Below are 115343 nucleotides of genomic sequence, written 5' to 3' on the forward strand. Positions count from 1 at the left end.
AGGTCAGCAAGCTTTGGTCTAAAGCGGGCCCCGTCACCCACCGTAGCGCGTGCATACCCCGGACAGGTTCTGAGTTACTTCACCGGTCGTCACAATCATCCGCACATCACGACATATGGTCTTCCAGTGCTTCTAGAGCACCACGAAGATCGCCCATGCCGGCTCCAAGAACCCGGAGAATCGCGATGGACATAGATGTCGACGGGACGAGTGGCCCGCGGTGGGGCGGTGCGGATGGTCCGGGCCTCACTCCTTGAGGATTACCTCGGCCTCAAGGAGCTGCCCCACGGCGGCGCTCACCAGCTCGGTGGCGTCCCCGCTGGCGGGGCTCCCGACGTGCTCGACCACGTAGTCGACGATCGACGGGAGCGAACGACCGGTGGCGAGCGCGTCCCAGATGAAGGGGCCGATGCCGTCGAGGACCCTGACCTGGTTGTCGTGCAACAGCACGTATGCGCCGTCGGAGGCTATTGCATCCAGTGGAACCCGCCGCCGATAGACGGTGCCGACCGCACCGCGTCGATCATCGGGCTGCTCCAAGCTGTGAAACGGAATCACCGCCCAGCCGGATGCGGACTCGTCGGCGGGGTCCTCCACGATCAAAGATTCCAAGAGTGGTGGGACGGTGCCCGCCTCGCGGTAGTTCAACCGCCGTACGCCGCCGACACGATCGACGATCGTCGCGATCGTCTGCAGGGGGCGTTCCAGGAGCGGGAGGTAGCTCATCTCCGGGATCAGCTCGACGAGAGCATCCACCAATCGCACCGGCGAGAGCTGTGGCTCGTCAGGACCGTCAGGCTGTCGATCCAGCAGGACGATCGCGCCGATCTCGAGCGTCGCGTCCGGCAGCGGCAGCAGGCCGAGGTCGTCCGGCGACACCTGCGACTTGGTGTCGCTGTCGGCGACGATGACCGAGAGCGGCTTGCGATACGGATGCACGACGCCCGCTGCGGCTATCCCGACCGTTTCGTCAGAGATGTAGGACCAGGCCCGGGCGACTGAAGAGGCAAGCGTTGTCTTTCCGCGACCCGACGGGCCGACGAAGGCGACCACGGTGCCGTCGGGGGACGCGACGCCGCAGGCGTGCAACATCAGCAGTCGGCCCCGCTGCGATTCGATCGCGGCGAGCGTCACGCGGCTGGACAGCTTCGAGGCCAGGTCTCGGAAGTCGCTGGCGAAGACGTCAGGAAGCGGGCCTGCACCGCCGGACTCTCTGACGACCCCGGCCGATATCTCGACGTCAGCCGACCCCTCACGAACAGCTCCGCTCCAGATCTCGCAGAGCGCCTGTTGTTCGCGAGACGTCAGCGAATCATCGAGAGTGACACCTACGGATACGCCGATCGCATCGAGCACGAGCCGGGATCCTGTCACCTCTTCATCGTACCGACCGAGGCCCGGATGCAGAGGTGTAGGGCTCGCATGTGAGAACATGAATTGGAATGGGGCTCGCAGAGCTCCTCGGGGAAAGGGCACTGCGTGGAGTTTCACGACTATATTCGGGCAATCCGCAAGGGTTGGATCTTCATCGTCATCTTCACACTGCTGGGAGTGGCGACGGCGGCCGTGCTGTCGATCGTGCGCACGCCGGAGTACCAGTCGACCTCCAAGGTGTTCGTCTCCGTCCAGTCCATGGGGTCGATCAGCGACCTGACGCAGGGCAACAGCTTCCTCCAGAACCAGGTGCAGTCGTACGCCGACGTCGTGAACACGCCGCTGGTGCTCCAGCCGGTGATCGACACCCTCGGGCTGGACATGTCGGTGTCCGATCTGTCGTCGACCATCGTCGCCACCTCTCCGTCCGACACCGTCATCGTCGAGATCACCGCGGCGAACCCGAATCCGGAGGACGCCGCTCGCATCGCGAATGCCGTGGCTTCCAGCTTCGAATCGGCGGTGGGCAACCTCGTTCCGCCGAATGCCGAAGGTGTCACGCCGGTGAAGATCACTGTGCTGCAGGCCGCGTCGGTGCCCGCGCTCCCGTCGTCTCCGAACGTCCCGCTCTTCGTTGCCGTCGGAACACTGGTCGGACTGGTCATCGGTCTCGGCCTCGCGATCTCGCGGTACATCTTCGATACGAGGATCCGCAACGAGCACGACGTCGAGGCCATCACCGACGCCCCGATCGTAGGCGGAATCGCTTTCGACGCGCGGACGCCCCAGAACCCGCTGGTTCTGCGAGACGACCCGCGCAGCCCGCGAGCGGAATCCTTCCGCACCCTCCGGACGAACCTGCAGTTCGTCGGCGTTGGGAACGAGTCGCACAGCTTCGTGCTGACGTCGTCGGTGCCCGGTGAGGGCAAAAGCACGACGTCGGCGAACCTCGCGATCGCCATGGCGCTCTCAGGCCAGCGAGTCGTCATCGTCGATGCCGACATGAGAAAGCCGCGTCTCGCCGACTACCTCGGCGTCGAGGGGGCCGTGGGACTCACCGACGTCCTCGTCGGGCGTGCCGACCCCAGCGATGTCATCGTCCGGTGGGGTGACACCAATCTCTACGTGCTCCCTGCTGGCCGCATTCCTCCGAACCCCAGCGAGCTGCTGGGCTCGGCCGCGATGGTCGAGTTGATCGAATCGCTCGAGAAGTCGTTCGACATCGCCCTCTTCGACGCGCCCCCCCTGCTGCCGGTCACCGATGCTGCCATTCTCGCCACCAAGACGGGCGGCGCACTCCTCATGGTCGCGGCGGGCCGGGCGCACAAGAACCAGGTGCGTGGGGCGATCAGCACCCTGGCCAATGTCGGAGCGAAGGTCGCCGGCGTAGTCATGACCATGCTGCCCACGAAGGGTCCGGATTCGTACGGCTACGGCCGCTATGGCTACGGGTATGGGTATGGCTACGGCATCGACGAGCCGGCGCCCGTGGTCGTCGACACCGACGACACCACGCGCAAGCGATCCAAGCGCAGCAAGGCACCGGTCGGTCGATGACGGGTCTCAGCCCCAAGTCGCGTCGCGACATCCTCATCGTCGTCGCCGTGCTGGTGTTGGCGGCAGGGGCGTTCGTCGCGGTCTTCTTCGCCCTGCGGACACCCCCGGTGCCCAATGCGGGGGAGCTGCCCGATTCGCCGGTGTCGGTCCCGGACGCCACTTCGGCCCCGAGCCCCGTACCGACTCCGGTCCCCTCGTCGAGCAGCCCGGCAACAGGGACGCCGACTGCAGCTCCCAGCGCCTCGGCGACCGAGCCGACGGAGACTGTTCGGTTCCTCGATGTCGACGGCTCATCGATCGGCGTCCGCGCCACGGCCGGCGCTTGCGGCGGTGCGGCCCCGGTCGTCGAACTGTCCGTCGACGACGGTGCGACCTGGGTGCCGACGGCGTTGCCTGTAGACGACGAGGTCGCTCAGATCGTCTCGCTCGACGTGGTGTCGGCGGAGCAGGTCGATCTCGTCGTGCTGGCGGGAGAGGACTGCGATCCGACGGTGCTGACCAGCTATACAGCCGGCCAGTTCTGGCAGGACTATCCCGACCGCCTGGGTACTGCGTCATACGCCAGCCCCGCGAGTCTCAGCACGGTGGTCGTCGACGGCGACCGTGTCGGCGCTCCCTGCGGCTCCGCTCTTGGCGCTGCATCCGCAGACCAGGGCCTGGTCGTCCGCTGTGCCGACGGGGCGTTCCTCTTCCAGTCTCTCGGGGTCTGGCAACCGGTCACAACGCTGGGTCTCAGCGGCCTGACTTTCAATCAGGGCGATGACGCGTCCTATCTCGTCGGCGCGCAGGCCGGGCGGGAAGGCTGTTCCGGCGCTACGGTGTCGCGATTCGCACTTGACGGCAGTACATTTGGCGGAGAGGTACGCGGGTGCGCTCCCGTGAACGGGTCGGCGACGAACGTGGCAGTTGGAGCTGACGACGAGGCCGTCTGGGTCTGGGACGGAACAGTTGTGGCGCGAAGTGCTGATGGCGGTGCGACATGGATCACTTCCTGAACGACCACGTCGCGAATCGCGCTGTTCTGCAGTGATCTAGGTATGGGGAAGCCGGCAGTAGTCATGCGGAAGACGAAGAACGTTGAGTAAGACGGAGGAGCGGCGCGCGTCGGCGGAGAAGCCGCTCCAGAAGCAGTCCTGGTCCGATGACTTCAGCCGCAGGATATTCCTGACGGACGTAGCCGTGCTGGCTGTCGTGGTGGCGGCAGTCCAGATCATCTGGTTCGGATTCAACTCCGCGAACCTGGCGGTGGGTCAGGCGTCGGGCGTAGTCAGCTACACCTTCATCTCGGTGGCCATCTTCGTGGCCTGGCTCCTGGTCCTGAGCGTCTACGGAACGCGTGGCCGCAGGGTAGTGGGAACCGGTACGCAGGAATACAAGCTGATCGCGGATGCGACTGTGCGTCTTTTCGGGCTGGTCGCCATCATCGCCTTCCTCTTCCAGATCGATTTCGCCCGCGGTTATATTCTGCTGGCCTTCCCGGTCGGTCTCATTGGTCTGCTGTTCACGCGCTGGATCTGGCGGAAGTGGCTCGCTGCGAAGCGCGCGCGGGGCGAATACTCTGCGAAGGTCCTCCTTGTGGGCTCCGCAGCATCGGTCACGTACATCGCACGCGAGCTCAGTCGTCGGCCGGATGCGGGATATCTGGTGATCGGCGCCTGCGTCCCGACCTCACTCGTAGGGGACAGTCTGCCGGGCACCTCGATCCCGGTCTTCGGAAACTTCGAACGGATCACCCGCGCGATGGAGGTCAGCGGTGCCGACACGGTCGTGATCACGAGTGCGGACGAGCTACCGCCTGAGCGTGTGCGCGACCTGAGCTGGGCGCTCGTTCCGGGCAAACAGCACCTCGTCGTCGCTCCGAGCCTCGTCGATATCGGCGGCCCGCGCATCCACACGCGTCCGGTCGCCGGTCTTCCGCTGATCCATGTCGAGACTCCCCGGTACGAAGGGAGCAAGCGATTCGCCAAACGGACGTTCGATATCTGCATGTCGCTCATCTTCATCGTTCTGGCGTCCCCGTTCCTCCTGGCCTGCGCGCTTCTGGTGAGGGCGACCAGCCCCGGCCCGGTGCTCTTCCGGCAGGAGCGGGTCGGTTACAACGGGACGAAGTTCCACATGCTCAAATTCCGGTCGATGGTCATCGATGCAGAGGAGCGCCTGCTCGAGCTGCAGAAGGAGAGTCGAGCAGAGGGCAACGCCGTGATGTTCAAGATGCGTGATGATCCGCGTGTCACGTCGGTCGGACGGGTCATGCGCCGTTTCAGTATCGACGAACTCCCACAGCTGTTCAACGTGTTCGGTGGCTCCATGTCGCTCGTCGGTCCACGGCCTCCCCTCGAGCGCGAGGTGGACCAGTACGAGAAGCATGTCCATCGACGATTCATGGTGAAGCCCGGCATCACCGGTCTCTGGCAGGTGAGCGGGCGTTCCAACCTGTCGTGGGAGGACACCGTTCGTCTCGACTTGTTCTATGTCGAGAACTGGTCCCTCACCGGCGACCTGGTCATCCTTTGGCGCACCGCCAAGGCCGTCGTGGCGAGCGAAGGCGCCTACTGACTCAGTCGCGTTCGATCGAGGGCACCGTGAAGAAGTCCCGGTCGTTCCGGTTGGCCCTGTCCTTGAGATACTGCTGCGGCGAGTAGTGAAGGAGCGACATCGCGAGGTGATACGCCCGGGCGGCGCGGCTCGAGGATGAGTTGCGTCGGATGCGATGGATCACGAAACGCAGCTGCCGCCGGTCGGCCGCAGTCAGATCGGCTCGATGCTTCTCGAGGTAGCGCTCCGTATGATCGGCGCGCGCCCCGGAGTGGCCGGTCAGCTGACCGGACTCGTGTTTGCGCTGGAAGACCGAACGCTTCTGCACGGCGGCATACCGGTTTCCGGCTTTGAGGAACCGGTAGAAGAAGTCGGTGTCATTCTTCATCCGCAGTGCGGGGTCGAAGCCGCCGACTGCATCGAAGGCTGAACGCCGAACGACCATGTTGCTACCGATAGTGCCGGCGTTCACTGCCACGACATCGCGTGGAGAGAGGCCATCACGGATCGCTGGACCGTCCTTGAGCTGTTCTCCGCGGAACATGGAGATCCACGTGACTACGACGTCAGCTTGTTGGGACTCGAAGGCTGCAGCCGCGTCTTGGAGGTAGTCAGGGCCCCAGGTGTCATCGTCGTCGAGGAACGCCAGGTATTCGCCGGATGCCGCTCGTGCTCCCCGGTTTCGGGATTCCGAGGCCCCACCTGGGGTGTCGGCGTAGACGACCAGCCGGACCGGCACGGCCGATGACGTAGAAAGTCGACGGCACGCCTCCTCCGTCTCGCCGTCCACCGTGTCGCTGACCACGATGACTTCGATCGGAAGCAACGACTGCCTCAGGACCGACTCGACGGCCTCGACTAGGAAGTCCGCTCGACGGTGCGTAGGGATGACGCAGCTGAACTGGTGCTCCGTGGCGATCATGAGAGGGTCCGGAACTCGCGGACCGCCTCGAGAGGGCGCTTCGCGGAGTAGGGGACGAGGCCTGAGGGGTCCGCGTATCCGTACGCGATCAGCATCACGACGCGCTCATGGGCCGCCAGCCCGAGAAGCTGCGCCATCGCGCGGTCGCGGTCAGGGAGATCGGGCCAGTTGATGCAGCAGCTGGCCACACCCTGGCTCTCGAGCCCGTAAACGAGGCCCATCGCCGCAAGGCAGCTGTCGATGTAGATCAGATGGCGATCCCGCTCGTCGAAGAACGCGGAGAGGTCCCCCACGATCACGATCATTCCGGTGAGCTGCTCTCCGTAGCCGGCAGTGCCCATGGGGATCTCGGCGACGCGGGCCACGCTCTCCGGGTCGTCGAAAACGAGGAATCTGTAGGGCTGGCGATTGCATGCGGTGGGCGATTCGGCGGCGATCAGCATGGCCGCGTCGACCAGATCCCGATCCACCTTCTCCTCGGTGAACCAGCGCACGGATCGCCTGTTCGACGCGAGGCTCTGCAGATCTTCGATCGATATCGGAGACGGTATCGCCTGAGGGGGGTGCGGTCCGGACGCGATCGACACGGCGGTGGCACGCAAGGGCGTCAGTCTGGCGAAGTCGGCCCGCAGTCGTACGATCTTCGGGTTGTCCGAGGCGGACGTGGCCTCGAAGTACTCCGTGAGCACGGCGTGCATCCATCGAGATTCCTCGACGCCCAGGGGCGGGTACGGTGCCTCGTGCACATTGGCGAAGGCTCCCACGGTGGTGCCGATGTAGCCGAGCGCGAATTCCGCACGGCGAGGCCTCATCGTGAGGCCCTTCTCCAGCATGTGGACGTTGCGTCGAAGGGTGTAGATCTCGCGACCAGACCCGAGGGTGCGATGGTAGGCGCTGATGCCTGCGTCGACCGCCGACTCCTCGCGCCCGAATGCCTCGCTGATCAGGCGGTAGTAGATCTTCCGGCGGACGGGGCCTCCGGAGAGGCTCCACTTCCCGAATTCCCGACGAGCTCTCGAGACGGCCCGGGCGGCGACACTTCTCTTCACGGCGATCCTTTTCGATTTGGGGCTAGCGAGCCGCGAGCCGGTTTCGGAGCAGACGAACCGGCCAGATGACGGCGGTGGCCATCTGGCGGCCGGCCACCCTCGACTTGGCGCCGAGGAAGCTGGCGAAGAACGACGAGCAGATGTACGAGACCAGGGTGGCGATGGCTGCGCCGGTCACTCCGGTAGTGGGGATGAGAGCGAAGTTCAGGCCGATGTTGACGGCTGCGCCGAACGAGTGCCGGACGAGCGATGACCACAGGTAGCTCTCGGCGATGATCCACTTCGAGTACACCGCACCCATGAAGACGAAGGGGCACGCCGCCGCTTGGATGTACAGCACGGTCTTCGCGTCCTCGTAGTCGGGCCCGAAGATGACGTCGATGATCACGGTTCCGAGCACGACCACGGCGAGGGCGACGACGACGCCGATCCAGAACGCCTGGTCGTAGGACCGCTGGAGCATCCGGCGGTACTCCGGGCTGTCGTTGCCCTTCTCCTTCCGGACCTTGAGCAGGACCGGGAAGGTGGAGTTCATGAAGACGACGGGGAGGAAGAACGAGATCTCGCTCAGTCGTGAGGCGGCCGCGTAGACGGCGACAGCCTTCGACCCGAGCAGCGCCTGGATGACGATGATGCTCGCCTTGAGGTTGGCCTGGTCGGCGAGGCTCGACAGCATGAGGGGCCAGGATCGGCGCAGGAGCTTGAACATCGAGGCGAAGCCCGGACGCGAGAAGCCAGGGCTGTCCTTGTCCTTCAGGTACATGCCGATGATGATCAGGCTGGAGATGAGTCCTTCGAGCGAGTACAGCACCAGCATGACCCAGATGTTGGGCCACAGCGCCAGAAGGGCCAGGCGCACGCCGAACAACCCAGCCGTGACGGAGATGCGCGTGATCGCAGTCTTCTTGCTCCGGAGGTGCGAGAGGAACCAGAGCTCCGGTGCATTGAGGGCGCGCCCGAACAGGGCCGATGAGGCGAGGAGCGTCGCCGCGATCGCGAGTTCGTCACCGCTCGTCAGGCTGATGCCACCGATGATGACGAATCCGACCAGGGCGAAGAACTCCCGGATGACCGTCAACGATGCGACGATCGCCGCGTTGGACTCCCGTTCGTTGACGAGCTCCCGCACGGCGAGACCCGAGAGCCCGGCCGACATGACGGCCACGCCGATGGAGGACAGAGCGACTGCGTAGCTGTAGATGCCGTATTCAGAGACCGGAACGGCGACGACGAGCAGAATGCCGATGACGGCGTTCAGGGCGAGTGACAGCCCCTGCTGCCCAGCGTTCCAGAAGCCATTCCCGAGTGAACGGCGGGCATCGCCCGTGATCCTTGCCACCTGTCTCCTCTTCGGGCGAAGTGCGCCCGTCGAACTCGACCGAGCGAATTGCGCGACGGCCCGGGTGCGAGTCGCTCGCGTCATGGCGCATCCTCGCGACGCTAAACAGTACCATCGGCCGGGCCGGGCCCTCGTGGTCGGCCCGCGCTTGGATCGGGCGCATGCAATTGTCTCGTAGGCTTGGCTGGCGTGCGTCGTTCACGCCAGACCATTCCGGGAGTGCACTCGTTGGCCAAGAAATACATCCTTCTCGTGGGCGTGGAGTTCAATAACCAGGGCGCGTATCTCATGTTGCGCGCCGCCGCGGAGCGCATTCGCGAGCAGTTCGGCATGGTGCCCGTCGTCGAGTTCCAGAACGGCGCAGACCTGAAGAAGAGGCTCGCCGGCGTCTATCCGATCGTTCCGCAGCGGTTCTATGGTCTTTTCACCCGCCTGACCAAGATCAAGGCGCTCTCGCGGGTGTGGAAGCGGTTCCCGTGGGTGCTCCCGACCGAGATCGCGGCGGTGTTCGACGGCTCAGGCTTCCGATACGGCGACGAGTGGGCGCACCAGCGCCTGGATGTGAGCGCTGGGAAGCTCGCCGCATGGAAGGCCAGAGGCGTTCCCGTTTATATGCTGCCCCAGGCCTTCGGCCCGTTCGACAAGACCGCGGAGCCCACCCTCACCGCCCTGCGAGCATCCCGGCAGGTCATCGCGCGAGACCCTGAGTCGCTCGCCCACGTCGAGAGCATCTTCGCGACCGGCTCGGGAACGGTGCGCCTGTTCCCCGACTTCACGGCCGGGCTCGCCGGGCGGTTCCCCTCCCAGCACGAGTCACATCGCGGCGGCACGCCGATCGTGCCGAATGTGAACATCTACGCCCGAGCCGCCGGCCCGGAGGCGAAGCAGCGCTACATCGAGAATCTCGCAGCCATCGCCGTCGATCTCCACGAGCGCGGACTGAAGCCCTATGGCCTCGCTCACGAAGGTCGCAGCGACCTCGACGTGCTCCGGCGGGTCGCCTCGATCGTCTCGAAGACGTCGAACATCGACTTCGAGATCGTGGAAGGGCTGAACGGGATCGAGCTGAAGGGGCTGATCGGGACCGCTCCGCTGCTGGTCTCCGGCCGGTACCACGCGGTCGTGAGCGCGCTGTCGCAGGGAGTCCCGACCATCATCCACGGCTGGAGCCACAAGTACAGCCATGTCGCCGACGACTTCGGCGTGCCGGAGCTCCTGTGCGACCCCCTCGGCGACGCGTCGCTGTCCACCGACATGATCGAGTACATCCTCGAGAACGCCGAGCTCGGGGAGCGCATCCGGATCGCAGGGGCAGAGGTGCGCTCTCGCGTGGAGGAGATGTGGGCGTCGATCGAGTCGGATCTCGCGTCGCAGCGCGGCCAGAGATGAGGCGACGATGATTTCGGTGTCGTCGTGACGACGAGCAGACCCGAGATCGCGACGAAGCAGTCGGGCTTCCGGGGTGACGTCCAAGGGCTGAGGGCGATTGCAGTCGGGTTCGTTCTCATCTACCACGCCGGTGTCCCGTTCCTTCCCGGCGGGTACGTCGGTGTCGACGTGTTCTTCGTCATCTCCGGCTTCCTGATCACGAGTCACCTGCTGCGATCGTTGGCGGTCGAGGGTCGCATCCACTTCGCCGACTTCTACGCCAGGCGGGCCAGGCGCATCCTCCCGGCGGCCCTGACAGTCCTCGTCCTGACTGTTGTCGCGTCCGTCATCTGGGTGCCCCCGCTGCAGTTGAAGGCCATGCTCCAGGGTGCGATCGCCACGGCGTTCTACGTTCCGAACTACTACTTCGCTCTTATCGGCACCGACTACCTCGGGGAAGAGACGCCGTCCCTGTTCCAGCACTACTGGTCGCTCGGCATCGAAGAGCAGTTCTACCTGTTCTGGCCCGCGGTGCTCGCGCTGGGGTTCGTCGTGTTCCGTCGCTCTCGCGGTGCGCTCTTCGCCTTCGTCGCTGTTCTGACGGGATGCTCATTCGTGGCTTGCGTGCTGATGACCACCGCCGACCAGCCCTGGGCATTCTTCTCCCTTCCGACTCGCGCGTGGGAACTCGGGGTCGGTGGTCTCGTCGCGTTCCTGCTCGGCTCGAGGAGCGGTCAGGGCGCGTCGACGTCCCGTGCGCCGAAGCGATGGGCGGCGGTCAGCTCGCCGCTGCTCAGCTGGGCGGGTCTTGCAGGACTGGCGGCCGCTGGGGTCCTCTTCACGGACGGGACGTCCTTCCCGGGCTTCAGCGCCGCACTCCCTGTGCTGGCCACGGCGCTGCTCATCATCGGCGGAGCAGGTCGAGCAGGGTTGCCGCAGCGCATCCTGTCGATCCGGCCGCTCCTGTTCATCGGCGCGATCTCCTACTCGCTCTATCTCGTGCACTGGCCCGTTCTGCTCATCGTCCAGGCTGCGGTAGGTGTGCGCGATCCGCTGCCCGTCTGGGCCACTGCCGGACTCGCTGTGCTGTGCGTCCCGCTCGCTTGGCTGCTGTTCCGGTTCATCGAGACGCCGGCGCGCAATCCACGCGCGCTGACGAAGGCCAGGCCGCGCCGGAGCCTTCTCGTCGCCGGGAGCGCTTCGATCGTCATCGCTGCGCTGTGCGGTGCCGGAATAGTGGCGGTCGGCACCATCCCGCTGCACTCGCAGCGGTCCGCCCCGGCGTACACGGCGGGGGCGAACCCATCCGGCACCGACTTCGTGCCGGAGAATCTCCGGCCGGAACTCCGCGAAGCCAGCGATGCCAACCCGATCATCTCGGACAACGGCTGCCACCTCGACTTCGCCGAGACCGATGCGACGGGATGTCAGTTCGGCCCAGATGATGCGCCGGACGTGGCGCTGTTCGGCGACTCGCACGCCGCCCACTGGTTCCCACCGCTCGCGGAATTGGCCGACCAGGGGCGCATCCATCTGGACTCCAACACCAAGAGTTCCTGCAATTCCGTCACGGTCGTCAGCACCCTGAACAACGAACCATATCCGGAATGCGATCAGTGGCGGCAGAACGTGATAGATCGCTTTGTGGCCGACCCGCCCGACGTCGTCATCCTCGCGAACTTCGCGCGGTCGACGGACGTGGACCACGGGTCGGAAGACTTCGACAGCTACTGGGAGGAGGGGATCGTCGACGTCGTCCGCTCACTCCCGGCATCGACGGATGTCATCATTCTGGGCGAGACGCCCGTGATGGGGATCACTCCCTCCATCTGCCTTTCGGCTCACCTCGATGACGCGGACTACTGCGGTCTCGCTCCGGAGGAGGCGATCGATGACGGTGCGCTGAACGCGGAGCGGCAGGCGGCCGAAGCCACGGGGGCCCGACTCCTCGATCTGAACCCGTACATCTGCGACGCCGACCTCTGCCCTCCGATCATCGGAGACGTCCTGGTCTACCGCGACGGGCACCACCTGACGGTGCCGTTCACCACGGGTCTGGCGGGTGTGTTCGCCGACGCCATCGAATCGCGACTCTGACCGGCACCCGTTAGGCTTTGTCCGCTGGATGCTCCGTATCCGCGGGGGACGAAGCCGAGCAGTCGGGGAATGACGCGTGCGAGACAGAAGATCGATCCGCAACGGTGAGCAGTCGGTGCCCCGCGAGGTCAACCGGGTGCGCACCGTCTCGCTTCGCGTGGTCTTCGCGGTCGCAATACTCCTGCTGCCGCTCGAGCTGGTCGTGCAGCGCGTCGTCGGCCAGCCGTATCCGGGTGTCTACCAGCCCAGCTTCGCCGCGACCCCGCTCGTCGGTGACACGCTCACCGCCCGGGTTCCGATCGTCCACGTCACGTTCGCCGACGGCACCGAGCAGGAGGTTCCATTCGAGGAGATCCTGCCCGATGCCAAGCTCCTGAGCACGTCGGTGTTCAAGTCCGCGTTCTTCGACGAGGCGCACGCCAACGAGCCCGCCACGGTCGCGTACCTCCGCGAGCTCCTCGGCCGCAGGTTCCCGGAAGCCGATCCGACCACGATGGTCGTGGACTGGACGCAGCAGAAGATCGACGTCCGTGACCCCGATGTGCGACCGGGCACGGTGACGAGCACGGTCGTCGTCCAGCTGAGGGGAGCCGCCGAATGAAGATCTTCGACCGATGGGTGCTCCGCGGGCCATTCACCGCGGAGGACGTGAGCATCTACCGCATCGTCTTCGCCGTGGCGGCTCTGCTGCTCCTGCCGAACGCGCAGTTCCTCAGTTCGTACCCGACATCCTTCTTCGACCCGCCGCCAGGGCCTTTCCAGCTCCTGTCGGAACTCCCGCCGTTCCCGGTGCTCGTCGCCCTCGAGCTCGCACTCGCACTCGCACTCGCATTCGTCGTCTTCGGCATCCACACGCGCGTGGCCTCGGTCGCCGCAGGGTTGCTCATGGTCTCGGTCTTCGGGCTGACCTACAGCTTCGGCAAGATCGACCACACGATCTTCCTCCCGTTGATCGCGCTCCTGGTGGTGTGGACGGGCTGGGGGGCCCGGCACTCGGTGGACGATCTGTCGTCCCGCGTGCCGGAGCGGCCCGTGGCGCAGTGGCCCCTCCGGCTGCTCGCCGTCCTGATCGGAGTGGGATTCGCCACGGCGGCCGTCCCGAAGTTCCTCGGTGGATGGTTGCGACCGGGCACGCAGGCGACCGAGGGCCACTACTGGTATGAACTCCTGATCGACGAGAGAACGGTCGGCTTCGCACCGCTGTTCGGTCACATCACCAGTCCGATCTTCTGGGAACCGCTCGATTGGCTGACCATCGCACTCGAGGGCGGACTCATCATCGCAGCCATCAGCTGGCGGTCGTTCCGCATCATGATCGCTTTCGCCGCGGTGTTCCACCTCGGCGTGCTCATCATGATGAACATCCTCTTCACCACCAACGTCATCGCCTACGCCGCCTTTCTGCCCTGGGGCGCCGTTGCAGCCTGGCTGGGCGCACGGGGCCTGCGTGGACCGGGTTGGAGTGCGCGATTCAAGCGGAGGGCGGCGTGGATCGCTGCACCGTTGCTCGCAGTAGCCGCGTGGGCGGCCTCGGTGCTGCTGCCGATCGAGGTCGAGGACGGGATCAAATTCGCCATCATCATCATCGGGGGAATCGTCGGAGGTGCCTTCCTGGTACTCGAAGCGATCCGGCTCGTGAGGTGGCTGCAGGGGCGCCGAGCCCGGTCGCCCATCGAGGCTTCGTCGTCGAACTAGACCCAGGCCATATTCCCAGCCCGCGGGTAGTCGCCCTGAAACATTGCCTGTGTTGAATGGCAGTGGAGAGGAGTTCGTGAACGAGGAATCCAACGCCAGTGAGACACCCCGTCCGACCCGCAGGGCATTTCTGCTGGTCGCGACGAGCGGTTTGGCGACGGTCGGGTTGGGAGTCATCGGCGGGCTGAGTCTCTCTGCCCTCACGAACGGACGGATGCTGTCCGCCGAACTCACGGACACCGCCGACAGCGCTGAGCTCACGGCATTGTCGGACTCCGATCGCGACGCATCGACGGCCTTGAAGCGCTTCCTGGCTTCGGCCGGGCCGGCGGTCGTATTGAGTGGGCGGTTCACCATCGATTCTCCGATCGATGTGCCGCACCACGTGCAGCGGGTCACGCTCTCTGCCGGTAGCGCACTCAAGGTGCGCGGGGACCACAACGGAATCCGTCGCATGGGCTCGATCGTGTTCAGAGAGAGGACCGGGCACACCATGCGAGAGGGTGCCGAGCACTTCGTGACCGATTCTCCTGCTCGCTATTCCAAGAACGAGTACTTGCTGCTGTCGGGTGCGAACAAGGTGAAGAACTCCGGTGATCGCTACGGCTACCTGAGGCGGGTGACGTCAGTCGACGGCGACCGTGTCTACATCGACCGGCCTCTCCCTCGGGTCATCGACAAGGACCCGCGCACCTCGTCGGTGCAGCTCGCTCCAACGATCCGTATCGATGGCGAGGGCGAGATCTACAATCTCGATCCGCGCAAGGGAAAAAGCTCGTTGGTCACCCTCAAGGCGGTGGAGAAGCCCGAGGTGTCCGGGATCGAGGTCCATTCGAATGGGGGGATCGGTGTCACAGTCGCCCACTGCCACGGGGGAACGATCGACTGCACCGTACGCGACCTGCTCGACGACGGCGTCGACTACTTCGGATACGGCGTGAACGTATCAGGTTCGTCCCGTGATGTGATGGTCGGTGGCTTCATGACCCGTGTGCGCCATGCGGTGACGACGAATGCCGGGGGTCTGATCGATCAGGTCGGCCATGCCGGCGAGCCCGAGGACTGTACGTTCGCGCCGCGGGCCGAGGATTGCTCGAACAAAGCCATCGACACACACCGCCTCGGGTGGGGCATCGTCATGATCCCCGACGTCTCGGGAGGCAACGGCGGAGTGCAGGTCCGAGCCGACAACACAACAGTGAAGGGGGGGCGCGTCCGCGACGTCAGCGTGTCGGGCGTCACGATCGCCGAGGTCGTCTCCGTGCCGGCGAGGGTCAGCGGAGTGATGATCCAGAACGTCCAGGACGGGATAGGCATCCGCTGCCGCGGTCCGGCGGACATCCAGGACTGCGTGATCATGGACACTCCTGGAGTGGCGGTCGAGATGAACGACGGATCGTCGATCGACGGTCTCGACATCCGGAACGGTGGCGACGTGCGCATCCGGATCCTCGGCTCGGACAACTCGGTCAGGAACGTGCTCGTCGACGGCTCCGCCGAGTGACCGGCGCGACTCCCGTCGCGACTTCAGTAAGCTGACGTGAGGGGAGGCCTGATGTCCAAATCGAATCCACGCGACAACTCGACGTCGAGAGACGCCGGATTTCTACTCGCCGGGGTCATCGCAGTTCCTCTCGTCACCTTCGGGGCCGTCTCCGGCGGCCCCAATGGCGTGGTCACTGTGCTGGTGGTGGCAATCGCGCTCGCCTCGGTCGTAGCCGCACTGTCGAACAAGCCGGTGCTGCTCATCGGGCTGCTCGTCGCTGCGTCGGCTTGCCAGCGGGCCCTCAGCGCACTGACCGGCAGTTCGCTGGCTCTCTGGCTCGACGACGCGGTGCTGATCGGGTTCGTCGTCTATATCGTCATCAGGTTGTCCAGCCGATTGCAGGGCAAGTTCTCCCTGGTGCTGACCCTTGTCGTCTTCGTATCGTTCCTCGGTGTGGCGCTGCTTCGTTCCACAGAATTGTCCGTCGGCTTCTACCAGCTCCGGCAGGTGGGCGTTCCGGCCATACTCTTGCTCTTCGGGATGATGGTGGACCGCGAAGCGCTCAGACGCGCATCGCCGGTCGTGGTCGGTTTCATCGCGGTCGGGGCACTGTACGGCGTTCTCGAGCTGGGCGGTCTGCGCCTGATCGACCCGGCCACCGCAACCGGGCTCAATGCCTTCTCCACGTCGAGCATCCGTGAGAACGGTCTGCCCGCCGCCTACCGATACTTCCTGTCGGACGGCGTCGTGCTCTCCCGGGTCGGGGGGTTGGTGCTGAATCCGCCCTCGTTCGGAATTCTCGCGGCGAGCGGACTCCTCTGGCTCCGCTTCTCCTCAATGAAGCGGGGCGTCGCGTTCTACGCGCTCGCGGTCCTGTTCTGCGGGATGACGATCGCATCGCTCGGCCGGGGTGGCTTCGTGGTGCTCGGGCTCGCCTTGGTCCAGCCGCTGATCTCGCGATACTCCGGACGACTCGCCTTCGCTGTCGTCGGCTTGGTGATGGGTTTCGTCGCGTATTCTGAGATCTCTACTCAGGGGCAGAGCGGTAGGCATGCCGAGGGCTTCCTCTTCGGGTTGACCTATGCTCTGACGCATCCGCTAGGTGGCGGTTTCGGGCTGGTGGGCAACTCCGTGGCCAGTCTCGAACTCGAGGGTGCCGCCTCCGGCGCGGCCGAGAGCCTCGCGGCCATCTTCCTCACCGCGATCGGGTGGATCGGTCTGATCATTCTGGCTTGGCTGCTCGTGAAGGGCGTGGGCGCCGGCCGTACCATCCCCGGAGTGGCATTGACGGCCGCGGTTCTGATCACTCTGTTCTCGGAGACCGCCGGCGGTCTCGATGCTGCCGGCCCGCTGTGGATCCTCGCCGGAGCCGCGCTCACTCAGTCCTCGGCGCGGGAAGTCATCGCGGGGGTGGTTGCTCGAGGCAAGACGGACGTGGTGGCGCACCCCCGCGACGGGGCCGGACTCCGTACGAACATCCCGACCCTGACCTGAACCCGGGCGCTCAGAAGCGTGGATTTTCGCCTGTAGGGTGATGTGGCGGGCCCAGCCCGCGGTCGAGGTCATCAACGAGGGGAACACGCTTGCAGGTCGCAGTCATCGGGCTCGGATATGTCGGATGCGTCACGGCGGCATGCCTGGCCGACGCAGGGAACACGGTCGTCGGAATCGACTCCGTCGCGATGAAGGTCGAGGCGGTGAATGCCGGGCATACTCCCATCGTGGAGCCGGGGCTCGACGAGATGGTGGCTGCCAACCATGCCGCCGGGCGCCTCAGTGCGAGCACTGACTTCGCGCGCATCGACGACGTCGATGTCGTCTTCGTCTGCGTCGGGACGCCCTCGGCAGAGACGGGCGCTCTCGACCTGACCTACGTGCGGGCTGTCGCCACCCACCTCGGCACGAGACTGCAGGGTCGGAGCAAGCCGCTGACCGTGGTGCTGCGGAGCACCGTGCTCCCGGGCACCACCCGCAACGAGTTCATCCCTCTGATGGAATCGAGTTCAGGGCTGACTGAGGGCACGGACTTCTTCGTCACATTCACCCCCGAGTTCCTCCGTGAGTCCTCGGCGATCATCGACTTCCAGAACCCTCCGCTCAGCGTGATCGGAGCCGAGCATCCTGCCTCCGCCGAACTCCCCGCGGAGTTGTTCTCGTCACTGGGGGTTCCCGTTCAGGTCGTCTCTACCGGTGTCGCGGAGGGGCTCAAGTACGCGTCGAACGCCTATCACGCGGTGAAGGTGACGTTCGCGAACGAGATCGCGCGGATCTGCCAAGCATCGGACATCGACGGCCGCGAGGTCATGAGCCTCTTCGTACAGGACCGCGACCTCAATGTCAGCGCCAAGTACCTTCGCCCGGGTTTCGCTTTCGGAGGGTCTTGTTTGCCGAAAGACGTGAAGGCTTTGCAGCACCACGCGGACGAACTTGCCGAGACCGTTCCCCTTCTGCAGAGCCTCAACGACTCCAATGACCGCCACATCATGCGGATCGTGGACGTCGTGAAGGGGTTCGGCGTAACGTCCGTGGCGCAGATCGGCTTGTCGTTCAAGCCGTCGACGGATGATCTCCGCGAGAGCCCGTACGTGAAGTTGGCCGCAGCCTTGGAGGCCGAAGGTATCGCCGTGAAGGCCTATGACCCGATCGTCGACGTCGATCGTCTGATGGGTGCCAATGCCGCCTTCGTCGAGGCCACGCTGCCTCACCTCTCGGAGATGCTGACTGACTCCGTCACCGACTGCCTCGAGGGAGCGGAAGTGATCCTCCTCGGAACGAACAACGCAGAGGTGTGTGAGGAAGTACTGGCCCACGAGGCCGTGGCGGTGGTCGACCTGTCCGGAATGCTCCCGCTCAGGGTGGAGAACCTCCTCCGCAGCCGCGACGTCCGTCCCGGAACCCGTGCGTACACCGGTGCTGCATGGTGAGGAACATGGCGAAGGGGCCAGCCGTGTACCTCAGCTGGGTCGCCTACAACGGTAGAAGCGCCGGTATGGCCGAGGGCTTGGGTATCGAGCCGGTGTACATCTACGGCGGTGACGGCATCTCCTTGCCGGTGCGCTACTGGCGGCAGTGGAAGCAGACGGGATCGATGCTCCGCGCGAAGCGGCCTGCCACCGTGATCGTCATGCAGCCCCCCTTTTTCTCGTTGCTGCGGTCATGGATCTACAGCCTGGGCTCGGGGGCGAAGCTGGCTGCCGACATGCACACCGGGGCCTTCCAGGACCCGCAGTGGTCCTGGGCCACGCCCTGGATCCTCCGGATCGCACGTCGACGCGGCAACAGGGTGATCGTGACGAACAGTGCTCTGGCGGCTCGTGCTGAAGCCGCGGGCGCCACCGTGCTCATCACGCACGGGTACCTCAAGAAGTTTCAGCCCCCTGCGTCGGAACGATTCGACGACCCGGCGCTGGACGAGGCGAGTCGCGGTCGCTTCGTGCTGCTGCCTCTGGGGTGGGGGTACGACGAGCCCATCGAAGAGATTCTCGAGGCCGCTCGCCGCACGCCCGACGTCAAATGGGTGCTCACAGGGAAGGCTCCTCAGTCCGCTCGGGACGCCGCCAGCCCGAACGTCGTCTTCTCCGGATTCGCATCCCGCTCCGACTACCAGATCCTTCGGCATCGCGCGTCGGTGATCGGTGCCATCACGACGGCGGAGGACACGATGCAACGAGCGGGATACGAAGCGCTCGAGGCGCACACACCTCTGGTCACGAGTCCCATGGTCGTGCTCAAGGAGTACTTCGACGACGTCGCCGTCTACGCGGAGCCGACCGCTGAAGGGATCTCAGCGGCGATGCTCGCCGCCCTCGCCGAAAACGATGAGCGTCGCCTCGGCATGGCATCGCTCTTCGAACAAAAGGTTGCTGAGCAGGACGCCGCGATGAAGGCCATCACGTCCTGGATCGCGTCATGACCGAGAGCGTCAGCTGCATCATCCCCACCCACGCGCGCACCGACTTCCTCCGGGAAGCCGTGGAATCCGTCCTCGCCCAGACCCGGCTCCCGAGCGAGATCATCGTCGTTACGGATGTCGAGGACGATGCGACGGACGCTCTGTGTGCCGAGATCGCCCGATCATCGCCGGTGGCCGTGACGCTGGTGCACAACGAGGGCCTGTCCGGGGCGTCGAGCTCTCGCAATCTGGGCGCTGCCGAAGCGAGTGGGCAGCTGCTCGCCTTCCTCGATGACGACGACAAGTGGAAGCCTGACTACCTCGAGACGGCCGTCCGGCTCCTCGAGAACTCCAGCGCAGACGGAGTCGCGACCTGGCTCGAGATGTTCCGAGACCAGGCGACGGCGCCCGGGCTGCATGTCAGCCCTGGGCTGGCCGCGGCCGCCGCCGCCTCGAACAATCCTGGCGTCACGGGCAGTAATTTCATCGTGACGGCGGGGGCGTTCGCCCGACTCGGCGGATTCGATGAGCTGCTTCCCGTGAAGAACGACGGCGACTTCTTCTTCCGCTTCCTGCTCGAAGGATTCGACTACGTGGTGAATCCTCGCGCCGCGGTGCTGCAGCGCAAGCACTCCTCCGGACAGCTGACCGGCCGCACCGAGTTCAGGGCGGCCGGCCTCGAGGCCTACCTCGCCAAGCACCGGCGACACCTGACCCTCGCGGACCGGCGTTTCATCCGCCTGTCCGCTGCGCGCATCCGCTATCACGCCGCGCGGTCGCGGGGAGCGAAGGTCAGACAGCTGGCGCTCGGAGCGTTCTACTCATCGCCCACGACGATTCTCGACAGCGTGCGCGGACGCTCGACCAAAGACTTCTGGATCGTCGCGGGCTTCGACTCTAACGGCAGGGCGTGACCCGCTTCACGCGGTGATGGTGGTGGCCGCAGGCGTGTAGGTGCCCGTCTGCCATCCCGTGCGCTTCGCAGTGACCGTCACCGTGATCTTCTTGCCGACATCGGACGACCGCACCTTGTAGCTCGTTCCGGTCGTCCCGTTGGCCACCCCGTTCGTGAACCAGGCGCAGCTGGTCGATTGGGCTGCCGGCGTCCATGTGCCGCGTGTCACGGTCAAGGTGCCGGCGGGCTTCGCCGTGCCGGACACCACCGGTGCGACCGAGGGCACAAGTGCTGCGCCCTGCGCGACCGGAGCGGTCGGTTCCGAGGTCGCCGAGGCATCCTGGTAGCCGGCGCGTTTCGCAGAGACGAGCACGCTCAACGCGGCGCCCGCATCGGCACTGACCACGTCGTACGTGCGGTAGGTGCGGTTCGTCGCGCCCGAGATGGGGGTCCCGTTACGAAGCCACGTGAAGGCGAACGTGAGGGGCCCCACGTCCCAGGTGCCGTCATCGATCGTCAGTCGCTGTCCGACCTGGGCGGTGCCGCCCACCTTGGGCAGCGCCGTGTTCTTCGGGGCGGGCAGGGCGCCCGGTGCCTCCGTGGAGGCCGAGAATGTGTTGCTAGTGGCACCAGGATCCTCCGTGAACGGAGTGGTGACGTTGCTGCCCAGCCGGATGCCCGTGACGGAGTTCCCGCTCCCGCGGAATCGCACACCGGTGGCCCCTCCCGCGACGATCGACCCACCGGTCACGGTGGACCCTGACGCCAGTACGATGTTGACGCCGTAGCAGTCGCGGATGTCGAGGTTGGACGCGATCACCGGCGCATCGGCCAGAAGAGCCACGCCCGACGGCTTCAGGTAGCTGATGACGGTGCCGTCGATGACCGGAGCCACGGCGACGAGCGGATTGACCGAGATGCCCGGTCCGGCACTGCCCGTGATCGTGCCGCCGATCACCCGCGTGCTGTCGGCGCGCACCTGGACACCACCGCGTCCCCCGGTGATGTGCGGAACGATGGTCGTGTTCCAACCGAGCCGGTGGGTGTCGACGGACTTGTCGGAGCAGTCGATGGCCACCGGTTCGAAGCGGCAGTCCTCCGGCTCGCCGGCCGCGCCCATGACGCTCACGAAAGGACCGACGTTCGTGGTGACTGCGTGCCGCGCCCGGCTGATGGTGCCGCGGACGGTCAGGCCCCGCGTGGCTCCGGCGACGTTGACGCCATAGCCGAAGCGGCCGTTCGCCTCGTCGTCGGCGAGGTCGCGGATGGTGCAGTCGATGAGTCCGTTCCGGCAGTTCGCCACGAGCACCCCCGTGGCTCCGTTGTCGTGGAGGTCGACGCCGATCAAACGGGGGTTGTCCGTGGCGAAGAAACGCACGAGCGGTGATGTGCTGCTGAGCGGCGAGGAATGCAGGATCTCGCCCGCCCCGGTGATGGTCAGACTCGGTGCCAGGCTGACCAGGGCGGTGCGCGGTTTGATGGAGATGGCGCGGGGGAGTGCTTTGTCGAGTTGCACGGTCGTGCCGGAGGCACTCGTCACGCGCCGAAGATAGCCGTAGCGGTCGCCAGTGCCCGAGAGCCCGTCGTCGCCCGCTACGAGCAGGTACTCGTTGGCCTTGTACTTCGCAGCGTCCTTCACCGTGATCGCGGTCTTGCCCTTGGCCATGGTGGCCGGGGTCTGTTCCCGGTAGACGATGGTGCCGGTTCGAGACAGGGCCGGATGATCGCCCCTGACCTTCAGTCGGCTGCCGGCTGTCACCTCCAGTTGAGTGACCGCTGGTGGCACCTCGATGACCGAGTCCAAGAAGTAGTCACCGGACAGGACGATGGCCCCGGATGCGGATCGGAGGTATTCGATGATCGCCGGGGAGGCATCGGACGTCGTCCCTGACAGCGCGGCCAAAGCGGGCGTCTGCGGGCCCCCGGCGGCCATCGCCTTGTCGATGGGCACCCCGGCGACGAGACTGAAGGCCCCGATCCCTGTTGCACCGAGAAATATGCGTCGCGAGAAATTCGGCATGGTCGAGACCCCCAAAGCCTCTCAGTGAGGCACCCAGAGCCTCATGATGCCTACCAACATAGCCTGCCCGACACCGCGGTGGTCGAGAATTATTCGGTTTGGCGGGTCAGTCGATCCTCAGCGACGGCACCGGAAGAGAGAACATGTCTCGAAGGGCGGTGCGGGCCGCGTAATAGCCGCAGAGACCGTGGACTCCGGTAGCAGGGGGCGTCGACGACGAGGCGAGGTAGACGCCCCGCGCGGGAGTCCGCCATGGTCGGGCCGAGACCACCGGGCGGGCCAGCATCTGCCGGATGGACAGGGCCCCCGACGAGATGTCCCCTCCCACGAAGTTCGGATCGTAGCGTTCCACCTCCGCCGCCGACATGGCGGACGAAGCCTCGATGACGTCCCGGAAACCCGGGGCGTAACGCTCCACGGCGTCGGTGACCACCGCGGTCGGGTCGAGGGTCGACCCGCGGGGCACGTGGATATAGGCCCAGAGCACGTGCTTGCCGGCCGGTGCGCGGCTCGGGTCGAGAACTGTGGGCTGGGAGACCAGGACGTAGGGGGCCGTCGCGTGCTCTCCGCGCGCCACCGCGGCCTCGGCGCGGGCGAGTTCCGCTCGAGTGCCGCCCAGATGGAGTGTCCCCGTCCGACGCGCTTCAGTGTTCGCCCAAGGAACGGGAGCGGACAGAGCGAAGTCGACCTTCGCGATGCCGTCGCCGAACCGGAACCGGTCGAGGCGCGACCGGTACGAGTCGGGCAGGGCAGGGCCAGCGATCCTCTTCAGAGAGGCCGCCGACACGTCGAGCAGTGTCGCAGTGCTCTCCGGCAGGGATCGCAGATCGTCGATCTCGACGCTCGTGTGCACGACGCCACCGTGGGCTTCGAGATCCTGTCGCATACTGTCGATGATCGACTGGCTGCCGCCCACCGGGATGGCCCAGCCCCGGGCGTGGGCGTGAGCGGCGAGCACGAGTCCTGCTCCGGACGACGCGAGCGAGGGCATCCGGCCGATCGTGTGTGCAGAGACGCCGCTGATCATGGCCGGTGCCGTGTCGCCCCGGAATCGCAGGTTCCAGGCGGGGGAGCCCTGCTCGAGGGTTCGCAGGCCGAATCGGAGGGCGGTCACCGGGTCGCGCGGCAGCCGGAGCAGCTGCGAGCCTGTGAAATCCGTGACGCCGTCGATGTGCTCGACCAGCGGTCTCATGAGGTGCCGCCACGCGCCGCCGTCTATGCCGAGTTCGTCGACGGTCTGGTCGAGGTCGCGATAGGCGACGCCGGCAGTCGTACCGGCGAGCGGATGCACGTACGAGACCTCTGGCACGAGGAACGGGATCCGGCGCGAGAGCTGGAAGGCCCTGAAGAACGGCGATGCCAGGCCCATCGGATGCACGGCCGAACCGACATCGTGGAGAAAGCCCGGGAGGGTGAGCTCCATCGTGCGGGCGCCGCCACCCAGGGTCGGGGATCGCTCGTAGAGTTCGACCGAGAGCCCGGCTCGCGCCATCGTCACGGCCGCGGCGAGACCATTCGGTCCGCCGCCGACCACGGAGACGTCAGGCATCTCCCCAGTATGTCATCGGCTCAGGCCAGGCTCGCATTGGCCAGACGATAGTCTCGACGCACGAGCCGTCACCTCGGCGGCATCATTCGATCGCTCACAAAGGGAGTGCAGCCCGTGAAGAGAGAATCGCCCGAAGAGAACGCCTACAGCTCGGAAGACCCCGAGATCGAAGAGCTGATCCTCGAGGAGGAGCTCTACGACGATGAGGGCCTCGGCGACATCTCGAGCAACGGCTGACGCGTCCTGACCGCCTCCACCCGCTCCAGTCGGCGTCTTGTCCTGATCGTGGCCGCCGCGGCGGCCGTCTTGACGATCATGCTCGGCGCGGTGACCACCTGGGCGTACGCGTTTCCGCGCATCGACCAACCGACCAGGTCGGACGCCGTGCTGGTCCTGGGCCCACCGACCGTGCAGCGTCTGCGTGTCGCGCTGCAATTGGTGGACGACGGCGTAGTGAATCAGATCGTGATCTCGGTGCCGGCGGACGTTCGGGATGACGACGAGCACACCCTCGTGCGCGATCTCTGCCGAGGCGACACCGACTACCCCGTGGAGTGCATCACACCTGACCCGTTCACGACCCAGGGGGAGGCTCGGCTCGCCTCTGAGCTCCTCGCCGAAGAGGACTGGCGCTCGATGATCGTCGTGACATCCATCACGCACATCAGCCGAGCTCGCATGCTCTTCGACCGCTGCATCCCGGGCTCGGATGAAGGCCATCGAGTCGCATTCGTCTCAGATCACCGGGACTACGACCTGGGACGCTGGGCCTCGGAATACGTGTATCAGACCGGCGCCTGGATCAAGGCGATCATCTCGCCGGACTGCTGATACTCGACGCGAGTGTCAGAGGACCTTCTTCGCGAGGGCGGCAGCGAGCGTGCCGGTTCCGATCTGGTCGACCTCAGCAGCGACGGCCAGTCCGCGCTGAGAGACCTCCCGCGTGATCTGCAGCTGATGATCGTCGACGTGCTCGCGATAGCCTCGCCGGCGAGGTACCACCAGGGTCGGGCGCCGCATGTCGAGCAACCCCATGATCGTCCCGACGCCAGCATGGGTGATCACGAGATCGCTCTCCGAGGCGGCCGCCTCGAACGCCGTGGACGACATCTCGATGTGGACATCGCCCGGGAGGTCAGTGCGGGCCGTGGAACCGAGCTGCCAGGTGAACCTGGTCTCGGGAGGGGCCACGGACACCAGCTTGTCGACCAGGCGATCGAAGCGATAGGGATGGATCGTCCCCAGGGTGACGAAAATGGAACGCGGCGGTTGCGTCGGCTTCCACGTCGGATCCGAGGCGTAGGCATCCAGAACGGAGAACTCCTGCTTCCACTTCCGGGCGTCGTACCCGGGATGCTGGCAGTAGCGCTCGATTCGCGGGACGCGCTGGAGGATGCGTCCTGTGAGCGAAGGGCCGTCGAAGCGGGAGACGCTCTCGATGTAGATCGTGCGCAGCCCGTGGTGCTGAGCGACGAGGTGAGAGGAAAGGGCGATCGCCGCTCCGGTGCTCACGACCGCGTCGAATTCCTCCTCTGCCAGGATCTCGCGAAAGGTCTTTGCGCCACTGAGAACGCGGCGTGCATCGCGCGGTGCGATGTACGGAATGAAGCGATGCCTCTGATCGGCCAGCATGGACCTGCTCTGAGGCTTGTCGAACGTGACCCACAAAGAGTCGTCGGCGGGTTCCATCAGCTCCGCCAAACGGTGCAGCTGCGAAAGATGGCCTCCGGTCGACGCGGCAAGCAGTAGCTTCTTTCCGCGCAGACTGTCTAGCGCCTGTGACAAACGGTCTCCCCAAGTCGGATCGCCCGGGCTGCTCGGGTGAAGCGCCTCGGCCAAGAATTCCACGATGTTAGTCGTGTCCATAGAGCAGACTACCCCGATGCGCCGGCCCGGCCACTGGCCGTCGCTTCGGACATCGGGCGTGCACCTGCTAAGAATGGATGGGGCAGTATCTGCGAAGCCCGTCCATTTATGAGGAGAGCGACTCTATGAAGATGTCCGTTGTCGGATGCGGCTACCTGGGGGCCGTGCACGCGGCTGCGATGGCGGAGTTGGGGCACGAGGTCGTCGGCATCGATGTCGATGAGCGGAAGATCGCGGCGCTAGCTGTGGGTGAGGCGCCGTTCTTCGAACCCGGCCTTCCTGAGATCCTCACGTCCGCCAGCGCATCGGGCCGGCTGACGTTCTCGACCTCGATGTCGGCGGCGGCAGAGGCGACCGTGCACTTCATCGCCGTGGGAACCCCGCAGAAGCCGGGTTCCTACAGTGCCGACATGACTTTCGTCGATGCGGCCCTGGATGCACTCCTTCCCTACTTGAAGACGGGCGACCTAGTCGTCGGCAAATCCACGGTCCCGGTCGGAACGGCCGCACGTCTTGCAGCCAAGGTGCGCGCAGCAGTTCCTGGCGCCGACCTGGCGTGGAACCCCGAGTTCCTTCGGGAGGGGTTCGCCGTCAAGGACACGATCTCGCCCGACCGCCTCGTCTACGGCGTCTCCGACGACCCCGAGACGGCGCAATGGAGCCAGGCGGTTCTCGACGAGGTCTACGCGAAGGCTTTGAGCGAGGACACTCCGCTGGTCGTCACGGACTACGCGACGGCCGAGCTCGTCAAGGTCTCGGCGAATGCTTTTCTGGCAACGAAGATCTCGTTCATCAACGCGATCGCCGAGATCGCGGAGGTCACCGGAGCGAACATCACCGAGCTGGCCGACGCCATCGGCTTCGATGCGCGCATCGGTCGGCGGTTCCTCAATGCGGGCATCGGATTCGGGGGCGGTTGTCTTCCGAAGGACATCCGCGCTTTCGGAGCCCGTGCCGAGGAGCTGGGCCGCGGAGAATCGCTCGCCTTCCTCAAGGAGATCGACGCCATCAACCTCCGTCGTCGTCAGAGAGTCGTCGACCTCGTCGTGGAGATGCTCGACGGACAGGCGTTCGACAAGAAGGTGGCCGTGCTGGGGTTGGCGTTCAAGCCCGACTCCGACGACATCCGCGATTCGCCCGCCCTCGACATCACGGTGCAGCTGCACGGTCTCGGCGCGATCGTGAGCGCCACTGATCCCGAGGCCATCGAGAACGCTCGGGCCAAACATCCGCAGCTGCACTTCGTTGCCGACGCCACCGAGGCCGTGCGCGACGCCGATATCGTGCTGCTGCTCACCGAGTGGCGCGAGTACCGTGATCTGGTTCCGGAGGACCTTGCCGATCTCGTGGCGGACAAGAAGATCGTCGACGGCCGCAACGTGCTCGATTCCCGAGTCTGGCGCGAAGCGGGTTGGGACTACAAGGCCATGGGCCGCCCGTAAGAGCCACGGATGTCCCCTACGCCTCATGGGTCTCGCGGTTCGCTCAGGATCGCCCGGGCCCGGCGCAATACACTGACGAGGTGACCGACGAAACCTACCGACGCCGATCTGACCGCACCGCCCCATCGCGACGGAAGCGGCGTCGACGTTGGCCGTGGGTGGTCGGGGGTTTGGTGCTGCTGCTAGTGGTTGTCGGTGGCGCGGCAGCCTGGGTGGCTTCGAGCGCGCTCACCGTCAAGAGCGAACTCGAAGCGGCCCAACCGCTCCTGTCGTCGGTGAAGGAGAAGGTGCTTGCCGGCGAGGCGGGGTCGGCGCAATCCGAGGTCGACGAGCTTGCCGAGCACACGACCGCGGCGAAAGACGCCACCGCGAACCCGGCTTGGGCGCTCGCCGAGGCTGTGCCCGGTTTCGGCCAGAACCTGTCGGCGGTGCGGATCGTGGCCACCAGCGTGTCATCCGTCGTCGACGACGCGGTCGTTCCGGCGGTGGCTCTGGGTGACAGCCTGTCGCCGGCAGTGTTCAAGCCGGTCGACGGTGCGGTGAATCTTCAGGCCATTCGGGACGTGCTCCCGGTGATCGACAGTGCCGGCTCTGCTCTGACGCAGGCGAAGAGCGACATCTCGACGATCGACTCCGATGCACTGATCGGGCCGGTGAAAAACGCGGTCACGCAGATCGACTCACTCGTCGGAGACGTCGAACCCGCGATCGCTACCGCGAAGGAGCTCGCACCGGTTCTTCCCGGCCTCCTCGGTGCCGACGGACCTCGCAACTACCTGCTCATCTTCGAGAATTCCGCCGAGGTGCGGCCGCTGGGGGGCATCGCCGGCGCGCAGATCCTGGTGACAGCCGACCAGGGCCGCGTCAGCATCACTCAACAGACGTCGGGTCGTGAATTCGACTTCGAGTCGGAGGAGTTCGCGAACAGTCACGTCTCGAAAGAGGACCGAGCGCTGTTCCTCGTGCCGTTCGGCCTGCAGAGCCAGAACAACACCTTGACCCCGCGTGTGGAGGTAGCCGCAGACCTCACCCGCTCGATGTGGGGAAGTCAGCGCGGCGTGACCCCTGACACGGTCATCTTCATCGACCCGACCGCGCTGACCTACATTCTCGAGGCGACCGGCTCGATCGATCTCGCCGACGGCTCGAAGCTCACCTCGGAGAACGCCATCGACCTGCTGCTGAACTCTGTCTATCAAACCTATTCTGACGACCCGGACGCTCAGGACGCCTTCTTCGCCAGCGCTGCGGGCGAAATGTTCAGTTCAGTGATGAGCGGAAACGTCGACGTGCCAAAGTTCGTCTCCGCCGTGCAGCGTGCCGGCGAGGAACGGCGCATCCTCGCGTCGAGTCTCGACGAGACCGTGCAGGGCCTGATCGGCGACGCGGGTCTCGCAGGCCGTCTGCCCCTGGGCACCGACACTGCCCATGAGATCGGCGTCTACTACAGCGATTACCTGGGATCGAAGATGGACTACTACCTCCGCTCGACGATCGAGGTGGGCCAGGCGCAGTGTGCCGCCGGCAACCGGATCGTGCGCGTCCACATCACGGCCTCGAACATCCTCGATCCCGCCGCGGTCGACGGTCTTTCGCCCTACATCACGGGTGCCGGTGGGAACGGCTTCAAGATAACCCAGGGCGACCTCCGGGTCTTCACCTATGTGTATGCGCCGCCCGGCGCCTCTATTGCTGCAATCGCAGGCAGCACCGACCAGGAGGCGGCCTTCACCGGCAGCGACCGGGAGTACCCGGTCGCTCGAGGTGTCATCCTGGCGGCGCCGGGCGAAAGCCAGACCGCCACGATCGACATCGACGTGACCCCTCTGCCCGAGAAGAGCGTGCAGACGCTCGTGGGGCCCATGCTCGCGCAACCGGACGTGAAGGAGCTTGCGTTCAGCTGCTGATACGGGGTTCCGGATCAGCGTCTCCGGCGGACCCCTGCGAGCAGTCGGCTCAAATCACTGACTGCGATGCGGATCAGTCCACCCGCCCCATTTCGCAGACGGGCAATTCGGGCCACGAAGAGGGCGCCTGTCGCATCTGGCACACCAGGGTGATCTTGCCTGAAAAGTTCGCGAGCCGGCCAAAGCACCTGGGCGAGCTCCCTCGGCCAGGCCCGTCTTGGCGTTCGGAGAAAGTAGCTGAACCATTCACCGGTCCGAGATGGATGAGCAGCCCGGCGGTTCCACGCCGCGAGCGCCCCTGCCGGCAGGTGAGGCCCCGGTACTCCTTCGACATCGAGGCGCTGAAAGAGCGGCGTCAGCGTCTCCGAGCTGCCCGTGCGCGTCGCGAGGTGGACTAGCTCGGCCGTTGTAGCAGAGTCGGACCGAAGGTACTCAGCTAGGAATTCGAACTCGACGCTGTTCCTTTCACTGTGCATCCGACGCAGGGCATGCAGTGCAACGACCGCCGCTGCGGCGGTTGCATCAGTGCCATCCACGGGTTGAGCGGCGATGATGAATTGCTGGCGGTGTGACCATAACTCTTCGAATACTTGTTGCGGAGGGAGGAGGAAGCCGGGAAAATGGCGGTGAACGTCAATGTCGATTGGCCACCGATCGTGAATCAGCGTCATCGAATGCTCTTCCAGGCGATCGAACAGCCACAGATGGGCGCGCTCGTGCCAGCCCCTTAGGCGCAGGGCGGCCACCAGGTCGTCAAAACCGGCAGGATCCACCAACAGATCGACGTCGGCTGAAGCACGCGGAGGCCGTAGACGGTGCTCCTCGGCAACCAGACCCTTGATCACGATCGCCCTGACCCGAGTTGCTCGCGCGATGTAGGAAACCGACGCACACGCAAGAGGAATGGCATCAGTGCCGGGGAGGTTGGCCGTCTGGCTGACTCCCGCGACCCGGTCCATTTCGGTCATAGCGTCACGATAACCCACTGGCGTATCGGATCATCGCCCGCGTCTTGGTTCTCGAACCCTGCGACCCTCGAAGCTAGACTGTATCAAGCGAGTTTCGCAATGCGAGTCTGTAGGAATTGAAGCCATGTTCGACGACCTATTCGGTAAGCCAACCCCTCCTCCCGGCCCACCAACCATCCTCTTCGTCTGTACCGGGAACATCTGCCGGTCTCCCCTGGCCGAGAAGGTCCTGCGTGCGCGTCTAGCGAACATGCGGGACGAGGGCCTGATCATCGCCAGTGCTGGGCTGCAAGGGGTGGTCGGTGCGCCGATGGACACCCTCCCCGGTGAGATCGCCCAACGAGCCGGCGCGGTCCAGGATCATGCGGCTCGTCAGATCACAGCGGCCATCCTCCGAGCATCGACCCTCGTGATAACCATGACGCGCGAACAGCGGGCCGAGATAGCCCGTGAGTTCCCCTTCGCCCTAAAGCGTACATTCACGCTTTCTGAATTCGTTCGAATCTTGGGGGAGCATCAGAAGCAGGTGCCGCTTCCGGGTTCGACGGAGGGCCGAGGCCTGTTCGAGACGGTACTGGATGCGTCGCGGTTCCGTGGCATGGTCACACTTACCGATTCCGACGACATCGCTGACCCCTATCGGCGGTCGGCTGAAACCCACGAACTAGTCGGTGCCCGCATCATCGAGCTCGTCGACGAGATGGCGCTTCAGATCGTTCCCGCTCACTGATCGCGGGCCGCAGAAGCCTCTGTGGCGTGCCCCTCGGGCGCCGCTACACCGCGTCTTGCGGCTCGGCCGCTCACGATATGCTTGCCGCCTAGAACCGGGGGGTCTTGAATGTCGTCAAGCGCAACGATGGGGGCTGAGTCACGTGTTGTCGCCGCGGGCTCGGTGTTGGTCAAACGAGACGTGAGACCCGACATCCAGGGGCTGCGAATGATCGCCGTGGTGGCCGTCATTCTCGACCACCTGGTCGGATGGCCGCTCGGCGGCTTCGCCGGGGTCGACATTTTCTTCGTTATCTCAGGTTTCCTGATCACCGGTCTGCTAATTCGCGAACATGAACGGACGAACAGAATCTCCTTCACGGGGTTCTACCGTCGACGGCTCAAGCGGATCGTTCCTGCCGCGACGGCGACGTTGGTCTTAACGATCATCGCGGCGTTCGTACTCTTCAACACCTCGCGTTTCGCTCAGACGGCGTGGGACGCCGCCTATGCCTTCCTCTTCTCAGCGAACTGGCACTTTGCAGCCGCGGGAACGAATTATTTCTCGGCTGCCGAACCTCCGTCACCGCTTCAGCACTTCTGGTCCTTGTCGGTCGAAGAGCAGTTCTACTTTGTCTGGCCATGGCTGATGGTTGGGGTACTGACCCTCGTCGGCCTCTGGACGAGAGCGGGTATGCGCCGGATGGTTCTCGGTATCGTAATGCTGCTGATCGTGGCCGGATCCTTCGGTTGGGCGCTACTCGACACCGTCGGGAATCCGACGGTGGCGTACTTCTCGACATTCACGCGTACGTGGGAGCTGGGGTTCGGCGCCCTCCTCGCCATTGCAGCGCCCTGGTGGGCCAAGTTGCCCACCGTCATTAGGCCGGTCTTCGGCTGGTTGGGGCTTTTCGGCATCGTCGCCTCATATTTCGTCATAAACGATTCAATTCCGTTTCCCGCGCCCTGGGCAGCTCTTCCTGTCATGGCGACGGGTCTCGTGATAATCGGAGGAAGCGGGGGCCGACAGCGATTCCTGTGGCCCCTGACGAACCGAGTCAGCGTCTTCATCGGAAACATCTCGTACTCTCTGTACCTATGGCACTTTCCAATCATGGTGTTTGCCGCGATCGTCATCGGAACCAACCCCTGGCTCTACTTCCCGCTGACCGTGGCTCTCATTGTCGTGTTCTCGATCGGATCGTATTACCTCATTGAGGAACCCGTCATGAGATCGCCTTGGCTTGAGCCGGCTCGGAGATCCGCTCGACACCAGAATTGGGTTTCATGGCGACAGCGGTTCGGCGCTCGGCTGAAGTTCGGCTGGCTCGGTGCACTGGCTGTCGCTAGCGCCGCGATCGTGGTGATGGGACTCGTCACCACCGAACACACGGTGAGGCCGTCGGCATCCTTTGCGGTGCCGACTACCGAGGCGCTGGAGCCTCTCGCAGATGGCGCGTCGGTCGACAGACAAGTCAAGACAGCTGCCGTGCTGGAACAAGCGTCGATCGAGGAAGCTCTTCAGGCGAAGTCGTTCCCGGAGCTCATGCCTCCGGTGAGTGATCTAGGTCTATCGGCGTGGTCGGACACAATGCGGGCCACGGCGTGCTTGAACGTCGATGCGTCAAACCTGGACGCATGTGCATATGGCCCCACGGACACAGGCAAAGACGTTGTGCTGTTCGGGGATTCCTTCGCAATGGCATGGCTACCCACGGTTCGCGCTGGGTTTGAAACCGATGGCTGGCGAGTTCACCAGCTCACGCGCGGTGAATGCCCGAGTATCGCCGTGGAGGTCGTGCACCAAGACTCGTCCGCCTACCCGGAGTGCGCTCCGTGGAGAGAATGGGCTCTTGAAACCATCGACCTCATCAACCCGGAACTCACAATTCTCGCGAGTGCGTATACGACGGCCGATCGAATGGCGTCCAACCCTTCGCCTCGAGAACTCCGGGTCGAGTTAAGAGTAGGCACGGCGTCCGTCGTCGATCGGGTCGTTGCATCGTCCGGTCGTACCATTGTGCTCGGATCGCCACCGATCGGTTCATCTCTCCGCGATTGCGCAGTTCCAGGCGCAACGCCGTCCGCCTGCATCGCCAAGATCGCCTTTCCGTGGACCGCGTTCGAGGAATCACAGCGCGCCGCGGTCGGTGAAGGACCTGCGGAGTATCTCTCCACCAAGTCCTGGTTTTGCGGGTCGGAAGACCGATGCCCCGCATTTGCGGCCGACACGCCCATTCGGACCGACGGAACACATCTGACGATCGAGTTCGCATCGTTGTTGGGACCTGTCTTGCGGGAGGCCGTGGGCGTCATGGCGAGCTCGGAAGCGGTTCCTGCCGCTGCGGCCGAACCGCGGGCGTCCGGTGGTGCTGGTTGAACCTATCGGGCGAGACTAGCCAGGCCGAGCCCATAGAATGTTGCAATTGAGCCGTGAGCGCTTCGGAGGGGCGAGGCTTCCCGCGCAACTCCTGGGCTCCTCGAACGAATAGAGGCACAGATGGAGCTGCGATCGTATTTCGGGATCGTCAGGGCGCATTGGATCGTCATCGTACTTCTGACTCTCGTAGGAGGGGCGGCTGGTTTCGGTTGGTCGCTGCTCCAACCACGGGTGTTCGAGGCTGACGCCAGCGGCTACGTGTCGGCCGGAAGTACTACCGACACGGGTAATGCCCTTGTCGGCGACAATCTCGCACAATCGAAGGTTAAGTCGTACATCGACATCGGCGCTTCTCGCGCCGTCGCACAGTATGCCATCGACAGCCTGGGACTCGAGGACGTCTCGCCCGAACAGCTGGTCAACCGGATTGCGGTGACGAACCCTTCGAGCACCGTGCTGCTCAAGGTGAGTGCGACCGGTGCGACGCCTGTAGCGGCACGGGACCTGGCTGAAGCGTGGTTGCGTGGCATAGCGGCGCAGATACAGACGATCGAGAACCCCGGGTCTGAAGCAGGTGCATCGACCGGGGTCGTCCAACTAGTGCCTCTGGACTCCGCTGTGTTACCGACCTCACCGACGTCGCCGAACACCCGTCTCGCCATTCTCGCGGGGCTTGTCGCGGGTCTCCTTCTCAGCCTGGCCTACGCGATCCTCCGGCATACCCTGGACCGACGCATTCGATCTGCAGAACTCGTAGAGAAGGAAACCGGGCTCTCCGTCATCGGCGCGATCCCGGTGGACCGTCGGTTTACGGATGACGATCGGCTTGTCTCGATGGACGGCGCTACGGATTACTCGAATTTGGGAGAGGACGACGCGGCGGTGGCCGAGGCGCTGCGCGAGGTGCGGACCAATCTGCAATTCATGGACGTCGACAACCCTCCGAGGGTGATCGTCGTGACGAGCCCGCTTCCCGGCGACGGAAAATCAACCACGATCGCGAACCTCGCTATCGCGCTTGCCGCCAGCGGTCAGCGGGTAATACTCGTTGACGCGGATCTGCGTCGGCCGACGGTTCATAAGACCTTCAATCTTGTCGGGGCAGCCGGCCTGACGGATGTCTTGGCCGGTCGGTCTGCCATCGCAGACGTTCTCCAGCCATGGGGTACGTCGGGGCGCCTGGCTATTCTGGCCTCCGGAAAGATTCCGCCAAATCCCAGCGAGCTTCTGGGCTCGGAGCGCATGCACAGTCTTCTCGCGGAGCTTTCGACGCACGCCATCGTCCTGATCGATGCACCGCCACTGATTCCGGTAACCGATGCCGCGATACTGACCCACAACACCGACGGGGCGCTGATCGTGGGCAGCGTTGGAAGGACGACCTACGAGGGCCTGAATAAGGCCCTGCAGAACCTCCAGAAAGCCAATGCCCGGCCGCTCGGCATCATCCTTAACCGCGTGCCCCGACGGGGTGGCGGATACGGGTATGGATACGGATACGGATACTCTTATCAGGCTCACGCTGACCAGCCAGAAACCCGGATCGAGGACGCGCCGCGGACCCTTGACGACGTCCACTCGACCCCCATCGCCAATTCGTTCAGGGGTGATCTGAACACCGCGGTTCGGGCGGACGCGGATGCAACTTTCGATAGCATCCTTTCGGACGGTGGCCTGACCGATGCGGGCGGCGCCCCGGGACACGGCCCGACTGAAGGGCTAGACAGAAGTGCGGCACCGCGGCTCCGATCGCGCCGGGACCTGCGACAGCAGATTCCGAAGTCCTGAGGGCATGCGACGCGCAGGCCACCTGGGAGATGATCGACGGCGGGAACCTAATGACGCGAATCGAGCTGGTGCGCGCCGGGCTCTAGGCGCGATCCCGTTTGTGCTGGGCCCTCGGAGATTCTGCTGCCGGTCGAGCTCCGTTGCCGTAGTAGCTGTACTCGGTACCCCCATAGGAATCCGGTCCCTTCGAGGGAAGCATGGTGACCACCACGCCAATGACCTTGCTGTCCGTCTGATTAAGGTTCCGGATGGCCGCTGTCAGCTGCGCCTTCCTCACTTTCCCTGCGGCCGCGACCACGATGGCCCCCGCGGTCAGACTGCTCAGCACCGCGGCGTCGGTAACCGGCAATAGTGGCGGCGAGTCCAGGAGCACGTAGTCGACTTGCTCGTTCAGGGCCGCCAATAGCTCGACCATGGCGTCCGATCCCAGGAGTTCACTCGGGTTCGGCGGCACGTCACCAGCAGGCAGAATGAATAATTCCTTCTCGCCCCAGCGCTGGAGGACGTCAGCGAGCGGAACGCGGCCGATGAGTACATCGGTCAGACCGACTGTCCCTTCAATGCCCATGTAGTCAGCCAGTCGGGGGAGGCGGAGGTCGGCATCGATCAACACCACCCGAGCGCCCGTCTCCGCCAAAGCGAGGGCCAGGTTGGCGGCGGTCGTGCTCTTACCTTCTCCAGATACCGACGAAGTTATGACGAAAGCACGCTGATCGCCGTTCACGTTCACGAACCGCAAGTTGGTACGCAAGCCTCGGAACGACTCCGCTCGGGGGCTACGGGGGTCGGCGTGGACGATCAGCGGGTGTGCGACGGAGTCCGCGTCGAAGGTCGTGCCCCCGAGTATCGGTACGTCGGTAACCGCCTCGACATCGTGGCGCCCATGTACCCGAGTATCGAGAACTGATCGCAGTATGGCCGCACCGGTGCCGATGATGAGTCCGAGAGCGGCGCCCAGAGCTATGTTCTGAGCGAGGTTGGGGCTGAAGGGCCGCGAGGGAGATATGGCTGGTTGAACCGTCTGCACCTTCACGAGGCTGGGGCCGCCGCCGAGAGGCTTCTCGAGGTCGTCCACGATCACCGTCTCGAAACTGCTCGCCGTGGCGTTGGCTATGTCGGCGGCCCGATTCGGATCAGTATCGACGACAGAGATGTCGATGATTACAGTGTTTGCGGCCGAGGTCGCCGTGATCTGTGATGCGAGTTCGCTCGGAGTGGTGGCTAGGCCCAGTTCTTGAATCACCGGTTCCAGTACGGACGGAGTGGATACCAGATCGAGATACGACCGCACCTTCTGCTGAGCATAGCTGTTGCCTGACACCAACTCCCCGGCGCTGGCGGTATCGGTGCTCTGAACCGAGACGAAGACCTTTGCCGCCGCTGAGTACTTGGGAATGGAAGCGATGACGAGCGCCGACCCGACGGCCACCCCCAATAGGAGCCCGACGACGATGTAGATCCAGCCTTTACGCAGCACCCAGATGTAGTCGTTCAAGGTCACTCGTTTGCTACCTCTCGTTGTCCACCGGTGCGATCGAGGACCCTGTCGTCAGCGCGATCAGGCCCTTCACCCTGCGTGCGATTCTTTCACACACATCTTCCGGTGCCGGCCTCGGCGGGCGTGACGCGCATGAGGTGTCCGGAACATCACGCTCGGAAACCTTGCGCACTGCACGACACAGAAGGTGAGATGTTCCCTTTCGAGGTCGAATCGAGAGCTGGGGAGGGACGAGGCGGTGGCTTTGCAGACGCTTCCATCCCGTGCCACTGGCGAACCATCCGATCATGCGGCTCCTTGATGCAGCGGTCGCCCCATGCCATCCGGCGCGTGTGACCCGGAGGGGTTCGGCGATACCGGTGCGGCCCCCGTGGTGTGTTCGCCTAGCACGGGGTGAGCAGTATCGGATGTCCTGCTAGGTGCCTCACGGCTGCGACCCGCCCGTGAGCTCCTTCACGGGCTCGTGGAGAGCGCTCGTCCCCAGCTCGGCTGCCTCCTCGTTGCGGAGAGCGGTCAGGGATAGTCCAACCAGCAACCAGACGAGGAAGCTCACGGCACCTTCCTGGAACGTGGGCAGAACTAACTGGCTCACGAGCGACGCGGCGAGAACCGCCGCACCGAGGAAGCCCAATGAGCTCTTGCTCGTCACGGACCGCCTAACGAGAACGAGCATCAAGATGACGAACAGTCCCAGCACGATGACTCCGGCTTCCAGGCCGATGAGGAGCCAGAAGCTTTCGACGTGGTAGGACTGCTCGTAATTGGCGGCTCGCGGGCCGACCAGGCCGAGGCCCACGCCGAAAGGGTTCTGGACGAGGGTTCTCAGACCCTCGTCCAAGCTCGAGGAGTGCCCACCCAGGGAAGGATCCCCACCGTCTCCGAGCTGGTTGGTTATGTACAGGCCGGCGCCCGCGAGCACCCCGATCGCCGCCAGCACCAGGAACGACACTGACAGCAGACTTGACCGGCTGTAGATGCTCCGAGCTGCGAGGACACATGCGAGAACGACTGCTCCGAGAAGGGCGCTTCTTGACCCCGACAGGATGATGGCCACCACCGGCAGGACGGACAACAGCATACGAACAGAACCACGGATACGCGGGAACAACCAGATCACGGCGAGCACACTCGCCATGACGACCGCCATCTCGTTGGGTGCGACGTAGGGACTGAATGCCCGCGGCCAGTTGCTTCCCGAGCTGAACAACGACGTGGGGAAGTCATCAGGGTTCGCGACCGGAAGCCGCCCGATGTCGAATAGCCACTCGAGGCCGCGTGTCCACGTCACTACTGCGACGGCGGCACTGATCTGTCCCATGACGAGCACCAGGGCGAGAATCCGGCGGACTGAGCCGACGTCCGCGATGGCCGGCACCGCGATCAAAAGGAGCAGAGGCTCATAGTCGTTTCGCCACCCGTAACTCGCCTGAAGAAAGTCGGGTGTGAAGATCGCTGACGCCATAGCCGAGACGACGGTGATGAAGACGAGGGCGACAACAGGCGCTGGCACCTGCTTCACCCGACCCGATATGAGGGCGACGAGGAGAATGCCGAGCAGGATGAAGTCTTTGGCCGCCCCGTAGAGCGTGGGAATGAAGGAGCCCTCTGTCACTTGCGAGACGAGACCGTTGAATGGCAGTAGGACGACAAGTGCATAGATCCCCGCGATGGGGAATCGCAACAGGACCGCGGTAGCGAACAAGACGACCGCTGCGATGAGGGTGTATTCGATACCGATGGCGATGACGATGAGGAAGAGTGCTGCCGCTCCAACCAGAGCTGTGATGACGCCGCTAGCCCCTCGTGATCTCACGGCCTCACCCCTTCTCTAGCGTCCCCCAATGACCATGGTAACGGCTAACGATCGCTGCGTCCGAAGAATCAATCTCCTTCCCGGAGCGGCGATCATTTCCCCAAAATGACCTTCAGATTAAGCTCGTGTGGCACTTGCGTAGGTTAGCGCGGGCGGGCTACTCGCGGCCGATAGGCTGGCTCGAGCGAAGACGGAGGGTCATCTGGTGGCACGCAGATCAGTCGCAATCATCGGCACACGAGGATATCCGAGCTACTACGGGGGTTTCGAGACCGCGGTGCGCCAGCTCGCGCCCTATCTTGCTGATGCCGGCTGGGATGTCACGGTTTATGGCAGGCGAGGGGCGACTGTCGACGCCGAAGCCAAACCCGGAGTCTCCACCAAGGTCACCTGGGGAGTCGAAGGAAAGTCGGTGAGCACGCTCAGCTACGGACTGAGTTCGACAATCGACGCGGCCCGCCGGAAGCCTGACGCGGCTCTGATCATGAATGTCGCGAACGGCCTCTGGCTACCTCTTTTGCGAGCCCGAGGGATCCCCACACTGATCAACGTGGACGGTATCGAATGGGATCGGGATAAGTGGGGGGGGCTTGCGAAACGGACCTTCATCGCCGGGGCGAAGTCGACAGCTCGATTCGGAGACCAGCTCGTCTACGACGCCGAGGAGATAGGCCGACGATGGCGGGCCGATTTTGGGGTCCGGCGCGGAGTCTTCATCCCTTACGGCGGCGACGTGCCCCAGGCTCTTCCTGTGGAGCCGGGCCTGGAACATCGACGGTACGTTCTGTTCGTTGCACGCTTCGTGCCAGAGAACACCACCTCAGAGTTCGTGGCGGCAGCCGAGGCCCTGGCGAGGGACACGAAAGTGGTCATCGTCGGATCCTCTGGATACGGAGGAGAGATCGAAGCATCCGTCAGGTCGCTGTCCGAACGAATGCCCAACGTTATATGGCTCGGACATATGCGAGATGACGCGCGGCTGAGTGCGCTCTGGCAACATGCCGGGGCGTATTTCCATGGGCACAGTGTGGGGGGCACAAATCCCGCTCTCGTTCAGGCAATGGCCTCCGGGGCGCCGGTGGTGGCGCGCGACACCCCGTACAACAGGGAAGTGCTCGCGGACTCCGGTGATTTCACCGCCCCGACACCCGCTGCCATCGAATCGGCCCTCCGCTCCGTGCTGAGCTCGGCGTCGAGACAGGAAAAGCTGAGCAGCAAGGCCGTGGCTCGCGCAGTCGAGCAGTATTCGTGGGCCCAGGTGAACGCCGGCTACGAGCGCGCGCTGGTGGACATCATCGAGGCGAAGCACCGATGAAGGTGCTCCTGGCGCATCCGGGCAGCGAGCTCTACGGTAGCGACCGTATGGCGGTCGCCGCTGTCGCAGCGCTCGTCGAAGCGGGGCACGTCGTCACCGTGGTCATCCCCGACCACGGGCCACTCCGTGGTCTCCTGGTGGAGGCGGGTGCCGCGGTAGAGGTAGTTGAGCTTCCGGTGCTGCGCAAGGCGCTGCTTCACCCACGGCCGCTCGCCGGCCTTCTCGCCCGGATGCCGAGGACACTCACGCTCGCCCGACGGATCATCGTGAAGAGGCAGATCGACGTCGTCTATGCGAACACGATCACGCAACCCTGGTGGCTCGTTGCAGCCCGTCTGTCAGGCCGCGCAGCTCTCGTTCATGTTCGAGAGGCGGAGACCGAAGTCCCGGTCATCGCTCAGCGACTACTTTTGGCGCCCTTAACGCTTGCGCATCTGGCGATCGCCAACTCGGAGTCGACGAAGCAGCACGTCGTGCAGCGCGGTTTCCGGATGGGCGCGAAGACTCGTGTGGTGTACAACGGTAAGGAGTGGAGCTCCTATTTCCGCTCGTCCTTCGCTGGAATCAGTGCCAAGCCGCAGTTGCTGTTCGTCGGTCGCCTTAGCCCGCGGAAGGGGCCGGATGTCGCCATCCGTTCGCTCGCCCTGCTTCTGGCGCGTGGAGTGGACGCGCGACTCACGATCGTCGGCTCAATCTTTCCCGGTTATGAGTGGTACGACGCCGAACTGCGAAAGCTTGCCGACGAGAGCGGCGTGAGTGATCGTGTCGAATTCGCCGGGTTCACCTCCGACGCGGCTCCGTATTTCGCTCGTGCAGATGTGATCGTGGTGCCTTCGCGAATCGAGCCGTTCGGCACGGTCGCGGCCGAGGGGATGGCTGCGGAACGGCCCACGGTCGTCTCGGAGGTTCAGGGCCTCGTGGAGATCGTCCATCGTGATGAGGTGGGTCTCACCTTTCCCGTCGGCGACCCCGAAAAGCTCGCCGATGTGCTCGAGAGGATCATCGGCGACCCAGAGCTGGCGCGTCGAGTGGCCGAGGAGGGCAGACGAAGCGTTCTCGAGCGGTTCTCGACTGAGGCCTACTCCCGAGGGATCGTGAGTGCCGTGGCCGAAGCATGTGCCCTCCGTAGCGGGCGCCGACAGAAGGACCGCACGTGAGTCCCATGGTAGCCACGTCCGTGATCGTCGTGACCTACAACTCCCGGAACGACATCGAAGCGAGCCTCGAACAACTTTCGACCGGCGAGGGGATTGAGGTCGTCGTGGTGGACAACGCTTCTTCCGACGGCACCCAGGTCCTGCTACAAGACCTCCACGGACGAGGACTCATCGACCAGCTCGTCCTGTCCCCCAGCAACGACGGATTCGCCAAGGCGGTCAACGAAGGGATTCGCAGGTCCGTTGGCAGAGACATCTTCCTGCTGAATCCCGACGCTCAGATCGATGGCAAGGGAGTCGAGAGCCTGCGGGATGCGATACGAGCCGATTCGTCGATCGGTATCATCGCGCCTCTCGTAGAGAGCGGACCGACCGTCGCCGTGATGGCAGCCGGGCGTCAGCCGACGCTTTGGCCGCTGTTCACACATTTCACCGGTCTGGCACGGGCGTTCCCACGATGGAAGCTGATGCGCGGACGCCACCTCTTCATGCGGCATCACTCTCGCGACCGGCAGGACGTCGAGTGGGTGTCGGGATGTGCTCTCTACGTTTCTGAGCGCGCTGTGAAGGAAGTGGGCTTGTTGTCCGAACGATGGTTCATGTACGGAGAGGATATCGAGTTCGCCCACCGGGTCCTCAAGGCGGGCTTCCGTGTAGTGGTCACTCCCGAGGTGAAGGCCACTCACCTCATTGGTTCGTCCGTGAACAAGGCGGGCGGCCGGGTGTCTACCATGTGGGCGGAGAACACCTATGACTACTACGTCCGAGAGTTCGGTGCGGGGCCCGTGCGTCGGACGATCTGGCGCATTATCTTCAGCGCTGGTCTGGTGTCGAGGGCGCTCCTGTTTCGGGTCCGTGGTCTCAGGAAGCCTGAGCTGCGGGGGGAGTACCGCGGTCGCGCGGAGCGTTTCGAGCGATTCGCGTGGTCGGTTTGGCGCAAGGGCCATGACGGAGTCTGAAGCCGATACGCGATTCGGCCGTATCTCGCGTCGTACAGTACTTGCAAGTCTCCCAGCCAGCGCTTTGGTCGGCGGGTTCGCAGGTGGTGCGATCGGGCAGTCGGTGAACGGGGGCGGGACTCTCGGCGCCAGGGTGGAGCCCGCGACGACGACCGGGTCTCCGCTCTCTCGTGCGCGCTCGTTCTCTGACGCCCATTCGTTCGGGATCGTGGGCGATGGCACCACTGATCAGGCGGCGGCGCTGAACGCAATGATCAGTGACGTTCCAGACGGTCACGATGTCCTCCTTCCCGCCGGCGAGTACGTCGTCGGGAGCCGCCTGCGACTACGGTCGGGCATCAATCTCATCGGGTCGGGAGCCGGCTCGACCACCCTGCGTCTTCTCGACGAGGCGGAACCGACTTTCGTTCTCCTGTCCGGCGAGGCAGGGATTCGCATCTCCGGTATCGCCTTCGACGGTGGCCAGAACGACTTGGCGGTCTCCCTGCAGGTCGACGGTTGCACCGATATCGTGATAGAAGATTGCACGTTCACGAGGATGGGCCATGCAGTCCATCTGTATTCATCGACCACCGCATCCTGCTCCGGGATCACTGTACGCAACAATCGTTTCTCTCTGATTGAGGACTTCGCCGTCCGCGTCACGGAAGGGGTGAGCTCGGTCCTGATCGAGAACAACACGGTCGCCGACGTGTCCAAGGGAGAAGCCCCCTCTCCCGCAGCTTTCTACATCCGCGGTGTCGACGTGACAGTCGTCGGCAACACAGTCGAGTCCTCTGCGGACACCGGTGTTCTAGTCGCTGGGCCGGAGACCAGGAACGTCACCGTCGTCGGGAACCGGATGCGAACGACGCTGGTGACAGTTTTCCTCGGCAGCGGGGCGAGCCACGGCACGATCGTCGGCAACACCTTGTTCTCGGAGCGGGATTTCGGCGTGCACCTGTTCGACCGCGAGGGCGGCTCCATCAGCACGATCGTGTCGCAGAACCATCTGCTCTCATCCGGAAAATCTGGCGTCCAAGTTGAAGGGGTGAGCGATTTTATCATTTCCTCGAATTTGATCTCGGATCCGGGAACTCGCACCGGTCAGAAGGTCCAGTGGCGCTGCGGCGTGACTCTCACATCCACTGACGGGGGTGGTGCCGCCTCGTTCGTGGTGTCGGGGAACATCATCCTGAGCGAAGACTCCTCTTCGCAGATGAATTACGGCATCCTCGTCACAGGTGCGGCGGAGGGGGCGCATATCGTGTCGAATGTCGTTCGGGGGGCGCTCGCGGAAGGGGTTCGTCTCGAACAAGACCTGCGTGCTCCGTACTACGTCGAAACCGATGACGCGATCATCACCTCGCGAACGGTGTCGACTCGACGCTAGTTTAAGGTGAAGTAGCGACTCACCACTGATGACCGGGTATCCGAGCCCATGGTCTGTATGCGCAGGACATAGGCGCCGGCCACGGCCCAGTCGCCGTTCGATTTGCGGCCATCCCAGGTGATAACTCGAGGGCCCGACACGTAGGCCTGGTTGGTTGCCAGGGTCCGGATCAGAGTGCCGGCCGAGGTATAGATCTGCACGGTGAGAACCGACCGGTCGCCAGCAATCAACGACAGCGCGACCGGGGAGTTCGTGGGCCCGATCACCGGCGTCACTGCCGGCGCCGAGATGACGAATTTCGGCGTCGGGCTGATGGTGACACTTGCCTGCGCGCTCGTGACTGTCAACCCAGTGACCGATCCCCGGTCGTAGACGTAGGCGGTCGAGTTGGGCACGCTCAATTTGCCGTCGCGAGCGATGATCGCGTAGACAGCCTGGGTGACATACCCGCGGCCGATGAAGACTCCGCCACGTGTGGCGACGCCGTAGTGCGCGGTCAGGTCGTCGAGGATGAACTGACCCGACGGCAAACCGGAACCGCTCGACCTGTAGAAATGCATGTCTTTGACGCTGATCGGGTAGTTGACCACCCCGTCGTTGTTGCCACCCGCGTGGGAATAGTTGGGATTCATCCCGTCGAGGTAGAAGACCAACCTGCTCCATTTCGCGGTGCCGATGTTGCCGATCTTCGCCTCGAAGGTCTCGCCGGTCGCATCGGCAAACTTCAGCATCGCGACGGTGTTGCTGTTGTCGCCGTAGGCCCACACCGACAGTGCGGTCGGCGAACCCGGAACCGGGGTGTTGAGTGTGAGCTGGCCTCCGGTAGCGGTCGACGCGCTGTAGTTGTACTTCACGGACACGGCTCCTGCGCCGCCGAGCCGCCCGGACGAGACGGCTATCGTAGTCGATCCACCCGTTCCCAGGGATGATGCCCGCATGCCCGTCGTCGTGGCGAAATCGTTGAGGAGCGTGGACGTTCCTGAGGAACTCGGATTAACCGTTCCGGAGGAAACGGTCTGCACCGTGGCTGCTCCAAAGCGGGACAGGGCCGTGTAAGCAGGCTTTAGCCGCCCGGTGCGCTCGACTAAGCCATAGTTGTCGATCGAACTGGTCGACGTCCCCGTCTCGCGGAGGTTGAACCACATGACACCTCGTATGCCGTGGGTTGCCGTATCGATCATCAGACGCGACAGGTACTGAGCCTGCTGCTCCTCTGTCACCTTGGTTGCACACGATCCGCAACTCGTCCAGCCGATCTCTGTGATCCACAGCGTTCGACCAGGCAGCTTGCGAGCCATGAAGGTCTCCGCTGTGCTGATCCAGGTATCGATGATGCTGGGCTCCGGGGCGCCCGCCACGTACATGTGCATGGCGACTCCATCGAAGGAGTTCGCAGCGCCGCTGTTGATTACGGAATTCACGAAGGATTCCGGGAACCCGTTGGCGAGGCCGCCAATCAGGACTGTGGAGTTTGGTTGGATAGATTTGATCGTCTGGTAGCTCGCTGTGAGCAATGCGGCATACTGACTCGCATCCGGGGCCGGCATCCAATACTTGTCCAGATTCGGCTCGTTCCACACCTCCCAGACGGTCACACTGTCCTTGTACCGCTCAACGGTCCGAGCGACGTAGTTCTCCCAGTCAGCTGTGCTCTGAGGCGCGTAGTACCGGATGGTCGACGCATCGGTGCCCGCGGGGGCAGAAGACGCCCAGTCGGCCGTATAGACGAGCTTGCCGACGATCTCGACGTTCCTGCCCTTGGCCACGGCGACTGCCTGATCGAACTTCGCCCATTCGAAATAACCTCTCCTCGGCTCGATCCGGTTCCATTCGAACTCTTCCCGGGCGTAGTGAACGTAGGCATCCTCCATGAGTTTCGCTTCGGCGTCGGCGCTCGCGATCGATCCGTAGGTGGTCATCGAGCTGTTGACTCCCAAGTTCGCGGAAGAGGCGGCAACGCTAGTCCGCGCGGTGACGCCTGCGAAGTAGGGCACACCCGTGTTCGTCGCTGACGTGAGGACCCCATCGGCCGTCGTGTCGTAGTCGAGTCTTGCGGAGACGTTTCCCTGGAAGAGTTTTCCGTCAGCGGTCTTCCCGTCCCAGGCGACCGTCGTCGTCGTGGCGGCGGAAACGGTCCCGTCGAAGGTCCGGCTACTGCCAGCGGAGTCCTTCAGCGTCAGCCTGAAGTCTCCGGGTGTCGCGGCGGGGATGGAGATGGTCGTGGTTTGGCCTGCTGCGGCGGAGAAATACTTGGGCTGAGAGCTCGGTAGAGCCCAGCCGTCACCGACCGTTCGCAGGTTGTCGACGATGACTTTACCTGTCGCAGCTTGGCTACCGTTCCTCACGATGGCCAGTCGATATAGTGCGACCGGCGCGTCGAGCACACCGTCCCCGTTCCCGCCGGAGGCGGCCGTCGGGGCCGACTTCAGGTCCACCGTCGCAGTCGTCCACGTCGTATTGCTGATATTCCCTACGCGGTAATAGAGGATTTCTCCCGTTGAGTCCTGGATACGCAGGTAGAGGGTGTTGAACGTGCCATCCCCCTTGTAATCCAACTTCAGAGCGCCGTAGGCCTTTGGCGCCCATGTCAAAGGGGTGAATTGACGTCCGATCTCCGCGCTGCCCCCCGCTAGGTTGTAGTCGATGTCCAGCGCCCCAGTTCCCTGGGTCAGGTCAGCAGAATCCCCTGGCGTGACGGAACCCAGAGCTGGGACCCAGGATGCCGCTCCGTCATCGAACGACTCGGCGAGCTGTGACGATGCAACGAGCTCGGCCACGGTCATGAGCAGCGGGGTTCCGATCTGTGTCGGCGTCACCACCGAACCGTCGGGGATCGTGTCGTAGGCGAGCGCGGCCGAGATGTCACCGAGGAACGCGGCTCCATCGTCCGCCTTGCCGTCCCAGCTCACGGTCGCGTCGGAGACGCCGTCCGAACTGCCGGTGAGGGCCCGCCTGTGCCCGTGCGAGTCTTTCACGGTGACTTCGAAGTCCCCAGCGGTCGCGGCCGGCACCGTGATGGTCGCCGGTTCGCTCGATTCAAGGGAGAAGTACGAAGGGGCCGCCGTCGGGACTCCCCAGCCGTCGCCGACCGTACGGAGATTGTCCAGGAGCACCGACCCGGCCGCGGGTTCGCTGCCGTTGCGCACGACGACGAAGCGATAGAGCGAGATCGGCGCGTCGAGGACGTTATCCGCATTGCCGTCGGACGTGGCGGCCGCAGGGGTTTGAAGATTGACGGTCGCCGTTGTCCAGGTTCTCGAATTCAGGTTTCCGACCCGGTAGTAGAGAATCTCGCCGGTGGCGTCTCGGAGCCTGAGGTAGAGCGTGTTGAACGTGCCGTCTCCCTTGTAGTCCAGACGGAGGGCACTGTAGGCCGTCGGAGGCAACAACGGCGGTGACGTCGACCACCCGGCCTCTGCAGCGCCCCCGCTGAGATCATAGGCGAGTTCGAGGGAAGTGAGTCCTTCCGTCTTGTCGCCTGAGGTGCTCGGGACGACAGTTCCTTTCGCCGCCCACCAGGCTTCGCTTCCGCCCTCGAAGCCTTCAGCCAATGACACGGTAGAAGCGCCTTGCGGATCGGCTTCGGCAACCGTGACGAGCAGGGGAGTTCCGACAACCGTCGGTGAAGCCACGACACCGTCCGGGACGGAATCGTACGACAATACGGCGCCGACATCACCCACGAATTCGGTGCCATCGTCGGCTCTACCGTTCCAGCCAACTGTCTGCAGGCCCGCCTCGCTCGCCGCTCCGATGACTTCACGCGTATGCCCGTTCGAGTCGCTCAGCCGGACGGCGTAATCTCCGGACGTGCCGGCGGTGAAGGTTATTGAAGCGCTCTCGCCGAGGGCAGGGGCGAAGTAATCAGGGTCGGCGACGGCCGGAGTCCAGTCCTCCCCAACGACCCGGAGATTGTCGATCGTGACCGCCCCGGTCGCCGGCTGTGTGCCGTTGCGCACCACGACGAATCGATACAGGGACAGTGGGGCGTCGAGTATCCCGTTACTGTTCCCTCCCGTGGCTGCGGCTGCGGCGGCTCGGAGGTTGACCGTCGCCGTGGACCACGACTTCACGTTCAGATTGCCGACGCGATAATAGAGCACCTCACCGGTCGAATCACGCAGCCGCAGGTAGAGCGTGTTGTAGGTTCCGTCGCCCTTGTAATCCAGCTTCAGCGCGTGATAGGCCTTCGCCTCGAACGGGGTCGCAGACGCCGGACGGCTGACCTCGACGCTACCCGCTGTCAGGTCATAGGCCAACGCGAGTGAGGAGATGCCCTGTGTGACATCGTCCGAGGTGCTCGGCGTAACAGTGCCTTTCGAGGGGGTCCATGACGCGGCTCCGTCGTCGAACGTCTCGGCCACGCTCTCGATCGGCGCGGCCCGTGCCGGGGATTGCCAGAACGGACTGACCACCCCGCCCACCACGGCCAGAGTAGCGAGCAATGCGATGGACCAATTTACGGTACGACGAACGTGCATGTTCTCCCCAAAAGAACCTGCCGATGTGCGACTTCCACCAATGCACCCAAAGCGTGGCGGAAACTCACCAGATCCGAACACCGGCTAGGGCCATTACACCACAGGACGATCGGCCGGAGTGCGCTTATCGGTACACTGGAGGCGCCGGGATCGCCCGGTGGCCCCGACGAGGTTGTTGTAGCGACTCGATCAGCAGTGAGGAGCCTTGGTGAGCGGCAGACCCACCGTTTCCGTCGTGATCCCGACGATAGGCCGTGATCATGTCGTTAGTGCCGTGAACTCGGCGCTGAGTCAGACGGAGCCGGTGCTGGAGGTGCTCGTCGTAGCAGACACGGATGCGGATTTCGTATTGCCCGAGGATCCACGAGTGCGGCTGCTGCGGGTAGGCCCTTTCGCCGGTGGCAATACCGCCAGACAGGCGGGGGTCGATGCTGCTCGCGGTGACGTCATCGGTCTTCTCGATGACGATGACGACTGGCTTCCCGACAAGCTGGAGAAGCAGCTCGATGCGGTGCAGCGTCAGGACGCCGCTACTTGGATTGCTACATCCCGGGTGCGGATGCAGCGCTCCCCGACGGAATCGCTTGTTCAGCCGAAGCTGCCGCTGGTCCCGGGTCAGAACCTCGTGCACTACATGTTCCGGAAATCGTCACCCCGCGCCGGTCACGGGTTCATCCAGGCGTCCACCCTGCTCTTCCCGAAAAGTCTCGCAACAGAGGTGCCCTTCGATCGCCGGTTGCGCTTTCATCAAGACATCAGCTGGCTCGTCGACGTGGTCGCCGCTCACCCGGAGGTCGTGGTCGTGCAGGTGTGGGAGCCTCTGGTGACGTACTTCTCGTCAGCCGGATCCGTCTCCAAGAAGATCGATCCCCCCGCGTCAATCGCCTGGGCGCGAAAGCGCCTTGCGGCTGACCGACGGACGATGGGTGACTTCATCTTGACTCAGTCCCTAGGTTTTGCGCGCCGGAACGGTTCCACGATTTCCATGCTCCGCGTCCTGGCGAGCGGCCTGCGGCACGGTCGACCAAGCGGTAGCGCCGTGATCTACGCCCTCGGCGCCACCGTGAAGGCCGCGGTGGGACGATGAGTCAACCGCGTCGAGTGGTCGTCACGGTGGCGACGTACAAACGGCCAGCTCTTTTGGGAGAACTGCTCGCATCGTTGGCGGCCATCAGCGACGAGTCACCCTTCTCGATCATTGTGATCGACAACGATCCCGACGGGTCCGGTGAGGCTGCCGTCGTTAGTTCGGGCCTGTCCGTCTCCTACAGCGTCGAGCCGACCCCAGGAATCGTTGCAGCCAGAAATGCCGCCCTCGAGCAGGTGCGTGATGACACCACCGATATCGTCTTCGTGGACGACGACGAGACCGTTCCGCGGGGGTGGCTGGTCGAGCTGCTGCGCGTCCGCGATCTCTATGGAGCCGAGATCGTCTGCGGTCCTGTCGAGTCGGTCTTCCCGGAGGGAAGCCCGTCCTGGATCGAGAAGGGCGGATACATTCAGAGATCGAATGAGACGGAGGGACTCACCGACCGAGCGCCCGCGACGAACAACACCCTGGTCTCGATGGCTCCAATCCGAGCACTCGGTCTTCGGTTCGATCAGAGCTTCTCTGAAACAGGTGGAAGCGACACCCACTTCTTCCGCTCGCTGACCCGGAGCGGCGTCTCGGTGGCGTGGGCGCCTGGTGCAGCGGTCTCCGAGGTGGTTCCCATAAACCGCCTGACCTTCCGATGGGTCATGCGCCGCTACATCCGGATCAACAACGTGTCCGGTCGGCTCATGCTCGACGACATCTCGCGCGCTCACCTTGCTTTCAAGGCGGTTCTGAGCATCGCCTACGGAATTCCCCGAACCCTCTTCGCGCTCATCCGGGGAAAGGGGCTCCGCCTGGCCGACACCCGGTACATCACCCGGGGAATCGGTTGGTTGGGGGCAGCAAGCGACCGGCTCGTGCGGGAATACCGGCGAACGACCCCCAGCTGACCATCGGTCACTTCTCTCGGCGCCTCCGAATAATTCCTCTCACAGTCGACAACTGGCGGCGGTAGGACGGAACGGCGGCCACGATCACGGCCGTGTAGGCGAACACCGCCGCGAAGCCCACAAGGAGAGCGAGTACTGCTGACGACACGGCTGCCGTAACGGTGAACCCGATTGCGACAACCGGCGTTCCTACAAACAGGACGAGGAGGAGGCCCGACCGGATGAGCGACCCGGTTGGCAACCCGGACACGCGCCCTGCCCACCACATCTGGATGAACCAGAAGACGAAATACCCCACGGAGCAACCGACGGCGACTCCGACACCGCCCCAAGGTACTCCGGTGAGGATGGCTACCACGACCAAGGGCTGCGAGATCAAGTAGATCTTGAACTGCTTGCCCGTCAGGCCGAGCGCGACGAAGATCCAGTACGGGACCTGGCCCATCGCCCGGAAGATGCCAGATACAGCCAGAGCTTGAAGGATCGGTACGACCGGCAGCCAAGCATCGCCCAGTACCACCAAGATGACGGGGGACGCTAGCCCGATCAGGCTCGCGTAAAATGCGCAGGCTAGCGTCACGGTGAAGAACTGCCCCGATCTGAGGTAGCGCAGGAACTGTTCGCGATCATCCTGGATCCTGGCCAGGATGGGGATAGCGACCCGCGATAGCGGGGCGGTGAGCTGGTTCAGCGGCAGGACGATGAGCTGGTACGCCCGGCTGTAAAAGCCGAGCGTCCCAGATCCGTAGAAGACGCCGAGCACCACATTGTCGATATTCTTCGCCACGTAGGCCAGGCCCTGCGTGCCGGCCAGCGCCCCACCAAAGCGAAGAAAGCGCCGGATTGAGACATTGAATCGAGGTGGTCCCGGTAGCCATCGCGCCAGGAGCACGTCGAGAAAGAGGGCGACGACGGCGACCGTCACGGCCTGCGCAACGAGGGCCCAGTAACCGCTTCCGATCACGGCGAGCCAGATGGCGACGCCCAACCCCAGCGCCTGAGGGAGGGCTTCCGAGAGTCCGAGCGTCATGAAGCGCAGATCCCGATTGATCTGGGCCTTGAACTGGCTTGCCACCCCGTTGATGAGGAACGTCACGGCAAGGACTTGCGTTATCGCAACGAGTTCCCTCTGGTCATAGAGCGCGGCTATGGCCCACGACGATCCGAAGACTACGGACGCCAGCACGACTCCTGTCACCGTGTTCGCCCAGAACAGGTTCGACTTCTCTGAACTGCTGAGTGTCCGCGCCTGAACCGCTGCGACCGAGAGGCCGAGATCCCGCAGTAATTCCCCGATGCCGATCACGGCGGTCACCATCGCCAGCAGCCCGTAGTCGGCCGGCGAGAGAAGTCGCGCCAGGACCACGATCGAGACGCCGAGCAGCCCGATTCTTATTGCCTGCCACAGGAGTGTGGCGCTCACCCCACCGAGGGCGCGACGCCCGAGCGAGTCAGTCAAGCTCGGAAGCGGCTGAGGGCCGAAGGACGAGAGCCTCGGCGGACAGGGCGCGCACCCTGTCGCGGGCCCGTTCGACCGCGCGACCGAGTTCACTGCCACGGCCCGACTGCTCCATCATCCTGCTGACCAGCTCAGCGGACGAGGATCCGACGGTGAGTATGGACAGCTTCTCGTAGCCGATAGCGTCGAAGTGCCGCCCCACCTTGATGTCCGGCTCGTCGGTGAGGTTGATCGGTACCGCACCCTCCGTGGCTCCGATGATCAGGACGTGCAAGCGGTCACTGACCACAACCGCAGCCCGGCGGAACAGGATGCGAAGCTTCTCCTCCTGTTGGGCGTGGGTCACCCCCGCCTCCCAGAGCAGAGCAGTTCCGCCGAGTTGTTCTGCGAGCTCGGCGGTCCGTTCGTCGTCACGGCCGACCTGGGTGACGACTGCGACTTTCAGGCCCTTTTGGTCGGCGAAGAGACGGATCGCCGTGACCGTTTCATCAGCCAAGGTCGGTCTGTCACCGCGATAAGAGACCAGGAGCAAGTCACGTTCCTGGTCGCCACCTGCACCCGGGGCGCTCTCGAATCCCCAGTCGGGCATGACCCCGCCGAGCCCGAAGGCGCGCGCGCTGGCTGAATCCCGCCAGAGGACCGAATTCGACAGCCGGTAGAGTCGGCGGAATTTTGGTGTGAGTTCCTCGTTCGAGGCCCTCTGCCCGATGCCCAGGCGGAGCACGCGGCCACCCCGAGCTCTAATCGCAATGATCACCGGAAGCAGAGCGCGCTGACCCTGATAGATGTCCTCGGTGAGCAGTACTTCGCCCGGCTTATCCACAAACCACGTCGGTCGACGGAGAACGGATTTGAGTGCAGCGACCTTCCACTGCTTCATGTCGCGGTAGACGCGGTCGTTTTTCCCAAGCTTCAACGCGGCGATGAAGTCTTTGCTCGAATCTGCAAGGTAGATGTGAAGCTCTCCTGCTTCCCGGAGGCGGTCGAACATCGCACGTCGGAGTACCACGTCACCGATGTTGTCTTCTTGCCCCGTCCCACGAACGAAGATCCGCCTGCTCATTGAAGTCCCGCCATCCTCATCGGAGTCCCGGCATACCCGACCCGGCCCACACCCGCGTCCCCGTACGAGTATCCCATTGCGGCCGAGGGCTTCGGAACCGGTCGCCGATGTTGGGAACGGGCTGGATCGAAAGTTTTTGCAGCGATCACCCATCGATCGCTCGGAACCAGGGTCCTCGAGCCCTGTATTCGACCGCCGTGGGAGGATCATCGACGATGCAACCGCACACTGCCCGCAAAGAACTGGCGGCGGATCGGATCTCGCCGTGGGAGATCATCGCCCCGTTGTATACAACAAGGGTAAACTCGACCAGGTGAGCACAAAGAGCGTGGATGTCGTCCTAATCGGTGGTGGCATCATGAGTGCCACGCTCGGAACGATGATCAAGCGGCTGCAGCCGGACTGGTCCATCGTCATCTTCGAGCAGCTGAGCGCGGTCGCGCAGGAGAGCTCGAACCCGTGGAACAATGCCGGTACCGGCCATGCCGCCCTGGCCGAGCTGAATTACATGCCCGAGGCGCCCGACGGATCACTCGAGACGTCGCGCGCGGTCAAGATCAATGAGCAGTTCCAGGTGAGCCGGCAGTTCTGGGCGTCCCTCGTCGCCGACGGGGTGCTCCCGCACCCGGAGACGTTCATCAACCCCACCCCGCACATGACCTTTGTGCGCGGCGCCGACAACGTCGACTACCTCCGACGCCGCTACGAGCTTCTGCGCGACGAGCCGCTGTTCAAGGGCATCGAGTTCAGCGATGACCCGAAGGTCATCTACGGCTGGGCTCCGTTGCTAGTGAGGGACCGGCAGAAGGGTGAGAAGATCGCCGCCACCCGAATCGACTCCGGTACCGATGTCGACTTCGGTGCGCTCACCCAGCAGCTCTTCGACTACCTGGTGTCCCAGGGAGCGGACCTGCGCCTGGAGACCCAGGTGACGAACTTGAAGAAAGTCAAGAAGGATGGCAGCTGGGACATCTCGTTGCGCGAGCGTGTCGGCACGACGCCGTACGGCATGAATGCCCGCTTCGTCTTCGTGGGGGCGGGTGGGCATGCACTTCCCCTGCTGCAGAAGTCAGGGATTCCTGAAATCAAGGGTTTCGGCGGATTCCCTATCAGCGGACAGTTCTTCCGCACCGACAACCCGGAGGTCGTGGCCCAGCATCAGGCCAAGGTGTACGGGAAGGCGGCGGTGGGCGCCCCACCCATGTCGGTTCCCCATCTGGACACCCGGGTGGTCGACGGCCAGTCGTCTCTGCTGTTCGGGCCCTACGCGGGTTTCAGCCCGAAATTCTTGAAGCAGGGATCTTGGCTCGACCTGCCAGCCTCGATCAGGTTGCACAACCTCGGCCCGATGCTCGCCGTAGCTCGCGACAACTTCGACCTGATGAAGTACCTGGTCGGCGAACTGCTCGCCAGCAAGAAGAAGAAGCTCGACGCGCTGCGTGAATTCATGCCCACCGCCCGAGCTGAGGACTGGTACCTCATCACGGCCGGTCAGCGGGTTCAGGTCATGAAGAAGGACTCCAAACGCGGTGGGGTGCTCCAGTTCGGCACCGAGATCGTCACCTCCGCCGACGGCTCGATCGCGGGACTCCTGGGAGCGTCGCCGGGTGCGTCGACCGCCGTGCCGATCATGGTCGATCTGCTCAAGCGGTGCTTCCCCGAGCAGTACGGCCGGTGGGAGAAGACGCTCAAGAAGATGATCCCGTCGTTCGGAGCGTCCTTGAACTCCGACCCACGTGCAGCCGACAAGACGCTGAGCGCGACGGCGAAAGCACTCGTGCTGACCCGCTGAGGGTCCACCCACGGGGCGTTCGGCACGTAGAACGACCGGTTGATCGCAGGATTGACGTGGTTGCACACCTGTCGGGTACGATCCCACTAGCTGAATCGACGCCGTAACGACCCGCTTGCGTTCGTCGATCCCAGCGTCGGGCGGTGACGTCCGCAATGAGCCCCGAAGGTCGACCCCGATGCCCAGATCGTCGCGACGAACCCATCGTCCCCATGACTCGTCGTCCAGCAAGACGCGGATGAGACGCCACTACGGCTTTCCCGAGCCCGTCGTGCCGAACAGCGAGAGCCGCGAACTGACGCCGGAGGCGCCGCCGCGCCATCCCGTCAGACGAGACGTGCAAGGATTGCGCGCTCTCGCCGTCGTCGCTGTCATCCTGAACCACCTCACCGGTTGGCCCGTGGGTGGTTTCATCGGTGTGGACGTCTTCTTCGTGCTGAGCGGGTATCTCATCACCGGGTTGCTGCTCCGGGAGCACGAGCGGTCCGGCACCATCTCCTTCTCGGGATTCTACAAACGACGTATCAAGCGGATCATGCCGGCGGCGGTTCTCGTGCTGCTCGCCACCGTGCTCGCATCCTGGGTCCTGACGCCAGGCGTGCGATTCCTGCAGACCCTCACCGACTCGTTCTGGTCGCTGCTCTTCGTCTCGAACTGGAATCTCGCCCTCCAGGGCGCAGACTACTTCCAGCAGGACCTGATCCCGTCGCCGGTGCAGCACTACTGGTCACTGGCCGTCGAGGAGCAGTTCTACCTAGTCTGGCCGTGGCTGATGCTCGGGGTGTTGGCGCTCGGCGTCAAGCTCTTCTCCTGGAGTACGGGCCGCCGTCGGCTCGCGGTGGGCCTCACGATCGGAGTCGTCTCCGCCGGCTCGTTCGGATACGCGCTCTTCCTGACCGCGACCGACGTCAACCTGGCATACTTCAGCTCCGTCGATCGAGCGTGGGAGCTCGGGGTCGGAGCCCTCGTCGCCGTGTTCGGCACGTACTTCCAAACGAAGAGCGTCGTTCTCAGGACCGTACTCAGCTGGCTGGGCTTCCTGACGATCGTCGCCGCCTGCTTCGTGGTCGATCCCGCTGCGGGATTCCCGGCTCCGCTCGCAGCGCTTCCCGTCCTCGCGACCGCGATGGTGCTGCTGGCGGGCGAGCACGGCACCCAGCCTTACTTGTGGCCCCTGACCAACCCGGCGAGTCGCTACGTCGGCGACATCTCCTACTCGCTCTATCTCTGGCACTTCCCGGTACTCATCATGCTGCTCGCAGTCATGCCGGGAGACAGCGTGCTTTATTACGCCGTCGCCGCTGGGCTCATCGTGGCTCTCAGCGTGCTCTCGTACCACCTGGTGGAGGATCCTATCCGGCGGTCAGGATGGCTGTCCTCGAAGACTCTGTCATCGAGGGAGCGTCGCCGCCGCCGCAAGAAGCGCCAGAAGTTCCTCCGCTCGACTCTTCCGAAGATCGCCCTGGCCGCGGTGCTGGTCGGTGCGACGACGGCTGTCGTCGTGGTCGCCCTGAACCCCGGCGGGCACCAGCAGGCTCAGGTTGCGGAAGACGGCAGTCCGGTCATCCCGGCAGGCGAGGACGGCCCGATCGTCAGCGATGCGGTGCGGTGTCGCGGAGCAGCGATCATGGATCCGCAATCCGGCTGCTCCGGGGTCGACCTCGGAGACCAGCTCGATCCCGCTCCCGCCTATGCCGCGACCGACAAGCTGCAGATCCGAGGCAAGGAGCTGTGCTGGATCAACCTCACCGGTTCGCTGACGAGTTGCCACTACGGGAACGCTCCCGAGGACGCGACCAAGATCGCGATCGTCGGGGACAGCCATGCGCAGTCGCTGATGGCGGCCATCATCCCGGAGTCCGGGAAGAACAACTGGTCGTTGAACGCCTACACCGGTGATGGATGCATCCTCTCGACCAGGGCGACGTCGACGTGCGGTGACATGCAGCCCAAGATCCTCGAGAAGGTGGCGTCGGGGGACTACGACGTGGTGATCACCACGTCTTCTCGCGCCAAGACCTATGACCCCGAAGCGGCCGCCGAGGCGTACCGTCAGGTGCTCGCGTCGGGTACGCGTCTCATCGTCTTCGCTGACGTTCCCGGAGCCTCCGAGGAGTCGATCCTCTGCTACCAGAGAGTCGGGTTCGACGTGAGGAACAACGACTGCGGAACTCCGCTGAGCGAGTCGCGACCCGATGCCATTTCGGACGCGGCTCCTCTCGCCCCTGGCACTCAGTTGTTCGATCTGACTTCGCTTTTCTGTGCTGACAATTTCTGTCCTGCAGTGGTGGGCAACGTGCCCGTGTACCGAGACAGCGGCGCTCACATCACGGCGACCTATGCGGGCACTTTGAGCCCATACGTCGTGGGCGATATCGTGACCGCTCTGACGGGGTGAGGTTCGACAACCGTCGACTGTAAGGTGGTCGGAGATCACCGTCGCTCTGCGATCGGTGGACGAGACTAGGAACCACATGCACAGCACCGCCCGACCACCCATGCACGATCAGTTCATCATCACCCGGGTGCCCCGGCCGATGCCCGAAGGCTTCGTGACGACGCAGCACTTCGGGTGGCGCTGTGGCGTGAGCCCCAGCCTCCCCGTGACGGAGGTGAGACGGGGTGAGACCGCCGTCGGGTGGATTCTCGGATGGGTGATCCTCGAGGATGGGCGCTTCGCCCACGAGACGGGGTCGTTCGAGATCTCAGAGCCTGCCCCGGGTGATCCTGACGGCGTGGAGCAGACGCTCTACGCCCTGGCTGGTCGATGGGCCTGTTTCCTCGTCGTCGATGGCAGCCTCCGAGTGTACGTCGACCCATCTGCTTCGCTCGGAGTGGTCTTCTCGGAGGAGGAGAGCGTGATCGCATCGACCACGTCGATCGTCAACTGGGGCCGCGACGACAGCTTCGGGGAAGGCCGGTACAGCCGGAGGGTGCTGAAGAAGAACCAGTTCTTCCCATCCGGTGCCACGAGCGACCCGGCGATCAGCCGCGTCCTCCCCAATCATCGCCTCGACACATCGACGTGGGCGGTGGATCGGCACTGGCCGGCTGCGCCGCTGGCTCGCTTCACGAAGCAGTCCGAGGTCGCCGCGGCGACGACGGAGATCGCGACGAGCACATCGGCCGTTATGGCCGCGCTCACTTCGCACACGACCACCATCCTGCCGCTGACGAGTGGCCGCGACAGCCGGATCATCATGTCAGCGGTCCGTGACCGGTTGGCGAACTGCGAGTTCGTGACTTTCGAGTACCACGATTTTCGGAAGGCGGACACCGCCTACGCTCGCGCGGTCGTCGGCCGTTATGGCTTGCGTCACCGCCTGCTGACGATCCCGACTCCCGATGACGACGACCGCAGAACCTACTTGGAAGCCATCGGATATGACGCGAACGAGGGCAAGGCCAGGGACTTCTACCTCGCCGCGGGCGAGCTGCCCAGCGACCGTGGGTGGGTCACCGGGTATGTCGGCGAGGTGGGGCGCGGATACTTCTGGCGCGAGACGGACTCGGATGCTATTCCGGCCACCGATGACCTCCTCGAGCGGATGCGCCTGGACCATACGCCGGAGAACACGCAAGCCGTGGAGCAGTGGCTTGAGACTGCTGTCCACGTCGACGTGCCTCAGATGCTCGACCTGCTCTATCAGGAGCAGCGGCAGGGCGCTTGGGCGAGCACCCAGCTGTACGGGGCGGCCCCCTTCGTGTTCAGCATCATCCCGCTCAACACCCGGAGGAACATCGAGAACATGCTCCGACTGCCGATCGCCTACGTGAAGAGCGGACAGATGCCGAGGGACATCGCTCGTGTGGGGTGGCCTGACCTGGCGGAGCTGCCCTACGACCGGCAACCCGGCTGGCAGGGGCGCCTGGAATACGCGGCGTTCATCCTGCGGCGGGATGGCGGTCGACTCTTCCGCCGGATCACCAGGACCAAGAGCCGGTAGCGGCACCGCTCTCGGGCCTGCTACCCGCCAGGTTCTGGAACGGGGGGCGTCGTCGGAGCGTCGACCGGGGGCTCCTCGGGTGCCGGGTCGACCGGGGTGGGGTCGGTGGGCGGGGGATCGCTCGGAACCTCCGGTGCGGCGACGCCGGTGCCGATTACCGTCACCTGATCGACCGGCGCCGCTGTCACCTCACGCGAGATGATGGAACGGGATGTCTCGACCCCGTCGACGTAGATCACTTCGACCGTGGTGAGCAGTACCCCTTCAGAGCCCGCGACGCTCACGTACGAGACGCCCACAGGCTGCGAAGGGTCTTCCTGGGTCACATTTCCGAACGGGATGGCGTCGGAGAACTGCACGTACCCCGTGCTCTGTTCCGGCGACCCTTCGACCACCGGCAGAGGGCCGGGCGTCGGTGATGGAGCAGGCACTGCGGGAGTCGTCGTGGGCGCAGCCGTGGGAGTCGGAGCGGGAGTCCGAGTCGGAGTGGGAGACGCCGACGCTTGCTCACCCGCGGGCACTGTTCCCGCGAGGTCGCTCCGCGAGTGCGTGGTCAGCGCGACCACGACGAGCGCGACGGTGGCGATGACGACGAAGACCAACGCGCTTCCGACCATGATCTTCTTCGTGCCCGGTCTCGACCATCCGGTCAGGCTGCGTGAGCCCATCATTCCCCCTTGCGTCTACCCAATGCTAGTCGGCGCTCGATCGAGACGACCATCATCACCCCAAGACCGGAGTGGAAGCGGCAGGTTATATGAGGGCGTCGAGACTGCCGGGTGGGCTCCAAGGTGGCGGAGCAAACCTAGGGCGTGATGGCAGCCGCGTCGGCTCAGGCATCATGACAGCCGTCATCTCCGAGCTGGCAATGACGGAGGCTAAGAACTTCCGGATCTGCAGCCGGAGTGTCGCTCTTCCTGGAGGCGTGGCCCGGACCACTGGTGTAATCGTCGCTGATGGCCCGATCCGGTGACGTCACAGGTCGAAACGGCGCGACCTCATCAAGAACCCCAAGGTTGCTAATGCGATTCTTTGTGCTCCCCGCCCCGGAACGCCCCAAACATTCCCGGGCGGTGAGCTACCTCGTCATCATGATCCGCTAGCCGAAACGGATTAGTCGGGGCGCGGGTCATCATCGGCCCCTGGAGTTCGAAGTCATCGCTCACAAGGCAGGGGTCAGTGGCCAGCACGCGCCCGACTGACGCTCGCACCCTCCTGCGAGCAGCGGCGTTGCGAAGAGCGACCCGCGAGAGTCCACCCGACGGGGAAGACTGTCCGGTGGCTGACTCGGTCTCAGGGCTGCGGGCATCGTTCAAGCTATAGCGGACGTGGGCTACGCGCTAGGGGACCTGGGTGGGAGCATTCGGTTAGCACGGGTATTGCTCCTTTTGCGGCCAAGACGCTACCCATGAAGAGGAAAGGGGCCGCCATCCGGCGGGCGCACCGCGCTATTCCTAATGACAAGAATTGGGGTTGGGGGTCCAAGAGTTTCGCCTCTACAGTCGATGACGCCATCGAGGATGAACGACCCCCGGGCTTAGACGTCAGGGCTCTGGCAATCCGGTACCGGCCGTGGCTACGAACCTACGAATTGTGAGAACAGAGAATTATTGTGCGAAGGTTTTCGGTCGGCCAGACGCCCGCCCGCGGGTGATCGGGGCCTACTCATCCTTCGATGGATGGTACAAGCTCCGTCCAAGGCCTCGACTCACACCGGACACAGCGGCCGCCCTGCACGAGAGCAATCACACGATTGTCATTGTGCGGTGGCGCCTGCGTCGGGTGGAAGTTCTGCTTTCCAACTACCTCGGGCGATAGTTAGGCATTCGATACAGGCGGTCTCGCATCGCCAAGGGAGGGCACGGCCTGCTGCGACTGTGGTCTACGCGACCAGGCGAAGCCGGTCGCGAGACCCGGCGGGCAACCGGAGGTTCAGCGCAACCCAAGGCGGACCGATCGGGGTCCTCTGCTTGGCCGGCTCAGTGGCCGTCCCGGCCCTGCTGAGTAGACGAAGCCGTCTCGACCAGGAGTCCGTATCTCTTTCAGACCCTGCGGCGCTGATTCTCGATGCCGCGCGCGCATTGTCGTGTACTTCGGTGCTGGTCCCCTCCGTCGAGCCGTGAGGGCGCCCGACGGCACACATGACGCGGGCGACAGATACCATGGGCACACGTCAGGGCGGCTTCGGGGGGAACATTGCCAGCACCAGGGAACAAGCACGGGCCGAATCGATTCCATCATTAGACGGTGTCCGCGCGATCGCCGTCCTCATAGTATTCATCGGTCACGGCACCAACGTGCCGCTGATGTGGCCCGGCAATGTCGGAGTCACAATATTCTTCTTCCTCAGCGGGTTCCTGATCACCACCCTGCTGCGACGCGAGTGGAACAAGACAGGCAGCATCTCATTGTCGAAGTTCTACCTTCGCCGAGTTCTCCGCATTCTCCCGCCGGCCTACATCACTATCTCCATCGCAGTCGTTCTCGGCGCCACCGGAGTCCTAGGTGCGACAACCACTATCTGGGGTGTGCTGGCCGAGGTCCTCAACCTCACTAACTACTACCTTGTCTTCTTCGGACGTGAGGGCCTACCGCCCGAAACGTCCATGCTGTGGTCGCTCGCAGTCGAAGAGCACTTTTACCTAATCTTCCCCGCGGTAATGATCTTGCTCCTCAGGCACCGACTCACCCAGCGGAGAATTGGTCGAATCCTTCTCATCGCCTGCGGAGTCGGACTGCTCTGGCGGATCGTTCTCACCATCGGTGGGGCAAGCTTCTTCCACCTTTACACCGGAACGGACACGCGCTTCGACGGCCTCCTGGCCGGGGCAGCTATGGCGCTGCTGTGGAACCCAGTGGAGGGTGATCCGTTCCCGTTCCGCATCAGTCGAAGAACGATCGCCCGCGTTCTCGTGCCGATAGCTATCGCCCTGTTCGCCGCTTCAGCGCTCATCCAGAGGGATGCGATCCGGCTCTCCATCGTCGATACAGTGCAATACGCCTGCTTGGTACCGATTTTCTGGTTCGTGATCACACGGCCCAGCAGTTGGGTAGGCCGAATACTGAACAATCAGGTCGTCGCTCATATTGGGGTGTTGTCGTTCTCGATCTATCTGCTCCACCGACTTGCTATTGCAGTCGTGGCACCGCTGGCGATAATCGACCCTGCGCGAGACATGCTTGCGTTTGCGATGACGATCGCGGTCGCAGAAGTGATGTACAGGCTGGTCGAAATGCCCCTCGCTAAGGTCAGGCGCCGCCTTGAGGTGCGTCTGCCCATGAGGAAACACGAGAAGGACCCCGATCCAGTCTTGTGAGGCCGAGGCAAGAAAGGTCAGGAAGAAATCAGAGCTGGCCGCGGCCAGTTCAATTGCTGCTAGTCCGTAGCGACACGATAAATCTCGACAGCCTAATCAAGACCAGAAAGAAAAATGCGCCGCTGATCATGAAATTAATGTCAAAGAAAGACGAGCGCTGCGCGACCGTGAAGATCATCGGGGTCGCAGCTCTGATGTTAGTTCTCGCGAGTCAGGGCATCCTAGATTTCCGATCGGACACCGAGGCCTTCCCTACGGTCAGCATGCCGAGCTTCGAGGGCGCGCCGGATACGACCGGCCACCGCACCGTTGAAAAGCTGACTATCGTCGCAAGGTACGCCGATGGTACTGCCCGCGAAGCGGACGCTGAGACGTTGTTCGAGCAGTTCCACTACTCGAGTGCCCGCTTCTCCATCGACCATCTGCTGAAGAACGACCCAATCCTCGACGCCGGAACAATCGACTGGCTGCGGCGACAGGTTGCTCGCGTCGGAGATGGCGCAGAACCCACATCAGTGACCTTCACCTGGCAGGACTTCGACCTGGACATAACCTCGGCCAGGGGCAACCCCGTCGGACAGCCGACCATTACGACGGTTGGCCTGTGACCATCACCGACCGCGCACGCGCCTTCGTGGAATGGACCAGCGCCGGTTATCGACCGAGTCCGAAACCATTTGCTGTGCTCCGCGTTCTCTTCGCTCTGCAGGTTCTCGTACTCCCGCGCGAATTGTTGTGGGTCGGGGAAGTACCGGCCCAGTTCTTCAACCCACCGCCGGGGCCCTTCGCGCTCATCACTAACCAGCCGGGTGTCGAAGTTCTCCTGGCCGTCACGATCCTTCGCGGACTCATCGCTGTCTGGATGCTCGTCGGATGGCGGACGATTTACGCATCGATCGCGATGACGCTCGTGCTCGTGATCGGAAGCGGCCTGGGCTACTCATTCAGCAAGGTCGACCACTTCATCCTCTACGACCTCGCGCCCCTGGCTTTTGGCCTCGCCGGGTGGGGAGCGGCCTGGTCGCTCGACGCCATCAGTGGCCGGCGCCGAAGTACTCGAGGCTACCCGCTGTTCTTGTTCGGGATCGTCGCGGCGTTCGCGCTGTTCACCGCAGCAATACCGAAGCTTCGGGGCGGATGGTGGAACCCCGGCCGTGAAGCTACCCACTTCTACCTCGCTCGCGATGTGTTCGCTGGCCCCGTCCCTGGGCCGCTGTCTGATTTGCTCATAGGAATAGACAGCGGAGTCTTCTGGAAGAGCCTCGACTACGCGACCCTATTCGCCGAGGGATGGCTAATTCTCGCTGTCTTCCTACCGGGCCTGTTTCGACTCGGGTTGATAATCATCTCCGCCTTTCACATGAGCGTTTTTCTCGTTCTCGGAATCGACTTCTTCAACAACATCTGGGCTTACGCAGGCTTCTTCTGCTTGCCTGTCACCGCTTGGCTCCCTGAACTTCCTTTAGTGAGGCGGTGGAATGCACGGCGCCGAGAGGCACGCAAGCGCACGGGCCCGGTAAGTCGCAGCTGACATCCCGTCTGTGGTCAGCCCTTAGCAAACTCAGGCCCCAGGGCCGACCCCGCGTCAACTTTTGCCAGTTAGCGCACCCCCGTGCGATTCCTGAGGCTTGCCCGGGATTCTCGATCGATTCGTCGGGTGGCCCAAGGCAGGCGGAAGCTCAACGCCGTGGCCTACTTGGAAACGGTGGTGCTCGGCAACTGGAGCCATACAGTGCGAGAACGGCCGGTGCGGTCGCGCCCAGTGTGGTGGAACCGCACCGGCCCTAAATAGGCCCAGTCAGCAAGAGTGCTGGCGGGGCCTATTTCGGTCGTAATCCTGGCTGGTGGCGTTGCGACGCTCCCTGGAGCTCGCCGCCGAGACGTGACGGGGCTTCTCGGGGAAGGCGATCAGCTGAGTCGTGCCTTCCGACGCGCCACCAGCAGCACGACTCCGGCGAGCGCCAGAGCGCCGCCAAGGCCGAGTGCGTTCAGTTCCAGACCGGTCTCGGCGAGCTTGTCGCCACCGCTGGCTGCCGGCTTGGCAGGGGTTACCGGAGTCGGAGCGGGTGCCGGTGCGGCGGCCAGAGTGAACTGGACGGGGTCGGAGACGTCGGACCGCACCGTGATCAGTGAACCGTCCTCGGAGAGCTCGACGAGCACGGCGACGGCGGTGTAGTCCTCCGAGTCGAGCGCGAGCGTCACGGTCCAGGTTCCGTCGCTGCCGACGAGGATCGGGTCCTCCGGATCGGCGGGTACCTCCTGAGCGAGCGTCTGCGGCTGGTTCACGAGAGCGGTCGGTACGACGGCGAGCACGACGTTCTCACCCGGGGTGCCGGTGCCCGCGAAGGTGACATCAGGGCCCGTGAGAGCCTGTCCTGCTGTCGGCGCCAGGATCACAGGGGCGGGAAGGAGCGTCGGAGGCAGCTTGAAGCTGACGGTCTGCTCACCCCGGCCGGCGCCGCCGGTGACCTGGTTGACGGTGACGGTCTGGTCGATCTCGTCGTCCTCGGTGTAGGTACCGGTGGTCGACCATACGCCGTCGGTGACGACGGCCGCTTCCGTACCGGGAATGCGGTTGCCGGCCTCGTCGAGAACGTTGACCGTCGAACCGTCGGTTCCCGTCCCCCCGAACACCACGGTGCGCGCGAGCACCGTCTGGCCCTCTGCAGGAGTCAGCACGGCGAAGTTGTACGACGGCGGGAGTATGAACGACACCGTCTCCTCGCCCGCGCCGGAGCCTCCGGTCACCTGATTGATCTTCACGGTCTGCGAGACGTCAGCGGACTCCTCGTAGATACCGGTGGTCTCCCACGTGCCGTCGACGACGACCGCGGCTTCCGTTCCCGGCACGCGGTCGCCCTCGTCATCGAGGACGTTGACCGTCGATCCGTCCGAACCGGTACCGGAGAAGAGCACGGTACGGGACGTCAGGACAGCGTCCGGCGTCGGGCTCGTGACCGTCAGGGTGTCTTCTGCAGCGTGTGCTGCGCCGGTGCTCAGCAGTGCTCCACTGAGTGCCAGGGTGACGACGGCCGGCACTGCCAGGACCTTCCGCCACATCATCATGTCCTTCATTGCGTCCTTGTCTGTGATTCGACGGACGAAAGCCGTGCACACCAGGTATCGATGCGGCCCCCACCCCCATTTCCGCAACGGTAACAGATCGACTCCTGCACGAAAGAGCCCGAGCCGCAATGCGAGATGAGGGAGGAAGTTAGCGCTGACTAGCACTTCCTGTGTCTTCGTTCAATCCTCGACCGACGCCCGGAGATGAGACGTACAGTTCCATGCATGCGCAACGATGCTCTGATCCGCCATACACCCCTGAACACCAGCTGGGTTGAGCCGGTCATACTTGCGGGCGTCACTACGCCGGCCCTCGCCGCATCGGGGCTATCCACGCCCACTGTCGATATTGCAGCCGCCATCATCTCCGACGGCGTGCTGGTCACTGTTGAATTCCAGGACTTCCACGGGCAACGGGTGCTGCTCGGGTACACCCTGTCGGGCCTCCTTCCTTCGGACGGTCACTTCGTCAAGATCTTTCAAGCGGATTCGTCCGAGACCGGCATTCGGATAACCGGGAACGTCTTCAGCATCTTTCGCGTGACCGCTGAGGTGGACGGTCAGGAGATCCGCGCGGAGGTGCCCGCGCCCGGTCAAACCCGCTGACGTCAGCGATCGGACCTAGCCAATAAACGTCAAGAATGAGGCGGCCATGATCAGGATTCTTCCGCGAGACCATCGATGGCTGAAAGCATGGTCTCGTGACAAATCGAGTGGAACTCGACCTGACCTCGGACGACCGTGCCAGGTACTCGGTCCTGGTCGGAGCGCTCGAAGAACAGGCTGAACGGTTCGACGATGCCGCGGCCAACGCTGCTAACGCGAATCCGGACGGCTCCAATACAGCCAATACCGCGGTGCAAAGGTGGTTCAGCACCAGGGCTGAGATCGCTCGAGCACTGATCGGCGAAATCAATAGCCAGTACACCAGCTGATCGGTCTGATCAGGAACAACCTCGCCTCACGGCATTCTTCTATACCGCCGCCAGGCCACCACGAAGCAGATGACGAAGATGAGCAGCCATCCGGTCAGGAACAGCCACCCACCGAGGACCTCCGGCGCATCCAACGCTGCTACGACGAAGAGGCCGCTGGTTCCGAACCCGAGAAGCGCGACGACAAGGAGGGCGGCATAGCGCGCCTTCTTCGCCTCGCTGTCGGTCACTTGGGCGTCCTTCTGAAGACATTGACGGCCAGGAGAAGAAAATAGACCCCTGCGAGGAGGCAGAGGATTCCCAGAGGGCCCGCGGGCATCAGGCGCAGCTGTCTCCAAAAGGGCAGTGCGATGAGCATCCAGGTTCCTCCGGCGATCGCAATCACGCCGAACAGAATCAAGCCGCCGCCCGACTCGCGGTAGGCGCCGTTGCGAATGGGAGCGACGCGGTCCAGCCAGTCTCGTTCACTACCGACCCCGGGCAAGGTGCGTGGCTTCGCCGTGTCGTTGGTGCCACGGCGTGCGACCTCCCGGCGGAAGAGTCGGATGGCGATTACTCCGAGGGTGGCTGACACAGCCGCAGCGATCACCGCGAAGAACCACCGGATCGAGGAGCCCCCGCTGAGGGCAGCGACGATCGATCCCGTCGCGATCAGCCCGAACACGACCGCCGGACCGATGAACGACCGCCATGCGCCGTCACGGTTGTACTTCGCGTTCTCCCCCATGGGCCCGACGATACTGCGGCCGGGTACCTCGTGATGCTCCAGGGACTGGGAAATAGTGACGGTGCTGGTCACTGATGATGCCCCGAGACCCTGGTATGTGAACCGGGAATGTCGATCAGCTCCCAATTCACGATTGAGCTGACTGGTAGCTGTCCGTTTAGCCGGCCGTCCGCTGTCCAGGGTCCGCGACAGCACAGCCGTGTATGTAATTCTCCAGGAACTCGCGGATGACATCAGTGAGCGTGCGGCCCTCGTCGGCAGCCTTCGCCTGCGCGGCCCGATAGAGCTCGTCGGTGATCCGGAAGCCGCGAATGGGTGTCTTGGGCTGATTCGGCATGCTTCATGATCGCACGGAGAGTGTGAGCATCCCTCTTGTTCGGTGTTGTAACACCGAGTAGGATCGCACCATGACAGCTCAGCAGATCGAGCGCCTAGTGGGGATCCCCGAGGCGCTCGAGATCGAGGGTGGTCTTATTGCCGCGGCACGAGGCGAAGACCTTGACGACATGGTGATCACCTTCCTCCAGGAGTACCTGACGGGACACGCGGCATGAGTCGCCAGCCCGCCTTGAGGTACAGCGGTCGACTCCGACGGTGCCGCAACTGCGGTATTCGAGTGCGGCGAGAGGAGATGGTCTACAACTTCCTCGCCTGCTCGGACGACTGCGCCGATGACCTGTGGATTCGCACCTCTGATCAGCGCAGTGAGGAGTACGACTCAGTCGAGCCCGAACCGATAGCCTGTCGGGAGTGAGCGGCAGGAGCGACAAGCAGCAGATCGCCCTCTTTGCCCTCGTCAACCTCGTGCTGCTCGGGTCGCTCACGGCGCCCGTGATCACCGGGCTGCCGCTGCGCATCGCGGGGCTGGTGGGCGAGGATCAGCGCACCGAGACCCTCGCGTTCGTGACCGTGTGCGGGGCCATCGCCTCGCTGGTCGCCAACCCCGTGTTCGGGTTCCTGTCCGATCGCACGCGGGGCCGGTGGGGGCGGCGGCGGCCGTGGCTGCTGGCCGGGGTGGCCGGCGGGTGGGTCGCGTCGCTGATGGTCGTGAATGCGCAGTCCGTCGCCGGGCTCACGTTGGCGTGGGTGCTCGCGCAGACGGCGTACAACGCCTCGCTCGCAGCGGTGGCCGCTCTGCTCGGCGACCAGGTGCGCGAGCGCAGCCGTGCGATGGCGTCCGGCGTGTTCGGGGCGGCCGCCTTCCTCGGCACGCTCCCGCCCCTGGTGCTGGCGGGCGTCCTGCCGGGGCGCATCGACATCGTCGTGCTGGCCATGCCCACCGCCGCGGTGGCGGTGGTGCTGGTGGCCTGCCTGCTGCTGCGCGACCCGCCGCTCGGCGAGACGGCCGGGCAAGGCCGAGTCCGCCTGCGCCCGGCGATGCCCTCGCGCGCCGAGCTCCGTGCCGCCCGCCCTTTCGCGCTGGTGACGCTGCAGCGGCTCCTCATGCACCTCGCGTTCGGGCTGGCGACGTCGTTCACCCTCTTCTTCGTCAGCGACCGGATGCGCCTCAGCCCCGAAGCGGCCGGCCCCGTCGTGGCGCTGGTCACGCTCGCGGGAGGCTCGGCCATCGTCGTCTCGGCCCTCGTCACCGGGTCCCTCGCCGGGAAGCGGGGTGCGTACCGCATCTGGATCGTGGCCGCCGCCATCGGCCTCGCCGTCGCCGCCGCACTTCGCGCGGTGAGCTCCGAGGTGCCCCCGCTCGTCGCCGGCGCGGTGATCGGCGGGCTGGCGCTCGGGGCCTACTACGCGGTCGACCTCGCACTGGCGCTGCGCACCATCCCGGCCGAGAAGCACGGGGCCTACCTCGGTGTCTTCAACACCGCCGAGACGCTGCCGTCCACGGTCTCACCCGCGATCGCCACGGCGCTCCTGCTCGTGGGCGGCTCCGACCCGGTCTCCGGACGCTCCGACGACTACCTCGCGCTGTACCTCGTGGCCGCGGTCGTCGCCCTGACCGCCCTGTTGCCGCTGCCCGCCCTCAGAGGCGTGCTCACTCGTCGCCCGGTGCCGGTCGAGACGTCCATTCCGTCGCATTCGTGATGCCGAGCACGGTCAGACGGGTCACGGCCTCGGCCCGGCTGCCGACCTCGAGCTTGCGGTAGAGCGAGCGCAGCTGCGACTTCACGGTGTTCGGCGACACCGACAGCTGGGCGGCGATCTCGGTCAGAGGCGCGCCCGAGCCGAGGCGCTGGGCCACCTCCAGCTCGCGCGGCGTCAAACGGATGTCCGACTGCGCCCCCTCGATGAACGCATGCCCGAGCACCGCACTCACCGTCGCGGCCAGGTCCGGGGCATCGGCACGGCGCAGCACGGAGGCCAGCTCGGCGAGAGCCGGACGCGGAACGAACGCGAGCGCCAGCTGCTGGCGCCGATCGGCGGCGAACGCGAGTGCCGAACGGGCGGCCCGCACGGTCTGCTCGTCGTCACCCGCCTGCGCCAGCGCGGCCGTGGCGAGCAGAAGCGACTCGGCGCGGCTCCGGCTCGAACCACCCGATCCGGTCTCCGGGCCGAGGAGTGCCAGGGCCTCGTCCGGCAGGCCGCGGGCGAGGCCGATGCGCGCGCGACTGACCGTCAGTCGCGGATCGGCGACCGCCGAGCCCCGGCCCGATCCCGAGTGCGCCGGGCCCAGCGCCCGGGCTGCGGCGGGAGCGTCCTCGTTCGCCAGGTGCGCCAGCACGAAGGTGTGGCGCAGGCGGTCGGTCGAGAACGCCGAGGCGTTGCGGCGCCGGTGCTGCGCGCGCACGGTGCTCTGCAGCCGGTGCAGCGCCTCGCCCGCGTTGCCCCGCAGCAGCTCGATGACGGTGTCCAGATGGGCCAGCAGGCTCCAGTGCTCGATCGTCTCGCGGTGCGGGTCGAGGATGCGCACCCGCCCGTCCGCCTCGTCGAGATCGAACGACTCCAGCGCGATGAAGGCCCGGGCGATCTGGTAGAAGCTGCCCGAGTAGCCGTCGAGCCAGCCTTCCGGCCAGTCCCGCTGCGACGCCTCGTCGACCGTGGTCGCGGCCTCGGGCAGATCGCCCGCGATGGCGTGCACCCCGGCCGTCATGCCCAGGGCCAGGATGCCCGCGGTGAGACCCCGGGTGTCGCTCACCGCCGTCGAGCGGGCGAACGAGTCGAGGGCGAGCTCGGTGCGTCCGTTGTAGAAGAAGGTGGTGCCGGCCTGGTTCCAGAGCGAGGGCTCGTTCGGCCCCAGCAGCTCGTGATCGTCGGCGGACATGGATCGGAGGGTGTCGTAGCAGCGGTCGGCCGCGACGAGGGCCTGGGGCATCCGGCCGCTCACCCGCAGGGCGGCAGCCTGCACCCCGGCCAGGAGCGCGCGATCGGGCGGACTCGCACTCGAGGCCTGACGGCTCGCGCCGTAGCTCGCGAGAGCGAAGAACTCGAGCGCACGCAACCGGTTCGATCGACGGGCGTTGTAGATGATGGCGAGCATCATCGTCACCAGCGGCAGCTTGCGCAGGGTCAGCACCGAGACGTGCGCGAAGAGCTCGCGCACCTGGCTGCCGTGGTTGCGCAGCAGCACGTGCCAGCCTTCGCGCACGATCGCGGTGGCGAGCGCCCAGTCCTCCTGCTCGCGAGCACGCACGAGAGCGCGGTGGAAGTAGCCGTTCCCGGCCTCCCAGCGGGCGGTCGCCAGCTCGAGAGCGCGCACCTCGCGGGGGTGCTCGGCGCGCAGCAGCCGTTCGAACGCCTCGCGCATCAAGGGCGAATAGCGGAAGCGCGCACCCGTGGCCGGGGAGCCGGTGCGCAGGCCGAGGCCCTCGCGCTCGGCTCGGTCGAGCATCCGCTCGGCTTCGTCGGCGTTCTCGCCCGACAGCGTGGTCGCCAGCTCGACGGTGAGCTCATCGGCCACCGAGGTGCGGGCCAGGAAGGTGACCAGTCGCGACTCCCACTGCTCGGTGGCGATGCGGCGGGCGAGCAGGTCGGCGAAGGCGTTGGATGCGCGGCCGCGGTTGCGCGCGGGAGCGGTCGTGGCGGCCGGGGTCGCGGTCGCGGCTGCGGTCACGGCGGTCGCGGGCGGCTGCGCCAGCGCGCGGGCGATCAGCGGGGAGCCGCCCGACGCCACGACCTCGTCGAGGGTCGCCTCGTCGGCCTGCGCGCCGAGGATGCTCCGCGCCTCGTCACGGGTGAGGGCGAGCTCGTCGACGCCGAGCACCAGCGCGTCGAGCGTCACGGCGAGTCCCGGCTCGGTGAGGGCGGTGCTGCTGCGGGCCGTCGCCCGGAGGCGGAGGGTCGGCAGCTCGTGCAGCTGGGCGATCAGGCCCTCGGCGGCGGGCGGGGTCAGCCGGTCGACGTCGTCGACGACCAGCACGCACTCGCCGGCGTCGCGGAGCGCTCGCCGCAGGAGCTCCCAGGGGTCGGTGCCCGCGCTGACCGCCTCGCCGAGGTGCCGGAGCGGTCCGTCGGCGGGGGAGAGGCCCGAGGCGATCAGCTCGTCGGCCAGGTGCTGCACGAAGGCCCGCCCGTCGACGTCGCGGTCGCGCACGCGCACCCAGAGGCCGGTCGCCGCCGTGTCGCGCGCCCACTCCGCGAGGGCCACCGTCTTGCCGAGCCCGGCGGGGGCGAGCAGGGTGACGGCGGCGGTCGCGCTCTCGAGCGGCTCGCTCAGTCGGGGGCGACGGAGCGAGTCGACGGGTGTGCGCGGCACTCCCCACAACGCCATACGAGCTCCCTGGTCGGTAGCAGAAGTCTAGGGGTGGTGCCGCCGGTGCCTGTTCCCGCAGGACGCTCGTGTTCTGGCCGGACGTGTCCCAGGATGGGGGGATGGTCTCTGATCTCAACGGCGGGCACGTGGTGCTCCTCATCCTCGGCCTCGCGGCCTTCATCCTCTTCATCGCCGCGCTGGTGAGCATCGTCAAGGCGGCGCGGGCGTCGACGGCCGAGAAGGTGATCTGGGTGCTGGTGGTGCTGATCCTGCCGCTGCTGGGGTCGATCGTGTGGTTCGTCGTCGGCAAGCGCTTCGCCACGGCGGGCGACCCGCCGCGAGTCTGAGGTCTGGCTGGTGGACGGGCTCTTCCCTCCGGCGCCGTCACGGGTGCCCGATGTCGAGGACCGGTTCGTCGGTGGGCGGCCGCGTGACGAGCTGTGGGTCGCCGAGTACCTGCCGCACTGGACGGTGCCCTCGAGGTCGGCGGCGCGGGTCGCGGCGGCGGGAGCATCCGGAATTCGCCTGCTGATCGAGGAGGATCAGCTCGACTGGCGCGAGGAGGATGCGCCGCTGCGCGTGTCGAACCTGCAGACGGCGGTGTTCTCGGGGCCGGTGGGGTCGGCGCGGGGGACGCATCGGCATCGGCCCGGGCTGCGGGTTCGCACGGCGGTGCCGACGCGGCTGCTGTGGGCGCCGTCGTCGGGGCGGGTCGACGTGACCGTCAGCGCGAGCGTGGATGAGGGGTGCATGCTCGCGGTGTGGCTCGTGGGGGTCGAGGAGGGGTCGGCGCGCGACTGCGGGGAGATCTGCGTGTTCGAGATCGACGCGTCGGCGGTGGGTGCCGGTTCGGTGGTCGCTCGATGCGGGCTCAAGGCGCACGGGGACGATCGGCTCGCGACCGAGATGCGCTCGGTGACGGTGCCGGTGGATGCGGCCCAGGCCCACACGTGGTCGGTGGAGTGGGGGCCGGCGGGCACCGTGATCGGGTGCGAGGGGCGGGTGGTGTTCTGGTCTTCGGCGGCGCCGGCGTATCCGCTGCAGCTGATGGTCGATCTCTTCGAGATCGGGCCGCGGTCGGGGGCCTCGGCGTATCCGAAGTCGGCGGTGGTGCACGCGGTGCGGGGGTGGAGCGGCCCGCTCTGAGGGCTTCTCGGGGCCTGGGCGGGATGTGCGGGGGAGCCGTGAAATGGGGATCACCCGGCGCCCCCGCACCGCTTCAGTCTTGCTCGCCGTGCGGGTGAGGGCTGCGGCGGGGGTCTGTTTTCACCCCTGGCTTCATCCCGCGATGGCGCGGAGGGCGTCGAGGTGGGCGCGCCAGGCGGCGCGGCCCGCGCGGGTGAGGGTGAGGGAGGTGCGGGGCATCTTGCCGGCGAAGGACTTGCCGATAGTGAGGTAGCCGGCCGCCTCGAGGGCGGAGGCCTGCTTGCTGAGGGCGGAATCGGTGATCTCGACGGCATCCCTCACCTCTTTGAAGCCGAGGGTGCCGGCGCGGTCGAGCGCGGCCACGATCGAGAAGCGCACCGGGTTGGTGAAGACGTCGTCGAGGCGGTGGCGGGGGTGCTGTTCGGTCGAGGTCATGCCCGGGCCTCGCGGGCGGCGCAGACGATGCTCACGACGAGCACGAGGCCCGAGGCGGCGGCGGCCAGCGGCACCGAGCCATGGGCCCAGATGACCACCGCGAGCGCGGCGGCGTAGCTGACGAACCAGGCGGCGATGGAGGCGGTCCAGCGGCGTCCGCGGGAGAAGGCCGAGCGGCCGCGGATCGAGAACATGAAGAAGATCAGCAGCGCGAAGACGACCGTGAGGGTGGCGAAGTAGGCCAGGCCGAAGGTGTCGCCGGTGGTGACGGCCATGGCGAAGGTGCCCAGCGACGTCGCCACGCCGAGGGCGAGGATGAACGTGATGTACGGCCAGCGGGTGGCGTTGTGGGCGTCGCGGCTGAGGGTCTCGGCGCGGTGCAGGAGTTCGCGGGCCTCGTGCGGGGTGACGGTGGGGGTGGTGTCCATGGGTGGGCTCCTTGTCTCGTGGGTTCAGTATGGCAAGTACTTTCCACCTTGGCAAGTAGTCAGTCGCCGCCTCCGCCACCTCCTCCGTCGCCGCCTCCGCCACCTCCTCCGTCGCCGCCGCCTCCGCTGTCGCCCCCTCCGCTGTCGCCGCCGCCGCCGTCGGACCAGCCGTCACCGCCGGTGCTGTGGTCATGGCCGTGGTCGTGGCCGTGACCAGGGGCGCTGCCCGAGTCGCCGTAGACGACCATGGAGCCTCCGCCGTCGTCACCGCGCCCTCGACCGCGGGCCGTCTGCACCACGACCAGCACGACGACTATGAGGATGGCGATGGCGACGAGTGCACCCACGACGATGTTGTCCATGCCTCGACGCTACGCCCTGCCCGCGCGTCGCCCACTCGGCGGAACCCCGAAAACGGGCCAGGACGACACGGCGTAACGCGTCGCGCATCGCACCGACCGCCCGGAATCGCGGGCTGCGAGGCTCCGTGGCCACGGCGTAACGTCGGGTGACCGACCGCGCAACACCCCCGCTGTCCGCCGCGGATAGCGTCCTCTCCATCGACATGACCCCTCGAGCCGGGTGGTCATCCACGGAGGAACGGGGCAAACATGAGTGGTCTCACGAAGGGTCTGAGGGCCGGTGTCGCAGCCGTCGGCGTGATCGCGGCTGCGGTCGCACTGGCCGGATGCGCGAACGGGGCGAGTGCGTCGGATGACGCCGCGGCGGCCGGCGCCGACTGCGCGGAGACGACGCCCGCGCACCTGGTGATCGGCACCGCCGACCTGGACGTGTCGTACATCCCCTACGGCATCCTCGCGAACGAGCTGGGCTACTTCGCCGAGGAGTGCATCGACATGACGATCGACGCGGCGGCCGACGGCCTGCTCCAGTCGCTGACGAGCGGGCAGGCCGATTTCGTGATGTCCTCGCCCTCGGAGTCGCTGTTCGCCGGCAACGGTGCGCCCATGGGTGCCGAGATGATCTACAACCTCATCCCCGACCTCAACATCAGCCTCGCGGTGCTGGACGACTCGGCCCTCACCTCGGTCGGCGACCTGAAGGGCGCCGTCATCGGCACCTGGGGTCTCGGCCCCTATGCCGACGCCTACGTCTCGCGCTCCCTCGAACTCTACGGTCTGACCCTGGACGACGTGACCATCATCGAGACCGGCTACGGCACGACGCCGATGCAGGCGCTCGACACGGGCGAGGTGGATGCGGTGCTCTACTGGCCCGGCCTCTACACCTCGTGGGAGCTCGCCGGCTACCCGACCCGCGTTCTCGAGGGCACCGAGTGGTCGTCCACCATGGACGGCATCGGCATCCTGACGACCGACACGATCGTCGCCGACGACCCCGAGCTGGTCGAGGGTGTCTCGAGGGCGATCGCCAAGTCGACCGTCTACCTCAGACGGTTCCCCGAGAGCGCCGTTCGGGCGTTCTGGGCCGGCTACCCCGAGCGGGCGCCGCTGCCCGGCGAGGACGAGACGGCCGCGCTGGAGGCCGACCTCGCCATCCTCGATTCGACGCTCGTCTCGATGGGCGTCGACGACCGGCCGGACGACACCCTCTGGGGCGATCAGACCGCCGAGCGCTGGCAGAACCAGATCGACTACTTCGTCGACACGGGCATGATCGCCCCGACCGGTGAGGTGGTGCCCGACACGTTCTTCAGCGCCGACCACATCCCCGCCGCGAACGACTTCGACCACGACGCGATCGTGGAGCAGAAGTGACCCTCGCCGAGCCGGAGCCCCGCGTCGACACCTTCGAGGGGTCGATCTCCCTCCAGGACGTGACAATGGAGTTCACGTCACGGGACCGCAACTCGCTCCTCGCCGTCGACACGACGTCGCTGACGATCCCCAGCGGGCAGTTCGTCTCGGTGCTCGGGCCCTCCGGGTGCGGCAAGTCCACGCTCCTCCGGATGATCGCCGGCCTGATGGCCCCGACCTCGGGGTCGGTCTCGATCGGCGGCGAGCCGGTGCGCGGGCCGAGCCGGAAGGTCGGCATCGCGTTCCAGACCCCGTCGCTGCTCGAGTGGTACACGGTCGCCGAGAACATCGCGCTCCCGGCACGGATGGGCCGCCATCCGGCCGCCAAGCGGTCGGTCGAGCGACGGGTCGAGGAGCTGCTCGCCACGGTGAAGCTGGCCTCGCTCGGGGGGAAGTACCCGAGCGAGCTGTCGGGCGGGATGAGGCAGCGGGTCGCGATCGCCCGCTCGCTCATCACCGACCCCGCGGTCATCCTGATGGATGAGCCCTTCGGTGCGCTCGATGCGATCACCCGGGAGCACATGCACGACGAGCTGCTGTCGATCTGGCGGGAGTCGGGGGCCACGGTGCTGTTCATCACCCACGACATCGCCGAGGCGGTGTACCTCTCCGACCGGATCGTCGTGATGTCACCGCGCCCCGGCCGGATCGTCGCCGACATCGTCAACGAGCTGCCGCGACCGCGGAACTCGTCGACCCGGGCCCTGCCCGAGTTCACCCGGCTCGCCAGCGAGCTGCGCGTGCACATCAACCACTGATGCCTCGACACCGATGCCTCACCCACCTACACCTCTACTGCTCGCGTCGAAAGGAACTGTCATGACCGAGGTCCTCCAGCCCGCCACGACGGCGCCCCGTCGTGCCTTCCCGTCGCCGCGGTCAGCCGGGCGCACGACGACATCCGCGCTCCGGCGGGCCGGGATCGCGCTGGCGTACGTGCTGGTGGCGCTCGTGCTATGGCAGATCTTCATCAGCGTCTTCGACGTCGATCCGCTCCTCGTGCCCGGACCGATCCCGGTGCTGCAGGCCCTCGCCACCCAGCTCACCTCCCCGGTGATCTGGTCGGCCGCCTGGGTGACCTTCCAGGAGGCGATCTTCGGCTTCGGTATCGGCGCGGTCGTGGGCATGGCGATCGCGATCGCGCTCGCCGAGAGCCGCACGCTCTACCGCCTGATCAACCCGTACATCGTCGCCTTCCAGGCCATCCCCAAGGTCGCCCTGACGCCGCTGTTCATCGTCTGGTTCGGCTTCGGCATCTGGTCGAAGGTGGTGCTCATCGCCACCTTCACCTTCTTCCCGGTGATGGTGAACATGTACCAGGGCCTCCGCAGCACGACCAGTGAGGAGGAGGAGCTGATGCGCGTGTCGCACGCCACCCGCTGGCAGCGCTTCCGGCACCTCCGCCTGTACCGCTCGCTGCCGTACCTGTTCGCGGCCTTCGAGGCGAGCTTCGTGCTCTGCCTCACGGGAGCGGTGCTGGCCGAACTGCTCGGGTCGGGCACGAGCGTCGGTCTCGGCACCCTCGTGCAGATGTACACCTCGACCTACAACATGGCCGGCCTGTTCGGCATCATCACCCTGCTCTCCCTCTTCGGCGTGGTCTTCGACCTCATCGTGAAGGGCACCGCCCGGGTCGTCCTGCGGTGGAACCGCACCTCCGACCACTGATCCAGCACCGACCACTGATCCAGCCCAGAACGGAACCCCCTCGTGGCCTCCAACCAGCAGCACATCAAGCTCATCTGCGATCTCTCGCTCATCCACTCGAACGCGAAGTGGCGCTACCCCGGGTCGTGGGAGAACTACCCCAAGTACGGTGACCCCGCGCTCTACCTCGACATCGCGCGGATGCTCGAGCGGGGCAAGTTCGACGGCGCCTTCTTCGCCGACGTCGCCGGCACGCCGATGGTCAACGGCTCGATGACGGACACCGTGGAGCTCGGTGTCGCCTGGCCCCGCCACGACCCGATCCCGATGGTGTCGGCCATGTCGGTCGTCACCGAGCGCCTCGGCTTCGTCACCACGATGTCGATGACCTACAACCACCCCTTCCACGCGGCCCGCATGATGGCCAGCCTCGACCACGTCACCCGCGGCCGGGTCGCCTTCAACGCCGTCGTCAGCGGGTTCCCGCAGGAGGGCCAGAACTACGGCTACGACTCCATCCCCGACCACGAGTGGCGCTACGACCGGGCGGCCGAGTTCCAGCAGGTGCTGACGAAGCTGTTCGAGTCGATCGAGCCCGACGCGATGCTCTGGGACCAGGAGACCGGCATCGTCGCGGATGCCTCGAAGGTGCACCGCATCGATCATGAGGGCGAGCACTTCAAGGTCATGGGGCCGCTGCCCGTCGCGCCCTCGCCGCAGGGGCGCCCGATGCAGGTGATGGCCGGACAGTCGGACTCGGGGATGCGCCTCGCCGCGACGTACGCCGACCTGCAGTTCGCGGGAGCCAACGGCCACGCAGGCAAGGGCAAGCACCGGGCGCGCCTGGACGAGATGTGCCGTTCGGTCGGCCGTGACCCCGACGACGTCGGCATCGTCTGGGCGGGGTCGTTCGACGTCGTGTCCGGGCCGGCCGAGGAGGACGAGATCCGGCGGAAGCTCCGCGAGCAGTACTCCGACCGCCTGCTGCACGTGTTCCTCAGCCAGTGGTGGGGCCTCGACGGGTATGAGATCGACCCCGACGCGTACGTGCACGACGTGATCGCCGAGGTGCGCGGCGCCGGGATCGCGCCGAACTGGGGCTACCTCGACATGGCCATGACCGCCACGACGCCGACCACGAGCATCCGTGACTATGCCCGCGAGTGGCTCGTCTACGGCGCCGAGTACATCGGCACGCCCGAGCAGATCGCCGACTACATGGAGGAGGCCTTCCACGCGAGCGGGGCGAACGGCGGCTTCATGATCGCGCCGCGATCGGGCGTGCCCGCGGGCATCGAGCGCTTCGTCGACGAGGTGATCCCGGTGCTGCAGCGGCGCGGGCTCTTCCGAACCGAGTACTCCGGGTCGACGCTCCGCGAGAACTTCAAGGGCCGGTGAGCGCGCGCCGGCGCGGACCCGCCCTGGTGGCGCTCTACATCGCGCTCTTCTTCGCCGTCGCGTCCAACACGATGGTGCTCACGGGGTTGCCCCAGATCATCGGCGACCTCGACGGCAGCCCCCTCCAGTACACCTGGATCGTCACGACCTCCCTGCTGGTGCTCGCACTCACGACGCCGGTGTGGGGGCGACTGTCGGAGCGGATCCCGGGGACCCGGCTGCTGATGCTCGCGCTCGGCCTGTACCTCGTGGGCTCGATCGGAGCCGGGTCGGCGCTCGACCCGTGGACGATCGTCGCGTGCCGGGTGCTGATCGGCGCCGGTGCCGGCGGCATCGTGACGCTGGTGCAGCTGATCGTGACCGACCTGACCAGTCCGAAGGAGCGACCCGCGTTCTTCGGGGCGCTCGGCTCCATCACCTCGGTCGCCGCCATCCTCGCGCCGGCGCTCGGCGGGGTGATCGTCGACCTCGGCGGCTGGCGGTGGGTGTTCTGGTCGACCGCACCGGTCGCGCTGATCGCTCTGGTGATGGTCTGGCGGTTCGCCCCGTCCGTCGTGCCGCAGTACTCGGGCCGGGGCCGCTTCGACGTGGCCGGCACCGTCACCATCGCGGCGACGGTGACGGCGGCCATGGTCGCGCTCTCCCTGCTGCAGCGGATGCCCGTGCTGGCGCTCGCCGTCGGGGTGCTGTCACTCGTGCTGCTGGGCCTGGCGGTCTACATCGAGCACCGGGCGGCTCAACCGCTCGTGCCCGGGGCCCTGGTGCGGAACCGTCACCTCCTGCTCGTGCTCATCGCGTCGGGTGTGGGCGGTGTGGCGGCGTTCGGAACGTCGGTCTACCTCGCGATGTACTTCCAGACGGTCCGCGGGGCGACCGCCGGGGAGTCCGGGCTCCTGCTGATCCCGCTGTCCGTCGCCACGCTCGTCGCGTCGCTGCTCGCCGGATACGTCGTGACCCGCACGGGTCGTGATCGAGCGGTGCTCGTCGCGGGCATGTCCAGCATCGTCGTCGGGTACGGGATGCTCGCCTTCCTCGGCAGCGAGACCCCGCTGCTCTTCGTGGTGATCGCCGGCGCCGCCGTGAGCCTCGGGGTGGGGGCGGTCGGCCAGCAGCTGGTGGCGACCGGGCAGCGGTTCCTGCGGGGGGACCAGCTCGCCGTGGGGTCGTCGCTGATCCTGTTCCTGCGGAGCCTCGCCACGGTGCTCTGCCTGTCGGGCTTCGGGGCGCTGCTGGCGTTCGTCGCGTCGGGGTCGGCCGCCTCTCCGGCGGTGCTGGACGGCGTGCGTCTCGTGTTCATCGCCTGCCTCGCCGTGGGAGCCGTCGGCTTCGCCGCAGTGCTGGCGCTGCCGTCCAGACGCCACGACAGACCGGCCGGGGAAGACCTGACCCCGCCCCGAAATGAGCCCGAAACGGCGGTGTGGTCAACTACTACCGAGTGACTACTCGGTTCTCACGGCGAGGGATTCGATGACACGAGCGAATGCAGGGCGACTGAGGGCGGTCGACGACGAGGCGGTGGCGGCGCTGCTCAGCGAGCGGCTGCGCAAAGGCCATGCCCTGCAGCAGTCACCGCGACGTGTCTACTCCCTGCTCCGCTCGGCCATCCGCACCGGAGAGCTGCCGGCGCACACCCGCCTGGAGGAAGCCGATCTCGTCGTCGAGCTGAAGACCAGCCGCAACGCCGTCCGCCTCGCCCTGCAGCAGCTCGACGCCGACGGCCTCGTCGACCGCCGGCCGGGCCTCGGCACGGTCGTCGTCTCGCAGATCCAGTCCTTCCCCGTCTTCGAGTGCGTCGGCCCCGCGATCGGGGTGACCGGTGCACTGCTCCTGCTCGAGAACCAGCGCATCCCGCCGACGCCCTATCTCTCGTCGCGCATCGGCGGTGGATCGGAGCCGCTGCACATGTCGGAGTTCCTCGTGCGGGTCGGCGGTCAGACCGTCGGGGTGTTCTCCCGCTACGGGCATGAGCGCGCCGAGGCGCTCGAGCAGGACCGCCCCTTCCTGAAGCCCGGCGACCTGAGCTGGTACCGGCGCATCCATGGGTCGGCGCCGGGGGACATCCGGGTCGTCATCGAGGCGACGGGGGCGGATGCCCGCACGGCACGTCTCCTCGGCGTCGAGGAGGGCTCGCCGCTCCTCGTGCGCGAGACGCTCTACTTCGACCAGAACCACGACCCCGTCGAGCTGCACTCCACCTACCTCGACAGCCGCCGGGCATCCCTTCTCGCCGTCGTGACCGACGGGGAGCTCCAGCACGACGCCGTGGCGCAGGTGATTCCACCTCGCTGATCCGACGGTGGCGCGGCACGGCGTAACCGCGTGCCGCAGTGACCAGAAGTGCTGGTGAGGTTGCTGTTCTCTCCGCATGCCGGGCGTCGGCGCATCGGCGCAACGGTGTGGAAACGGCGACCTAACGCCGTCGAAACCGCGGCCGTGTTCACTGGTGACGTGCCCCCGACCGGCGGGCGGCACAGAGGAGGAACTCGTGCGGACCATCAGCCTGGGCGACCGGCTCGACATCGAAACGGCCTTCGCGGACTTCCCGTCCGGCGTGGCCGCGCTGACCGCGATGGTCGACGGCGCCCCGACGGGGATGGTCTCGACCTCCTTCACCGTCGGCATCTCCTTCGAGCCCCCGCAGGTGCTCTTCTCGGTGCAGAAGAGTTCGCGCACCTGGCCCGTGCTGCGCCGGGCCGAGCGCATCGGCGTCTCGGTGCTCGCTCGAGGGCACGAGGCTGCCTGCCTGCAGCTGGCCTCGAGGTCGCGCGACCGCTTCGCCGGCCTCGACGTGACCGAGGGGGAGGGCGGTGCCCTCTTCGTGGGCGGGTCGGCGCTGCGGCTCGAGTGCCGCATCAGCGCCGAGCACGACACGGGCGACCACGTCCTCGTCGTCCTCGACGTCGACCGCCTCGACGCCACCGCCGACACCGAACCCCTCGTCTACCACCGCCGCGGCTTCCGCGAGCTCCTCGCCACCACCCCGCACCGCGACGTCGCCTGAACGGCCAACCCCGCCCTGCCTGTCCGCTTGAACCGATGGTTGGATGGGATCATACCAACACTTTCTACTAGAAGTGTTGGTAAGGTTCTGCCATGCCAAAGGTTAGCATGCCGATCCCGGCTGTCGGCCGCGAGGAGCGTCATTGGGCACCGAGCCGTCCCGACCTGTACACGAAGCCTGAGGTCGCCCGGCAGACGGGCGCTTACGAGTCGGTGGTCACGCCGGCCATCCGCGAGTGGGCTCCACAGCTCGACGCCGAGACCGTCGCCGACGTGGAGGAGGCGTCCCTCGCGCTCAAAGGCTTCGACCTGCACTCGCTGGGGCTGTTCGGTGCCGGCGATCCGGCGCTGGCGCCGATGTCGGCCATCCTGCTGCGCACCGAATCAGCCTCCAGCAGTCAGATCGAGAATCTCACGACGTCGGCGAAGCAGCTCGCGCTGGCGGAGATCGACGAGGGCAAGAAGCAGAACGCACTCACCGTCGTGGGCAACGTGCGGGCGATGGAAGCGGCCCTCCGGCTGTCGGACGATCTCGGCGTGACGAGCATCCTGGCGATGCATGCCGAACTGCTGAGCCGGCAGCCGGGCCTCGAGCATGAAGCCGGACGATTTCGGCGCGAGCTGGTCTGGATCGGCAATCGCGACAATGCCGGGCCGCGGGGTGCTGCGTTCATCGCCCCGCAACCCGACCTCGTGCCGGCTGCCGTCGCCGATGTCGTCGCGTTCGCCGATCGTGTCGATCTGCCGGCGCTCGTCCAGATCGCCGTCGCGCACGCGCAGTTCGAGACGATCCACCCCTTCGTCGACGGCAACGGGCGCACCGGGAGGGCGATCGCGCAGGCCATGCTTCGAGACAAGGGGCTGGCGACGCACACGACCGTGCCTCTCTCGGCGGGACTCCTCATCGATACGGACTCGTACTTCTCCGCTCTGACCGCCTACCGAGCGGGAGATGCCGGACCGATCGTGCACCGGTTCTGCGATGCGGCCCGATACGCGGCTGTCACCGGCCGGGAGCTGGTCGACGCTTTGGCAGGCGAGCTCGAACGCTCGAAAGAGGCGCTCGCCGGCGTGCGCTCGCATTCGGCGGCGTGGAAGATCCTGCCCCGCCTGATCGACCAGCCCGTCGTGAACACGCGCTTCCTGGTGGCGGCGATGGGCATGAGCGACGTGTCGGTGATGCGTGCGCTCGATGTGCTCACCCGGCGGGGAGTGCTGGTGGAACGCACCGGCAACTCGCGCAACCGCGTATGGGAGCAGCGCGGCATCCTGAGCGTGCTCGACGCCTACGCCGACAACGTGCGGCGAGGGCACTGACCAGTGGGGGGCGAGGGTCGGCCGGCGCAAACGACGGTGGCCCGACCGCGCAGGGAGCGCGGCCGGGCCACCGGAGGAGAAAGGCGTCAGCCGATCGGGGTGGGGTTGGTCGGGTCGGGCGGGACGGGCAGCGAACCCTTGATCTGGTTCTGCGCCTGGCACTGGCTGGTGCAGTTGGTGGCGCCCTGCGAGAGCTCGACCGCATCCTCGCCGAGCACTCCGCCGAGGCGGCCGCCCGAGGTCACGAGCCACTTGGTGACCGTGCCGCTCTGGAAGGTCTTCGTGGCGACCTGGGGGCTGTCCTTGCCGAGCAGCATCTGGTGGAAGCCGGTGGCGCTCTGGGCGGGGGTGACGGCGTCGACGCCGTTGCCGAAGTTGATCTTGCCCGTGTACTGGTTCACGAAGTAGAACAGGCCAGGGCCGAGGGTGTGCACGAGCTCGACCGGCTGGGCGAACTCGGGCTCCATCTGGAAGATGCCGCCCTGGGCGCCGTCCTTCGCCTGGATCTTGAACTTGCCGGCCGCGGCCGTGAAGATCACGACGAGGGTGTCGTCCTTCACCTCGAGCTGCTTGATCTTCACGGTGCCGATCTGGGCGGGCGTGAGGGTCGGCACCTTCGACGCGAAGACGACGGTGGGCTGGGTGACCATTCGCAGAGCATCCGGAGCACCTGTCAGCGTGTAGTCGTAGACGCCGAGGGTCTTGGTGTCGATGCGGAAGGTGTTGTTCAGGCCGCGCACGGTGACGCTGCCGGATGCCGCCAGATCCTGCAGCTTGACGTCCTTGCCGGGGGCCGGGTTGTAGGTGGTGCCGTTGACGGTGACGGCGTAGTCGCCGCCTCCGGCCGAGGGCTTGGCCGAGGCGGGAGCGGCCGCGGCGAACGCGCCGGTGAGCGCGGCGGCGGCGATGGCGGTGGCGGCGAGGGCCGCCCGGGAGGCTCGGCGGATGCGGTGCGTGTTCATCGCTGGTCCTTCGGTCGAGAGCGAGAGAGGTGACGGCGGGTGCCGTCTGCCTTCAGCCTCGGTGACGGCCGCGTCCCCGTCGATACGACGTAGGTACTAGTACCCGTTCTCGCGCGCCCAGAGCGCCGCGCTGACGCGGTCGCCGACGCCGAGCCGGCGGAAGATGCTGCCCACGTGCACCTTCACCGTGCGCTCGGCGATACCCAGCTCGTGCGCGATCTGCTTGTTCGCGAGGCCCCGGGCGAGCAGGGTCAGCACCTCGGCCTCCCGGCCGCGGATGGGCTGCGGATCATCGGCGTGGAAGTCGGCGTCGGCATCGGCGTCGGCCGGGCGGGCGGCTGCGGTGCCCGCCTCGGGCAGCAGGGCATGCGTCACGCGCGGGTCGATCGGGCGATGTCCCCGCGCGGCGGCCTGCACGGCGGCGGCGATCTCGGCCGGCTCCGCATCCTTCACCACGTAGCCGGTGGCGCCGGCCGCGAGGGCCGCCCGCAGGTCGTCGCCGGTGTGCGACGAGGTCAAGATGACGACGGCGAGTTCAGGATGCTCGCGCCGCACCACGCCCGTGGCCTCGATGCCGCCCGTGCCGGGCATCGACAGGTCCATCAGCAGCACGTCGGGGCGGGTGCGCGCGATCAGCGCGAGGGCGTCCCCGCCGTCGGAGGCCTCGCCCACGACGACGATCCCGCCCGCCTCCTCGAGCAGGGCGACGAGGCCTGCGCGCACGAGCGGGTGGTCGTCGATCAGGGCGACGCCGACCGGCCTCACGCGGCGCCTCCCCGGGCGGGCGGTGGGCCGGGCAGTTCGAGCCGCCAGCTCGTGCCCGCTCCGCGCGCCGTGGCGACCGAGAGGCCGGCCCCGGCGCTCTGCACGGCGTCGACGAGGAGGGGGATGCCCACATGGCCCGAGGCGGGGGAGTGCAGGACCCCGGGGTCGAAGCCGCGCCCGTCGTCGCGGATCTCGACCACGACGGACTCGGCGCGGGAGCGGCCGCGGGAGGACGTCAGCTCGACCGTCGCCTCGGTGGCCCGCGCGTGCTTCACCACGTTCGCCAGCACCTCGCGCACGACGCGGAAGACGAGCCGCGCCTCGTCGGGGTCGAGTGGGCGGTGCGGCCCCTCGACGATCCGCACCTCGACGCCCCGCCCGCGCACCGCGGTGGCGAGGTCGTCGAGCGCCGGGCGGATACCGGCGGCCGTGAGGCTCGGCGGGTAGAGGTCGACGAGCAGGGTGCGGAGGCCTCCGAGGTTCGCCCGGAGCGTCGCCGTGGCGTCGTCGAGACGGGCGGCGAGGGCCGCGTCGCCGGTCGCGCGAGCGGAGGAGGCGGCCGAGCGGAGGGCCAGGATGCTCGCGGTGAGGTCTTGGATGGCGCCATCGTGCAGGCGGCCGGCGATGCGCATCCGCTCGGTCGCCGAGGCGTCGACGGCCTGCAGCAGCATCGCCTCGCGCTCGGACTGGGCGCGCCGCACCAGCACGAACAGGCGGCGGCCGACGGGGGCGAGCAGCACGATGAGGGCGATGACGCTGCCGGCGGAGAGCAGCGAGAAGGCGGTCCAGAGCTCGCTGGTGCGCGCGGAGACGCGGTCGTAGGGGAAGTACGCCTCGAACAGCAGCTTCTCGCCGTCGGCCGCGGTCACCGAATGGTAGGCCTCGAGCAGGGTGCCGCGGCCGCGCTCGAAGCGGTTCTCGGGGGCGCTCAGGTCGGAGACCTCCGAGTCGACCCCGCCGTCGGTGAGCACCTCGAGCTCCTCCTCGTCGAGGCCGAAGCTCTCGCCGATCAGGCGCGGTTCGTCGGAGTAGAGGATCGTGCCGTCGGCGTCCCAGATCTTCACCCGCACCACGTCGTCGCCGATCACCCGGGCGCGGATCAGCTCGTCGAACGCCCGCCGCTCGGCCTCGTCGCTGAGGAGGCCCGCGCCGAGTGCCGGCTCCACCACCACGTCGGCGAGCAGCTCGGCCGAGCGGGCGGCGTCGTTCACCGCCTCGTCCTCGGCGAGCCGCCGGGCCACGAGCACGCCGACGGCGACGACGACGAACACCACCAGTGCAGCGGCCGCGACGAGCCGCACGACGAGCGCGCGCCGGGTCGGCGCCGCCCCGCGCGGCCGGCCCCCCGCAGCCGGTTCCGTGAGCGTCACCCACGGCGCCGCCGTCTGCTCCGCCCCCATCGTTCCAGTATGCGCGGGTGCCGCCGACATCGGCATCCGGCCCGACCTCTTGACGAGGGCGGGTTGTTAGTGTTTGATCAGTCACATGAGCGAGACGCGATCACGAGGGGCGGGCATCCGCTCGACCGCCGAGGATCAGCGGGTGCGCATCGTCGCCCGCGCGGTCGACGTGTTCGCCGTGTCGGGCTACAAGGCGACCCCTGTCGCCGACGTGGCGACGGCGGCCAAGGTCTCGCCGGCCTACGTGTTCCGGCTGTTCGACGGCAAGCTCGGGCTGTTCGTGGCCGCCGTCGACGACTGCTACGCGCAGGTCGCGGCGGCGCTGGTGGCCGGTGTCGATGACACGGGCACGCCTGCCGAGCGTCTCGACCGGATGACGCAGGCGTACATCGAGCTCATCCGCGACCGCAGCCTGATCGCCCTGCAAGTGCACGCGCAGAGCGCCTGTGACGTGCCCGAGATCCGGGATGCCGTGCGCCGGGGCCTCGCCACGGTCGTGCGGGCGGTGTCCGACGCCTCGGGTGCCGACGACGACTCGGTGCAGCGCTTCCTCGCCTACGGCCAGCTGTGCCACCTAGTGGTGCAGGCCGGGCTCGCCGACGTCGACACGGCGTGGGCGCGGGTCGTCGACCACGGCATTCGGCACGACTGACGCGGCCCATCCACACCCTTCGACCTCATTTCTCCACTCTCATCCAGCTTTGCCCGCAGTTGTGACTGTCCAGTCACACACAACCGAACGGAACCATCATGACCCCCACCCAGACCACCCGCGTCGTCCTCCCCGGCCTCGTCGAGCCCTCGGGCCTGCAGCTCGAGACCGGCCCGCGCCCCGAGCCCGGTGAAGGCGAGCTGCTCGTCGCCGTCGAGGCCACCGGCATCGCCTACGCCGAGCAGGCGATGCGCCGCGGCCGCTACTACGGCCAGCCTGCCTTCCCCTTCACTCCGGGCTACGACCTGGTCGGCACCGTGCTCGAGGTCGGCCCGGGCGGTGACGAGCGGATGTTCGGCCACCGCGTCGCGAGCATGACCAAGACCGGGGCCTGGGCGACGCACGCCGTCGTCCAGGCGCGCGACACCGTGCCCGTCCCCGCGGGCATCACCGCCGAGGACGCCGAGACCGTCGTGGTCAACGGCGTCACCGCCTGGCAGATGCTGAACCGGGCGGCGCGGGTGAAGCGGGGTGGCACGATCCTGCTGTTCGGGGCGAACGGCGGGGTCGGGGGCATCCTGATCCAGCTCGCGCAGCACCAGGGCATCCGCGTGATCGGCGCCGCCTCGCCGCGGCACCACGAGGCGCTGCGGGCGGCGGGGGTCGAGCCGGTCGACTACGCCGACCCCGAGCTCGAGGCGCGGGTGCGTGAGCTGGCGCCCGGGGGAGTCGACGCGGTCTTCGACAACGTCGGCGGCGAGACGACGCGGATGTCCTTCCGCCTGCTCGCGCCGGGCGGCGCCCTGGTGTCGTACGCGATCATCGCGGCGGTCAGCGGCACCGGCGGGCTGCTGACGCCGTTCCTCAAGGCCATCGGCCAGGCCCTCCTCTGGACCGTGCTGCCCAACGGCCGGCGCGCCACGTTCTACGACCTCTGGTCGGGCCACCGGGCCCGCCCGGCGCGCTTCCGCCGGCGCCTCGAGGAGGACCTCGGGCAGATCTTCGCGCTGCTCGGCGCGGGGGTGCTGACCGCCAACATCGCCGCGCGGTTCCCGCTCACCGAGGCCGCGGCGGCACTGACGCTGGCCGAGTCGCGCACGCTCAACGGGAAGGTGCTGCTGCTGCCTTGACCGGCTGACCCTCTTGCGCGGGGCGGGGCATCCGTGTTTTATTAACGTTGTCAAATAATTACGGACATCGCGGTCCGTCCGGGCGTTCCCGCCTGCGGTCGCGGAGAGGAACGCATGAGATCGCAGTCCCGGCTCACCCGCTCGGCGCTCGCCACCGCGGCGCTCGCCGTCGCAGGAGCACTCGCCTTCGGCGGCACCGCCGCCTCGGCCACCCCGACCCCCACCCCGACGAGCACACCCACCCCGGCAGCGAGCCCGACCGGCACCGCGACCCCGGCGCCGACCCCGAGCCCCACGCCCACGCCCACCCCCACCGAGCAGCCGAGCGGCGCCAAGCCCCCGCAGACCGCCCCCACCCCGGCCCCCGCCCTCCCCGAGGGTGACCTCGCCGCCAAGCCGTACCTCGGCTGGAGCAGTTACAGCATGCAGGTCTACTCCGACAACGGCCAGTGGATCACCGCCGACCAGATCATCGCCCAGTCCGACGCGATGCACGAGAAGCTGCAGCCCTTCGGCTACGACCACATCAACGTCGACGCCGGCTGGAACGGCGGCGTCGACGAGCACGGCCGCCCCGTGCCGAGCACGAGCCTCTACCCCGACGGCCTGCAGAGCGTGATCGACCACGTGCACGGCAACGGCCAGAAGTTCGGCCTCTACTTCATCCCCGGCATCTCGGCCGAGGTCTCCGACGCGGCCTACCCCATCGAGGGAGCGCCCGGATGCACGACCTCCGACGTGGTCAAGCAGCCCCTCCAGCAGGCCGACTACTGGGGCATCGGCAACCGCATCGACTTCACGAACCCCTGCTCGCAGGCCTACATCGACTCGATCGCCGACCAGCTGAAGAGCTGGGGCGTCGACTTCATCAAGTTCGACAGCGTCACCCCGGGCTCGGGCATCAGCGACCTCTCGGTCGACGCCCGCGACGACGTCGACGCCTGGTCGAAGGCCCTGCACGAGCGCGGCATCTGGTTCGAGCTCTCCTGGGCGCTCGACATCCAGTACGCCGACCTCTGGAAGGAGAAGGCCGACGGCTGGCGCGTCGACTGGGACGTCGAGTGCTACTGCGCCCACGAGGCCCTGGTCAGCTGGGACACCATCAGCCGCCTCTTCCCGCGGATGGCCGACTGGTGGCGCCACGGCGGCCCCGGCGGCTGGAACGACCTCGACTCGCTGAACGTCGGCAACGGCACGATGGACGGCCTGACCAAGGACGAGCGCCGCACCGCCGCCACCCTGTGGGCGATCTCGGCCGCGCCGATGTACGTCGGCAACGACCTCACCCAGCTCGACGACTACGGACTCGGGCTGCTGACGAACCGTGACGTGCTCGCGGTGCAGCAGAACGGCGTGCCGGCGCAGCCGGTATCGATGTCGACGAACAAGCAGGTCTGGTACGCCCTGAACGCCGACGGCACCTACACGGTCGCCCTGTTCAACCTCGGCCGCACCGACTCGGACGTCACCGTCGACTTCGCCGACATCGGTCTGACCGGTGGCGGCGAGGTGCGCGACCTCTGGGCGGGCAAGAAGCTCGGCTCGTTCGACTCCTCGTTCACGGGGTCCGCAATCCCGATCCACGGCGTGCAGCTGCTGAAGGTCACCCCGGCCAAGAACGCGGGCGTCACCGTGAACGACGACGGTCTCCGCGTCTCGTACGACGTCCCCGAGGGCACGGCCGCCGACGGCGAATGGATGCGCAACGGCGGCCGCGAGGTCGCCCCCGTCTCGCAGCCCCTCACCGTCTCGGTCATCGACTCATCCACGGGCGAGGGCGAGCCGGCCGTCCCCTCCGACGGACGCTCGGTGACCCTGAACGACGACGCCCAGGGCATCGTCTACAGCGGAACCTGGAGCCGCAGCTCCGGCCGCGGTCTGGGTGACCACGGCGACGACGTGCACTACACCGAGGCGAACGGCGACGCGTTCCAGTACACCTTCCAAGGCACCGGCATCTCCGTCGTCAGCGAGACGCACGAGTCGCAGGGCGAAGCCGAGGTCTACCTCGACGGCCAGCTGGTGCAGACCGTCGACGCCCATCTCGACCCGAGCCAGGGCCGCGGGATCCAGCAGGTGCTGTACAGCGCGTCCGATCTGCCGAACGGCAGCCACACGCTGCGGGTCGTGAAGAAGTCGGGCTCGTACCTGCTGCTCGACAAGCTCGACGTGACCGTCGAGAGCCTGCTCAGCCAGAGCACGGCGACGTTCGACAAGGCGGCGGCGACGGATGCGGTGGTCGAGCTCCTGCGCGACCCCGGTGAGCTGGCGGGCGTCTCGCACGCCGGCACCGCGCTCGAGGAGGGCGCCGACTACACCGTCGAGGGCAGCACGGTCACGATCTCGGCGGCCTACCTCGGGACGCTGCCGATCGGCGCCGCGCCGCTCGACGTCGCCTTCCGCGGAGACCTGCACGGCGACGTGCACTCGAGCACCGTCGACGGAGCCTTCGCCACCTTCGGCTTCACCGGCACCGGGGTCTCCTGGGTCGGGCCGCTCGCTCCCGACCAGGGGATGGTCGACATCTACGTCGACGGTGCGTACGTGAAGACGGTCGACACCCACGCCGAGGTGCGCCGCACCGGGCAGACGCTGTTCGAGTCGGCCGGCCTGAAGAACGGCGACCACACGATCACCGTCGTCAAGTCGTCGGGCACGGTCATCCGCGTCGATGCCTTCGCCTACACGGTGAAGAAGGTGAAGTAGCCGCAGCCTCGCGCACCTCGCCCGGCGTCGCCGCTCAGTAGAGCAGCGGCGCCGGTGCGAGGTTGGCGGTCTGGTCGCCGACGAGCGCGAGGTCGCGCGGGTCGAGCTTCGCGACCTCGGTGCGGCCCTCGAGCTCGTCGAGCTCGACCCAGAAGATGTTCGGGCTGCGGGTGGAGCCGAAGTAGTAGACCCGGTTCGTCAGATCGGCGCCCGAGCGCCACCACGTGGGGTAGACGTCTCCCGTCGTGTACGGGGCTCCGTAGGGCACCGAGACGTTCGAGATCAGCTGGAAGACGCCGGCGACGGCCTCCTCGGTGCTCTCGGGCTCGGGCAGGTAGTGCAGGAAGTAGGCCGAGCGCACGAAGCGGTCGGTCGAGCTGATGTCGCCGGGCGGCGGCAGCTCGCCGCCGAACGGGCGGTAGCGGGCGAGGTTCTCGAGCTGCAGGTCGAGGGTGGGGGAGTTGGCCATCACCGTGTACTCGGGGCCGTGGTGCACGACCAGCTCGCCGCCGACGGGCTCGATCACCGCCGAGTCGCCCGAGGCGTCCTCGATCGCGATGTGCACCCCGAGCTGGATGCCGCGGAAGGTGGGCGAGGTGATGCGGATGCGGCCGATGTCGGCCACGGCCTCGGCCACCGTGGCGTAGTTGTCGAGCAGGTACTGCACCCACAGTGCGTTCGCGACCGAGGGCCGGCCGTCGGCCGCGGGGAAGGCCACGTCGTCGGGGTTGAGGTAGAGCGCGTGGGCGCCGAGGCCCTTCTCGTTCAGCCCGTCGACCGTGCCCATGCCCCACATGCTCACGGCCACGCTGGAGTACCGCGACGTCCAGCGGTGGCTCTCGTGGTCGGCGTTGCCGCTGCGCTCGGTGCCGCGCGGCACGAACCAGAGCTCGGGCTCGTCGCTGACGGCCCAGTCCATGCAGCGGCTGACGGTCTTGGCGACCTGGTTGGTGTTCCAGAGGATGCGCGTGCACATAGCCGTGAGCGTAGCGCCTCGCCGTGCCGCTACCCTCGGTTCATGACCGAACCCGAACTGCCGGCGCGCGTCAGGGCCTGGGAGCTGCCCGGGCAGTGGCTGCGCGAGGAGAAGTTCTGGCGTGACATCGGCACCCGCGTGCTCGCCGGCGTCATCACGGCCGCGATCGTCTATGTCGGTGCGCTCGTGCTCGGTTACCTGCACACGCCCGAGATCGGCGCGGGCCTCGCGCTGCTGCTCGGCCTCGCCCTGTCGGCGGCGCTGCTGCTGATCGCGATCGCGCTCGCCTCCCGGCTGCCGGCCCGCCGCCGCTCGGGCGGCGCCATCGCGCTGCGGCTCGCCGTCGCGGTGCTCGTCGCGCTCGCGGCCCTCTCGCTGGCCGCCGCCGTGATCACTGACTTCCTGCGCCACTGAGGCGCTGAGCCGCTGAGCCGGGCTGCGGCGGTGCTCACGGACGCGCTGCGCCCCTGAGCCAGGGCTGCGCGGCCCGTTCCAGCTCGCGCCGGTTCCGCACGCCCACCTTGCGGTAGATGCTCCGTAACTGCGTCTTGACGGTGTTCGGCGACACGAAGAGCGCCTCGGCGACCGCGGCCGTGCTCTGCCCCTCGAGCACCGCCGCCAGCACCGCCTTCTCGCGGGGTGTCAGGGCCGCGAAGGGGTCGGGGTCGGCGTCGCGGGCGGAGGCGAGGAGACGGTCGGCCAGCGCATCCGGAACCGCCCCGGCCGGCGAGGCCGCGATCAGCGCCGCCAGCTCGCCCCGCGGCAGCACGAGCAACGACCGCAGCAGGCCGTGGGTGCGGGCGAGCTCGAGCGCGAGGGCGAAGGTTGCGGCAGCCGTCGACGGAGTCGCCGCGGCATCGTGCCGCTGGGCCGCCGCGGCGAGGGCGAACGCCGACACCAGCACCCGGGGCTCGGCGGTGGCGGCGGCGATCAGCGGCGCGGTGCGGCGCCCGGCGGCCGCGAAGTCACCGGCCTCGGCAGCAGCACCCGCCTCCATCACGAGGGCGATGCGCCCCAGGGGGGAACGCTCGTGGGCGCCGAGTCCGGCCACCGCCGCGCGGGCCTCTGCCCGGTTGCCGAGCGCCGCGAACAGCAGCGCGCGGGCGAGGGCCACGAACCCGGCCGACCCTCCGGCGCTCCGCACCGCCTCGGGCTGCCCGGCGGCCGTGGCGTCGATCTGACTGAGCACGGCGAGGGCCGAGCCGGCGTCGCGCACGAGCAGGGCCGTGAGGAGCTTCTGAGCCGGCCAGCGCTCGGTGACGCCCGCGAGGTCGGCCGCGGCGAGGGTGCGGGCGGCCTCGTCGACGCGCAGCTCGTCGATCAGCAGCAGGGTCTGCGCGAAGACCGCCGAGATCGAGGCCCGGGTCTGCCACCACTCGCCGTCGGCGTCGGGGAGCTCGGCCAGGCGGTTGCGCGCCTGCACGTTGCGGCCGGCCAGGGCGTGCAGCCAGGCCAGGCTGCCGGCGGCCCTGGCCTGCATGATGACGTGGTCGATCAGCACCGCGTGGTCGAAGCACTCGCCGTATTCCCGCACCGCGGCGTCGAGGTCGCCCGCGTACTCCCACACCATCGCCCACTGGAACTCCAGCTCGGGCAGCGCCTGCACCAGCTGCTCGCGCGCCGCGGGGGTCGCCTCGTCGACGGCGGAGCGGGCCTCGCGCACGGCGGCGACGGCATCGGCGAGACGCCCGTTGGCCCGGCCGGCGGCGGCGCGGGCGGTGAGCTGGGCGAGCAGGTCGAGCAGGGTGCGCGGCGGGGGAGCGGCGGCGGTGCCGCGGAACCGGGTCGACTTCGGGGCGTCGTTCTCGACGAAGCGGTTGACGTACTCGATCGCGTGCGACCAGCGCGGATGACCGGCCAGCACCTCGGCCGGCAGCGCGGTGATGGTGCGGCGCAGGAGCTGCGGCTCGTTCGCCAGCAGGGTCGACCACCCGGTGTCGAGCGCGGCGACCACGCCCGCCCAGTCCTCGGCGGCGACGAGGCCGTCGAGCTCGTGGTCGTCGTGGTCGTTCGTCACTGCAGTTCCCCTGTCCGCGACAACACTAGCGAAACCGTCCGACGGGTCAGAGCTGCACGGTGCCCGGCCCCCAGCCGTCGCGGGGCGGAGGCGGAGGCAGGGCGACCGCTCGCCGGCGCAGGCGCGACTCGCGACGCCGTCGCCAGCGCGCGAGAAGGGCGCCGGCCACGAGTGCGCCGGCCAGGCCGCCGAGGGAGTTGGCGATCACGTCGTCGACCGTCGCGAACCGGTCGGGCAGGAACACGTACTGGGTCAGTTCGATCGCGACCGAGCCGGCGAAGCAGACCAGTACCGCGAGACCCCAGATGCGGCGCCCCAGGAGCAGCCCGAGCAGCAGCCCGAGGGGGATGAAGAGCGCGACGTTCGAGAGGAACTCGACCTGCGGGTAGCCGAGGAACTCCAGCAGGTGGCGGTCGTGCAGGCCCTTCAGGATGCGCGCGAGCATCCCTCTCGCCTTCTCGTCGACGGGCGACGGCCACATCACGACGACCAGCACCGCCGCGGCGTACAGGAGCAGCAGCACGGCGGCGATCGGCCTCGCGACGGATCGGCCGCCTCTGGATCGACTGGCTCTGGACGGACTGGTCAGGACGCCTCCCCGGTAGCGAGTGACCATCGTATCCGGCGCGACCTGGGCGATCGACGTGTGGGATCATGCTTGCGGGGGAACGATGTCGGCACTCGAACGGCCCGCCGCCGCTGCGGTCTCGGCGGCCACGCTGGCCTTCGGCGTGACCGCGCTCGGCATCGCCGTCGTGCTGGTGCTGCTGCGCGCCGCCTACCTGCCGGGCGACGCCGTCTGGCCCGCGCTCGGGTTCCTCGTGCCGATCGCCGTGCTGATCCCCCTCGCCCGGCGGCGGCTCGGCTGGTGGGCGACGGCGCTGCACCTCGTGGTGGCGGCGGTGAGCATCGGCGGCTACTCCTTCGTCATCCTCGCCGAGTCGGGGGAGGCGGTCGCGGAGTCGCCGTTCATCCTCGCTCTGCCCCAGCTCGCCGTGATCTACACCGTGGCGCCGGCCGTGATGGGCGCCGGCAACCTCGTCGCCATCGCCTCCGCCTACCTCCTCGGGCAGGGCGCCGTGCTGGTCGCGGCGACGGCGACGGGGCGCTACCCCTCCTTCGACGGCTTCACCGCCGTGCTGACGGCCGTGGTGCTCGCGGTGGGCGTCGCCGACCTGATCACCCGCCGCCGGGCCGAGCTCGACTCCCGCTCGGTCGAGCGCGCCCGGCGGGAGGCCGACGCGCTCGCGTATCAGCGCGAGGTGGAGACGCAGGTGATCGCGCTCTTCCACGACACCGTGCTCGGCGAGCTCACGCTCATCTCGCACCTCCCGCCCGGGCCTCTCCCCGACGGACTGGCGGCGGCCCTCCGCCGTGACCTCGCCCTGATCGAGACCGGACGGCTCTGGCCCGACGAGCTCTCCGGCGCCACACCGGCGCTCGACGACCTCCCGCTCCCTGCGCGGGTGGCGCTCGCCGTGGCGGCCGGCCGGGGGCGCGGCCTCGAGATCGACCTCGCCGGCGACCTCGCCTCGCTGCAACGGCTCGCGCCGTCCGTCGCCGAGGCCGTGGGCCTCGCCCTCGACCAGGTGCTCGTCAACGTGCGACGCCATGCCGGCACCGATCGGGTGGAGGTCGTCGTCGACGGCGCCGCCCGGGAGGTGGTGCTGATGGTCAGCGACGCCGGCGTCGGCTTCGACCCGGGCGGGGTCGGACCCGACCGACTCGGGGTGCAGCACTCGATCCTCGGCCGCATCGAGGCCGAGGGCGGCCGCGCTCAGCTCTTCACGGCGCCCGGCAGCGGCACGGCCTACCTGTTCAGCCTGCCTCCGGCGCCCGAGAACGTCTGGCCCGAGCCCGAGCCCGAGCCCGAGCCTGAGCCCGAGCGGGCGAGCGGATGATCGGCTTCCTGTCGTGGCGGATCGCCCCCCGCCGGGCGGCCCCCATCGTCGCCGGTGCCCTGCATCCGCTGCTCGTCGTCACCGGGATCGCACTGATCGCGGTGGCGCTCGTGCGCACGGTGACCGATGCCGAGCGGATCGTGCATCCGGTGCTCGCGATCGGCGCGATCGTGGCCGTCGTGGTCGCGGCCCTCGCACTCGTGCTGGCGACGGACCCGGTGCGCCCGCCGACCTCGGCCCTCGCCTTCGGCCTCACGGTGGGGGCCGCGCTGACCGCCGACGGGCTCTCGGCCGCGTCCGGCTGGGGTGCGTCGAACGTGCTGTGGGACGACTGGGGGCCGGTGGCGGTCGGCGTCGTGATCCTCTCGTTCAGCATGTTCCGGCCCGGGCGCGAGCTCGCGGCGGCCACCGTCATCTCGCTCCTCGTCGTGGGCTCGATCAGCGCGGCGGAGGCCGGCGACCTGCCCGAGACCGTCTCGCCGCTGACCTCGGCCGTGATCGCCTGCACCCCGGTGCTGCTGTTCGGGGTCGCGTCGTCGGTGTTCTCCTACCGGATGAGCCTGACCCTCGCTCGGCAGCAGGAGCTGGCCGGCCGGGCCCAGCGGGGCCTCGCGCGGCGGGTGCGCATCCGGCTGCGGGAGCTCATGCGGGACTCGGGCCGTGCCGAGCTCTCGGCCGAGGTGGTGCCGTTCTTCGAGGAGGTGCTCGCCCGCGGGGCGCTGGCCCCCGGGGACCCGGCGCGGGCCAGACGGCTCTCGGCCGTGCTGCGCTCGGAGATCCTGACCGGGGTGGGGCTGCCCTGGCTGGAGCGGCTGCGGCGCGCCCGGCCCGGCCGCCTGGTGCTGCACGATCCCGCGGCGGTGGCGGAGAGCATGCCGGTCGAGCAGAAGGTGGCGCTGCGTGCGCTGCTCACGGCGCTGCTCGCGCATCCGGAGACCGAGGGATCGGCGCTGCACGTGCGGGTCACGGAGGTGGGCGAGCACCGCAGCGTGTTCGTGCGGGCGCCTTGGAGCGCAGGGGAGCCGGCCGCACGGCGGGCCCTGGGGAGCTTCGTGGCGGTGATGGGAACGGCCTTCGGGCGTTCGCAGGTCACCGTCGGCGAGGGCGAGCTGCGCCTGCTGTTCGCCCAGAACCCGCGCGTCACCGACGCCGGGCCGTGGAACGACTGAGTCGCGGACCCCTAGTCGTCGATGCTGCGGCTGCGCGGCTGCACCATCGGGATCTCGTCGATGCCGCCCGAGAGCCGCGCGATGGCCGCCTCGGCGTCGTAGTTCGGGTCGGGCACGATGAAGGACGAGGTGATGGCGTGGTACGAGATGGCCGCGAGCGACACCTCGGCCGAGCGGCCCTCGTTCTCGATGTTGTAGCGGGCCTCGACGAGGTCGGGGATGATCGCGCGCGAGATGCCGAGACCCTCGATGACCGCCGAGGAGGCGACGACGAGGGGGCGATAGTCGTCGTTCAGATCGGGACGGAGGCGGTAGCCGACCGCGGGCACGATGTTGCGGTAGAACACCTCCATCTGGTCGAGGAAGGCGAGTTCGCTGTTGCGGAGCGACTCGATCACCCGGTCGCGCACGGCGGAGGGGTAGGAGAGCGCCGTGGAGGCCAGGGCCACGTAGGTGCGCCACTGCACCGACGAGGTGACGGCCTCGAAGTTCTGCTCGGCCGCGAGGCTCACGACGTCGAGGAAGATGCGGCGGCGGCCCTCGGGGGTGCGCAGCTCGTCGGCGCGGAAGCCGAGGTACTCCCAGGTGGCGACGAGCGACTCCTCGTCGGCGCGGCCGGGGGAGACCTGGTTGGCGACCTCGCTCAGCAGGTCTTCGAAGAAGGCCTCCTTGGTCTCCCAGATCTTGTAGACGGCGCTCCGGGGAACACCGGCCTCTTTGATCAGGTCGTCCATCAGGAGGTGCTCGAAGCCCACCGTGAGGCCGTTCGTCTGCACGAGGCCCATCGCGGTCTGCAGCAGGGCGGTGCGCACCTCGTCCTTCGGCACCTTTCCGCGGCCTGCCGCGGACTTCCCCCAGCTGTTCTCTGACATCGATCAGCCCCTCTCGGAATCATTTTGGGACATAACGTCCCAAGTTGCAAACGAACACGGCCCGCTCCTATGCTCGATTTCACGGCACCCAGCGCGCGCGGACCAGCCGGTCGATCCCCACCAGGTGAACAATCGGAGGAACCCGCAGTGCTCCGTGTGGCTCTCACCTCCGAATTCTGTCAGAGGACCGCCGGTGTCGCGCATTGACCGCACCATCTCCAACGCGGCCGTCATCCCACTCATCGACGGGTCGCCCGCCTTCGTCGTCGAGCCGGAAGCGCGCCTCGCCTCGGGTGTGATCGCCGTGAACGGCGTCGCCCTCCCCGGCTTCGAGGAGGCCTACCGCCAGCACTTCGAGTTCCGGCGCCTGGTCTACGTGGAGCAGACGGGTCAGCTCGACCCCTCCGACCTCTCCGACGACGGCCTCGACCGCGACGAGGACGACTCCCGCTCGGTGACCTTCGCCATCTTCGAGAACGCGCCGGAGGGCGTGCGCATCGTCGGAGTGGCGCGCGCCATCATCAAGGGGGCCGTCGGCGTCGACCGGCCGCTGCCGGTGGAGGACTTCTGCCCCGAGCTGTTCGCCGAGCATCCGCTGCCCGCCGGCAGTGCCGAGGTCTCGCGGGTGATCGCCCGGCACGAGCGGGTGGCGATGCAGGAGCTCATCCAGTGGCACCTGTTCGCGATCATCTCCTCCTACTTCACCACGCACGGGCTGGGGCGGGCCTTCGCGATCATCGAGCCGTGGCTCGAGCGGCACCTGGCCGGCATGCTCTCGATCTGGAGCATCGGCGAGCCCCGCTACATCGAGCACTACCTCGACTACAACCTGCCGGTCGAGTTCGACCAGCCGGGTTCGGCGGCCCGCATCACCGAGCGGAACGCGACCATCCTCGGTCAGCTCGCGGCCGCCGACGGGGAGCTGCAGTACTTCGGGCGCATCTCGCGGGCGCAGCGGGCGCTCGCGATCGAGTCGGGCGTGGCGCCGGATGTTCGGGCGGGCGCGGGTGCCTCTGCTGGTGCGGAGGCCGCTGCCGGCGAGGTCGCCGAGAGCCTGTGAGCGGGTCGCTGCGCCGATGAGATCGCTGGGCGACCCCGAGTTCTCGCGCAACTACGGCTTCTGGAGCGAAGCGGAGCAGCGGGCGCTGACCGAGTCGCGGATCGCGATCGCCGGGGTGGGCGGAGTCGGCTTCCAGGTCGGCACCAAGCTCGCCCGGATGGGCGTCGGCAGCTTCAGCATCGCCGACCCCGAGGTGTTCGAGCGCGCCAACGCCAACCGCGTGCCGGGGGCGAGTGCGCTGAGCTACGGCCGTTCGAAGGCGTCGGTGTTCCGCGAGGAGGTGCTGGCCATCAATCCGGATGCGGTGGTCGACGTCTACGGCGAGGGAGTCACGCCCTCGAACGCGGCCGAGTTCCTGGCGGGCGCCGATCTCGTCTTCGACGAGTCCGAGACGACGCAGCCCGAGATCGGCACGGCCATCGCGCGGCAGGCGCGGATCCAGGGGATCGCCGACCTGCTCGTGGTGAACGTCGGCTTCTCGTCGATGGCGACGGCGTTCGCGCCCTCCGGCCGGTTCACCTTCGAGCGCTACATGGGGCTGCCCGAGCAGGCGCCGCTGGAGGAGATCGCCGGGCTCTCGGTGGACTTCTCCCGCGTCCTGCCCTACGTGCCCTCCTACAGCGACCTGCGCGGCCTCGCCGCGGTCGCCACAGCGGGGCCCGACGGCACGAACCCGTCGCTGCCGTCCATCGCGCCGGGTGTCGACCTCGCCAGCGCCCTCGGCAGCACGCAGGCCTTCCTGCACCTGATGCACCGCAAAGGGCTCGGGCAGCGCCGTCGCCGACCGATCTGGGCGCCGCGGGTGGCCGTGCTCGACGCCTACACGGTGACCGGCCGCATCATCCGCGCGTCGAAGGCGACGCATCTGCGGCACCTGCTCGTCGCGGCCGCGCGCGACCGGGCCGGGCGCAACCCGCGGGGGGCCTACACGCACGAGGACATCGCGCGACGGGCCCGTCTCGACGACGCTTCCGGATGACTTCGATGTCATCCGAAAAATCGGCCTAGCACACCGCGACTTGCGCTGTATGCCCCGTGTAAAGGGGCCGTGCGCTCGTGTAATGTGAGCCTGACGGTGACGTCACAAGCGCCCCTGTTTCATGGTCGTAAGGGTAACGGCTGAACATGGCAGACGGTGTCGACGTCTCCTTGCGGGATGAGAGTATCGGGTCCTCTCATCCCGCTAAATCTTTTCATCCTGCTGAGTCTTTTCGGCCGGTTGAATCTTCCAGCGGGCTCGGTGCGGGCGCCGTGCGCGCTACGGTCGTTGACGTGAAACTCAACCGCGTGCACCACATCGCCGTCATCGCCACCGACTACGAGCGGTCGAAGGCCTTCTACCTCGACGTGCTCGGCTGCACCCTGCTGACCGAGGTCTACCGCGCCGAGCGCGACTCCTGGATGGGCGATCTCGCCCTGAACGGCGAGTACCTGATCGAGCTGTTCTCCTTCCCGAACCCGCCCGCCCGGCCCTCTGGCCCCGAGGCGACCGGCCTTCGTCACCTGGCCTTCGAGGTCGACTCGGTTTCGGATGCGCGTGCCGAGCTCGTGGCCAAGGGAGTGCGCTGCGAGGAGCTGCGGGTCGACCCTCACACCGGGCGGGAGATGCTGTTCTTCTTCGACCCCGACGGGCAGCCGCTGGAGTTGTACGCCGCGTCGTGACCGCTTGCTCTTGATTCGAATATGTGTTCGAATGTCGGCATGCGCTGGACAGGTCAGGCCCTCTCATCCGAAGCGCCGGCCGCCCTGCCCGGGCTCGCCCGGCTGAGCAACCTGGTGCGCTCGGTGCAGACACCCGAGTTCGCGGGCATCACCTTTCACGAGGTGCTCGCCAAGAGCGCGCTGAACCACGTGCCCGGTACGAGCAAGTCCCTGCCGTTCGCGTGGACGGTGAACCCCTACCGCGGCTGCTCGCACGCCTGCGTGTACTGCTTCGCCCGTCCCACCCACGGCTACCTCGACCTCGACGCCGGTGACGACTTCGACCGGCAGATCATCGTGAAGGTCAACGTGGGCGAGGTGCTCGCCAAAGAACTCGGCAAGAAGTCGTGGGGCCACCACCCGGTCGCCCTCGGCACCAACACCGATCCCTACCAGCGGGCCGAGGGGCGCTACGCGCTGATGCCGTCGATCATCCGGTCGCTCGCCGAGTCGGGCACCCCGTTCTCCATCCTCACCAAGGGCTCGCTGATGCGGCGTGACCTCGACCTCATCGCCGACGCCTCCCGGGTGGTGCCGGTCAGCCTCGCCATGTCGATCGCGATCTACGACGACGAGCTGCAGCAGTCCATGGAGCCGGGCACCCCGAGCACGAAGGCACGGCTCGCCACGGTCACCGCCGTGCGCGAGAAGGGGCTCGACTGCCAGGTCTTCCTGATGCCGGTGCTGCCCTTCCTCACCGACACCGTCGAGCACCTCGAGCACGCCGTGTCCCTCGCCGCCGAGGCGGGCGCCTCGAGCGTCGTGTACTCGGCGCTCTACCTCAAGCCCGGCGTGCGGGAGTGGTACACCGGGTGGCTGCAGCGGGAGCATCCGGAGCTCGTCGCCCCCTACGCGAAGCTCTACTCACGCGGGAGCTACGCGCCGAAGGAGTACCGCGACTGGCTGGCCGACCGCATCCGGCCGATCGTGCGGCGGCACGGCGTCGGCAGCGGACGGCTGTCACGGGCCACGGGTGGCGTGCTGCCGCCGGGGGCGGACGACGGGGTGCTGCAGTGGGGGAGCTTCGCCGGCGGTGCGCAGGAGGACGGGCAAGTCGACGGCGCCGCGGTGCCGGCGCTGCTGCCGGCGGGGCAGCCGACGCTGTTCTGACGGGCCGGTCGTGGCGGGGCATAGGGTGTTCGGGTGGCGAAACTGTATTTCCGGTTCGGGGCGATGAACAGCGGCAAGAGCACCGCGATGCTGCAGGCCGCCTACAACTACGAGGAGCGCGGTCAGCAGGTGCTGATCGCGAAGCCCGCCGTCGACACCAAGGGCGAGCTGCAGATCGTCTCGCGCCTCGGCGTCACCCGCGATGCCGACTTCCTGATCGCGCCCGACACCGACGTGCGGGTCGAGTTCCAGAGCCGCCGAGACGAGGTCGTGCGCGAGACCGGCGTCGACGTGAGCTGCCTGCTGGTCGACGAGGCGCAGTTCCTGACGCCCGGGCAGGTCGACGACCTGCTGCGCATCGCCATCCTCGACGGGGTGCCGGTGCTGGCGTACGGCATCCGCAGCGACTTCCAGACGGAGGGCTTCCCGGGGAGCATCCGTCTGCTCGAGGTGGCGCACAGCCTCGAAGAGCTGAAGACGATCTGCCGCTGCGGGCGCAAAGCTATCTTCAATGCGCGCGCGATCGGCGGGCGCTACGTCTTCGACGGGGCGCAGGTGGCGATCGACGGTGAGGACGTCACCTACGAGTCGCTCTGCGGGGCGTGCTACCTCGAGGAGTCGCACGGGCGGCTCGGGCACCACTGACGGGTCAGGGGCCCGAGGCCCGGGCGTCTTCGGGCGGCTAGCGGCGGCGGCTCAGCACGGGTCTGGCCGAGAAGGTCCAGTCCGACTGGTCGCGGAGCTTGATGGAGCGGCCGACGGCCAGAGCGATGGCGGTGGCGCCGACCACCCAGCCTGTGGCCGCGAGGGCGGCGATAGCGATGAAATCCACGTTGATTCCCTTCGATCCCGGGTCGGGGTGCCCGGTTGAGTAGAGAATAACCACGAAACCGGCCAGAGCGTGGGAACTCTGACCGGTTTCTGATGTGTCGGGGTAGCGGGATTCGAACCCACGACCTCCTCGTCCCGAACGAGGCGCGCTACCAAGCTGCGCCACACCCCGAATTCACCACCGCGCGAGCGCGGTTGGAACTCAACAAGGATAGCCGATTTTCCAGCGGTGTGAGACCACTCGGCCCGCTCGAGGCATCGGCCGGGCCTCTCCGCTCAGCGTGCGCGGGCCGTCAGCGTCAGCAGGGTGGCCTCGGGAGGGCAGGCGAACCGCACCGGTGCGTAGATCGAGGTGCCGAGCCCCGCCGAGACGTTCAGGTGGGCCGAGTGGAACCCGTGCCGCCAGAGGCTCAGCCCCTTCACCTGGTCGCGCGGGATGTCGCAGTTCGTGACCAGGGCTCCGAACCCGGGCACGCAGACCTGGCCGCCGTGCGTGTGGCCGGCGAAGATCACCTGGGCGCCGTGGGTGACGAACGAGTTCAGCACGTATTGGTAGGGGGCGTGTGCGACGCCGATCGAGACCCGCGGGCCCCGGTCGTCGTTCTCCCGCAGCTCGTCGAGGGCGCCGGGAATGCGCTCGAGCTTGTCGAAGCGGCGGTGCGGGTCGTCGACGCCGAAGAAGTCGATGATCGTGCCGTTCACCTCGGTGGTGACGGCCCGGTTGTTGAGGTTCTTCCAGCCGAGCGAATCGAAGAAGCCCTCGAGCGCTGCCGTGTCGAGCCGCTCCGCGGAGTGGGCGTGCTTAGACGGTCCGGTGAAGTACCGCAGCGGGTTCTTGGGCGACGGGCCGAAGTAGTCGTTCGACCCGTTCACGTACACGCCGGGCACGCCCGCGAAGACCTCGAGAGCCGAGCGGATGCCCGACAGCCCGTCCCGGTGACCGAGGTTGTCGCCCGTGTCGACGACCAGGTCGGGCTTCAGCCGGGCGAGCTCGCGCACCCACTCCTGCTTGTGCGTCTGCCACGGTGCCATGTGCAGGTCGGACAGGTGCAGCACGCGGATGTCGTCGGCGCCCGGAGGCAGCACCTCGATGGTCGCCGTGCGTAGCGTGAACCGGTTGCGCTCGATCAGCGATCCGTACGCGAGGGCTCCGGCGCCGGCCGCCGCGACCACGCCGAGGGCGGTCGCGGCGGCCCGCGGTAGAGCGGTCACCGGGGTCAGCCCTTCGTCGTGACGCGGAGCTTGTCGGAGCCCGCGCGGATCGGCTCGCCGGCTGCCGGGTTGCTCGCGGTCACCTTCGCGTTGCCGGAGGACGGGCCGTCGAAGACGATCTGCCCGGCGCCGATCCCAGCGCCCGTGATGGCGTTCTTCGCCGCCTCGGGGCTGAGCCCGACGAGGTTCGGAACCGTGCGCAGCTGCCCGTTGGAGGTGAACACCTGCACGGTCGACCCCTTGGTGGCGCTGCCCGACGGCGAGCTCGAGTCGACCACGCCGGCGGCGCGGGTCGAGTCGATCTGGCCCCCGTCCTGGAAGTCGAAACCGGCGTTCGTAATGGCGTCCTGGGCGGCGTCGATGGTCATGCCGGCGACGTTCGGGATGGTCACCTTCACGCCGTTGACGAGGGACGACTGAGCCGTCGGGAACGCGGTGCCACCGTACTTGCCGTCGGCATCCGTCATGTACTGCTTCCAGACGGAGTGACGCACGTTGCCGCCGCCCTGGCCCATGATGTCGGTGTTGCGGATGGAGACCGTGCCGACCACGTTGCCCACCCAGACGGCGGTGGCGAGCTCGGTGCTCGCGCCGACGAACCAGGTGTCCTTCTCGGAGTCGGTGGTGCCGGTCTTGCCGAAGTGCGGGATGCCGTCGTTCGGGTTCGACGCGCTGGCCGTTCCTCCACCCGCCAGCACGCCCTGAAGTGCCGTCGTCATCGCCGCGGCGATGCTCGGGTCGACCGCCTGGCTGCAGGTGGTCTGCGGTGCCGGCACGTCGTTGCCCGAGGCGTCGACGATGCGCTCGATGGCCACGGGGGAGCAGTAGGTGCCCTCGTTGGCGACCGCGGCGAAGGCGGCGGCCATGGTCATGGGCGCGATCTCGTTGGTGCCGAGAACGTCGGCGGGGTTCTCACCCAGCGGGCCGCCGTCGGCACGGTGCACGCCGAAGGCCTCGGCCGTCTTGCGGATCTCGCACTGGTCGAGCTTCTGTGCCATGCGGAGGAATGCGAGGTTCACCGACTGGGCTGTCGCCGTCGAAACAGTGACGTTGCCGGGAGCTGCGTTTCCGTCATTCTTGACCGAGTAACTACCACCGTTCCCGCCGGTGCAGCTGTCGCGGAACTGGGCGAGGTTCAGAGTGCCCGGGTTTCCGTTCACGACGTCACCGAGCGAGTGGCCCGTCTTCAGCCATTCGGCGAGGGTGAAGATCTTGTAGGTCGAGCCCACCTGGAAGCCGGTCGAGCCGCCGTAGGCGTAGTCGGTGGCGTAGTTGATCGCGGAGGCACCCTCGTTGCTGGCGGTCACCTCGGGGTCGTCGCTGAAGTCCTTGTTCTGCACCATGGCGAGCACCTTGCCGGTGCCGGGCTGCACGGTGACCAGCGAGGAACCCAGGTCGAAGCCGGAACCCGACTTCGGCACGTAGGCGTTCATCGCCGCCGCGCCCGCAGCCTGCAGGTCGAGGTCGAGCGTGGTGTAGATGTCGTAGCCGCCGGTCTTGAAATTGTTCCAGCGCGAGTCCTCGTCGGGGCCGAACGCCGCGTCGTTCTTCACGATGCGCGTGATGTAGTCACAGAAGAAACCGGCGCTGATCTCGTTCGCGGTCTGGCACCCGGTCGACTGGATCTGGATGTTCGGCGTCACGGGGGTGGCGATCGCCTCGTCGTACTGCGCCTGCGTGATCTTGTGCTCCTTGAGCATCGCGGGCAGCACGTCCTTGTCGCGGCGCGCCTGGTTGTCGGCCACGTTGTCGGGCTCGTCGATGCGCAGGTCGTTCGGCGCGTTCACGGTGGCGATCAGGCTCGCGGCCTGCGCGACCGAGAGGTCGGTGGCGTTGACGCCGAAGTAGTACTGCGCCGCCGACTGGATGCCGTAGACCCGGCCGCCGAACGGGGCGATGTTCAGGTAGCCGAGAAGGATGTCGTCCTTCGAGAACTCCTTCTCGAGGCCGATCGCGAGCTTGATCTCCTTGAGCTTGCGGTCGATGCTCGTCTTCGTGGCCTCTTCGTAGGCCGCGTCGCGCTCGGCCTCGTCCTGGATGGCCTCGGCCTTCTGCACCTGGATGTTGCGCACGTACTGCATCGAGATCGTCGACGCACCGCTCGCCGAGGTCTCGAGCGCGTTGCCGGCGGCGGCACGCAGGGTGGCCGCGACGTCGACGCCGCCGTGGCTGTAGAAGCGCGGGTCCTCCACCGCGACGACCGCGTCCTTGACGAAGGGGGAGATCTGGTCCCAGCCCACTTCCTCGCGGTTCTGCTCGAACACGCTCGCCAGCAGCACGTTGGTGCCGTCGGCCTTCGTCGCGTAGATGTTCGTCTTCTGCGCGAGGGCGTCGGGCTTGATGTAGCTCGGGAGATTCTCGAACATTCCGATGGAGTTGTTCGCGGCGATACCGGTGACGGCGAGTGCAGGCGTGACCATAGCTGTCACCAGGATGCCCGCGATTGCGCTCATACCGACGATGCCCAGAATGGCTCCGACCACACCGCTAGCCGTGGCTTTAGGGGCAGACATAGAATCCAGGGTAAGCGACAACCATGAGAAAAGCCGAGAAAGGGGCGCCCGTGCCCGCCTGGGAATACGTGACGACACCTCTGATGATCCACAACACGACCGGCATCCTCAACACCTGGGGCTCCGAAGGATGGGAGCTCGTGCAGATCGTGACCGGGCCCGAAGGGGGCCTGGTGGCGTACCTGAAGCGGCCCGTCCAGGGCTGAGCCCGCTCGGAATCCCGAGCTTCTGAGCCTCGGCCGGCGTCTGCTCCGCCTTCGGGTGGCGGGCGTCGGCCGGCCTCGTCGTGCCGCGTCCTGGGCCTGGTCCGCGCTCCTCCGCTAGCGTGGGTCGCATGTCTCAGACCTCCGCGCGTCTCGCCGAACTCGGCGTCGAACTCCCCACCGTCTCCGCGCCCGCCGGCGCCTACATCCCCGCCACGATCAGCGGCAACCTCGTCTTCACTGCGGGTCAGCTGCCGTTCGTGGGCGGCGCTCTGCCTGCGATCGGCAAGGTCGGCGAGGGCGAGGGGCTCGTGTCGCCCGTCGACGCCAAGGCCTTCGCCGCGACCGCGGCGCTGAACGCGCTGGCCGCCGTCGAGAGCGTGATCGGCTCGCTCGACCGGGTCGTGCGCATCGTCAAGGTGACGGGCTTCGTGGCTTCCGACCCGTCGTTCACCGGGCAGCCGGGCGTCATCAACGGTGCGTCGGAGTTCCTCGCGGACGTGTTCGGCGACGCGGGCATCCACGCCCGTTCGGCCGTCGGCGTCGCCGTGCTGCCGCTCGACTCGCCGGTCGAGGTGGAGCTCATCGCCGAGTTCGCGTAGCCGTCGCTGCGGGCGCTGCTACTTCAGCGTGTTCGAGATGACGCTCATCACCATGGTGTCGGCCAGCGTGGTGGTGTCGCCGATCTCGCGGCCCTCGGCGACGTCGCGCAGCAGCCGGCGCATGATCTTGCCCGAGCGGGTCTTGGGCAGCTCGGTCACGATGTGCACCTCGCGTGGGCGCGCGATGGCGCCGATCTGCTCGGCGACGTGAGCCCGCAGCACCGCTGAGGCGTCGTCGGCCGCCGCGGCATCCGCCTGGCTGGCCCTGGTGATGACGAAGGCGACGACGGCCTGCCCGGTGGTCTCGTCGGCGGCCCCGACGACGGCGGCCTCGGCCACCATCGGGTGCGACACGAGCGCCGACTCGATCTCGGCGGTGCTGAGGCGGTGCCCCGACACGTTCATCACGTCGTCGACCCGGCCGAGCAGCCAGATGTCGCCGTCCTTGTCACGGCGAGCCCCGTCGCCGGCGAAGTAGGTCGTGGGCCCGAACTTCGACCAGTAGGTCTCGACGAAGCGGTCGGGGTCGCCCCAGATGCCCCGCGCCATGCTCGGCCACGGGTGGGTGATCACGAGCAGCCCGCCCTGATCGGCCTCGGTCGAGCGGAACCGGTCGTCGACCACGTCGATCGCGATGCCCGGGATCGGGACCTGCGCGCTGCCGGGCTTCAGGGTGGTGACCCCGGGCAGGGCGCTGATCATGATCGCGCCGGTCTCGGTCTGCCACCAGGTGTCGACCACCGGGGTCGTGCCACCGCCGATGACGTCGCGGTACCAGACCCACGCCTCGGGGTTGATCGGTTCGCCGACGCTGCCGAGGAGCCTGAGGCTCGACAGGTCGAACTCCTGGGGGATCTGCCGCCCGAGCTTCATGAAGGTGCGGATGGCGGTGGGTGCGGCGTAGAGGATCGACACCTTGTACTTCTGGATGATCTCCCACCACCGCCCCGGGTGCGGGGTGTCGGGGGTGCCCTCGTAGATGACCTCGGTGGCGCCGTTGGCGAGCGGCCCGTAGACCACGTACGAGTGCCCCGTGATCCACCCCACGTCTGCTGTCGACCAATACACGTCCTCCTCCGGCTTCAGGTCGAAGACAGCCTTGTGGGTGAACGCGACCTGCGTGAGGTAGCCGCCGGAGGTGTGGAGAATTCCCTTGGGCTTCCCGGTTGTGCCGGAGGTGTAGAGGATGAACAGCGGGTTCTCGGCCGGGAACGCCTTCGCGACGTGCTCGGTGTCGACCTGGGCGATCTCGTCGTGCCACCACAGGTCACGCCCCGCGTGCCAGTCGACGTCACCCTCGGTGCGCTGCACCACGAGCACGTTCCGCACGGTGCTGTCCGCGCCGTCGGCGTTCGGCTCGAGGGCCTTGTCGACCGTCGGCTTCAGCGGGAACGCCTTGCCCTTGCGGTACCCGCCGTCGGCGGTGATGACGAGCACCGCACTGGCGTCGTCGATGCGGGAGCGCAGGCTCTCGGCGCTGAACCCGCCGAACACGACCGAGTGCACGGCGCCGATGCGCGCGACGGCGAGCATCGAGACGACCGCCTCGGGGATGAGGGGGAGGTAGATCGCGACCCGGTCACCCTGCTTCACCCCGAGGGCGGTGAGGAGGTTCGCGGCCTTCTTCACCTCGGTGGTGAGCTCGGCGTAGGTGAAGGAGCGGCTGTCGCCCGGCTCGCCCTCCCAGTGCAGCGCCACCCGGTCGCCGTTGCCGGCGAGGACGTGCCGGTCGAGGCAGTTGTAGGCGACGTTCAGCTCACCGTCGTCGAACCACTTCGCGAACGGCGGCTCGCTCCAGTCGAGCGTGCGCTCGGGCGTGAACGGCTTGTGCCAGTGCAGCAGCTCCCGGGCCTGCCCGGCCCAGAACTCGACCGGATGCCCACCCTGCTGGTACAGCTCACGCGTGCCCACGGCCCCTGCTGCGAACTTCTCGCTCGGCGGGAACCGCCGGGCCTCGTGCATCAGGTTGTCGATGTTGTTCGCGCTGTTCTCAGCCATGTGTCGTGTCGCTCCTTCGCGAAGACCAACCGTTCGTGCCGTCACTCGGGCGGCTGCCGTCTACGACGATAGTCCACCCCTCCGACGCCCGATCAAATCTCCCGCGGGAGGACCCGCGACACGGTCACTGAGAATTCGCTGGAGTGGTTTGTGGAAGTGTTTCGAGTGGGTAAACTCTGTATTACCGAACGTCAAGTTCGGATGCAGCGCACTAGCGATTCCCCCCAATCCAGCGTTGCTGCGGCGGCACCCTTCCCCCCATTGGGTGCCGCCCCTTCTTTTTAACGAACGCCCTGGCCTGTGCCGGGGCGTTCGTCGTTTCCGCCTCCTCGCACATGCGGTGTCGGTCTCCTCCTGCACAGCCGGTTCTTCTCCGTCATCCCCGCACACCTTCACTGTCCCGCGGATGCGCGGCCACCCGCCCTCGTACGGTCACCCCATGACCACCACCACCCTCACCCGGCTCCACCGCTCCGACGAGATCTTCGGCCCGCTCGCCCCGTACCTCGTCGACCCCGCGGTGACCGACCTCTTCGTCAACGGCCACCGTGAACTCTGGGTCGATCGCGGCGGCGGAGCGGAGCGCGACTCGAGCTGGGCCTGCCCAGGTGAGGATGCCCTCCGCGCCTTCGCCGTGCGGCTCGTCGGCCGCGGCGGGCGCCACCTCGACGAGGCCACCCCCTGCGTCGACGTGGAGGTGGAAGGCGTGCGGGTGCACGTCGTCCTGCCGCCCATCGCGACGGGCGGAACCGCGATCTCCGTGCGCGTGCCCGGCACCACCCGCCCCGACCTCGACACCCTGGCCCGCCGCGGCCTCTTCGGCGCCGGCGCCGCCGGTCTCGCGCGCCGCGCCTTCGTCGAGCAGGCCGTCCGCGACCGGGTCAACCTCCTCGTCACGGGCGCCGGCGGCAGCGGAAAGACCACCCTCCTGGCGGCCCTGCTCGCCTCGGCCGATCCCGGTGACCGGCTGGTGGTGATCGAGGACGTCGCCGAGCTGCGGGTCGAGCATCCGCACGTCGTCTCGCTCGAGGCGCGCCAGCCCAACCTCGAGGGCGCCGGCGGCATCGGCCTGGCCGAGCTCGTGCGTCAGGCCCTCCGCATGCGACCCGACCGCCTCGTGCTCGGGGAGTGCCGCGGCGCGGAGATCCGCGAGCTGCTCGCCGCCCTGAACACCGGCCACGACGGCGGCGCCGGCACCCTGCACGCGAACGCCATCGTCGACGTCCCCGCCCGCCTCGAGGCCCTCGGCGCCCTGGCCGGCCTCGACGCCCCCGCCATCGCCCGCCAGACGGTCAGCGCGATCGGCCTCGTCTGCCACCTCCGCCGCACCCCCGCCGGTCGCACCCTCGACGGCTTCGGCCGCTTCGCCCTCACCCCCGCGGGCCACCTCACGATCCTCCCCGTCCCCCTCCCCGGCCCGCCCGCCGCGGACCCCTCTGCTGCGGGCCCGCCCACCTCCCGCCCGTCCACCGCTGGGCCTATTGCCCCCGCCCGAACCACATGACCCCTTCAGCCCATACCCCGAATCGCGACCGTCTTGCCATCCCTCGGCGTGCTCGAACGCGCGCCGCTCAAACCCCACCGGCAGCCGTGCGAGAGGGTCGCGGCCGTGCCGACGGGCGGTCCTCGACTGGCGGTGCCTTGGTTTCACCGCCGCCCATTCGTCGTGGGGGTGATCGCGGTCGCGCACGGTCGCCGGAGGCCGATCGGATCGCGGCCGTCGTCGAGCGTCTGGCGGCGCTGATCGGCGCGGGCGTCGCGCCGGGTCAGGCCTGGCGCTACCTCGCCGAGGTCGATCCGCATCCGCAGGTCGCGGCGGTCGTCAGCCGTCTCGACGGGGGTGCGGACGTGCCCGGTGCCATCTCGGCGGCCGCGTCCGTGACAGGCGTGGCGCATATCGCCTCTCGCGGCTCGGTCAGGGGGAGCCGTACACGGGCGGCCGCCGAGTCGTGGCAGGTGCTCGCCGCGGCCTGGTCGGTCGCGACCGCCGCCGGTGCGCCGCTCGCGCGCTGCCTCGACGACATCGCCGCCACCCTGCGCGGTCTCGCCCAGGCCGAACGCGACACGTCCGCCGCGCTCGCCTCGCCCGTCGCCACGACCCGGCTGGTGCTGGTCCTGCCGGTGATCTCCATCGCCGGTGCCTCCCTCCTCGGCCTGGACACCGTCCCGGTGCTCCTCGGATCCCCGGCCGGCCTCACCTGCCTGGCCGCCGGACTCGCCCTCACCGGCCTCGGAGCCCTCTGGAGCCGCCATCTGGTCCGACGGGCAGCCCCCGCCGACCGCGCTCCAGGGCTCCTCCTCGACCTCACCGCCGTCGCCGTCGCGGGCGGCGGCTCCCTCCCGGCAGCCCGCGCTCTCGCCACCACCACGATCGAACGCCTCGCGCCGGCGGCGCTCTCGCCCGCATCCGGCCAGCTCACCGTCCTCACGGAGGTGCTCGCCCTGGCGGAGCGCTCCGGAGCGCCCCCGGCGCAGCTCCTCCGCTCGGAGGCCCTCCGCCTCCGCCGTGAAGCCGTCGCACTCACCCAGCGCCGCACGGCCGAACTCGGCGTCTGGCTCATGCTCCCCCTCGGAACCTGCGTCCTCCCGTCCTTCCTCCTGCTGGCCGTAGCCCCACTCCTCCTTGCAGCCCTCCCACCCGCCCTCCTCTGAGCCTCTGAGCCCCAGAGCCCCTGCGCCCAGCGACGACGCCGATCCGCACGCGGTGGGGCCATTGCCCCAGGGGGCCATACCACGCTCGCCCGCCTCGGCGAGATGGCCATCCACCCACCACGGCGCAACGCCCACTCGCAGCGGCGAGACGATCACCTACTCACAGCGCCGAGGCCGACAGCCACCGCGCCACGACCATCCACCACTGCAGAACGAAAGGACACACCATGAGAACCACGAGATCTGAGGCCGATTGCGCCTTGTGCGCAGCCATCGACGCGCTCGGTCAGGGAGCGGCCGGAGGCCGGCCGGAGGAGCGGCGGGGCCGTGGGCGGCCGGGGTGGCGGCGGCGGCTGCGGGCGGCGGTGGCCGACGAGTGCGGGGCCGCGACCGCGGAGTACGCGGTCATCCTGCTGGCGGCGGTCGGGTTCGCCGGCCTGCTGCTCGTCATCCTGCGCGGTGACGAGGTGAAGGGCATGTTGACCGATCTGGTGCACCGTGCACTCACCACCGCGGGCTGAACCGTGCAGCAGGCGGAGCCGCAGTCCGAGCAGACACCACCGCAGACGGTTGCGCCAGCTGCTTCAGGACGAGACCGGGTCGGTGACGGCGGAGTTCGCGATAGTGCTGCCGGCCGCGGTCATCGTGCTGATCACCGGGCTGGGGCTGGTGCAGTTGGGCACAGTGCAGGTGCGGCTGACGGATGCGGCCGCCGACGCCGCCCGCCTGATCGGGCGGGGCGAGAGTGCCGACGCCCGGGTGGCGGCTGCCCAGCCCGGGGCGACGATGGCAGTGACCCGCACCGGCCCGCTGGTGTGCGTCACCGTGTCGGCGACGGTGTCGGCGGGCGCCGGTCCGGCGTTCGCGTTCGACGGGACCGGCTGCGCCCTCGACGACGCCCGGGCGCCGGCCCCGTGACAGGGACGGTGAGAGCGGGCACGAGGGAGGTGCTGGTCACGCGGCCGGCGCGGGGAGCATCCGGAAGCTGTCCACTGCGTCTCGTCGGCGAGCTGCCGGCGTGCGCCAGGCGTGAGGACGGCGGAGGGTCGGTCGTCGGCCTGGCGATCCTGGCCGCCCTGGCTGCGGCGGTGGTGGCGTTCGCGCCGTTCGGCGGGGCGCTCGCCGCGCATCAGGTACTGGTCGGTGCTGCGGATGCCGCCGCGCTCGCCGCAGCCGACACGGCGTCGGGACGGGTGAGCGGCGACCCGTGCAGCGCCGCCGCGTCGGTGGCCGCCGCCCTGGCCGTGGAACTGACGGAGTGTGCGGTGGGGGATGGGGGAGTGGCGGAGGTGACGGTCGCCACCACTGTCCTCGCCTTCCCGATCACCGCGACAGCACGGGCCGGTCCGCCGCCCCGAGTAGACGCACGAGCGAGAGCGAGAGCGCAAGCCCGAGCCGTGCACGGGGGCGGCGAGCCCGGGCGCGACTCAGGAGGAGACGACCGCCTCCACGTACCGGTAGTCGACCGCGCTCGGCCGCTCCGAGTCGGCGTACTCGAGACCGGAGGCCCGGCGGTACAGGTAGGTCTTGCTGCGGGTGGCTGCGGGGATGCTCAGCCGCGCGTGCGGCTCACCCGCATCCGTGAAGTCGGTGCGGATGGTCTTGCCCTCCAGCGGTCCGTCGGTGAACTTGGCGGTGTAACTGCCTTTGTCGACAGGCGACATGATGCGATGCCCTTTCCTCATTGAAGTGGTCGAGAACCATTGTCCACCCCGCGCGGGCCCGCGCAACGCCCGTCGAACATCCGCTCAGGAGGGAATCAGCGCGCACCCACCGACGTTTCCGCAACGGCGACCGCACGATTAGGCACCTCCCGGTTCCGGGTGTGTATGGTGTGCCTGACAGATCGCATATATAAGGAGAAACCGTGCCCAGCCCGAGAAAGCTCGTCATCGTCGAGTCCCCGACGAAGGTGAAGTCGATCGCCCAGTACCTCGGCGACGGCTTCGATGTGCTTGCCTCGGTCGGTCACATCCGCGACCTGGTCGAACCGAAGAACCTGCCGCCGGAGCTGAAGAAAGGCTCGCTCGGCAAGTTCTCCGTCGACGTCGAGAACGGCTTCGAGCCCTACTACGTCGTCTCCGATGCCAAGAAGAAGACCGTCGCCGAGCTGAAGAAGGCACTCGCCTCCGCCGACGAGCTCTACCTCGCAACTGATGAAGACCGCGAGGGCGAGGCCATCGCCTGGCACCTGCTGCAGGTGCTGAAGCCCAAGGTGCCGGTCAAGCGCATGGTCTTCCACGAGATCACCCGAGAGGCCATCGAGGCCGCCCGCGACAACACCCGCCAGATCGACGACGCGCTCGTCGACGCGCAGGAGACCCGCCGCATCCTCGACCGTCTCTACGGCTACGAGGTCAGCCCCGTGCTCTGGCGCAAGGTCGGCCCCGGCCTGTCCGCCGGGCGCGTGCAGTCCGCCGCCACCCGCCTGGTCGTCGACCGCGAGCGCGAGCGCCTCGCTTTCACGAGCGCCAATTACTGGGACCTGACGGCCACCCTCGCCCCCGGCGAGACCGCGAAGAGCGCGCCCGAGAAAGACGCCTTCGACGCCCGCCTGGTGCGGCTGAACGGCGACCGCGTCGCTTCCGGCCGCGACTACGACGAGTCCGGCACGCTCAAGGGCAAGGCCGTGCCGCTCGGCGAGGCCGCGGCCACCGCGCTCAAGGACGCGCTCCAGGCCGAGGGCGTCGACATCCGTGTCAGCGCGCTCGAGAGCAAGCCGTACACCCGCCGCCCCGCGGCCCCGTTCACCACCTCGACCCTGCAGCAGGAGGCGGCGCGCAAGCTCCGCTTCTCGGCCCGGCAGACCATGAGCGTCGCGCAGTCGCTCTACGAGAACGGCTACATCACCTATATGCGCACCGACTCGCCCTCGCTCTCGCAGCAGGCGATCAACGCGGCGCGCAACCAGGCCACCAAGCTCTACGGCGCCGACACCATTCCCGACAAGCCGCGCCTGTACAGCGGCAAGGGCAAGAACGCGCAGGAGGCCCACGAGGCCATCCGCCCCGCAGGCGAGGTCTTCAAGACCCCGTCCGAGCTCTCGGGCACGCTGCGCGGCAACGACTTCCGCCTGTACGAGCTGATCTGGAAGCGCACGGTCGCCTCGCAGATGGCCGACGCCAAGGGCTCCACGGCCTCCGTCACTATCACGGCCGGCCCCGTCGAGGTCGCCGAGCTGGGCGGCACCACGACCGCCGAGTTCTCCGCCTCCGGAACGGTCATCACCTTCCGCGGCTTCCTGCACGCCTACGAGGAGAGCCGCGACGAGGAGCGCAACGCCACCGCCGAGCCCACCGAGGCGAAGCTCCCCGTGCTGAAGGAGGGGCAGGCGCTTGCCGCCGTCGCCCTCGACGCCGCCGGCCACGACACCACGCCGCCGCCGCGCTACACCGAGGCCAGCCTCGTCAAGGCGCTCGACGAGCTCGGCATCGGGCGGCCCTCGACCTACGCGTCGATCATCTCGACCATCGTCGACCGCGGCTACGTCACGCCCCGCGGCCAGGCCCTCGTTCCGAGTTGGACGGCCTTCTCGGTCGTGCGCCTGCTCGAGGACTTCTTCGCCGAGCTGGTCAACTACGACTTCACCGCCGCGCTCGAGGCCGACCTCGACAAGATCGCCGACGGCGAGGAGGACCGCGTCGACTGGCTGAAGAGCTTCTACTTCGGCAGCGAGGGCCACCCCGGCCTCCGCAGCGTCATCGACAACCTCGGCGAGATCGACGCCCGCGCGGTGAACTCGGTGACCATCACCGACGACATCACGCTGCGCATCGGCAAGTACGGCCCCTACCTCGAGGTGCTCGACCCCTCGGGCGACGTCGAGGCGCCGCCCCGCCGGGTCAACCTGCCGCCCGAGCTCGCGCCCGACGAGCTCACGCCCGAGAAGGCCCGCGAGCTGGTCGACGCCCCCGTGGTGACCGACCGCGTCATCGGCATCAACCCCGAGAACGGCAAGCAGGTCGTCGCGAAAGACGGCCGCTTCGGCCCCTACGTGACCGAGCTCGACCCCGAGCCGGCTCCGGATGCGGTGGCCGCGTCGACGACGGATGCTCCCGCCACCGCCTCCCCGGCCGCCAAGGCACCGGCGAAGAAGGCTCCGGCCAAGAAGGCCGCCGCCGCCAAGCCGCGCACCGCCTCGCTGTTCAAGTCGATGGATCTCGCGACCATCGACCTCGACACCGCACTGCGCCTGCTCGACCTGCCCCGCACGGTCGGCGACGACCCCGAGTCGGGTGAGCCGATCACCGCGCAGGGCGGCAAGTTCGGGCCCTACCTGAAGAAGGGCACCGACACCCGCTCGCTCGAGAGCGAAGACCTGATCTTCGAGATCGACCTGCCGGGTGCGCTCGAGCTCTTCGCCCAACCGAAGTACGGAGCCCGCCGGGCCTCGTCGGCGCTGAAGGAGTTCGACGCCGACCCCGAGAGCGGCAAGCCGATCCGCGTGAAGGACGGCCGGTTCGGTCCGTACGTCACCGACGGCACGACCAACGCCACCATCCCGCGCGGCGAGACCGTCGAGGAGATCGACTTCGAGCGCGCGGTGCAGCTGCTCGCCGACAAGCGTGCCAAGGGCCCAGCCGCACCGCGGAGCAAGGCGGCGGCTGCCAAGAAGCCGGCCGCGAAGAAGCCCGCGGCCAAGAAGGCACCGGCCAAGACGACGGCCGCCAAGTCGACCGCCGCCAAGACGACGACTGCCAAGGCCACGACCGCGAAGACCACGGCGGCCAAGACCACGGCAGCGAAGACGACGGCGGCCAAGACCACGGCAGCGAAGACGACGGCGGCCAAGACCACGGCAGCGAAAGCGAAGGCCGCCGCCGGCACGGGCTCCTCGGCGCCGTGAGCGGCGTCTTCATCACCCTCGAGGGCGGTGACGGCGCGGGCAAGACCACGCAGTCGACCCTCCTCGAGGAGTGGCTGACCGCCCAGGGCCGCACGGTCGTGCGCACCCGCGAGCCCGGCGGCACCGACTTCGGCACCGAGGTGCGCGAGATCGTGCTGCACAGCCGCGGCTTCATCACGCCGCGCGCCGAGGCCCTGCTCTACGCCGCCGACCGGGCGCAGCACATCGCCACGAAGGTGCGCCCGGCGCTCGAGCGCGGTGAGGTCGTGGTTCAGGACCGCTACCTCGACTCCTCCGTCGCCTACCAGGGGGCCGGCCGGGTGCTCGACGCGGAGGAGATCCGCGATCTGTCGCTCTGGGCGGTCGAAGACCTCCTGCCCGACCTCACGATCCTGCTCGACCTCGACGAGACGGCCGCCCGCGCCCGCCTCGACAGCGCCGACAAGCCGTTCGACCGCCTCGAGGCCGAGAAGGGCGAGTTCCACGCGCGCGTGCGGGCCGCCTTCCTCGCCCTGGCCGAGCGCGAGCCCGCCCGCTTCCTCGTCGT

98 protein-coding genes, 1 tRNA gene and 1 pseudogene (1 of these 100 running past the window's edge) are annotated in these 115343 nt (G+C 67.1%); 65 read left to right on the forward strand and 35 right to left on the reverse strand.

All coding sequences use genetic code 11. The features are described 5' to 3' along the window. Nucleotides 1-246 precede the first annotated feature (246 nt). The gene (locus tag HQQ85_RS12220) at nt 247-1356 is read right to left on the reverse strand and encodes a hypothetical protein (protein ID WP_173182730.1); all 1110 of its coding nucleotides are present in this window, start codon (nt 1354-1356) and stop codon (nt 247-249) included. An 81-nt stretch (nt 1357-1437) separates the two neighbouring features. Between HQQ85_RS12220 and HQQ85_RS12225 the strand changes: the two genes are divergently transcribed. From HQQ85_RS12225 to HQQ85_RS12235, 3 genes are all read left to right on the forward strand, one after another. Continuing rightward, entirely contained in the window at nt 1438-2931 is a 1494-nt protein-coding gene (locus HQQ85_RS12225; RefSeq protein WP_216851631.1) for a polysaccharide biosynthesis tyrosine autokinase, read from the forward strand. Next, on the forward strand, nt 2928-3926 hold the full coding sequence (locus tag HQQ85_RS12230; RefSeq protein WP_173182731.1) for a hypothetical protein: 999 nt from the start codon (nt 2928-2930) through the stop codon (nt 3924-3926). The genes HQQ85_RS12225 and HQQ85_RS12230 overlap by 4 nt, the downstream gene beginning before the upstream one ends. An 82-nt stretch (nt 3927-4008) precedes the next feature. After that, a complete protein-coding gene (locus HQQ85_RS12235) occupies nt 4009-5487 on the forward strand; it encodes a sugar transferase (protein WP_173182732.1) in 1479 nt (492 codons plus the stop codon). A 1-nt stretch (nt 5488) separates the two neighbouring features. Here the strand turns inward: HQQ85_RS12235 and HQQ85_RS12240 are convergent, their stop codons facing one another. From HQQ85_RS12240 to HQQ85_RS12250, 3 genes are read right to left on the reverse strand one after another with little or no spacing between them, the layout of a single operon-like run. Beyond that, nucleotides 5489-6388 (reverse strand): glycosyltransferase family 2 protein, encoded by a 900-nt coding sequence (locus HQQ85_RS12240; RefSeq protein ID WP_173182733.1) that lies wholly within the window; start codon nt 6386-6388, stop codon nt 5489-5491. Then, the gene (locus HQQ85_RS12245; protein WP_173182734.1) at nt 6385-7437 is read right to left on the reverse strand and encodes a nitroreductase family protein; all 1053 of its coding nucleotides are present in this window, start codon (nt 7435-7437) and stop codon (nt 6385-6387) included. The genes HQQ85_RS12240 and HQQ85_RS12245 overlap by 4 nt, the downstream gene beginning before the upstream one ends. 22 nt (nt 7438-7459) lie before the next feature. Continuing rightward, entirely contained in the window at nt 7460-8776 is a 1317-nt protein-coding gene (locus HQQ85_RS12250) for a flippase (protein WP_173182735.1), read from the reverse strand. 228 nt (nt 8777-9004) lie between these two features. Here HQQ85_RS12250 and HQQ85_RS12255 point away from each other — a divergent pair, with 228 nt between their 5' ends. The 9 genes from HQQ85_RS12255 (at nt 9005) to HQQ85_RS12295 (ending at nt 20228) form a co-directional block, all read left to right on the forward strand. After that, nucleotides 9005-10165, forward strand: coding sequence for a polysaccharide pyruvyl transferase family protein (locus HQQ85_RS12255; RefSeq protein WP_173182736.1), 1161 nt, complete (start codon nt 9005-9007; stop codon nt 10163-10165). Between the two features lie 24 nt (nt 10166-10189). Continuing rightward, a complete protein-coding gene (locus HQQ85_RS12260) occupies nt 10190-12241 on the forward strand; it encodes an SGNH hydrolase domain-containing protein (protein WP_173182737.1) in 2052 nt (683 codons plus the stop codon). A gap of 76 nt (nt 12242-12317) precedes the next feature. Further along, complete coding sequence (locus HQQ85_RS12265; RefSeq protein ID WP_173182738.1) at nt 12318-12842, forward strand: hypothetical protein; 525 nt, start codon at nt 12318-12320, stop codon at nt 12840-12842. Continuing rightward, on the forward strand, nt 12839-13936 hold the full coding sequence (locus HQQ85_RS12270; protein WP_173182739.1) for an HTTM domain-containing protein: 1098 nt from the start codon (nt 12839-12841) through the stop codon (nt 13934-13936). The genes HQQ85_RS12265 and HQQ85_RS12270 overlap by 4 nt, the downstream gene beginning before the upstream one ends. 76 nt (nt 13937-14012) lie before the next feature. After that, on the forward strand, nt 14013-15440 hold the full coding sequence (locus HQQ85_RS12275) for a hypothetical protein (RefSeq protein ID WP_173182740.1): 1428 nt from the start codon (nt 14013-14015) through the stop codon (nt 15438-15440). A gap of 51 nt (nt 15441-15491) precedes the next feature. Next, nucleotides 15492-16916, forward strand: a complete 1425-nt coding sequence (locus tag HQQ85_RS12280) for a hypothetical protein (RefSeq protein WP_173182741.1) — start codon at nt 15492-15494, stop codon at nt 16914-16916. Nucleotides 16917-17005: 89 nt separating this feature from the next. Next, nucleotides 17006-18346 (forward strand): nucleotide sugar dehydrogenase, encoded by a 1341-nt coding sequence (locus tag HQQ85_RS12285; RefSeq protein WP_173182742.1) that lies wholly within the window; start codon nt 17006-17008, stop codon nt 18344-18346. Between the two features lie 65 nt (nt 18347-18411). Further along, nucleotides 18412-19335, forward strand: coding sequence for a hypothetical protein (locus tag HQQ85_RS12290; protein ID WP_173182743.1), 924 nt, complete (start codon nt 18412-18414; stop codon nt 19333-19335). Further along, entirely contained in the window at nt 19332-20228 is an 897-nt protein-coding gene (locus HQQ85_RS12295) for a glycosyltransferase family 2 protein (protein WP_173182744.1), read from the forward strand. Before HQQ85_RS12290 ends, HQQ85_RS12295 begins: the two co-directional genes overlap by 4 nt. Nucleotides 20229-20234: 6 nt before the next feature. Here the strand turns inward: HQQ85_RS12295 and HQQ85_RS12300 are convergent, their stop codons facing one another. Together HQQ85_RS12300 and HQQ85_RS12305 are read right to left on the reverse strand one after the other, a co-directional pair. Further along, nucleotides 20235-22160: a right-handed parallel beta-helix repeat-containing protein gene (locus tag HQQ85_RS12300; RefSeq protein WP_173182745.1), complete on the reverse strand. Its 1926-nt coding sequence runs from the start codon at nt 22158-22160 to the stop codon at nt 20235-20237. A 175-nt stretch (nt 22161-22335) separates the two neighbouring features. Continuing rightward, entirely contained in the window at nt 22336-23778 is a 1443-nt protein-coding gene (locus HQQ85_RS12305; RefSeq protein ID WP_173182746.1) for an NAD(P)/FAD-dependent oxidoreductase, read from the reverse strand. A 114-nt stretch (nt 23779-23892) separates the two neighbouring features. Between HQQ85_RS12305 and HQQ85_RS21370 the strand changes: the two genes are divergently transcribed. Further along, complete coding sequence (locus HQQ85_RS21370) at nt 23893-24015, forward strand: hypothetical protein (RefSeq protein ID WP_256430671.1); 123 nt, start codon at nt 23893-23895, stop codon at nt 24013-24015. 78 nt (nt 24016-24093) lie between these two features. Next, the gene (locus HQQ85_RS12310; RefSeq protein WP_254069439.1) at nt 24094-24609 is read left to right on the forward strand and encodes a YdcF family protein; all 516 of its coding nucleotides are present in this window, start codon (nt 24094-24096) and stop codon (nt 24607-24609) included. A 15-nt stretch (nt 24610-24624) separates the two neighbouring features. Here the strand turns inward: HQQ85_RS12310 and HQQ85_RS12315 are convergent, their stop codons facing one another. Then, nucleotides 24625-25644: a glycosyltransferase gene (locus HQQ85_RS12315; RefSeq protein ID WP_173182748.1), complete on the reverse strand. Its 1020-nt coding sequence runs from the start codon at nt 25642-25644 to the stop codon at nt 24625-24627. 125 nt (nt 25645-25769) lie between these two features. Between HQQ85_RS12315 and HQQ85_RS12320 the strand changes: the two genes are divergently transcribed. Continuing rightward, the gene (locus tag HQQ85_RS12320) at nt 25770-27086 is read left to right on the forward strand and encodes a UDP-glucose/GDP-mannose dehydrogenase family protein (RefSeq protein ID WP_173182749.1); all 1317 of its coding nucleotides are present in this window, start codon (nt 25770-25772) and stop codon (nt 27084-27086) included. An 80-nt stretch (nt 27087-27166) separates the two neighbouring features. Beyond that, a complete protein-coding gene (locus HQQ85_RS12325; RefSeq protein ID WP_173182750.1) occupies nt 27167-28993 on the forward strand; it encodes a DUF4012 domain-containing protein in 1827 nt (608 codons plus the stop codon). Nucleotides 28994-29007: 14 nt separating this feature from the next. Here HQQ85_RS12325 and HQQ85_RS12330 read toward each other — a convergent pair whose 3' ends face one another. Then, a complete protein-coding gene (locus HQQ85_RS12330) occupies nt 29008-29961 on the reverse strand; it encodes a hypothetical protein (RefSeq protein WP_173182751.1) in 954 nt (317 codons plus the stop codon). A 124-nt stretch (nt 29962-30085) separates the two neighbouring features. On the opposite strand from HQQ85_RS12330, the gene HQQ85_RS12335 reads away from it, so the two are divergent. From HQQ85_RS12335 to HQQ85_RS12345, 3 genes are all read left to right on the forward strand, one after another. Further along, a complete protein-coding gene (locus HQQ85_RS12335) occupies nt 30086-30691 on the forward strand; it encodes a hypothetical protein (RefSeq protein ID WP_173182752.1) in 606 nt (201 codons plus the stop codon). A gap of 126 nt (nt 30692-30817) precedes the next feature. Further along, nucleotides 30818-33049, forward strand: a complete 2232-nt coding sequence (locus HQQ85_RS12340) for an acyltransferase family protein (RefSeq protein ID WP_256430672.1) — start codon at nt 30818-30820, stop codon at nt 33047-33049. A 120-nt stretch (nt 33050-33169) separates the two neighbouring features. After that, nucleotides 33170-34837: a polysaccharide biosynthesis tyrosine autokinase gene (locus HQQ85_RS12345; protein ID WP_173182754.1), complete on the forward strand. Its 1668-nt coding sequence runs from the start codon at nt 33170-33172 to the stop codon at nt 34835-34837. Between the two features lie 82 nt (nt 34838-34919). Here HQQ85_RS12345 and HQQ85_RS12350 read toward each other — a convergent pair whose 3' ends face one another. Together HQQ85_RS12350 and HQQ85_RS12355 are read right to left on the reverse strand one after the other, a co-directional pair. Beyond that, complete coding sequence (locus HQQ85_RS12350) at nt 34920-36338, reverse strand: polysaccharide biosynthesis tyrosine autokinase (protein ID WP_173182755.1); 1419 nt, start codon at nt 36336-36338, stop codon at nt 34920-34922. Between the two features lie 421 nt (nt 36339-36759). Further along, on the reverse strand, nt 36760-38148 hold the full coding sequence (locus HQQ85_RS12355) for an O-antigen ligase (protein ID WP_173182756.1): 1389 nt from the start codon (nt 38146-38148) through the stop codon (nt 36760-36762). 205 nt (nt 38149-38353) lie between these two features. Here HQQ85_RS12355 and HQQ85_RS12360 point away from each other — a divergent pair, with 205 nt between their 5' ends. Genes HQQ85_RS12360 through HQQ85_RS12375 form a run of 4 tightly spaced genes read left to right on the forward strand, consistent with a single transcriptional unit; the run spans nt 38354 to nt 42951 of the window. Then, a complete protein-coding gene (locus HQQ85_RS12360) occupies nt 38354-39463 on the forward strand; it encodes a glycosyltransferase (RefSeq protein ID WP_371741873.1) in 1110 nt (369 codons plus the stop codon). Beyond that, the gene (locus HQQ85_RS12365; RefSeq protein WP_173182757.1) at nt 39460-40620 is read left to right on the forward strand and encodes a glycosyltransferase family 4 protein; all 1161 of its coding nucleotides are present in this window, start codon (nt 39460-39462) and stop codon (nt 40618-40620) included. Before HQQ85_RS12360 ends, HQQ85_RS12365 begins: the two co-directional genes overlap by 4 nt. A 20-nt stretch (nt 40621-40640) precedes the next feature. After that, a complete protein-coding gene (locus HQQ85_RS12370) occupies nt 40641-41579 on the forward strand; it encodes a glycosyltransferase family 2 protein (RefSeq protein ID WP_173182758.1) in 939 nt (312 codons plus the stop codon). Beyond that, entirely contained in the window at nt 41566-42951 is a 1386-nt protein-coding gene (locus tag HQQ85_RS12375) for a right-handed parallel beta-helix repeat-containing protein (protein WP_254069316.1), read from the forward strand. The genes HQQ85_RS12370 and HQQ85_RS12375 overlap by 14 nt, the downstream gene beginning before the upstream one ends. On the opposite strand, the gene HQQ85_RS21670 is transcribed toward HQQ85_RS12375, so the two are convergent. Continuing rightward, nucleotides 42948-47375 (reverse strand): FlgD immunoglobulin-like domain containing protein, encoded by a 4428-nt coding sequence (locus HQQ85_RS21670; protein WP_173182760.1) that lies wholly within the window; start codon nt 47373-47375, stop codon nt 42948-42950. The two genes, HQQ85_RS12375 and HQQ85_RS21670, sit on opposite strands and share 4 nt — an antisense overlap. Nucleotides 47376-47640: 265 nt before the next feature. Here HQQ85_RS21670 and HQQ85_RS12385 point away from each other — a divergent pair, with 265 nt between their 5' ends. Beyond that, on the forward strand, nt 47641-48519 hold the full coding sequence (locus HQQ85_RS12385) for a glycosyltransferase (protein WP_173182761.1): 879 nt from the start codon (nt 47641-47643) through the stop codon (nt 48517-48519). A gap of 14 nt (nt 48520-48533) precedes the next feature. Beyond that, complete coding sequence (locus tag HQQ85_RS12390; protein WP_173182762.1) at nt 48534-49418, forward strand: glycosyltransferase family 2 protein; 885 nt, start codon at nt 48534-48536, stop codon at nt 49416-49418. 7 nt (nt 49419-49425) lie between these two features. Here the strand turns inward: HQQ85_RS12390 and HQQ85_RS12395 are convergent, their stop codons facing one another. Continuing rightward, complete coding sequence (locus tag HQQ85_RS12395) at nt 49426-50841, reverse strand: lipopolysaccharide biosynthesis protein (protein ID WP_173182763.1); 1416 nt, start codon at nt 50839-50841, stop codon at nt 49426-49428. A 28-nt stretch (nt 50842-50869) separates the two neighbouring features. Further along, complete coding sequence (locus HQQ85_RS12400; protein ID WP_173181770.1) at nt 50870-51940, reverse strand: polysaccharide pyruvyl transferase family protein; 1071 nt, start codon at nt 51938-51940, stop codon at nt 50870-50872. Between the two features lie 313 nt (nt 51941-52253). On the opposite strand from HQQ85_RS12400, the gene HQQ85_RS12405 reads away from it, so the two are divergent. The 3 genes from HQQ85_RS12405 (at nt 52254) to HQQ85_RS12415 (ending at nt 57679) form a co-directional block, all read left to right on the forward strand. After that, nucleotides 52254-53732, forward strand: a complete 1479-nt coding sequence (locus HQQ85_RS12405) for a malate:quinone oxidoreductase (RefSeq protein WP_371741874.1) — start codon at nt 52254-52256, stop codon at nt 53730-53732. 238 nt (nt 53733-53970) lie between these two features. Then, nucleotides 53971-56130 carry an acyltransferase family protein gene (locus HQQ85_RS12410; protein WP_173182765.1) on the forward strand — a complete coding sequence of 720 codons (2160 nt, stop codon included), beginning with the start codon at nt 53971-53973 and terminating at the stop codon, nt 56128-56130. Between the two features lie 76 nt (nt 56131-56206). Further along, entirely contained in the window at nt 56207-57679 is a 1473-nt protein-coding gene (locus tag HQQ85_RS12415) for a hypothetical protein (RefSeq protein WP_173182766.1), read from the forward strand. A 20-nt stretch (nt 57680-57699) separates the two neighbouring features. On the opposite strand, the gene HQQ85_RS21675 is transcribed toward HQQ85_RS12415, so the two are convergent. Beyond that, on the reverse strand, nt 57700-58038 hold the full coding sequence (locus HQQ85_RS21675) for a G5 domain-containing protein (RefSeq protein ID WP_173182767.1): 339 nt from the start codon (nt 58036-58038) through the stop codon (nt 57700-57702). Nucleotides 58039-59841: 1803 nt separating this feature from the next. Here HQQ85_RS21675 and HQQ85_RS12425 point away from each other — a divergent pair. From HQQ85_RS12425 to HQQ85_RS12435, 3 genes are all read left to right on the forward strand, one after another. Next, complete coding sequence (locus HQQ85_RS12425) at nt 59842-60996, forward strand: acyltransferase (protein ID WP_173182768.1); 1155 nt, start codon at nt 59842-59844, stop codon at nt 60994-60996. 137 nt (nt 60997-61133) lie between these two features. Beyond that, nucleotides 61134-61604 carry a hypothetical protein gene (locus HQQ85_RS12430; RefSeq protein WP_173182769.1) on the forward strand — a complete coding sequence of 157 codons (471 nt, stop codon included), beginning with the start codon at nt 61134-61136 and terminating at the stop codon, nt 61602-61604. Next, complete coding sequence (locus HQQ85_RS12435) at nt 61601-62527, forward strand: hypothetical protein (protein WP_173182770.1); 927 nt, start codon at nt 61601-61603, stop codon at nt 62525-62527. The genes HQQ85_RS12430 and HQQ85_RS12435 overlap by 4 nt, the downstream gene beginning before the upstream one ends. Nucleotides 62528-62904: 377 nt before the next feature. On the opposite strand, the gene HQQ85_RS12440 is transcribed toward HQQ85_RS12435, so the two are convergent. Continuing rightward, nucleotides 62905-64071, reverse strand: coding sequence for a hypothetical protein (locus tag HQQ85_RS12440; protein WP_173182771.1), 1167 nt, complete (start codon nt 64069-64071; stop codon nt 62905-62907). A 216-nt stretch (nt 64072-64287) separates the two neighbouring features. On the opposite strand from HQQ85_RS12440, the gene HQQ85_RS12445 reads away from it, so the two are divergent. Together HQQ85_RS12445 and HQQ85_RS12450 are read left to right on the forward strand one after the other, a co-directional pair. Next, nucleotides 64288-64668 (forward strand): hypothetical protein, encoded by a 381-nt coding sequence (locus HQQ85_RS12445; RefSeq protein ID WP_173182772.1) that lies wholly within the window; start codon nt 64288-64290, stop codon nt 64666-64668. A 95-nt stretch (nt 64669-64763) separates the two neighbouring features. After that, complete coding sequence (locus tag HQQ85_RS12450) at nt 64764-64997, forward strand: hypothetical protein (protein WP_173182773.1); 234 nt, start codon at nt 64764-64766, stop codon at nt 64995-64997. A gap of 26 nt (nt 64998-65023) precedes the next feature. On the opposite strand, the gene HQQ85_RS12455 is transcribed toward HQQ85_RS12450, so the two are convergent. The 3 genes from HQQ85_RS12455 to HQQ85_RS12465 all read right to left on the reverse strand — a co-directional run bounded on the left by HQQ85_RS12455 (nt 65024) and on the right by HQQ85_RS12465 (nt 66061). After that, nucleotides 65024-65227, reverse strand: a complete 204-nt coding sequence (locus tag HQQ85_RS12455) for a hypothetical protein (protein ID WP_173182774.1) — start codon at nt 65225-65227, stop codon at nt 65024-65026. Next, nucleotides 65224-65796, reverse strand: a complete 573-nt coding sequence (locus HQQ85_RS12460) for a hypothetical protein (protein ID WP_173182775.1) — start codon at nt 65794-65796, stop codon at nt 65224-65226. The genes HQQ85_RS12455 and HQQ85_RS12460 overlap by 4 nt, the downstream gene beginning before the upstream one ends. Before the next feature lie 85 nt (nt 65797-65881). Further along, nucleotides 65882-66061, reverse strand: a complete 180-nt coding sequence (locus tag HQQ85_RS12465; RefSeq protein ID WP_173182776.1) for a hypothetical protein — start codon at nt 66059-66061, stop codon at nt 65882-65884. 70 nt (nt 66062-66131) lie between these two features. Here HQQ85_RS12465 and HQQ85_RS12470 point away from each other — a divergent pair, with 70 nt between their 5' ends. Beyond that, the gene (locus HQQ85_RS12470) at nt 66132-66278 is read left to right on the forward strand and encodes a hypothetical protein (protein WP_173182777.1); all 147 of its coding nucleotides are present in this window, start codon (nt 66132-66134) and stop codon (nt 66276-66278) included. 196 nt (nt 66279-66474) lie between these two features. After that, the gene (locus tag HQQ85_RS12475) at nt 66475-67764 is read left to right on the forward strand and encodes an MFS transporter (RefSeq protein WP_173182778.1); all 1290 of its coding nucleotides are present in this window, start codon (nt 66475-66477) and stop codon (nt 67762-67764) included. Here HQQ85_RS12475 and HQQ85_RS12480 read toward each other — a convergent pair. Further along, nucleotides 67715-70387, reverse strand: a complete 2673-nt coding sequence (locus HQQ85_RS12480; RefSeq protein ID WP_173182779.1) for a LuxR C-terminal-related transcriptional regulator — start codon at nt 70385-70387, stop codon at nt 67715-67717. The genes HQQ85_RS12475 and HQQ85_RS12480 overlap by 50 nt on opposite strands. Nucleotides 70388-70488: 101 nt before the next feature. Between HQQ85_RS12480 and HQQ85_RS12485 the strand changes: the two genes are divergently transcribed. Beyond that, complete coding sequence (locus HQQ85_RS12485; protein ID WP_173182780.1) at nt 70489-70716, forward strand: PLDc N-terminal domain-containing protein; 228 nt, start codon at nt 70489-70491, stop codon at nt 70714-70716. A gap of 10 nt (nt 70717-70726) precedes the next feature. After that, a complete protein-coding gene (locus HQQ85_RS12490) occupies nt 70727-71515 on the forward strand; it encodes a hypothetical protein (protein WP_371741875.1) in 789 nt (262 codons plus the stop codon). Nucleotides 71516-71647: 132 nt separating this feature from the next. Here the strand turns inward: HQQ85_RS12490 and HQQ85_RS12495 are convergent, their stop codons facing one another. The 3 genes from HQQ85_RS12495 to HQQ85_RS12505 are packed head-to-tail and all read right to left on the reverse strand — an operon-like array spanning nt 71648 to nt 72740. After that, nucleotides 71648-71950, reverse strand: coding sequence for a transcriptional regulator (locus tag HQQ85_RS12495; RefSeq protein ID WP_173182781.1), 303 nt, complete (start codon nt 71948-71950; stop codon nt 71648-71650). Then, nucleotides 71947-72378, reverse strand: coding sequence for a chemotaxis protein CheY (locus HQQ85_RS12500; protein ID WP_173182782.1), 432 nt, complete (start codon nt 72376-72378; stop codon nt 71947-71949). The genes HQQ85_RS12495 and HQQ85_RS12500 overlap by 4 nt, the downstream gene beginning before the upstream one ends. 59 nt (nt 72379-72437) lie before the next feature. Further along, complete coding sequence (locus HQQ85_RS12505) at nt 72438-72740, reverse strand: hypothetical protein (RefSeq protein WP_173182783.1); 303 nt, start codon at nt 72738-72740, stop codon at nt 72438-72440. Between the two features lie 249 nt (nt 72741-72989). Between HQQ85_RS12505 and HQQ85_RS12510 the strand changes: the two genes are divergently transcribed. The 8 genes from HQQ85_RS12510 to HQQ85_RS12545 all read left to right on the forward strand — a co-directional run bounded on the left by HQQ85_RS12510 (nt 72990) and on the right by HQQ85_RS12545 (nt 81518). Further along, nucleotides 72990-74117: an ABC transporter substrate-binding protein gene (locus HQQ85_RS12510; protein ID WP_173182784.1), complete on the forward strand. Its 1128-nt coding sequence runs from the start codon at nt 72990-72992 to the stop codon at nt 74115-74117. Beyond that, on the forward strand, nt 74114-74914 hold the full coding sequence (locus HQQ85_RS12515; RefSeq protein ID WP_216851633.1) for an ABC transporter ATP-binding protein: 801 nt from the start codon (nt 74114-74116) through the stop codon (nt 74912-74914). The genes HQQ85_RS12510 and HQQ85_RS12515 overlap by 4 nt, the downstream gene beginning before the upstream one ends. A gap of 61 nt (nt 74915-74975) precedes the next feature. Next, nucleotides 74976-75824, forward strand: coding sequence for an ABC transporter permease (locus HQQ85_RS12520; RefSeq protein WP_173182785.1), 849 nt, complete (start codon nt 74976-74978; stop codon nt 75822-75824). Nucleotides 75825-75866: 42 nt separating this feature from the next. Next, nucleotides 75867-77201, forward strand: a complete 1335-nt coding sequence (locus HQQ85_RS12525; protein ID WP_173182786.1) for an NtaA/DmoA family FMN-dependent monooxygenase — start codon at nt 75867-75869, stop codon at nt 77199-77201. Next, on the forward strand, nt 77198-78640 hold the full coding sequence (locus HQQ85_RS12530; protein ID WP_173182787.1) for an MFS transporter: 1443 nt from the start codon (nt 77198-77200) through the stop codon (nt 78638-78640). The genes HQQ85_RS12525 and HQQ85_RS12530 overlap by 4 nt, the downstream gene beginning before the upstream one ends. 28 nt (nt 78641-78668) lie before the next feature. Then, nucleotides 78669-79490 carry a GntR family transcriptional regulator gene (locus tag HQQ85_RS12535; protein ID WP_173182788.1) on the forward strand — a complete coding sequence of 274 codons (822 nt, stop codon included), beginning with the start codon at nt 78669-78671 and terminating at the stop codon, nt 79488-79490. Nucleotides 79491-79686: 196 nt separating this feature from the next. Continuing rightward, nucleotides 79687-80202 carry a flavin reductase family protein gene (locus HQQ85_RS12540; RefSeq protein ID WP_371741876.1) on the forward strand — a complete coding sequence of 172 codons (516 nt, stop codon included), beginning with the start codon at nt 79687-79689 and terminating at the stop codon, nt 80200-80202. Nucleotides 80203-80414: 212 nt separating this feature from the next. After that, nucleotides 80415-81518 carry a Fic family protein gene (locus HQQ85_RS12545; RefSeq protein WP_371741877.1) on the forward strand — a complete coding sequence of 368 codons (1104 nt, stop codon included), beginning with the start codon at nt 80415-80417 and terminating at the stop codon, nt 81516-81518. Nucleotides 81519-81604: 86 nt separating this feature from the next. Here the strand turns inward: HQQ85_RS12545 and HQQ85_RS12550 are convergent, their stop codons facing one another. From HQQ85_RS12550 to HQQ85_RS12560, 3 genes are all read right to left on the reverse strand, one after another. Further along, on the reverse strand, nt 81605-82480 hold the full coding sequence (locus HQQ85_RS12550) for a hypothetical protein (RefSeq protein WP_173182791.1): 876 nt from the start codon (nt 82478-82480) through the stop codon (nt 81605-81607). 96 nt (nt 82481-82576) lie between these two features. Continuing rightward, nucleotides 82577-83245 (reverse strand): response regulator transcription factor, encoded by a 669-nt coding sequence (locus HQQ85_RS12555; protein WP_173182792.1) that lies wholly within the window; start codon nt 83243-83245, stop codon nt 82577-82579. Continuing rightward, on the reverse strand, nt 83242-84645 hold the full coding sequence (locus tag HQQ85_RS12560; RefSeq protein ID WP_173182793.1) for a sensor histidine kinase: 1404 nt from the start codon (nt 84643-84645) through the stop codon (nt 83242-83244). Before HQQ85_RS12560 ends, HQQ85_RS12555 begins: the two co-directional genes overlap by 4 nt. A gap of 85 nt (nt 84646-84730) precedes the next feature. On the opposite strand from HQQ85_RS12560, the gene HQQ85_RS12565 reads away from it, so the two are divergent. The 3 genes from HQQ85_RS12565 (at nt 84731) to HQQ85_RS12575 (ending at nt 89133) form a co-directional block, all read left to right on the forward strand. After that, the gene (locus HQQ85_RS12565; protein WP_173182794.1) at nt 84731-85297 is read left to right on the forward strand and encodes a TetR/AcrR family transcriptional regulator; all 567 of its coding nucleotides are present in this window, start codon (nt 84731-84733) and stop codon (nt 85295-85297) included. A 98-nt stretch (nt 85298-85395) separates the two neighbouring features. After that, nucleotides 85396-86427, forward strand: coding sequence for a zinc-binding dehydrogenase (locus HQQ85_RS12570; RefSeq protein WP_173182795.1), 1032 nt, complete (start codon nt 85396-85398; stop codon nt 86425-86427). A gap of 114 nt (nt 86428-86541) precedes the next feature. Next, nucleotides 86542-89133, forward strand: coding sequence for a X2-like carbohydrate binding domain-containing protein (locus tag HQQ85_RS12575; RefSeq protein WP_173182796.1), 2592 nt, complete (start codon nt 86542-86544; stop codon nt 89131-89133). Nucleotides 89134-89167: 34 nt separating this feature from the next. Here HQQ85_RS12575 and HQQ85_RS12580 read toward each other — a convergent pair whose 3' ends face one another. Then, the gene (locus HQQ85_RS12580) at nt 89168-90109 is read right to left on the reverse strand and encodes a linear amide C-N hydrolase (RefSeq protein ID WP_173182797.1); all 942 of its coding nucleotides are present in this window, start codon (nt 90107-90109) and stop codon (nt 89168-89170) included. A gap of 42 nt (nt 90110-90151) precedes the next feature. Here HQQ85_RS12580 and HQQ85_RS12585 point away from each other — a divergent pair, with 42 nt between their 5' ends. Further along, a complete protein-coding gene (locus tag HQQ85_RS12585) occupies nt 90152-90523 on the forward strand; it encodes a hypothetical protein (RefSeq protein WP_173182798.1) in 372 nt (123 codons plus the stop codon). 34 nt (nt 90524-90557) lie between these two features. Here HQQ85_RS12585 and HQQ85_RS21680 read toward each other — a convergent pair whose 3' ends face one another. Further along, nucleotides 90558-92126, reverse strand: a complete 1569-nt coding sequence (locus HQQ85_RS21680) for a helix-turn-helix transcriptional regulator (RefSeq protein WP_173182799.1) — start codon at nt 92124-92126, stop codon at nt 90558-90560. Nucleotides 92127-92172: 46 nt separating this feature from the next. Beyond that, a complete protein-coding gene (locus tag HQQ85_RS12595) occupies nt 92173-92649 on the reverse strand; it encodes a VanZ family protein (RefSeq protein WP_173182800.1) in 477 nt (158 codons plus the stop codon). 148 nt (nt 92650-92797) lie between these two features. On the opposite strand from HQQ85_RS12595, the gene HQQ85_RS12600 reads away from it, so the two are divergent. Then, nucleotides 92798-94027, forward strand: a complete 1230-nt coding sequence (locus tag HQQ85_RS12600; protein ID WP_173182801.1) for a sensor histidine kinase — start codon at nt 92798-92800, stop codon at nt 94025-94027. Continuing rightward, nucleotides 94024-95196, forward strand: coding sequence for a hypothetical protein (locus HQQ85_RS12605; RefSeq protein WP_173182802.1), 1173 nt, complete (start codon nt 94024-94026; stop codon nt 95194-95196). Before HQQ85_RS12600 ends, HQQ85_RS12605 begins: the two co-directional genes overlap by 4 nt. A gap of 11 nt (nt 95197-95207) precedes the next feature. Here the strand turns inward: HQQ85_RS12605 and HQQ85_RS12610 are convergent, their stop codons facing one another. Next, entirely contained in the window at nt 95208-96068 is an 861-nt protein-coding gene (locus HQQ85_RS12610) for a TetR/AcrR family transcriptional regulator (protein ID WP_173182803.1), read from the reverse strand. Between the two features lie 193 nt (nt 96069-96261). Between HQQ85_RS12610 and HQQ85_RS12615 the strand changes: the two genes are divergently transcribed. The 5 genes from HQQ85_RS12615 to HQQ85_RS12635 all read left to right on the forward strand — a co-directional run bounded on the left by HQQ85_RS12615 (nt 96262) and on the right by HQQ85_RS12635 (nt 100584). After that, the gene (locus HQQ85_RS12615; protein WP_216851634.1) at nt 96262-97128 is read left to right on the forward strand and encodes a hypothetical protein; all 867 of its coding nucleotides are present in this window, start codon (nt 96262-96264) and stop codon (nt 97126-97128) included. Between the two features lie 16 nt (nt 97129-97144). Next, nucleotides 97145-98107, forward strand: a complete 963-nt coding sequence (locus HQQ85_RS12620; protein WP_173182804.1) for a ThiF family adenylyltransferase — start codon at nt 97145-97147, stop codon at nt 98105-98107. A gap of 293 nt (nt 98108-98400) precedes the next feature. Next, on the forward strand, nt 98401-98790 hold the full coding sequence (locus tag HQQ85_RS12625) for a VOC family protein (protein WP_216851635.1): 390 nt from the start codon (nt 98401-98403) through the stop codon (nt 98788-98790). A 39-nt stretch (nt 98791-98829) separates the two neighbouring features. Further along, complete coding sequence (locus tag HQQ85_RS12630; protein ID WP_173182806.1) at nt 98830-99939, forward strand: Rv2578c family radical SAM protein; 1110 nt, start codon at nt 98830-98832, stop codon at nt 99937-99939. Nucleotides 99940-99972: 33 nt separating this feature from the next. Then, nucleotides 99973-100584 carry a thymidine kinase gene (locus tag HQQ85_RS12635; protein ID WP_173182807.1) on the forward strand — a complete coding sequence of 204 codons (612 nt, stop codon included), beginning with the start codon at nt 99973-99975 and terminating at the stop codon, nt 100582-100584. A gap of 37 nt (nt 100585-100621) precedes the next feature. On the opposite strand, the gene HQQ85_RS12640 is transcribed toward HQQ85_RS12635, so the two are convergent. The 4 genes from HQQ85_RS12640 to HQQ85_RS12655 form a co-directional block, all read right to left on the reverse strand. Then, nucleotides 100622-100771: a hypothetical protein gene (locus HQQ85_RS12640; protein WP_173182808.1), complete on the reverse strand. Its 150-nt coding sequence runs from the start codon at nt 100769-100771 to the stop codon at nt 100622-100624. Between the two features lie 97 nt (nt 100772-100868). After that, nucleotides 100869-100942, reverse strand: a tRNA-Pro gene (locus HQQ85_RS12645). Nucleotides 100943-101046: 104 nt separating this feature from the next. Next, entirely contained in the window at nt 101047-101982 is a 936-nt protein-coding gene (locus HQQ85_RS12650; protein ID WP_173182809.1) for a metallophosphoesterase, read from the reverse strand. Nucleotides 101983-101987: 5 nt separating this feature from the next. Further along, nucleotides 101988-104435 carry a transglycosylase domain-containing protein gene (locus HQQ85_RS12655; RefSeq protein ID WP_173182810.1) on the reverse strand — a complete coding sequence of 816 codons (2448 nt, stop codon included), beginning with the start codon at nt 104433-104435 and terminating at the stop codon, nt 101988-101990. Nucleotides 104436-104545: 110 nt separating this feature from the next. Between HQQ85_RS12655 and HQQ85_RS12660 the strand changes: the two genes are divergently transcribed. Then, nucleotides 104546-104701 carry a hypothetical protein gene (locus HQQ85_RS12660; RefSeq protein WP_173182811.1) on the forward strand — a complete coding sequence of 52 codons (156 nt, stop codon included), beginning with the start codon at nt 104546-104548 and terminating at the stop codon, nt 104699-104701. A 128-nt stretch (nt 104702-104829) separates the two neighbouring features. Beyond that, the gene (locus HQQ85_RS12665; protein ID WP_173182812.1) at nt 104830-105300 is read left to right on the forward strand and encodes a RidA family protein; all 471 of its coding nucleotides are present in this window, start codon (nt 104830-104832) and stop codon (nt 105298-105300) included. A gap of 18 nt (nt 105301-105318) precedes the next feature. Here HQQ85_RS12665 and acs read toward each other — a convergent pair whose 3' ends face one another. Then, on the reverse strand, nt 105319-107298 hold the full coding sequence (gene acs / locus HQQ85_RS12670) for an acetate--CoA ligase (protein WP_173182813.1): 1980 nt from the start codon (nt 107296-107298) through the stop codon (nt 105319-105321). 439 nt (nt 107299-107737) lie between these two features. Here acs and HQQ85_RS12675 point away from each other — a divergent pair, with 439 nt between their 5' ends. The 5 genes and pseudogenes from HQQ85_RS12675 to HQQ85_RS12695 form a co-directional block, all read left to right on the forward strand. After that, nucleotides 107738-108802 carry a TadA family conjugal transfer-associated ATPase gene (locus HQQ85_RS12675; RefSeq protein ID WP_254069320.1) on the forward strand — a complete coding sequence of 355 codons (1065 nt, stop codon included), beginning with the start codon at nt 107738-107740 and terminating at the stop codon, nt 108800-108802. Nucleotides 108803-108939: 137 nt separating this feature from the next. Continuing rightward, a complete protein-coding gene (locus tag HQQ85_RS12680; RefSeq protein WP_173182815.1) occupies nt 108940-109950 on the forward strand; it encodes a type II secretion system F family protein in 1011 nt (336 codons plus the stop codon). Nucleotides 109951-110210: 260 nt separating this feature from the next. After that, nucleotides 110211-110471, forward strand: a complete 261-nt coding sequence (locus HQQ85_RS12685) for a DUF4244 domain-containing protein (RefSeq protein ID WP_254069321.1) — start codon at nt 110211-110213, stop codon at nt 110469-110471. Nucleotides 110472-110520: 49 nt separating this feature from the next. After that, nucleotides 110521-110868, forward strand: a complete 348-nt coding sequence (locus tag HQQ85_RS12690; protein ID WP_216851637.1) for a TadE family type IV pilus minor pilin — start codon at nt 110521-110523, stop codon at nt 110866-110868. A 29-nt stretch (nt 110869-110897) separates the two neighbouring features. Beyond that, a pseudogene (locus HQQ85_RS12695) lies at nt 110898-111287 on the forward strand (hypothetical protein); the annotation flags it as partial. Nucleotides 111288-111377: 90 nt separating this feature from the next. Here HQQ85_RS12695 and HQQ85_RS12700 read toward each other — a convergent pair. Further along, on the reverse strand, nt 111378-111614 hold the full coding sequence (locus HQQ85_RS12700; RefSeq protein ID WP_173182817.1) for a hypothetical protein: 237 nt from the start codon (nt 111612-111614) through the stop codon (nt 111378-111380). Nucleotides 111615-111817: 203 nt separating this feature from the next. On the opposite strand from HQQ85_RS12700, the gene topA reads away from it, so the two are divergent. Together topA and tmk are read left to right on the forward strand one after the other, a co-directional pair. Next, nucleotides 111818-114796 (forward strand): type I DNA topoisomerase, encoded by a 2979-nt coding sequence (gene topA / locus HQQ85_RS12705; RefSeq protein ID WP_173182818.1) that lies wholly within the window; start codon nt 111818-111820, stop codon nt 114794-114796. Then, a protein-coding gene (gene tmk / locus HQQ85_RS12710) for a dTMP kinase (protein ID WP_173182819.1) crosses the window boundary here: on the forward strand, nt 114793-115343 show its 5' portion. It continues 67 nt past the right edge of the window; only the first 551 of its 618 coding nucleotides appear in the window; its start codon is at nt 114793-114795; the stop codon falls past the right edge of the window. Before topA ends, tmk begins: the two co-directional genes overlap by 4 nt.

Origin of the sequence: Herbiconiux sp. VKM Ac-2851, from assembly GCF_013205105.1 — a bacterium.
Lineage (GTDB): Bacteria > Actinomycetota > Actinomycetes > Actinomycetales > Microbacteriaceae > Herbiconiux > Herbiconiux flava.

Coding starts and splice junctions, on each gene's coding strand:
- HQQ85_RS12605 (WP_173182802.1), top strand. CDS start 94,024: ATGATCGGCTTCCTGTCGTGGCGGATCGCCCCCCGCCGGGCGGCCCCC.
- HQQ85_RS12295 (WP_173182744.1), top strand. CDS start 19,332: ATGACCGAGAGCGTCAGCTGCATCATCCCCACCCACGCGCGCACCGAC.
- HQQ85_RS12470 (WP_173182777.1), top strand. CDS start 66,132: ATGACAGCTCAGCAGATCGAGCGCCTAGTGGGGATCCCCGAGGCGCTC.
- HQQ85_RS12485 (WP_173182780.1), top strand. CDS start 70,489: ATGGTCTCTGATCTCAACGGCGGGCACGTGGTGCTCCTCATCCTCGGC.
- HQQ85_RS12400 (WP_173181770.1), bottom strand. CDS start 51,940: ATGAGCAGGCGGATCTTCGTTCGTGGGACGGGGCAAGAAGACAACATC.
- HQQ85_RS12585 (WP_173182798.1), top strand. CDS start 90,152: ATGACCGAACCCGAACTGCCGGCGCGCGTCAGGGCCTGGGAGCTGCCC.
- HQQ85_RS12290 (WP_173182743.1), top strand. CDS start 18,412: ATGGCCGAGGGCTTGGGTATCGAGCCGGTGTACATCTACGGCGGTGAC.
- HQQ85_RS12560 (WP_173182793.1), bottom strand. CDS start 84,645: ATGGGGGCGGAGCAGACGGCGGCGCCGTGGGTGACGCTCACGGAACCG.
- HQQ85_RS12330 (WP_173182751.1), bottom strand. CDS start 29,961: ATGACCGAAATGGACCGGGTCGCGGGAGTCAGCCAGACGGCCAACCTC.
- HQQ85_RS12345 (WP_173182754.1), top strand. CDS start 33,170: ATGGAGCTGCGATCGTATTTCGGGATCGTCAGGGCGCATTGGATCGTC.
- HQQ85_RS12600 (WP_173182801.1), top strand. CDS start 92,798: ATGTCGGCACTCGAACGGCCCGCCGCCGCTGCGGTCTCGGCGGCCACG.
- HQQ85_RS12620 (WP_173182804.1), top strand. CDS start 97,145: ATGAGATCGCTGGGCGACCCCGAGTTCTCGCGCAACTACGGCTTCTGG.
- HQQ85_RS12425 (WP_173182768.1), top strand. CDS start 59,842: ATGGGCACACGTCAGGGCGGCTTCGGGGGGAACATTGCCAGCACCAGG.
- HQQ85_RS12305 (WP_173182746.1), bottom strand. CDS start 23,778: ATGCCTGACGTCTCCGTGGTCGGCGGCGGACCGAATGGTCTCGCCGCG.
- HQQ85_RS12655 (WP_173182810.1), bottom strand. CDS start 104,435: ATGAGCGCAATCGCGGGCATCCTGGTGACAGCTATGGTCACGCCTGCA.
- HQQ85_RS12480 (WP_173182779.1), bottom strand. CDS start 70,387: ATGGCGTTGTGGGGAGTGCCGCGCACACCCGTCGACTCGCTCCGTCGC.
- HQQ85_RS12445 (WP_173182772.1), top strand. CDS start 64,288: ATGCGCAACGATGCTCTGATCCGCCATACACCCCTGAACACCAGCTGG.
- HQQ85_RS12315 (WP_173182748.1), bottom strand. CDS start 25,644: ATGGACACGACTAACATCGTGGAATTCTTGGCCGAGGCGCTTCACCCG.
- HQQ85_RS12410 (WP_173182765.1), top strand. CDS start 53,971: ATGAGACGCCACTACGGCTTTCCCGAGCCCGTCGTGCCGAACAGCGAG.
- HQQ85_RS12430 (WP_173182769.1), top strand. CDS start 61,134: ATGTCAAAGAAAGACGAGCGCTGCGCGACCGTGAAGATCATCGGGGTC.
- HQQ85_RS12310 (WP_254069439.1), top strand. CDS start 24,094: ATGCTCGGCGCGGTGACCACCTGGGCGTACGCGTTTCCGCGCATCGAC.
- HQQ85_RS12510 (WP_173182784.1), top strand. CDS start 72,990: ATGAGTGGTCTCACGAAGGGTCTGAGGGCCGGTGTCGCAGCCGTCGGC.
- HQQ85_RS12535 (WP_173182788.1), top strand. CDS start 78,669: ATGACACGAGCGAATGCAGGGCGACTGAGGGCGGTCGACGACGAGGCG.
- HQQ85_RS12495 (WP_173182781.1), bottom strand. CDS start 71,950: ATGACCTCGACCGAACAGCACCCCCGCCACCGCCTCGACGACGTCTTC.
- HQQ85_RS12700 (WP_173182817.1), bottom strand. CDS start 111,614: ATGTCGCCTGTCGACAAAGGCAGTTACACCGCCAAGTTCACCGACGGA.
- HQQ85_RS12570 (WP_173182795.1), top strand. CDS start 85,396: ATGACCCCCACCCAGACCACCCGCGTCGTCCTCCCCGGCCTCGTCGAG.
- HQQ85_RS12520 (WP_173182785.1), top strand. CDS start 74,976: ATGACCGAGGTCCTCCAGCCCGCCACGACGGCGCCCCGTCGTGCCTTC.
- HQQ85_RS12375 (WP_254069316.1), top strand. CDS start 41,566: ATGACGGAGTCTGAAGCCGATACGCGATTCGGCCGTATCTCGCGTCGT.
- HQQ85_RS12465 (WP_173182776.1), bottom strand. CDS start 66,061: ATGCCGAATCAGCCCAAGACACCCATTCGCGGCTTCCGGATCACCGAC.
- HQQ85_RS12665 (WP_173182812.1), top strand. CDS start 104,830: ATGTCTCAGACCTCCGCGCGTCTCGCCGAACTCGGCGTCGAACTCCCC.
- HQQ85_RS12365 (WP_173182757.1), top strand. CDS start 39,460: ATGAAGGTGCTCCTGGCGCATCCGGGCAGCGAGCTCTACGGTAGCGAC.
- HQQ85_RS12550 (WP_173182791.1), bottom strand. CDS start 82,480: ATGAACACGCACCGCATCCGCCGAGCCTCCCGGGCGGCCCTCGCCGCC.
- HQQ85_RS12630 (WP_173182806.1), top strand. CDS start 98,830: ATGCGCTGGACAGGTCAGGCCCTCTCATCCGAAGCGCCGGCCGCCCTG.
- acs (WP_173182813.1), bottom strand. CDS start 107,298: ATGGCTGAGAACAGCGCGAACAACATCGACAACCTGATGCACGAGGCC.
- HQQ85_RS12505 (WP_173182783.1), bottom strand. CDS start 72,740: ATGGACAACATCGTCGTGGGTGCACTCGTCGCCATCGCCATCCTCATA.
- HQQ85_RS12415 (WP_173182766.1), top strand. CDS start 56,207: ATGCACAGCACCGCCCGACCACCCATGCACGATCAGTTCATCATCACC.
- HQQ85_RS12320 (WP_173182749.1), top strand. CDS start 25,770: ATGAAGATGTCCGTTGTCGGATGCGGCTACCTGGGGGCCGTGCACGCG.
- HQQ85_RS12610 (WP_173182803.1), bottom strand. CDS start 96,068: ATGTCAGAGAACAGCTGGGGGAAGTCCGCGGCAGGCCGCGGAAAGGTG.
- HQQ85_RS12575 (WP_173182796.1), top strand. CDS start 86,542: ATGAGATCGCAGTCCCGGCTCACCCGCTCGGCGCTCGCCACCGCGGCG.
- HQQ85_RS12440 (WP_173182771.1), bottom strand. CDS start 64,071: ATGAAGGACATGATGATGTGGCGGAAGGTCCTGGCAGTGCCGGCCGTC.
- HQQ85_RS12500 (WP_173182782.1), bottom strand. CDS start 72,378: ATGGACACCACCCCCACCGTCACCCCGCACGAGGCCCGCGAACTCCTG.
- HQQ85_RS12675 (WP_254069320.1), top strand. CDS start 107,738: ATGACCACCACCACCCTCACCCGGCTCCACCGCTCCGACGAGATCTTC.
- HQQ85_RS12565 (WP_173182794.1), top strand. CDS start 84,731: ATGAGCGAGACGCGATCACGAGGGGCGGGCATCCGCTCGACCGCCGAG.
- HQQ85_RS12230 (WP_173182731.1), top strand. CDS start 2,928: ATGACGGGTCTCAGCCCCAAGTCGCGTCGCGACATCCTCATCGTCGTC.
- HQQ85_RS12335 (WP_173182752.1), top strand. CDS start 30,086: ATGTTCGACGACCTATTCGGTAAGCCAACCCCTCCTCCCGGCCCACCA.
- HQQ85_RS12240 (WP_173182733.1), bottom strand. CDS start 6,388: ATGATCGCCACGGAGCACCAGTTCAGCTGCGTCATCCCTACGCACCGT.
- HQQ85_RS12280 (WP_173182741.1), top strand. CDS start 15,492: ATGTCCAAATCGAATCCACGCGACAACTCGACGTCGAGAGACGCCGGA.
- HQQ85_RS12340 (WP_256430672.1), top strand. CDS start 30,818: ATGGGGGCTGAGTCACGTGTTGTCGCCGCGGGCTCGGTGTTGGTCAAA.
- HQQ85_RS12270 (WP_173182739.1), top strand. CDS start 12,839: ATGAAGATCTTCGACCGATGGGTGCTCCGCGGGCCATTCACCGCGGAG.
- HQQ85_RS12580 (WP_173182797.1), bottom strand. CDS start 90,109: ATGTGCACGCGCATCCTCTGGAACACCAACCAGGTCGCCAAGACCGTC.